This window comes from Venatoribacter cucullus, from assembly GCF_016132445.1.
GTDB lineage: Bacteria > Pseudomonadota > Gammaproteobacteria > Pseudomonadales > Oceanobacteraceae > Venatoribacter > Venatoribacter cucullus.
On the sequence record NZ_CP046056.1, the window covers coordinates 450017 to 562450 of the forward strand.

Here is a 112434-nt window from a genome sequence, read left to right on the forward strand (position 1 = left end):
TCGCTGATATTACACTCGCGCTGTTCCAGTTGTTGTTCCTGCCAGTGGCTGACGTGGCGGCTGCCGGGACGGCTGATCACCAGCAGGCTGGCCTGTTCCAGCAGATTCTGGGGCTGGAACCAGTGTTCAAAACCCTGCCAGGCATCCTGCCCCATCACCCAGGTAAAACGCACGCCCGGGTGTTGCTGGCGCAAGGCCTGCACGGTAATGGCGCTGTAGCTGAGGTCATCGCGCTCCAGTTCAATGCTGCTGGGTTCAATACCATCCAGCCGGGTGCAGGCCAGCTGCAGCATGGCCAGCCGTTGTTCGGCGCTGGCCTGGGGTTGCGGCCGGTGCGGCGGAATCCGGTTGGGAATCAGCAGCACCTTGTCGAAGCCCAGATCGCGCAGCTGCACGGCGATGCGCAGATGGCCGATATGCACCGGGTCAAAGGTACCGCCCAGCAGGGCCCAGTGCGGGCCCGGCGCCGGCTGCAGGTTACTGGCGGATTTCGCCATTACCCAGTACCACGTATTTCTGTGACGTCAGCCCTTCCAGACCCACCGGACCACGGGCATGGATTTTGTCGGTGGAAATACCGATTTCCGCGCCCAGGCCGTATTCAAAGCCATCGGCAAAGCGGGTGGAGGCGTTGATCATTACCGAGCTGGAATCCACTTCGGTCAGGAAACGCCGGGCCAGACTGTAATTTTCGCTGATGATGCTGTCGGTATGGTGCGAACCGTAGTGGTTAATGTGCTCAATGGCTTCATCCATGGAATCCACCAGCTTAACCGCCAGCACCGGTGCCAGATATTCGGTATGCCAGTCTTCTTCGATGGCGCTGTTGATGCCGGCCAGTACCGCACAAGTGCGCTCACAGCCGCGCAGTTCCACGCCCAGCCCGGCATAGGCGGCGGCCAGTTCCGGCAGAATGGTGGTGGCAACGGCGCTGTGCACCAGCAGGGTTTCCATGGTGTTGCAGGTGCCGTAACGGTGGGTTTTGGCATTGATGGCAATATTGATGGCCTTGGTCTTATCGGCGTGCTCGTCGATATAAACGTGGCAGATACCATCCAGGTGCTTGATAACCGGTACCCGGGCGTCGCTGCTGATGCGTTCGATCAGGCCTTTGCCGCCGCGCGGTACAATGACATCAACGTATTCGGGCATGGTAATCAGCGCACCCACGGCAGCGCGGTCGGTGGTTTCCACCACCTGCACAGCAGTGGCCGGCAGACCGGCGCTTTCCAGGCCGCTGCGGATGCACTCGGCCAGCGCCCGGTTGGCGGCAATGGCTTCGGAACCGCCGCGCAGAATGGCCGCGTTGCCGGATTTCAGACACAGGCTGGCGGCTTCAATGGTGACGTTGGGGCGGCTTTCGTAAATGATGCCGATCACGCCCAGCGGGACGCGCATTTTGCCCACCTGAATACCGCTGGGGCGGTATTTCAGATCGGTGATTTCACCCACTGGGTCGGCCAGCGTGGCAACCTGCTCCAGCCCTTCGATCATGGCGTCAATGCGGCTGTCGGTCAGTTCCAGCCGGTCGAGCAGGGCGGCATCCAGACCGTTATCGCGGCCATTCTGCATATCCTGCTGATTGGCCGCCATAATAGCGGCACGGTTTGCCCGGATGGCGGCGGCAATGGCCAGCAGCGCCTGGTTTTTGTCCCGGGTGGAAGCGCGGGCCATGGCACGGGAGGCCTGGCGGGCATTCTGACCGAGGGTTTGCATGTACTGGATGACATCCATCAGATTCACCTGAAGCATCGGAAACGGATAAAGTGCGCTAGTATACACGACTACAATAATGATAACGCCACGACCTTCCGCCGCGCCGGAATGGCTTAGTGGGACGGCCGCGCAAGGTTCGCTTTATGGAAAAAACACAGTTTCACACCCTGATTGTGCTGCAGGTAAAAATTATTTACTGCCTGCTGGCGGCGCTGGGGCTGAGCGTTATTGCGGCACTCGACCTGCACGAGGGCCAGTACGGGTTTGCCGCGGTGGCGGCCGGTTTTGCCCTGGGGCTGGTGCTGTATGCCGGTTATATGTTGTTGCGCCGGCGCAAACGCTCATCGCCGTATCCGGAATGGATTATGGTGGGCCTGTTATCAGTGTTTACGTTGTTCGGTATGCACCAGAGCGAACAGGTCGCGCACTGGATTTATTTTGTCCCGGTCTATACCTATTTTTTGTTTCCCTTCCGCGCCGCCAGTATTTTTAATGTGCTGTACAGCATTGTGCTGGTACCCATGGTACTGACCCAGTTTGAGCAGGACAGCCGGCTGCAGATGTTGTTTACCTATGCCGCCTGCTACACCTTTGCCCTGATGTATGCCCTGATCAACGAACGCAACAACCGCCAGCTGGCCGAGATTGTTAATACCGATCCGGTGACCCAGGTGTTTAACGAACATCAGCTGTATCTGGACCTGCATAAAGAAATGACCCTGGCCGACCGCCAGCGCAGCAGTCTGATGCTGGTCGGGGTGGCGACACCGGACGCCTGGCACAGCCTGAATATGGATGATTACGAACAGCGGCTTGGCTATCTGGGCAGCCGGCTGCGCAAGCATCTGCGACAGTACGATGCCTGTTACCGGTTAAACAGTGATGATTTTGTGGTGGTGATGCCGCGCAGTACGGCCGAGCATACGCAGGTGCTGAAAACGCAGTTACTGGAGGCGCTGGCGGGACAGACCCCGCCGGTAATTTTGCCGGTGCATGCGGAAGAATACCGCGCCGAAGACGATCCCCACAGCCTGATCAACCGCCTGATGGAGGGCTTGCATGACCATTGATCTGAGCCAGGAAGAGTTATTACCACGCCTGCAGGTGGTGGTGTATTTACTGGCCGCCTGTGCCGTGGCACTGACGCTTTATGATCAATACCGGCAGGGTCTTTATCCGCTGGTGCTGAGCAATGCCATCGCCATTCCGGCCTTTTTGTTCAGCGCTATTTTTATCTACCTGAAACGTGATCAGCGCGGTTATGAGCGCATTAATTACGCGCTTATTTTTACCCTGGCCGGGCTGGCGCTGTATCAGCTGCCCCATTACCCGTTGCAGATGACGCATTATTTATACGCGCTGCCGTTGTTCAGTTTCTTTTGTCTGCCCTTGCGGGCGGCGACCCTGATCAGCGGGGTGCTGGGTATTATTCTGGTGGCCATGTTATGGCTGGACCGTGGTTTTCTGGTGGCTTTGCGGACGGCGGCTAATTTCAGTCTGTTGCTCGGATCGGCCTGGTGTTTTGCCTATTTAACCCTGCTGAAAGGCTGGTCGCTGAAACGACTGGCGCTGACCGACCGCATTTCCGGTGCCTATAACCGGCGGCATTTTTTTCAGGCCTTAACCCGTGAAATAGCCCGTGGCCAGTCGGCCCGTCAGTCGGTTAGCCTGATTGCTCTGGTGCTGGATGATTACCGGCAGTTAATTGATATACATGGCAGCCGGGAAATGACCGCGTTTCTGCCGCGCTTTGTTACTTCGGCGCAACGCCTGATCCGGGCCGGCGATGAAATTTTCCGGCTGGACGATGACCTGTTTGTACTGGTGTTGCCGGATTGCCACGAAGACGACGCCATTGTGCTGATGGAGCGGGTAAAACGCAGCCTGCAGCAACGCGCCTGGAAACCCTTTGCCGAATTATCCCTGCGCGCGGTGGCGCTGGGGGTGCATACCGGGGAAGAGGCCAGAGATGTGGAAAAACGCTTATTGGCCCGCATACAGAAGCAACAGCGCGCCAGCCTGCAGCTGGCGGCCTTTACCGAATAACGGCCTCAGGTGCGCGCCCGGATCAGCCGCACCAGCGTGGCACTGCGCGCCCGCGGCAAATTCAGGCGCTCATAATACGCCGCCGGGTCATGCACTTCGGTTTTGCTGAAACCATCCTGCCCGAAACCTGCCTGAATGGCCGCATCGCTGGGGTAATGCAGCGGCCACTCGCCGCGGGTAAAAAAGCCCACCAGTTTCTGCGCAAATTTCACATAACGGTAGGACGGGTGGTCGGCAAAGTCCGGATACAGATCGGTCAGGTAGGTGCCGGTGGGAAATTCATGCAGTTCTCTGGCCAGCCGTGACCAGACCTCGCGGATGACCGGCAGCGGAAAGTAATTCACCAGACCTTCAGAAATCACCACGGTTTTGCGCTGTTTATCCAGACTGCCCAATACCGCCTGCAACGACTCTGGGCCATCCTGCTGCAGAATATTGCACGCCTGCACCCGGTGCCGGTCCGGGCGTTGCAACTGCTGCAGCAGCGCCGCTTTACGCGCGGCCATACCGGGCAGATCGGTTTCGATATAGGTAACATGCGGGTAGCGTTCGCTGATGCGGTAACCGCGCGGTGATAACCCCGCCGCCAGTTCAACAATCTGCTCCACGCCTTCCTGTTCAATGAGTTCGGTCAGTAAATGATCCAGAACCTGATGGCGCTGCAGCAGAAAGGTATCAATATGGGCGCCGGCCAACCCTTTCAGCAGGGCATTAACCGGGGTCAGCAGGGCATTGGCCAGCCGGCCCATAGGCGTGACAAACGCGCTGGCCGACAGCCCGTGTTTGTACCAGACGTAGCCGGTGTAGTGGGCACTGATGCTGATGCGCGAGGTGTCGGCAGAGGTGTCTGCCACAGAGAGACTGGTGGTCATAAAATTGCCTGTTTAGTTATTGTTGTCATGGCATAAGCCGGCCAGCATAAAAGGCTGACCGGCGGATGTCTATTCAGCGGCCGGCCGGTGGCTGCAGGGCGCGCACCTCATTACGGGCCTGATTCAGCTGGAATTGCAGGTCAGCGACCTGCTGCTTCAGCGCTTTGCCGGCCTGTACTTCTTGCTGGTGCTGATCAGCAATGGCCTGCAGGCTCTGCTCCGCCTCGCGTACCTGTTGTTGCCAGCGCCGGCTTAACTGCCAGCCCACCAGACCGCCACCCATAATAAAACCGGCCAGTACTGCAAAAATAATACTCATCCCAACTCCTGTGGCAGCGGCGGTCTGCGCCGCTGCAGAAAACTGATAAACTGCGGCCTTTATCTTAAACGACAGGGTAAGACGGTGACCATCGGAGAACTGATCAGCGAGCGCGGTGCGCAGTGGCGGGTACTGGATATGGGGCGGCGCATAGAGGAAGTGCCGGCAGAAATATTTACCGCCTTTGAGCAGCAACAGCAGCCCTGGCCGGTGCCTTACCTGAAGCATGCCTGGGTCGGTATTCTGAGCTGGGATGCGCAGCAGCCGGGCCAGCACAATATCTGGTTTCTGAAATTACCGCTGGATGAACAAAACCTGCTGCAGGCTGCTCCGCGTGATGCCTTTGTGCAGTTTATTCTGCGCAGCGCTGCCGCCCCTGATAAAGAGCACGGCGATGCGCCCTGCAGCTACAAGCCCGACGCCAATCGTATGGCCTATTTTCATGCCCTGGCGTTGCAGACCCTGCAGCAACCGGCCACCGCGTTTTACACCACCGCCCGCAGTTACCTCAGTGGCGATCAGGGCTGGGATAACTGGCAGCAGCTGGGCCTGCAGGGGCTGGCTGAGGTGGTGGCACGGCTGGAGCAGGACCATAACAGCGCCTTGCTGACGGCGGCCTTGCCACATTTGCCGGCGGTGCCGCGCAATGTGCTGCTGGGGTTTCTGGAAAATGCCGCGCCTGATCAGGCCCTGACGTCGGCCATCAATGACGTATTGGCGATGGTGGTCGGCCATCAGCCGACGGTCGCGGATCTGGCCGCCTTTGCCCGGGCCTTATCCAACAGTGTAAATATGGAACAGCGGCGGCAGTTGCTGGCGGTGCTGTTGCAGCATCCGCTGTGCCGCCACGTTGAAGTGCTGGCCGCCATCGGCAGCCGCTGCTGGCGAGACCTGCACGGTGAATTGTTGCTCAGTTATCTGGAAGCGCTGGCGCGCAACGAGCAGGGCAGTGGCGCGTTTAATGCGCTGGTGGCTGACCTGCTGGCGTTACCCGGTTTGCGTGCTCATTTTATGCATACACTGGCCAGTCCGGCCCGCTCGGCAGAACTGGTAACGGCGATGGCGCGCTTGCTGGAACAGGCCCGTGCGGCCGACGGTGGCCGGCTGCAATGAGCGATCTCTGCCCCTGTGGTTCCGGCTTAGTCTACGCCGCCTGCTGCCAGCCGCTGCATCTGGGCCAGCCGGCGGCAACACCGGAAGCCCTGATGCGTTCCCGTTACAGTGCCTTTGTGCGTGAAGATACGGCCTATCTGCTGGCCAGCTGGGATGACAGCACCCGGCCACCCACGCTGGAACTGGCGCCTGCGACGCAATGGCTGGGCTTGCAGATTGTGCACAGCCAGGCCACCGGTGATGACGGTGAGGTTGAATTTGTGGCGCGTTTCCGCGAGGGCGACGAGTGGTTCCGGCTGGACGAAATCTCAGGCTTCCGGCGTGGCGCGGACGGTTACTGGCGTTACCTGGATGGTAATGCCCGTTTTGACCGGCTGCGCCCGGGTCGTAACGATGACTGCCCCTGTAACAGTGGCCGTAAATTTAAAAAATGTTGCGGCTGATTAATCCCGCCGTTGTTGTGCCATGCCGCGCACCAGCATGCCCCAGCTGAGCGCCAGCGCCCCGGCCAGTGACAGCAGCATCATGCCGTTGACCAGCGTGCTGTTGCGCATATAAAAGGTATTGAAGGGTTGTTCATCCGGGCTGCATTGCTGGGTTATTACGTCGTAATTCAGCCCCAGCTCCTGGCATTGAGTGATGGCGGATAATTCCAGTCCGTACAACACCAGCAATAAAATGCCGGGCAGGGCAAACACAATGGCTCCAAGGCGCATTAACATCAGGTATTTCTCCGCAAATAGCACAACAAACTTGACAGGCAGGGCCCATTCTCTGCATCTTACCAGCCAGACAGTGCCCGATAAAACGATAACAAATAAAGCTGCGCCCCTATGAATTCATCAATGCTTAAAACCTTTCTTGCTGCCGCCGCTGTGGCTCTGGCGTTACCCGCCTCCGCTGCCGGCCAGGATCTGGATAAATTGCTGAGCAGTATCAAAGCGGATATTGCCGCCCAGCGGCTGGCCAGCCCGGCGGGCAATAATGCGCTGGAGCGTATCGATGCGTTCCGTGCTCAGGCTCCTTACGATTTCCGCATCGTCCCGCTGGCTTACCAGTGGGGTGAATCCTATGTGGCGCTGGCCAATAAAGCCATTGACGCCAAAGAGTTTGATAAAGCCCAGGCCTATCTGGACCGCGTCTGGCTGGTGGCAGCGTTAACGCCGGGGCTGGAAGAAGTTCAGGATAAGCTGGATAAACTCTATAAACCTTCATCAACGCAGGTTGCCAAAGGCCCCAGTCAGGAAGATCTGGAACGTCAGCGCCGTGCGGCGGCGGCGGCGGCGGCGGAAAAGGCCAGGGTCGAAGCTGAACGCAAGCGTCGTCTGGATGAAGAAAAACGTCAGGCCGAGGCCGACAAAAAACGTGCTGAACAGGATCGTCTGCGCCGTCAGGAAGAAGAACGCCAGCGTCGTGCCGAGGCAGAACAAGCTGAAAAAGCCGCCGCTGCCCAGCGTCTGGCCAATGTAAAAGCCACCGCTCCGGCTGCGGCTCCTGCGGCGCCTGTGGTTGCTGTCCGTGCGGTAACCGCTGCTCCGGCAGCGTCAGAAGCTCCGGCCAGTGTTAAAGAAATTGTGGCGTTATGGAACGATGCGGAAGAATCCTCTGCAGCGCTGGCCACCTATCCGGTGTCGGCGCAGCAACTGCAGGACCGTGACCGGAAAATTTCCGCCTCACTGGAACCGGTCTGTAAAGCCATTATCGATAACGATGCTTCGGTGGTGGTGCACACCGCCGACAAGGCCGACTACCGCTGGCTGACTGTGCGTTTAACCCTGTGTCTGCGTCGTCTGGATAAAGATTTCCGTCTGCGTCACAGCCATCAGGATCTGGCCGAGGCAGCGCCCTTTGTGACTCTGCACCCGCCGCGCGAAGTATCGCTGGTGCGCCAGGTCAGCGACTGATCTGCCCAGCCCGCTCCGGCGGGCTTTTTCTTGCCTGCCGGCCGCCACTCCGGCCTGTAACGGGAACTCCGCCCGGCCAGTGGCGTCCCACCCATGCCGGACTGAACAATCTTTGGCTCAGCGCCTGCAAAAAAATCGCGGCATGTTACAATGCCGCCTTTGTTTTATTCCTCAACATCAGAATGGTTATGCGTCTTCTTACTTTACTTGCCAGCTGGATTCTTCCGCTTGCGGCCTCGGCGGCCGTTATTGTTCCTCAACCGCCTGCTCTCGATGCCAGTGCTTATGTGCTGATGGATGCTGACAGTGGCCATATTCTGGTGGAGAAAAACCCCGACCAGCGTCTGGCTCCGGCCAGCCTGACCAAAATGATGAGCAGCTATGTGGCCGTGCATGAGCTGGAGCTGGGTAACGTCAGCGAAGATACGCCCATTCCCATCAGCGTCCGCGCCTGGCGCAAAGGCGGCTCGAAAATGTTTGTGCGGGAAGGCACCCAGGTACCGCTGATTGATCTGCTGCGCGGCATTATTATTCAGTCCGGTAACGATGCTACGGTCGCGGTTGCCGAATACTTTTCCGGTTCCGAAGAAGCCTTTGCCGGCTGGATGAACCAATACGCGGCCCGCTTTGGCATGACCAACACCAATTTTGTTAATGCCACCGGCTGGCCGGCCGACAATCATTACTCTACGGCCCGCGATATGGCCATCTTGTCGCGCCATATCATTAAGGATCATCCGACTTACTACCCCCTGTACGCTGAAAAATACTACGAGTGGAACAACATCCGCCAACCGAACCGTAATAAACTGCTGTGGCGTGACCCGACCGTGGACGGGCTGAAAACCGGCCACACCGATGAAGCCGGTTATTGTCTGGCGGCGACGGCGGTGCGTGATAACACCCGGCTGATTGCCGTGGTAATGGGCACCCGCAGTGAAGAAGCCCGCGCCCGCGAAACCCAGAAACTGCTGGCCTATGGTTTCCGTTATTTTGAAACCCGCAAACTCTACGATGCCGGTGCCGAGCTGAAAGTGCAGCATGTCTGGAAAGGCAAAGACGAGCAGCTGGCGCTGGGACTGCAGGATGAACTGTACCTGAGCCTGCCACGGGGTTTACGCGGTGAAATTGAAGTAAATATCCGTACCGATGAATACCTGATTGCGCCCCTCAGCAAAGGTCAGGAAGTGGGCACAGTGACCCTGGTTGCCGAAGGTGAAGTGTTGGCCGAACGTCCTTTGATTGCCCTGGCCGCGGTAGAAGAGGCGGGTTTCTTTGGCCGTTTCTGGGATGGTATCCGTCTGTTTTTTGCCCGCCTGTTTGCCTGATAGCAGAGCATCAGCGCTGCCGGCTTCGCCCAAAGTCCGGTAGCGCTTGAAATCGGTCTGGGGTACAACCATATAAGGCGCAATTGTTTAAGAGAGATACCTGTTGTGAGCCAGCCTGTTAACCCCGCCAACGCTGCTGCTGAAGCCCCGAAAATCGAATTTCCCTGCGCCAATTATCCGGTCAAGATTCTGGGGCAGGGTAAAGACGACTACGCCGAAGTGGTGTTTGAAATTGTCCGTATCCACGCCCCTGACTGTGATTTCGAGCGCATTCAGATCCGCGACAGCCGCAATAGCCGCTTCCGCGCCATCACCCTGTACATTACCGCCACCGGTATTGATCAGCTGCAGAACCTGCACCGTGATTTAATGGCGCACGAGTATGTGCAGATGGTGATCTGATGAGCGCTATCCGCATCCGTGATCTGGGGTTGCAGCCTTACTTGTCTGTTTACGAACAGATGCTGGAATTTACCCGTACGCGTGATGAACAGACCCTGGATGAGCTGTGGTTCCTGCAGCATGAGCGGGTGTTTACCCAGGGGCAGGCGGGTAAGGCCGAGCACGTACTGATGCCGGGCGATATTCCGGTGGTGCAGACTGACCGGGGTGGCCAGGTGACTTATCACGGCCCCGGCCAGCTGGTGGTGTACCTGATGGTGGACATCAAACGTATGGGCATTGGCCCGCGCCAGCTGGTCTCCGCCATTGAACATGCCATTGTGAATACCTTGCAGACATGGGGTGTTGAATCCGCCCCGCGCGCCGATGCCCCGGGGGTTTACACCGGCGGCCGTAAAATTGCCTCGCTGGGGCTGCGCATTAAACAGGGCCGCTCATTTCATGGGTTGGCCCTGAATATCGATATGGATCTGGAACCCTTCCGCCGCATTAATCCCTGTGGTTACGCCGGCATGGAAATGACTCAGATGCGTGATGAAACCGCCGCTGCGCCGGCGCTGGCTGAGGTCAGTGCGGTATTGCAGCAACAGCTGCAGGCTGAGCTACAGGCTGCACAGACGACCGCGCCCGGAGCGTAAAATGAGCGAAAAAATCAAAGTAGTGCAGGGCGAAAAATTACGCGGTGCGGAAAAATTAGCCCGCATTCCCATCAAAGTGATTCCCACCGAGGAATTACCGCGCAAGCCGGATTGGATCCGGGTGCGCATTCCGGCGACGCCGAAGATCAACGAAATCAAAGAAAAGCTGCGCAAGCACAAGCTGCATACCGTCTGCGAAGAAGCCAGCTGCCCCAATATTGGCGAATGCTTCGGTGGTGGTACCGCTACCTTTATGATCATGGGCGATATCTGCACCCGTCGCTGCCCGTTCTGCGACGTTGGCCACGGCCGGCCCAATCCGCTGGATAGCGACGAGCCGGTAAACCTGGCCACCGCCATTGCCGATATGGGCCTGAAATACGTGGTGATTACTTCGGTTGACCGTGACGATCTGCGCGATGGTGGCGCTCAGCATTTTGCCGACTGTATCCGCTTAACCCGCGAACACAGCCCGGGTATTCAGGTGGAAACCTTGGTACCGGATTTCCGTGGCCGCATGGACATTGCGCTGGATATTCTCAGCACCACACCACCGGATGTGTTTAACCACAATCTGGAAACCGTACCGCGTCTGTACAAAGAATGCCGTCCGGGTTCGGATTATCAGTGGTCGCTGGATTTGCTGAAAAAATACAAAGAGCGCAACCCGCACATTATTACCAAATCCGGTCTGATGCTGGGGTTGGGCGAAACCAACGATGAGGTCATTGAGGTAATGCACGCGATGCGGGCCCACAAGATTGATCACATTACCCTGGGACAGTATCTGCAACCCAGCCGCGATCATTCACCGGTGAAGCGTTTTGCCACCCCGGAAGAATTTAAAATGCTGGGCGAGAAAGCCAAAGAACTGGGCTTTATCCGCGTCACCAGCGGCCCGCTGGTGCGTTCCTCGTACCATGCAGACCTGCAGGCGCAGGGTGAGGATGTTGGCAGTCACTGAATAGTGCTGCGGCGTGTATAAAAAAAGCCAGCACTGATGCTGGCTTTTTTTATGGCTGCGGTATGCTGGTCAGGCTTGCTGCAGCATGGCGAACAGTTCGTCTTTCAGGTGCACGCGCTTCATTTTCAGCGCTTCCAGACGTTCATCCGACGCCGCTTCCGCTTCGTTTTCAATATTGCGTACTTCACGGTCAATATCGTGGTACTCATCGAACAGACGGGAGAAGTGGCGGTCTTTCATTTTCAGATCACGGATCTGATCCGCCATATCCGGAAATTCGTGGTGCAGATCGTGGTGCTCAACAGTCATGGTGTGGCCTCCTTTTTTGATTTGTTCCAGTATGCGGGTCTGGTTATGGGTCGTATTGATGCAGGTCAGGCCGGCAGAACCGGCCTGCAGCAATGCTGATGTGCATCAAGTGGTCAGCCATTACGGGCAATTTTACTGAGTCCTTGCTGCAACCATTGCTGGAATTGCGGCGCCGGCAGGGCACCGGCCAGCCGGTCAATTTCCTGGCCACGGTAGTACAGAATCAGGGTCGGGATACTGCGGATACCCAGCCGCGCACCAAGCTGCTGTGCGGTTTCGGTGTTCACCTTGGCAAAGCGCAGCTGATGCTGCAGCTGGCCGCATACCTGGGTAAAGATGGGCGCCATCATTTTGCAGGGGCCGCACCAGCTGGCCCAGAAATCCACTACCACCGGCAGGTCGTTTTTGTCGATAAAACGCTGAAAACTGTGTTCGTCCAGTTCGACCGGGTGGCCATCAAACAGATCGTGCTGGCAGCGCCCGCACTGGCCCTGCTGCTGTTGTTTATCGGCGGGAATGCGGTTGATGGCGCCGCAGGAAGGGCAGGTGTAATGCATGACAGAATCTCCACAGGATGGCTGTTCTGCTATATGCGTCTTTGGTTATGATTTTCAAGGGCAATCCGGAGAGCCGGCAGGCTCTCCGGGACAGGCTCAGGCCTGGTTTTGCTTTTTCACGCGCTTATCGCGGCGCTTTTCTTTCAGCGTCTTGGCTGCTGGTTTCTTTTCTTGTTTTGCCATGGCAAACATCTCCGTTGGGTGCTGCTGGCCGGTCCTGCCGCCGGGAGCGGTCAGCACACTGTCAGAAAGAAGGGCCGTTTGTGCGTTCAGCGCACGCGGCAGGCTAAAGGCTTCAAGGGGAAATCCTCCATGCAATTAAGGCCGGTCAGTGGATGACCTGAATAACGGTGAAGGTGGAACGGATGCCCTCCACCGCCACCGTGCAGCGATCACCGGCCTGCAGGCCAAGCAGGGCCGCTCCCAGCGGTGAGCGTACCGAAATCCGGTGTTTGTCCGGATTGGCGTCAGCAGGCAGGGTGAGAACCACCGAGAAACGCTCACGCGCCTGCAGCACAATCAGGGAGTTAATCCGTATTGTTGGCTGATTGGGCAGAGGCTTGTTGCTGCAGGTACGGGTATCCGCTACCCGCTCAGGCCGGGTAGCGCTGAACGCCGTTGTGGTCAGCAGATGATGCCAGACACGCTGGTCAACCTGGCGGAAGGATGAAGAAACAAGGGGAAACATGGCGCTCTCCACAGACAAATGAACAGGATTCAGTCGTCGCCGGAGAGTGGGGTTCTCTCCGGCTTAGCGCTGGAAGGTTCTGGCTTGTGGAAGGAACCGTTGGGTGATCATGAAATCAGGTGTCCGCAATCAAGGTGAGGGGATCATAGCCCGCCTGCAATAAAAGACAAGCCACCCCGGCCGGTGGCCGGAGCTTACAGCTGGTGGCGGCGCAGGTGGGCGAGAAAACCGTCTTTATCGGTTTCGCCGACCAGGCGGCCGGGCTGCACTTCCTGATTCTGGCGGAAGAACAGAATGGTTGGCGGGCCAAAAATGGCGTGCTTCTGCATAAAGGCGATGTGTTCCGCCCGGTTGGCGGTAACGTCCAGTTTCAGCCACAACGCTTCGGCCAGCCGCGCCTGCACATCCGGCTGGGTGAAAATTTCTTTTTCCATCACTTTGCAGCTGATGCACCAGTCGGCGTACATATCCAGCATCACCAGCCCCGGCGCAGTAGCGATGCGCTGCTCCAGCTCGGCGACGGAATCGGTTTTGTAAAACGGGGTGGAGGCGCTGGCGCTGGTGCGGTTATCAGTTCCGCCAATGACTGGTTGCAGAGGCTGCAACGGGTTGTTGTTGCCCATCAGCACGCCGGTGAAGGCCAGAACGCCATAGACCAGCAACACCCAGCCCAGACCTTTCACCAGCCGCTGTGCCGCACTGGCTGCAGGCTCCAGCGCGCCCAGTACAATGCCGTACACCAGCGCCAGCAGCGCCCACAGCAGCAGACTGAGGTTGCCGGGCAGAATACGCTCCAGCAGCCAGATCGCCACGGCCAGCAGCAAGACACCGAAGAAGACTTTGATCTGATTCATCCACTGGCCGGCTTTGGGCAGGAACGAAGCGCCGGTGGTACCCAGTACGATCAGTGGCGCGCCCATGCCCAGCCCCAGCGCCAGTAAGGCTAATCCACCCAGGACGGCATCGCCGGTGGTGCTTAAGTACACCAGAGCACCAGCCAGGGGCGCGGATACGCAGGGCGAAACGACCAGGGCCGACAATACGCCAATGATAAATACGCTCAGGTAGCGCCCGCCTTGCTGTTGCTGGCTGATACTGTTCAGCCGGTTGCGCAGCGCTGCCGGCAGTTGCAGTTCGTACAGGCCGAACATGGCCAGTGCCAACAATACAAACAGGGCGGCAAACAGGATGAGTACCCAGGGCGTCTGCATCCAGGCCTGAATGTTGGCGCCGGCACCGAGCAGGCCGACGGTAAGACCGGCGGCAGCGTAAGTCAGAGCCATACCCAGCACATAGACGGACGACAACAGAAAGCCGCGGCGCGGCGAGTTGTGCTGCTGCCCCAGCACCACGCTGGTCAGAATCGGCACCATCGGCAGCACGCAGGGAGTAAAGGTCAGGCCCAGACCGAGCAGGAAAAACACCCCGATAACAGCCAGCGTGGAGCGGCCACTGAACCAGTTATCTTCTGCTGGTGCCGTTGTGCTGGTCACGCTGTCAGAGGCCGGCGGCAGAGCCGGGCCCTGCAGATCGGCGGCTGTCAGGGTCAGGCGTTGGCGTTGCGGCGGGTAACAGAGGCCGGCATCGGCACAGCCCTGATGATGCAGCACGACTTCACCGGGCTGCAGCCCCTGCAGATCGAAACGCACATCCAGCTGGCCGTAAAAGGCGGTTACCCGGCCAAAAGCTTCGTCGTCTTTTTCAATGCCGGGCAGGGAAAAATAGACCGGCTCCAGCCGGGTGTCGCCCTGCTGCAGAAAGATGCGGTGCTGGTACAGGTAATAGCCATCGGCGCTGTTCCAGGTGGCCAGGAGTTCTCCGTTGGCCAGCGTGGTGGTGAGTGGAAAAGCCTGTTCCACCGGCAGGAAGTCGGGCTCACTCTTACCCAGCAGGCTGCCCAGCAAGTTAGCCTGGGTTGAAACGCTGAACACTAACGCCAGTAAGGCCAGCCAGATTCTGTTCACGGGAAATTCCTGTTGCAGTGGGGTCAGGTATTGCGCTGTACCGCCAGCATCGCCAGTGCTGCCAGTGCCTGTTTGGCCGGTGAATCGGCTAACAGTTCCAGCTGGGCCTGGGCGCGGTTGGCGCAGGCCACGGCTTTTTCGCGGGTGTATTCAATGGAACCCAGCTCGTGCACGATGGCCAGCACGTCGCTCATATTCTCAAGCCCACCTTTACGGATGGCGGCACGTACCAGCTTGCGCTGTTCGTCGTTGCCGTTTGCCATGGCGTGAATCAGCGGCAGCGTGGGTTTGCCTTCGGCCAGATCGTCGCCGACGTTTTTGCCCATGGCGGCGGCATCGCCTTCGTAGTCCAGTACGTCATCAATTAACTGGAACGCCAGCCCCAGTTCGCGGCCGTAAATGCGCAGCGCTTCGCGTTCGGCCTCGCTGCGGCCCAGCAGGCTGGCCATGCCCCAGGTCGAGGCTTCAAACAGCATGGCGGTTTTGCCATAAATAACGTCCAGATACTGCTGTTCGGTGGTATCGGGGTTTTTCACGTTGGTCAGCTGCAGCACTTCGCCTTCGGCAATCACGCTGGTGGCCTTGGACAGGATCTGCATCACCGGCAGGCAGGCCAGTTCAACCAGCATTTCAAAGGAGCGGCTGTACAGGAAGTCGCCGACCAGTACGCTGGGGGCATTGCCCCATTTGGCGTTGGCAGTCGGATTGCCACGGCGCATGTCTGAGGTATCCACCACATCGTCGTGCAGCAGGGTGGCGGTGTGCAGAAACTCAATCACGGTGGCCAGTTTCACCGCACGCTCATCACACTCATTGAAGGCGCGGGCGGTTAACAGTACCAGCAGCGGGCGGATACGCTTGCCGCCGCTGTTAATGATGTATTCGGCAATCTTTTCCACCAACGGCACCCGCGAGGCCAGTTGCGCGTGAATCAGCTCGTTGACCTGCTGGAATTCGCTGCCGACGACGTTGTGGATATCTTTGATTTGCATGAATATGGCCCGGTTTCAGAGTCCGAAGGGTGCCGGCCGGGATACATTCCGGGCGCACCGGTTAAAAAGTCAGGGCGCAGTTTAGCCGCCGGCGAGGGCAGCGACAACGCAGGCTTTGTCAGTCATTGGCTGGATATCGCATGGCTTGCAAGCCGGTGCCGGCTGCGCTATAGTCTCGCGCCCCGAAAATCTGCTCCCTGCCATATGGAAACCAGAGCGTTGCCAGTAGAAGCAGGCCCCTTAAAGCAGCAGTTGTGAAGCGCCGTATAACGGCATTGTGGAGATGTACAGTATGTACGCAGTAGTGGTAACCGGCGGTAAGCAATACCGCGTTGAAGAAGGTCAGACCCTGAAAGTTGAAAAACTGGAAGTGGCGACCGGTGACAAAGTAGAAATCGAAAAAGTGCTGCTGATCGGCAACGGCGATGACGTTAAGATCGGTGCTCCGGTGGTTGCCGGCGCTAAAGTAACTGCTGAAGTGGTTGCTCATGGTCGTCACAAGAAAGTGAAGATCCTGAAGTTCAAGCGTCGTAAGCACCACATGAAGCAGATGGGCCACCGTCAGTGGTTCACTGAACTGAAAATCACCAGCATCGCTGGCTAATTTTTTATTTGAATTCCGGGGCCCGGTGCCTGTCGCCAACAGGTCGCATCCGCAGTGTTGTAGCGGTCCCATTGAAGGAGAAATATCATGGCTCACAAGAAAGCTGGTGGTAGTACCCGTAACGGTCGTGATTCCGAAAGTAAACGCCTTGGCGTAAAACTGTTCGGCGGTCAGGCTGCTAAATCCGGTAACATCCTGGTTCGTCAGCGTGGCACCCGTTTCCACGCCGGTACTAACGTAATGGTTGGTCGTGACCACACTCTGTTTGCTACTGCCGATGGCGTAGTAAAGTTTGAAGTGAAAGGTCCGCAAGGCCGCAAGTACGTCAGCATCGTACAGGCGTAATTGCCGCAGATCCGGAGCCGGCTGTTGTAGTGCCGGCCTCCACCGCGCCCTGGCTGCAAAGGTTTCTTTGACGTCAGGGCGTTTTTGTTTGTTTATCCGAGGTTGCACCTATGAAGTTCGTTGACGAAGCACGAATTACCGTTCAGGCAGGCAAGGGCGGCAATGGCTGTATGAGCTTTCGTCGCGAAAAATTCATTCCCAAAGGTGGCCCCGATGGTGGTGATGGTGGCGACGGCGGCTCGGTTTACCTGCTGGCCGATGATGCCATCAATACCTTGATCGACTTCCGTTACACCCGTCATTATCAGGCCGACAACGGTAAAAACGGCTCCAGCCGTAACTGTACCGGTAACAAAGGTGCCGATATGGTGCTGCGGGTGCCGGTTGGCACCACCGCCATTGACGAAGATACCGGCGAAACCCTGGGCGACCTGACCGAAAATGGCCAGAAACTGATGCTGGCGATGGGTGGTTTCCACGGTCTGGGTAATACCCGTTATAAGTCCAGTACCAACCAGGCGCCCACCCAAACCAAGCCGGGCCAGCCAGGTGAATCCCGCAACATCAAGCTGGAACTGAAAGTGCTGGCCGATGTGGGTCTGCTGGGCTTGCCGAACGCCGGTAAATCCACCTTTATCCGCGCCGTTTCCGCGGCCCGCCCGAAAGTGGCCGATTACCCCTTTACCACCCTGGTACCAAACCTGGGTGTGGTATCGGTCGAACCGCACAGAAGCTTTGTGGTGGCCGATATTCCGGGTCTTATTCCGGGTGCCTCTGATGGCGCCGGTCTGGGCACCCGTTTCCTTAAGCACCTGGTGCGTACGCATCTGTTGCTGCACATTGTCGATATGGCCCCCTTCGATACCGAAGTCAGCCCGGCCGATAACGTCCGCGCCATCGCCTACGAGCTGGACCAGTTTTCCCCCGGTCTGGCCCAGCGTGACCGCTGGCTGGTGCTGAACAAGCTGGACCTGATTCCGGAAGACGAACGCGAAGCGCGCTGTCAGGCCATTATTGATGAGCTGCAGTGGACCGGCCCGGTGTATAAAATTGCCGCCATTAACCGCGAAGGCACCTTCCAGATCAGCTGCGACATTATGGAATACATTGAGCAGCGCCGTATCCGCGAGCAGGAAGACGAAGAGTTTGCCCGTCAGCTGCGCGAAGAGCGTGAACAGGTGGAAGCCGAAGCCCGTGAGCACATTGAAATGCTGCAGGAGCGCCGCCGTCAGCTGCGTGAACTGCAGGAAGATGAAGACGATGATGATGACGACCACGATGTGGAAGTGATCTACATCCGCGAATAACCCATACCGGTATTAATCGCTCGAAAGAGCAGTCGCAGAGAGAGCAGCATGACGACTGTTGAGTGGCAGGAAACCCGCCAGAAACTGGCGCAGAAAAAACGCTGGGTCATCAAGATCGGCAGTGCCCTGCTGACCAACGATGGCCGTGGTCTGAATCGTGACGGTATGCAAAGCTGGGTCGACCAGATCGCCGCACTGCTGGCATTGGGGCATGAGGTTGTGCTGGTGTCGTCCGGGTCGGTGGCCGAAGGCATGACCCGGCTGGGCTGGAAAACCCGCCCGGAAGAAGTGCATAAGCTGCAGGCGGCCGCTGCGGTTGGTCAGATGGGGTTGGTACAGGCCTATGAACGGGCCTTTGCCCAGCATCAGCGCAACACCGCGCAGATTCTGCTGACCCATGATGACCTCAGTGATCGCAAGCGTTACCTGAACGCCCGCACCACGCTGCGCACGCTGCTGGACATGGGTGTGGTACCGGTCATTAACGAAAACGACACCGTGGTGACCGATGAAATCAAATTCGGTGACAACGATACGCTTGGCGCTTTGGTCGCCAACCTGGTGGAAGCCGATCTGCTGGTGATTCTGACCGACCAGCAGGGTTTGTTTACCGCTGATCCGCGCTCTAACCCCGATGCCAAGTTAATTGCCGAAGGTCAGGCCTCGGACCCCTGTTATGCGGCCATGGCCGGTGGCGGTGGTGCGCTGGGTCGTGGCGGTATGATCACCAAGGTGCGCGCCGCCACTCTGGCTGCCCGCTCCGGTGCCGATACCCTGATCGTTGGTGGCCGGATTGACAACGTGATTACCCGGCTGCGCGCCGGCGAGGTGCTGGGCACCTTGTTGCTGGCCGACAAAGAACGCGATGCCGCCCGTAAGCAATGGCTGGCTGGTCATCTGCAGTCTCACGGTGAGCTGACCCTGGATGCCGGCGCCGTTAAAGCATTACGCGACAGCGGTCGCAGTCTGCTGCCGATTGGCGTGATTGCCGCGCAGGGTAAATTTGAACGCGGTCAGCTGGTGATCTGCAAAGATGAGCAGGGCGCGGTGGTGGCGAAAGGGCTGGTGAACTACAGCCACAAAGACGCTGCGCGCATTCTGCGTACTCCCACGGCCCAAATTGAGCAGGCGCTGGGGTATATTGCTGAGCCGGAGATTATCCACCGCGATAATCTGGTGGTGCTGTAAGCCGCGAATTGCCGTTGTTGCAGGCCGCCGCTGTCATTAATGGAATACATGAGGAAAGCCCATGATTGAGGCCGTGAAAGTTGCCGGACTGAACGTCCGTAACGATGCCCCCTTTGTGCTGTTTGGTGGCATGAACGTACTGGAAAGCCGCGATCTGGCGCTGTCCATCTGCGAACACTATGTGAAAGTGACCGAAAAGCTCGGTATTCCCTATGTGTTTAAAGCATCGTTCGACAAGGCCAACCGTTCGTCCATTAATTCCTACCGTGGTCCGGGGCTGGATGAAGGCCTGAAGATTTTTGAAGAGATCAAAAAGACCTTCAATGTGCCGCTGATTACCGATGTGCACGAGCCCTGTCAGGCGGCACCGGTGGCCGAGGTGGTGGATGTTATCCAGCTGCCGGCCTTTCTGGCGCGGCAGACCGATCTGGTGGTGGCGATGGCGAAAACCGGCGCTGCCATTAACGTAAAAAAACCGCAATTTCTGGCCCCGCACGAAATGCGCCACATCATCAGCAAGTTTGCCGAAGCTGGTAATGAGCAGGTGATGCTGTGCGAGCGCGGTTCCTGCTTTGGTTACAACAACCTGGTGGTGGACATGCTGGGCATGGATGAAATGAAAACCATGGCGCCGGTGATTTTCGATGCCACCCATGCGCTGCAGCGTCCGGGTGGCCGTGCCGATTCTGCTGATGGTCGCCGCCAGCAGGCATTCCAGCTGGCCCGGGCCGGTATGGCGCTGGGCATTGCCGGTTTGTTTCTGGAAGCCCACCCGAACCCGGCGCAGGCCAAATGTGACGGTCCGTGCGCGTTGCCGCTGGATAAACTTGAGCCTTATCTGGCCCAGATGAAGGCGGTGGATGAGCTGGTGAAGTCTTTTGTGCCGGTTGTGATTGATTGAGCATTGTTTAACCGGGGTGTAGCCGCTAGAATACGCGCCCGTGTTGACACCGGGTCGCTATCTCTGGATAATCGCGGCCCTATTAGTTCTACTGATTAACCAATTTTGAGGAGCCGACTGTGGCAAATTCCGCTGGTTCTCGTAAACGCGCCCGTCAGGCTATCAAACGTCGTGCTCGCACTGTAGCCCTGCGCTCAATGGTTCGTACTTACATCAAGAAAGTACACGCCGCTGTTGCAAGCAACGACTATGATCAAGCTCAGGCCGCATTTACCAAGACTCAACCTTACATCGACAAGATGGTGAACAAGGGCATTCTGCATAAGAATACCGCTGGTCGCATCAAAAGCCGTCTGAACGCTAAGGTATTCGCTCTGAAAGGTTAATCCTGACAGCAGTGAATAAAAGAACCCGCTTCGGCGGGTTTTTTTATGCGCCGGCGCTGCATTCCGGAGCCGCCGGCGTATGATAACGGGCTTTCCGCCCGTAGGGATTACCGAGAACCGCTCATGGCAGAACAAGCTCAACCCCCTGTACCGCCCGCCAATAAAAATCCGGGCCTGCTGCGTTCATCGTCCATTGTCAGCCTGATGACCTTGCTCAGCCGGGTGCTGGGGCTGATCCGGGATGTGGTGGTGGCGCAGTATTTCGGCGCCCGTGCCGACCCGTTTTTTGTCGCCTTTAAAATCCCCAATTTTTTCCGTCGTCTGTTTGCCGAAGGGGCATTTTCGGTGGCCTTTGTACCGGTGCTGAGTGAATACCGGCGGTTGCGGCCACTGGATGAGGTGCGCTTGCTGGTGGCGCGGGTATCCGGGGTGCTGGGCAGTGCGCTGCTGGCGGTGACGGTGGCCGCCATTATGCTGGCCGATTATCTGCCCTGGGTATTCGCACCGGGCTTTCGCAGTGACCCGGCAAAGTTCGCCTTAACCGCGGATCTGCTGCGTATTACTTTCCCGTATTTATTGTTTATTTCCCTGGCGGCCTTTGCTTCATCGGTGCTGAACAGCTATGGCCGCTTTGCGGTGCCGGCCTTTACGCCGGTGCTGCTGAATGTCTGTCTGATTATCGCCACGGTTTATGCCACCCCGCTGTTTGAAGAACCCTTATTCGCGCTGGCCTGGGGGGTGTTTTTTGCCGGGCTGGTGCAGATGCTGTTTCAGCTGCCCTTTATTGCCCGGCTGGGGTTGCTGGTGCGGCCGCAGTATCAACCCAAAGATGAGGGGGTGCGCCGTATTGGCGGGCTGATGGTGCCGGCGTTGTTCGGGGTGTCGGTCAGCCAGATCAATCTGCTGCTGGATACCTTGCTGGCATCGTTTCTGGAGCCCGGTTCGGTCAGCTGGCTGTATTATTCTGACCGCCTGAATAACCTGCCACTGGGCGTCTTTGCCATTGCCATCGGCGTGGTGATTCTGCCGGCGCTGTCGGGTCGCCATGCGGCGCAGGAACAGGACGGTTTTTCCCGCACCCTCGACTGGGCTGTGCGGTTGGTATTGCTGATTGCTGTGCCGGCATCGTTAGCGCTGATGGTATTGGCCACGCCCCTGATGGCGACCATTTTTTATTACGGTGAGATTACCGCCTATGACGTGGCGCAGATGAGCCTGAGCCTGCAGGCCTATGGCGCCGGTTTGCTGGCCTTTATGTTAATTAAAGTGCTGGCGCCGGGTTTCTATGCCCGCCAGGACACCAAAACCCCGGTCAAAATCGGTATTCAGGCCATGGTGGTAAACATGGTGCTGAACCTGATTCTGGTATTTCCCTTTGCCCATGCCGGGCTGGCGCTGGCCACCTCGCTGTCGGCCTATTTCAATGCCTATATGCTGTACCGTGGTTTGCGTAAAGCCGGTGCCTATGAGCATCAGAGTGGCTGGCCCCGTTTTCTGCTGATTGCGTTACTGGCCAACAGTGCGCTGCTGGCGTTAATTCTGCTGCTGATGGGGCCGGCCGCGCAATGGCTGGACTGGAGTGCGGTGCAGCGGGCCGGCTGGATGACCGTGCTGGTGGTCAGCAGTGTGGCGCTGTATGCCGGGGTACTGGTGGCGGCGGGGCTGCGTCTGCGCCATTTGCGCGGTGAAGTGTTCTGAGTATCCCGGTTATCCTGTGGCCGGCCGGGTAAATGGCTGTTACCGAAGCGGCAGGTTGGCTATAATTCCGCCCTTTCAAATGGCAGGTAGACAAGGCTGATGCGCCTATTGCGTGGGCTCCATAACATTCCGGCAGACTTCCGCGGTTGTGCGGCAACCATCGGTAATTTCGATGGTCTGCACCTGGGTCATCAGGGGATTTTGCGGGCGCTGAAAGACGTGGCGGCGGCGCAGGGCGTGCCCACGCTGGTGATGCTGTTTGAACCTCAGCCAAAAGAGTTTTTCGCCCCGCAGGCGGCGCCGGCCCGGTTAGCCAATTTACGCGAAAAACTGCAGGATCTGGCCAGCCATCATGTCGATTATGTGTTGTGTCTGCCTTTCAATCAGGCGCTGCGGTCGATGCCGGCGCAGGCCTTTATCGAACAGATTCTGCTGCAGGCGTTACGGGTTAAGCACCTGATTGTCGGTGATGATTTCCGCTTTGGCTGTGACCGCAGTGGTGATTACCGCGCGCTGGCAGCTGCCGGCCACCAACATGGTTTTCAGGTGCAGGATTCGCCCACGCTGGAGCTCGACAGTGAGCGCGTCAGCAGTACCCGCGTGCGTACCGAACTTTCGGCTAATAATCTCAGCCGGGTGGCGCACCTGCTGGGGCGGCCGTACCGGATGTCGGGGCGGGTGGCTTTTGGCCGTCAGCTGGGTCGCCAGCTCGATACGCCCACCGCCAATGTGATGGTTAACCGCCGCCAGTTACCCTTAACCGGTGTGTTTGCAGTGCAGGTGACCGAAGAGGAAAGCGGGCGCCGCTTTAGCGGTGTTGCCAACTGCGGTATCAAGCCCACGGTGGCCGGGGTGCCGGAACCTTCGCTGGAAGTGCACCTGTTTGATTTCAGCGGCAATCTTTACCACCGCCACCTGACGGTGGAGTTTGTGCACAAACTCCGTGATGAACAAAAATTTGCCGGCCTGGCGGAATTACAGCAGGCCATCGCCGCCGATAAACAGGCAGCCCGACAGTATTTTGCGGCCCGCACTGCGGCCGGCCATTAACCGAATAACGACTTTCAGAAAAGTGACTCAGCTATGAACGATAAAGTGGAAAGCCAGTACAAAGCGACGCTGAACCTGCCCGATACCGAATTCCCGATGCGGGGCAATCTGGCGCAGCGCGAGCCGGCCATGCTGGCGCGCTGGGAAGAGATGGGCCTGTATCAGAAAATCCGTCAGGCCCGTGCCGGCCGTGACCGCTTTGTGCTGCACGATGGCCCGCCCTATGCCAACGGCAATATTCATATTGGCCATGCGGTTAACAAAATTCTGAAAGACATGATCGTTAAATCCCAGACCATGAGCGGTAAAGATTCCCCCTATGTGCCAGGCTGGGATTGTCATGGCCTGCCAATCGAACTGAAAGTGGAAGAGCTGGTCGGCAAAGTGGGCGATAAAGTCAGCGCCAGCGAATTCCGCAAGCATTGCCGCGAATACGCCGCCGGTCAGGTGGATGGTCAGCGCCGTGATTTCAAACGTTTAATGGTGCTGGGTGACTGGGAAAATCCCTACCTGACCATGAACTTTAATTTTGAAGCCGACATTATCCGCACGCTGGGCAAAATCATTGCCAACGGTCATCTGCACAAAGGCTTTAAACCGGTGAACTGGTGTTCCGATTGCGGCTCAGCCCTGGCTGAGGCGGAAGTGGAATATCAGGATAAAAAATCCATCGCTATTGATGTGAAATTCCCCTTTGCTGCGCCTGAAGCGTTGCTGGAAAAATTTGCCGCCGATGCGGCACTGGCCAGCAAGCCGGTGAGCATTGTGATCTGGACCACCACGCCCTGGACGCTGCCGGCCAACGAAGCGGTGTCGGTGCATCCGACGCTGGAATACTCGCTGGTGTGGCTGCAGGAAGCCGATGAAATTCTGCTGCTGGCCAGCGATCTGGTGGCCAGTGCCATGCAGCGTTATGGCATTGCCGCCGACGCCTATCAGGTGGTGGGAACGGCTCAGGGGGCGGCGTTCGGCCAGCTCAGCGGTCAGGAACACGCGCCTTTTGTGGTGCAGCATCCCTTTATGCCGGCCGTCAGTGGCGGGCCAAAATTTGTCCCCGTGATTACCGGTGAGCACGTGACCGCCGACTCCGGTACCGGGGCCGTACACACCGCGCCGATGCACGGTGCCGACGACTATGTGGTATCCGAGCATTACGGCATTAAAGCCGCCGAAATGCTGGTGGATGGCAGCGGTAAATTCATCAGCAATGCCGCTCTGGATGCGCTGGAACTCAGTGGTTTAAGCACCGCCGACAAAGGCAATTTCCGCGTGCTGGGTTTGCTGGCAGAACACAATGCGCTGCTGAAAAAAGAAAATATTACTCACAGCTATCCGCACTGCTGGCGCCATAAAACACCGATTATTTTCCGCGCCACGCCGCAGTGGTTTATCAGCATGCATCAGGCCGGTTTGCTGCAGCAGGCCATGCACGAAGTTGAGCACAGCGTTGAATGGCGACCGGGCTGGGGTAAAGCCCGTATTGAAGGCATGATGACCGACCGTCCCGACTGGTGTATTTCCCGTCAGCGTACCTGGGGCGTGCCCATTGCATTGTTCGTGCACAAAGACACCAGCGCGCTGCACCCGGATACCCCGGCATTAATTGAGCAGGTGGCGAAAAAAGTGGAACAGCAGGGCATTGATGCCTGGTTTGATCTGGACGCTGCCGAACTGCTGGGGGCTGACGCCGCCAACTATGTGAAAGTGACCGATACCCTGGATGTGTGGTTCGACTCTGGCGTGACCCACAGTGCGGTATTACGCCAGCGCGACGAACTGGGCTTCCCGGCGGCCATGTATCTGGAAGGTTCTGACCAGCACCGTGGCTGGTTCCAGAGCTCGCTGCTGACCAGTGTCGCCGCTTACGGTACTGCGCCGTATCACACCGTGCTGACTCACGGTTTTACCGTGGATGCGCAGGGCCGCAAAATGTCGAAATCCCTCGGCAATACCGTTGAGCCGCAAAAAGTGATCAACGAGCTGGGCGCCGATATTCTGCGCTGGTGGGTGGCCGACACCGATTACAGCGGTGAAATGACCGTCTCCAACGAAATTCTGAAACGTAACGCCGACGCATATCGGCGTGTGCGAAACACCTGTCGTTTCCTGCTGGCCAATATCAACGGCTTTAATCCGGCCACCGACAAAGTCGCCGGCGAGCAGCTGTTGCCGCTGGATGCCTGGATGGTGGATTACACCCGTCAGTTGCAGGACAAAGTGCAGGTTTTTTACCAGAACTATGACTTTAAAGGCCTGACCAAAACCCTGATGAATTTCTGCGTGGCCGAGCTGGGCGGTTTTTATCTGGATGTGATTAAAGACCGTCAGTACACCTGCAAAGCCGATGGCCTGCCGCGCCGCAGCGCCCAAACCGCCTTGTTCCATGTGGCCGAAGCCATGGCGCGCTGGATTGCCCCGATTCTGTCGTTCACCGCCGAAGAGATCTGGGACTTGCTGCCGGGTGAACGGGAAGAGTCGGTACTGCTGGCCGAATGGTATACCGGCTTCCCGGATACCGGCGCGCAAGCGCTGCCAGCTGCTTACTGGGCCAGCATTCAGGCGGTGAAAGAAGCGGTGAACGGTGTGCTGGAACAGGCCCGTACCGATAAAACCATCGGCGCCAGCCTCAGTGCCAACGTCGTGCTGTTCGCCGAGCCGGCCTTAAAAGCCGAGCTGGAAAAACTGGGTGATGAACTGCGCTTTGTGCTGATTACCTCCGGGGTGGAGATCCGTGATTTCAGCGCCGCTGGCGGCAAAGACACTGAGCTGGCCGGCCTGCGCGTTGAGGTGCAGGTCGCCGAGGAAGAAAAATGCGAACGCTGCTGGCACCACAGTGCCTCGGTGGGCAGCCATGTGGCACACCCTACGCTCTGTACCCGCTGTGTTGACAACGTTGAGGGTGACGGCGAAATCCGTCGCTTTGCCTGATGAGCAAACAAGCGTCTGCGGCCATCTGGTTATGGCTGGCGGTGGCGGTATTTGTACTGGATATTGCCACCAAGCAGCTGGCGGAAATGTTGCTGGTGTACGCGCAGCCGGTGGAAATTCTGCCGGTGCTGAATTTCACCCTGCTGTATAACCCGGGTGCGGCGTTCAGTTTTCTGGCCGACCAGAGCGGTTGGCAGCGCTGGTTTTTTACTGCGATTAAACTGGCTGTCAGCATTATGCTGATTGTCTGGATTACCCGTCTGCCGCGTACCCTGTTGTGGTTACCGGCTGCGCTGGCGTTGATCCTGGGCGGGGCGTTAGGTAACTTATTTGACCGGGTGCTGTTTGGCCATGTGATTGATTTTATTTCGGTGCATTGGCAAAACGCCTATTTTCCGGCATTTAACCTTGCCGATTCTGCCATCTCTATCGGTGCCGTGATGATGGTGGTGGATGTCATCCGCGAAACCTGGCACGACTGGCGGCAGCGCCGCTGAACCCATTAACCGGAGTAACCTATGTCGATCGGAATTATTGCACCAGGCAGTCAGATCAGTATGCACTTTGCTTTGCGTCTGGACGGTGGCGACGTTGTGGATTCTACCTTTGACGCTACCCCGGCGCGCTTCGCGTTGGGCGATGGCAATTTACTGCCGGGCTTTGAAGAATTTCTGCTGGGCTTAACCACCGGCGACCACAAAACCTTCAGTATTCCGCCGGAGAAGGCTTTTGGTCAGCCGAATCCGCAGAACATGCAGGAAATGAAGCGCAGCACTTTTCCGGTGGATATGCCGGTTGCCCCCGGCCTGATGGTCTCTTTTGCTGATGCTCAGGGCTCAGAATTGCCTGGTGTAATCAGCCGCGTGGAAGGTGATTGGGTTACGGTCGATTTTAATCATCCGCTGGCCGGTAAAACCCTGCAGTTTGAAGTGCAGATTCTTGAGGTTGCTGATGAACATTAAGCTGGCCAATCCGCGTGGCTTTTGTGCCGGCGTTGACCGAGCCATTGATATCGTTAACCGGGCGCTGGAACTGTTTGAACCGCCGATTTATGTGCGCCATGAAGTGGTGCACAACAAATTTGTGGTGAACGATCTGCGCGACCGGGGAGCGGTGTTTGTCGACGAACTCGATGAAGTGCCGGATAACAGCATCGTTATTTTCTCGGCCCACGGCGTGTCACAGGCGGTGCGTAAAAACGCCGCTGACCGGGGTTTGCGCGTATTTGATGCTACCTGTCCGCTGGTGACCAAAGTGCATCTGGAAGTGAGCCGTTACAGCGCCGATGGCAGCGAATGCATTCTGATTGGCCACAAAGGCCACCCGGAAGTGGAAGGCACCATGGGCCAGTACGATAACCGCAAAGGCGGCGCTATTTATCTGGTGGAAAATCAGGCTGATGTGCTTCAGTTGCAGGTGAAAAACCCGCAAAAACTCTTTTATGTTACCCAGACAACCCTGTCGATGGACGATACTGCGGCGGTTATTCAGACGCTGCGGGAAACCTTTCCGCACATTCAGGGCCCGCGTCACGATGATATTTGCTACGCCACCCAAAATCGTCAGGATGCAGTCAAAAAATTAGCCGTGGATAACCAGTTGATTCTGGTGGTGGGGTCGCCCAACAGCTCCAACTCCAATCGCCTGCGCGAGCTGGGCGAGCGTATGGGGGCCAAAGCCTATCTGATCGACAGCGCGACGGAAATTCAGCCGCAATGGCTGGAAGGCGTTGATTCGGTCGGAATTACTGCCGGTGCATCGGCTCCCGAAGTGCTGGTGCAGGAAGTGGTTAAGCGGCTGGTGGAGCTGGGCGGTAACGCCCCCCAGGAGCTGATCGGCATTCCGGAAAATGTGGTGTTTTCGTTGCCGAAAGAATTGCGTTTGCATCCGGCCGGAGAATAATCCGGCCGCAGTCATTCAGGCTGATTACAAATCGTATTCTTTACTGCCGACCTTGCGTGTCTGCTTACCGGCGCTGTTAAAAATCAGATCACCATCTTTGGCCTGGTTACCCTGGGCTGTCGCGTACAGTTGTACGCACTGGGTGTAGGCCATGTTGCCGCACCGCTGCACCCCAATTACATAATGTCCCTTGGGTGTGGTCATGGTGGCTGTGGCCATACCCAGCTTGGTCAGGGTATCGGCATATTCCATATTGTCCGCAAAGTAGCGTTCCTGCGCATTCAGCAGTGCCTGTAAGTTTTCCAGGCCATCGCTGCGGTCAGCACGCATGGTGTAGTTCTGATACGAAGGCACAGCAACTGAGGCCAGAATGGCGACAATGGCCAATACGACCATGAGTTCAAGAATAGTGATGCCGGATTGTTTCATGGTTTTTCCTGTTACAGCTTTTTAGTGTTCGGGAACCACACGGTTCCATTCTGTACATAGCGGGCAGCGCCGTCCTGAAATGTGATCGGATCGGCATCCAGCAGGCCATAAGCGCGGGCATCCGGGGTTAAGGTGCTGCCACCAAATTCACGCGCCAGAATGGCCACCCGGATACCGACTACGCGCTCCCAGTTGGTGACGTTGGTAGGTGCAACAAAACGCTGCGGGTTGCCATCGGCATCGGCAATGCCGACCAGAATGTGCAGGCTTTCAACGCCGTTGGCAATGGCTTGCGAGTCAGCGATGCGGGTGCCGTTTTCTTCATAAGTGGCACAGCGCAGCTCGTAATCATCGGTGGTACTGGCGTTACCGGTATTGGGCTGAACCCAATACACATCGATTACAAATTCCTGATTATTAACAATGGCTGCGGGCAGGGCTTCACCGGCACAGGTCTGTACATCACGGTCCGGTGGCGTTACACCGTCACGGGCACCGGTACTGCGGCGGATTGCAATACGGTCGCCACCGCTGCCGTGATCATTGGTGTCAAAGGTGCAATGGGCATTGTTGGCTGGCGGCAAGGGTGCCCCGGCCTGGCACAAGACTGCCATGGGCGATTGCGATTCACTGGATTGATAGTTGCTGTTGTAGCCAGCTACTGACAATTGTTCATCCAGCCAGGCCATCACCAGACGGCCGGTTTCCTGAGCCTGAGCCTGGCCTTCTGACGTAGCCGCCGTACGGGCGCTGGTGATCATGATGTTCATAATAAAATACGAAATAATCACGCTCAGCACGCTGGCCAGCATTAATTCAATAAGCGTCATACCCGACTGACGGGACAGGCGTTTCATAATTGCACCTCGCGTACCAGTGTTGCGGTCCGGCGCTCATTGTTTTCATCAATGATGTAAAGTGCATTGCCGTTATCATCCGTTCCCGATGTTCTGGTGTCCCATGTAAGCCGTAAGGTTGCACTTTGCTGGGCGGCATTAATCTGAACGTTCAGTACCGGATTGCTGATAAAGTCAGCACTGGATGAACGTACGTCAGTACCGTTAGCGACATAGTTTTTCTGGCACACCAGATCCCACAAATCGAAGGCGGCAATTTGCTGAGCCGAGCAGTTCGCTGCAGCAGTTCGACTGAAGCCATCGTGGTAATCGGCACAAATGGTGGGCGGGGCAGCAGGGCAGGCATAGTTGCCGTTCGTGGCGTAGTCATTCAAACCGCTGGCATTGATATTCATCCGGTCAGCCAGATCTTCCAGTATCCAGACCGCCTGCGAGCGGTTGCCGGAATCCTGAGCCGCGCGATTAGACTGCAGCTGCAGCGAGCTGATACCCAGCAAGCCAACGGTGGTGATGCTGATGGTTACCAGCACCTCCACCATATTAAAACCCCGTTGTTTTATTGCGGACATGCAGCCACTCCACTCAACTGAACCTGGCCAATTCGGTTGACCGATAATGTGCGGACCCGGTTACCGGTGCAACCGGGCACGCTGATGGTAACGCTGGCATCGGCTGCCGAGCGGCCAGCCGCGTTAAACACCAGTGGTGTTCCGGCAGTGATATCGGCACTGGTGATTACGTTCGCCGCCAGGCTGTGTTTACGTACGCGCAGTTCAACGGCGTTGTCTTTAATAACCCAGCCATCCTGCCAGCCATTAACCGGTTCGAACGTAACAGGCCGCCCCAGTGTCGACGCCTGACTGCGGGCATAGCGAATGTCCAGCTCCAGCTCCCGGGCCAGGCGATCGGCCATACCATTTACGCTCATGTTGTTCATCGCTGGCACGGCTACCGAAAATAAGACGGCGGCAATGGCGATGACAATCATCAGCTCAACCAGCGTGACCCCTGCATGTTTTGCATACGTCATGGATCAGTTCTGTCTCCAGTAAGTTTTCTGGAAGGCATCAAAATCACCTTCGGGCGGTGTGGTTTCTGTACCAATAGCGATGATTGGTTTCACCGGACCCGGGTTATCCGGATCGGTCGGTGGGAAAATCAGCACCGGCTTGGGCACAATACCACCTTGCTTCAGATCTTTGGTCAGCTCAATGCGCTCAGTGGTGTAGGGATCGCTTGCCGGTTTTAACACAATCAGGCGTGCCTGACCGGTATCCGGTTCGCAACCAAATTCAATGTTGGCATCAGACGGCCGGAAGGTGGGCACATAAATAACGTCGTTCACGGTCATGGTGGTGCTTAGCACCTTCTCACCATCGTCTGGCAGGTCGTAGTAGAAACCATTAGTACGTTTCGCCGGAGTGGTCGTTGCGAACGACTGGTAATCCGCCAGATCGGTGATTTTCAGCGTGTTATAGCCTGCCACCGGCGCCTTTTCGGTATCGTAATCATTGATTACGAAAATTTTGTCGTTAACGGTAGTGCTCAGAGGACCGGCACGGAAACCAGAGCCAATAACAATCTGGTAACGTCCCAGGGTTTGCAGAATAAAGGTGCCGGGGTTGTTGGCATCTTCAATTTCAATTTTGCCGTATTCGGTATAGGAAATATCCGGTTGGGTGTAGAAGCGGATATTGCCGGCAACGGTATCGTTATTGAAGTCTGCCAGCATGCCACCAGTAGCAAAACTATTGGCACCGGTGTTGTCTTTATTAATGTCGAAACGCCAGATCCGGCCGCCGACATCAGCACCATAAACCAGATCCACCGTGCCATCACCATCGTTGTCGACCAGTGACAGATCCCCGGCAAAACCGGATTTCATATCGGTATTGGTAATGCCCTTCAGGTTGCCGGTACGGCCGGTCGCTTTCCACAATAAATCAAAAGGCTTGCCGGTTACGCTGCTGTCAGCGGTGACCATATACACGGCGTTACCTTTGGTCGCGGTATTGCCACGGGTGGTTTTGGTGTCTTCAACCGGGTCATAGCCACCGCCGAAGAAAAATACCGGAATTTTTCTGCCGTTCCAGTGCACATTGGCTGACATCATGCGTGACCAGGTTTGGCCCAGCTCTTCAAAACCGGCGTTGCCCGCGCTGATCTGGGCTTCCAGTGTGGGGTTATTGCGGCTGGAAATATCCAGTAAATAATAATGGCTGCCACCGCGGCGCATGCCTGCGGTTAAATAGGCGGTTTCGCCACTGTCAATAATACGATCTTTGTTGGTGTCTTTGTGATATACGCTCATCGGACCATCAATGCCGTATGTTTTGACCAGCCGTGACAGGCCAGACTGATATACCGCCAGATTGGGCAGCATTTCTTTTGGCATAAAGGCCCATAATTCCTGAGCGTTATCTTTTTGCGGATCGAAGGCGTGAATATAGCCAGAGTTGGTCCCGGCATACAGAACGTCTTTAATGGCAGTGCCTTCACGATAGGTGACCAGCAGCGGGGTACCATGTAACGGATCTGCTAACGTTTTACGTGGCTGGCCACTGGCGGGATCAAGGCCACGCCCCCATTTCAGGGCATTGGTCCGGTCGGTATCGGACATGGTCGTGCCCATGGGCATAAAGTCATCCAGCAGGACTTTGGTGATGGCATCGTTGGTTTCCCGGATACGATTGGCGTCCTGAATGATGGTTTTGCTGTTGGCAACATTGGTATACACCCGGCGCACACCGCTCAGCATGTTGGCAATGCCACCCTTGGTTACGATGCCGCCATCAACTTCGGCGCTCCAGAAACTTTTGGCACTGTCTTTAAAGAAACCGGTATCCGGGTTTACCGCTGGGTTACCATTGGCATCCAGGATGTCACCGGCTGAGTTCATACGATAGCGTTTGATGTTACCTGACCAGCCGGGCGATTCACTGGGCTGGAATACGGAGTAGTACAGTTCATCACGGTGTTCCAGGCTGTTAAACGAGTTAACGGCTACTGCCGGGGCGGCAAAGTTACCGGCCGTGCTGGCAATACCACCAAACACTTCCAGTAGTGCTTTGGTTAAGGCATCCTCATCACTGGCAGAATAATAATGTTTGGAAGAGCCATCAGTATTCAAGTGGTCTGAATTTTGTGGGTGGCCATACTTGGCCATATCATTAAGCATTTTTTTACCGGTAGAAGAAATTGCACCAAATCCACCCACGGTATGAACATTGATCACTTGTTTTATTTCGCTGCCGGTCTGGCCTGTAATGTCGGCATCGTTAAAATGGTCGGTTTGTTGCAGCCAGTGAGAAAATTGCACCACACAGCCACCGTCACCAGAACAGTTGGTGCTGTAGCCGGATGGCATGCTCATGCCTTTAATCAGATCTTTGATCGTATCGTTTTCACCAGTATCTACCGAAGCATCACCATCGGTGAACAGCACGATATGGTTTTTCTGACAGGTAGCTTCTACCGGCGAGATGTAATCATAGTAAGAGCCATTTTTTTTCAGGCTATCTGCGTGGCTGCCGATTCTGTTCGGGCCTGGGTTGCGTTTGTAGTAAGAAACGCTGCCGCTTGTTGTTGTAGCAATGGCATCCAGCTCACCCGGACCATATTCAACACAGTACCTATTCCTTGAGCTCCCTTCGTATTTAACACAGACATTTGGGGCAACAACAGGGGCGCCATTAATGGCTCGCTTACCGGCGATATACCGCCAAGCCTCAACCATGCTTTCAGTAATCGGTGTACCGCCACCAATCGACTCCAGCGTCATGGTATCAATCTGGGTTTGCAATAAGTTTTTGTTGCTGGCGCTGTCTGTCGCAGTAAAGGGCTGCAGAACAAAACCACCCTTTGGGTTGCTGCTGGCGGCATAGCTCTCATCAAAACGCATCACGGAAATATTAATTGGCAATGATGTGTCGAGTTTCTGAATGGCACTTTTTGCCGCGTTTTTAACAATATCCAGACGGGTCTTTTCACTGCCGCTAGGGCGTGCATTGCTTGCCGCACGATAAGCCATAGAACCCGAGGTATCGATCAGGAAGATTACGTTCGGATTAATCCGGTTTTCCGTGTTGCGGTAAATTTCGGTGTCATCCGCATACACAAACTGGCTGGTAAACAGCCCGTATGCAATTAAGGTAAGCCAGTAGAGTTTCATGCTGTTTTCCTCGGTTCCGGCAATAAAAATTAAAATCCGTTGCGTCTTATTGGTTGCTGATGCCAGGAATAATCCGGCGCACACCAATTTCCTGTTCATTCCGGGTCATGCCATTTTTGGCAGTCACCGTGGTGTTAATGGCAGCGTGCATCACGCTGCAACCACTGCCGCAACCGCCTTTGCCTTTCAGGTAAAAATGGCTGCCATCCGGAACCGGCAGGTTCTGGATGGTGGTGTTATTGCGGCTGATGCTTTTGGCTTTGAAGTCGGGGCGTGATAACGCACCCTGAAATTCTGCGAAGGGGTCAAAGGTTGCCGCCGGTTTAACCCCGTTGGCATCTTCTACCAGCGAGGCTTTGTAACGGGCCTCGGCTTCAATCAGGACGTTCTTCTGCAATACCCCGTTGTTCAGCATCTGGGAAAACAGGTAATTCAGGGTGCCCAGTGCGGCATTGCTGATTTCCTGCTGATGCTGCAGGTTGCTGACCATGCGGATCTGCACGGTGGAGCGCTGCATGGCTACCATGGCGCCGAGGGTGATGGCCGTCAGAATCACCAGGCTGACAATCAGGGCGGAACCTCGTTGCTGCATCTGCGAAATATTCATGCGGTGGTACTCATTGAGTCTGTTTACACTTTTACCAATATAAGTATAACGCGGTGAATGAGAAGGACGCAGCGGACAAGCGGAGAGTTCATGTTGATCAGCGGCGTACCGAACCACAGGACTGTGACGCAGGCCTCAGCCTCAGCTGGGGCATGGCACGTTTTGTCCGGAAGCCAGCTCGGCAATACCGTCGTTATTGCTGTCGCCGCCCCGCCGGATACGGCCCAACCGGGAGATTACAAAGCTGGCGCTGTGTATCTGTGCCGACTGGTAGCAGTAGCTGAATGAGCCGGTATTAAAACCGGCAAATCCGCGCGCATCAAAGCTGATCACCTGGCCGCTGAAGTGGCGCAGGCTGTTGCTGTGGCCAGCGGTTGCCTGATTCAGCAGTGTTTCGTCCGGATCCAGCTGTTGGTTGTTGTTGCGGTCGTTGAACACCATTAGTGGCAGGTTCCAGTCATTGGTACATTGCCGGTTGGCATTCTGTGGGCAGAGGGTGATCTTCTCCGCCAGATGAACGGCCTGTTCGCGGCTGCTGTGCAGCAGAATTTTCAGGTGGATTATGTCTTGCCGGGCGCGATTGGCGTGCTGGAATTCCTGCCATGCCGGTAAGCCTACCAGCAGCGTCAGTGCCATGATGGCACTGACAATCAGCAGTTCAATCAGGGTAAATCCTTTTGTTACCGGCATGCCTGCCTCCTGGCTGCAACAGGAGGTTTTACCTTAACCGCTGGGCATTCAGTGTCACTCGCACCGTCTGCGTATTTAGCCGTTGTTACAAACCAGACAACCGGCTGGTGGCTCTGCTACCGATGACTGAGGCTCCTTAGTCAATCCCCAGCTTTTTACAGCGATAACGCAGGGCGCGGAAACTGATGCCCAGTTTTTCGGCGGCGGCGGTTTTATTCCAGCGGGTGGCCGTTAAGGCCTGGGTAATGGCGCGGCGTTCAATGTTTTCCAGGTAATCTTCCAGGTTGCTGGTGTCGATGCGGCCCTGAACCGCTGGCATCAGCTCTTGTGGGCCGGTTTGTAATTGCAGATCAGCGGCGCTGATGCTGTCGCCCTCGGCCAGTGTCACCACCCGTTGCAGCAGGTTTTCCAGCTCGCTGACATTGCCGGGAAAAGCATAGTGTTGCAGTGCATCCAGCGCGTCGGCCTGCAGGGTCAGTTCCGGCATACTCCACTGGCGGCAATACAGGCGCATAAAATGGTTGGCCAGCAGCGGGATATCCTGCGAGTGTTCGCGCAGCGCCGGGACGTTCAGGGTAATGACATTCAGGCGGAACAGCAGGTCCTGGCGGAACTGCCCTTGTTGTACCAGCTGGCTCAGGTCTTTGTCGCTGGCGCTGAGCAGGCGGAAGTCGGCAGCCAGGTGTTGCTCCTGCCGCGGATCACTAAGGGTTTTATCCTGCAGCACACGCAGCAGACGGCCCTGGCATTCGGGGGGCAGCTGGTCAATGTCGGTTAACAGCAGCGTACCGCCATCGGCCGCATACAGCAGGCCATCGGCGGGGTTATGTTCACCAAACAAGGCCTGTTCCAGCTCGGCTGGTGAATGTTCCCGGCAGGACAGTGATACCAGCGGCCGCTGTGCACGGCTGCTCTGGTGGTGAATCAGGCGCGCGGTCAGCTCTTTGCCGCTGCCATCTTCGCCGAAAATAAACACGGGTGCCTGGGTGCGGGCAACTTTAAAAATCTGTTCTTTCAGGCTTTGCATCGGTGCGGAATCACCAATCAGCCCAATAGCCGACGGCAGGGTTTCCAGGTGCACCGGTACTTTGCTCAGTTGCAGTGCCTGGCGGGCCAGCTGGCGCAGCCGTTCGGTATCAATGGGTTTGGCCACCACATCGAAGGCGCCGGCTTTCATGGCGCTGACGCCCAGTTCCATATTGCCGTAAGCGGTAATCATGGCCACCGGCATGTCGGGAAATTTCTGCTGACACAGCTGAATTAAATCCAGCCCGTTACCATCCGGCAGTTTCATATCGGTAATGCAGAAATGGTAACTGCGTTGCTGCAGTTGCTGACGCGCTTCGGCGACCGAGCCGGCCTGAAAACATTCCAGCTCCATGCGGTTCAGGGTCATGGCCACCAGGGTGCGGATGTCGGCTTCATCGTCAATAATCAACGCTCTGAATCGGGTCATGCGGAAAGTCCTGGGCTGTGAATATCGGCCGGTGTGTTCAGGGTGAGGCGGAAACAGGCGCCACCGGCCACCGGATAATACTGAATGCGGGCTTCGTTGGCTTCACACAATTCACGGCATAAATACAAGCCGAGGCCGGTGCCGTTGTGCTCGCTGGTATGAAATGGTTCAAATAAATGTGGTAATTGTTCGGCACTGACACCACCGCCGTTATCCATAATATCCAGTTGTACTTTGTGCGTGCGCAAGGCCACTGCCACGATGTGCAGGCGGGCATTGTTGCCGCTGTGGCGGCAGGCGTAGCGTAAGGCGTTGGCGCATAAATTATGCAGAATCTGTTGCAGATGGTCGGCATCAAAACGCACCAGAATATCGTCGCTGCAGTGCAGATCCAGATGGAACGGCACGGCGCTGTGCTGCGCTTTGAACTGGCCGGTAAAGTGTGTCAGCCAGGGTGCTAAACGCAGCGTTTCAATACTGGATTTGCCGCGCCGGGACAGTTGCAGCACATCTTCAATGGTGCGGTTAATGCGCAGGCAATGCTGCTCAATAATCTGGGTTAATTGTTTTTCACTTTCCTGCAAATACGGCGTTTCTTCCAGCAATTGTGCGGCCTGGCGCAGGGCGCTGAGCGGGTTGCGGATTTCATGGGCGATGGAGGCAGTCAGACGTCCCAGAGAAGCCAGTTTTATTTGCTGGGCCTCGGCGGCCAGGCGGGCACTGTCTTCAATTTCCAGCAAATAATCACCACTGTCGGGATGACCAACCGCCACTTTGCGCAGCAGCAGATTTTCGCCGTGATGTTCCAGCAGTTTCTGTTCGCCATAAAACCGCAGGTCAGCGGGCAAAATATCACCCTGTTGCAGGTTAAACCATTGGCCGGCGCGTTCATTCAGCAGCAGGATTTTGTGGCCCGGATCACAGGCAATAATGCCATCGGGCATATCCAGCAGTGCCTGCTGGCTGAAGCGTTGCAGGCGGCGTAAATGGCTGGCCTGTTCGGAGGCCAGACTCAGGGCACTGTTCAGCCGGCGTGATACACCCTGCGTCAGAATGGCCAGCACAAAGGCCAGCAGGCCGTACGAACCGGCCCGCACCACCTCGGCGGCATTAATGTCCTGCGGCTGAATATATTCGGTATAAAACACCGCCAGGGTAATCCAGGCGGCCACGCCAAACCCCAGCACTCCGGGCGCCAGCAGGTTGGAAATAACCAGGGGAATCAATAATAAACTGGAGAAACCGGAGCCGAGGCCACCGGAGGCCAGCATCATGGCCGCCAGCAGGGCGACTTCCACAAACACATAACCGACAGCGGCCTGCGGGTCGGGCCGGCGGCTGGCCAGGGCGGCAAATAAGGCCGCCACCACCACATAGGCGCTGGCCGCACTGAGCATCAGCACCGGCCGGACATTGCCGACAAAGGTACCGCTGCGGTCGAGGCCGGCTGTAATCATCAGTAGCAATGCCAACAGCAGGGAATAATAGCTGTACAATTGCAGCAGTTGTTTGCCGCGTACGATCATGCCGCCGGAAAACCAGGCTTTCACAGTTGCTCCTTACTGCAGGCCGGTATTGGTTGCATTGCACCGACCGGGGAATTTTTCGACAATATGCCACCACTCATCAGGGTAATCCGGGAATATGTCTCAGTCACTCGTTATGGCGCTGGCGCAGCAGAATTTTCTGGTCGGCGACATTGCCGGCAATGCGCAGCGTATTGTTGAACTCAGCCGTCAGGCGCAGCAGCAGGGCGCCGACCTGATTGTTTTTTCCGAACTCGCCTTAACCGGTTACCCACCGGAAGATTTATTGCTGCGTCCCAGCCTGCAAACCCGGGTAGAGCAGGGGCTGCAGCAGATTGCCGCCGCCAGTCAGGATATTGCCATTGTGCTGGGCTTCCCCTGGCGCGAAAACGGCCAGCTGTTTAACTGCGCCGGTTTCTGGCATGGCGGCGAATGTCTGGGGCGGTATGCCAAGCAGTGCCTGCCCAGTTATCAGGTATTTGATGAACACCGCTATTTCAGTGTTGGCGACCAGCCCTGTGTGATTGACTGGCGCGGCCATAAACTGGCGCTGACGGTTTGCGAAGATATCTGGCATAAGCAGCCGGTGGCCCAGGCGGCCGCGGCCGGTGCCGATCTGGTTCTGAATATCAATGCCTCGCCGTTCCATCAGGGCAAACACAGCGAACGGGTGAATTTACTGGCCAGCCACGCCCGCCGCCACAACCTGTCGTTGCTCTATGTGAATCAGGTCGGAGGTCAGGATGAACTGGTGTTTGATGGCGCCTCGTTTGCCATTTCTGCCACCGGCGAGCCGGTACTGCAGCTGCCCGCCTATGCGGAAGCGTTAGGGCTGGTGCGCTGGCAGCAGGGGCAACTGAGTGCGCTGACCGCCAGTGCTGAAGCGCATACCGATACCCTCGGCAGCCTGTATCAGGCGCTGGTGTGTGGCGTGCGTGATTATGTGGAAAAAAACCGTTTTCCTGGCGTGTTGCTGGGGTTATCCGGCGGTATTGATTCGGCGTTAACCCTGGCCATTGCCGTCGATGCCTTAGGCGCTGAGCGGGTAAAGGCGGTGATGATGCCGTTCGCTTACACCTCGGATATCAGCAAGGCCGATGCCGCTGAGCAGGCAAGCATTATGGGCGTGGAATACAGCTCGATTTCCATTGAGCCCATGTACAACGCCTTTATGCAGCAGCTGGCCGGCGAGTTTGCCGGGTTACCGGTTGATACCACCGAACAGAATCTGCAGGCCCGCTGTCGTGGCGTGCTGTTGATGGCGTTGTCGAACAAAAGCGGCGCCATGGTGCTGACCACCAGTAACAAGAGCGAATCGGCGGTGGGCTACAGCACCCTGTACGGCGATATGGCGGGTGGCTACTGCGCGTTGAAAGATGTTTACAAAACCCAGGTGTTTGCGCTGGCAGCGTACCGTAACGGCTTAAGCCCGGTGATTCCGCAGCGGGTAATGGAGCGGCCGCCGTCAGCGGAACTGGCGCCGGATCAGAAAGACGAAGACAACCTGCCGCCCTACACAGTGCTGGATGCCATTCTGGCGCGCTACATCGAGCAGGACCTGAGCGCCGATGCCATTATCGCGGACGGCTTTGCGGCCGAGGATGTGTTGCGGGTTATCCGGCTGGTGGATATTAATGAATACAAACGCCGGCAGGCGCCGATTGGAGTGCGGGTCAGTCAGCGCGGTTTTGGCCGCGACCGGCGTTATCCGGTGGTCAATGGCTGGAAGGCGGGGATCTGAGGGCGAGACGGGAGACGTTTGGATGGGAGACGGTTTGCGTCTCCCATCCAAGCGTCAGGCATTCAGCACACAGTGCTGGCTTGTTCAGCGTCTCCCGTCTCCCGTTAAGCGTCCCGCATTAATCAATCAACCCAAAGCTGATGATATTCCAGAACGAGCGGCGGTCGGTCATGGCCAGGCCGGATTCCACGAATTCGCCATTCTGCAGTTGCGGGTGATCCGGGTGGTTCAGTTGCAGCAGGGCCAGCGCTTTGGCTGCTTCTTCGGTCATATTCAGGTAGCCATAGGCTTCCACCTGCAGCGCCAGTGCTTCGGCCACCGCCGGAGTACCCTGGTAATTCAGCAATACGGTATTAGCCCGGTTGGCCGCGGCAATAAAAGAATGACGCTTCATTAAATAGCGCGCCACGCCCACTTCATGGGAGGCCAGACGCTGTTTGATATACACCATACGGGCGCGGGCATCGGCAGTGTAAGGGCTGTCGGGGTAGCGCTGCAGCAGTTCCGCAAAATGGGCAAAGGCATCGCGCAGCGGGGTTGGATCACGGCGGGCAACGTCGTGGTCAAAATAGCGCTCGGAAAAGACAAAACCCATTTCATAGGTGGCCAGTGCGCGCATGTAATAAGCGTAATCGACCTGTTCATGCAGCGGATGCAGACGGATAAAGCGCTCGGTGGTGGCCAGCACCGCTTCCAGATCAGACAGTTTGTACTGGGCGTAAATCATTTCCAGCTGGGCCTGTTCGGCATATACCCCGAACGGGTAGCGGGATTCCAGCTCGCGCAGGCGTTCCTGCGCAATAATAAAGTTTTCATTGGCGAGCGCTTCACGCGCCTGCTGATAATATTCCTGCTCAGTCAGTTCCTGGTTGCGGTTGGGATTGCCGGAACAGGCGGTGAGTAACAGGGTAAAAACAACCAGCAGCCAGCGGGAGTTCATGGAGTGCATTCCTGATTATCTATATACTTGGCGAAATGCCGTATTAAAGCACAGACGCCGGGCAGCCCCAACATGGGCACTGGTTATTCCGCGCTTGCAGGCCCACCCCAGCATGCCAGAAACTTTATGAACACTCAGATAGCACACCGCGCAGAAGTTCCCTACGACATGGGCAACCGCCGCTTCGACCAGATCGCCGCCGAACTCTTTCCCGATTATTCCCGTTCGCGTCTGCAGCAGTGGATTAAAGACGGCCAGCTGCTGGTGAATGGCGAAGTACGCCGGGGCCGCGACAAACTGGTCGGCGGTGAAACACTGGAATTGCAGGCCGAACTGACGCCCGAAGGCGACTGGCAGGCGGAAGATATCCCGCTGGATATCATCTACGAAGACGATCAGATTCTGGTGATTAACAAACCGGCGGGGCTGGTGGTACATCCGGCCGCCGGCAATTATGAAGGCACCTTGCTGAATGGCTTGCTGCATCGTTATCCGGAACTGGCCAATATTCCCCGCGCCGGCATTGTGCACCGGCTCGACAAAGACACCACCGGCCTGATGGTGGTGGCCAAAACCCTGCCGGCTCAGCATCATCTGGTGGGGCAGCTGCAGGACCGCAGCATGGGGCGCGAATACGAAGCCGTGGTGCAGGGCTACATGACCGGCGGTGGCACCATTGAAGAACCCATTGGTCGCCACGGCACCCAGCGCACCAAAATGGCGGTGAATCCGATGGGTAAAGAAGCCGTAACCCATTACCGGGTGCTGAAGCGTTTCCCGACCCACACCCATATCCGCGTAAAACTGGAAACCGGCCGCACGCACCAGATCCGCGTGCACATGGCACACATCGGTTACCCGCTGGTGGGTGATTCCACCTATGCGCCGCGTACCCGTTTAACCAAAGGCATCGGCCCGGAACTGCGGGAAACCCTGCTGCATTTTGGCCGTCAGGCATTGCACGCGCGCAAGCTCGGCCTGCTGCATCCGGACACCGAAGAATGGATGGAGTGGGAAGTGGACCTGCCGGACGACTTTGTGCACCTGCTCGATGTGCTGGAAGCCGATGCCGCCCGTGACTGACGCTTTTTTTACCCCTGCCTGGCCGTTGCCGGCCAATGTGCGGGCGGTGGTTACCCAGCGCAGCGGCGGTATTTCTGCCGCCCCTTTTGACAGCAATAATCTGGCCACGCACGTTGGCGACCAGCCGGCTGCCGTGGTGCATAACCGCCAGCTGTTATGGCAACAGCTGCCGGGGGTGCGCAGCATTCAATGGCTGAATCAGGTGCATGGCACCGCCGTGGTAGCGGCCTGTGGTGGTACCGTGGTGCCGGTCGCTGATGCGCAATTTACCCGGGAAAAAGGTCTGGCCTGTGCCGTGCTTACCGCCGATTGTCTGCCGGTGCTGTTTTGTGCGGCCGATGGCTCACAAGTCGCGGCGGCGCATGCGGGCTGGCGGGGGCTGGCCGCCGGCGTGTTATTGAAAACCCTGCAGCAGTTTGCTGACCCTGAACAGGTGCTGGTGTATCTGGGGCCGGCTATCAGTGCCGGGCATTTTGAAGTTGGACCAGAGGTAAAAGCCGCTTTTTCCTGGGCCTCAGCAGACTGCTTCCGCCCCGGTACGGGCGATCGTTATTTTGCCGATTTATACCAGCTGGCGCGCCAACAATTGCAGCGTGCCAGCGTGGTTCATATTCATGGCGGTGAGCACTGTACCTTTCGTGACGCACAGCAGTTTTATTCCTATCGTCGTCAGGCCGTTACCGGCCGTCAGGCCAGCCTGATCTGGCGCCTGTAAGCTGTTTTTTTAGCGGCAATACTGGCGGATCAGCTCATCCACGTCTTTGTTTTGCTCGTCCCGCTCGGCGCTGGTGAGTGGCCGGAAACTGCCATCCGGCATCTGGAAGCGGCGGTTAGCGGCTTCATTCAGCGCCTGCTTGTATTCCCGTGCCTGCTGGCAGTTCTTTTCCGCCTGTTCTTTGCTGACGCTGGGCTGCAGTGCTACCGGTTTGCTGGCCGTGGTTTCCCGGGCCGCGGCTGCAGCTTCTGTTGTGGGCTGGGCTGCCTCGGCGCTGGCCGGGGTGGCACCGCGCTGCACGCGCAGTTCAACGCTTTCAGCTTGCAGGTTAACTTCCCGCGGTGGCTGGCTGCCAAAATGCACTTGCCCATCGGCGTCGGTCCAGCGGTAAATTTTTTCGGCCTGAGCCGGTGCGGTGGACAACAACAGAGCGGTAATCAGCAACAGAACAGAGCGCATAAGCGGGTACTCATCCAATGAATAAATCAATGCGCTGAGGCTCCTTAAATGCGCCGGATTTGTCAAGGATTCAGCTGGACATCAAAGTCGGAAATGCTAGAATTGCCGGGCTTTTGATCGACAGCCTGCGCCGCCACCCTGTGCCCCGCTGCGGTCAATAACAGCCTCTGGGCAGTTATCCTCTGCCCCGGTCAGATCCGCCAGCCTCGACCAGGCGCGGAATTCTGATGAGAAACTACGAGTTAATCATCCAGCCTGAACGGGACGCACAGCAGATGCGGCCCGCTATCACACTTATTTCAGTTACCCACGCTCCCGCTGCGGGAGCCTGTGAGAGAGGATAGTACGGTGGAATTACTTTCCGGCGGAGAAATGTTGGTTCGTGCACTGCATGAATCGGGCGTTGAATATATTTATGGTTACCCGGGCGGCTCCCTGCTGCACGTTTATGATGCCCTGTACAAACAAAGTGCCGTGAAACACGTACTGGTGCGCCACGAGCAGGCGGCTGCGCACATGGCCGATGGCTACGCTCGGGCGACTGGTAAGCCGGGTGTGGTGATGGTCACCTCTGGTCCGGGTGCAACCAATACCATTACCGGTATCGCCACGGCTTATACCGATTCTATTCCCATGGTCGTGATTTCCGGCCAGGTTATGAGCTATCTGGTGGGCGACGATGCCTTCCAGGAAACCGACATGCTGGGTCTGTCGCGCCCGATCGTGAAGCACAGCTTTGCCGTGCGTCGTCCGGAAGATATTCCGGAAATCGTCGCCAAGGCCTTTCATATCGCCAGCACCGGCCGTCCCGGCCCGGTAGTTATCGACATTCCGAAAGACATGACCATGCCGAACGAGCGCTACGAGTATGCGTACCCGCAGAAAGTAAAACTGCGTTCTTACACGCCGCCGCAGCGTGGTCATTCCGGTCAGATCAAAAAAGCCGTTGAGTTAATGCTGGCCGCCAAGCGTCCGATTATTTATGCCGGCGGCGGCGTTATTCTTGACCGCAGCTCCGACAAACTGCGCGCGCTGGTCGATCGTCTGAATTTCCCCTGCACCAACACCTTAATGGGCCTGGGCTCTTATCCGGGTACCGCTGAACGCTTCCTGGGTATGCTGGGTATGCACGGTACTTACGAAGCCAACATGGCCATGCACCATGCCGATGTGGTCATTGCCATCGGTGCGCGTTTCGATGACCGCGTTACCAACGCCACCAGCAAGTTCTGCCCGGATGCCAAGATCATTCATATTGATATTGATCCATCGTCCATTTCCAAAACCATCGTTGCCGATGTACCCATTGTTGGTCCGGTTGGCAACGTACTGGATGAAATGGTGGCGTTGCTGGATGAAAGCAAAGAAACGCCGGATGCCGAAGCTATTGCCGCCTGGTGGAAACAAATTAATGAATGGCGTCCGCGTCACGCCATGCGTTATGAGAAAAACGACAACGGCCTGATGAAACCGCAGGAAGTGATCGAAGCCATGTGGACCGCCACCAAAGGCGACGCCTACGTTACTTCCGATGTGGGCCAGCATCAGATGTTTGCCGCCCAGTACTACAAATTTGATAAACCGAACCGCTGGATCAACTCCGGTGGTCTGGGCACCATGGGCTTCGGCTTCCCGGCCGCCATGGGCATTAAAATGAACTTCCCGGAAGAAATGGTGGTGTGCGTTACCGGTGAAGGCTCCATCCAGATGAACATTCAGGAACTTTCCACCTGTCTGCAGTACGGCATTCCGGTAAAAATCCTGTGTCTGAACAACGGCTCGCTGGGCATGGTGCGTCAGTGGCAGGATATGAACTACGAAGGCCGTCACTCACACTCCTACATGGAATCGCTGCCGGACTTCATCAAGCTGGTAGAAGCCTATGGCCATGTTGGTATGCGTGTGGAAACCCGCGATCAGCTGCCACAGGCGCTGGAAGATACCTTTGGTAAATACAATGGCCGTCTGGTGTTCCTCGATGTCGCTGTCGACCCGGAAGAACACGTGTACCCGATGCAGGTGCCGGCTGGCTCCATGCGTGATATGTGGCTGAGCAAGACGGAGCGGACCTGATCATGAGACACATTATTTCAATTCTGCTGGAAAACGAACCGGGCGCACTGTCACGGGTTATCGGCCTGTTTGCGCAACGCGGCTACAACATCGAAACCCTGACCGTGGCGCCGACCGAAGACAAAACCCTGTCGCGTCTGACCATGACCACCTACGGCGACGACCGTAAGATCGAACAGATCACCAAGCAGCTGAACAAGCTGATTGAAGTGGTGAAGCTGGTGGATCTGTCGGAAGGCCCGCACATTGAACGCGAGCTGATGCTGATTAAGGTAAAAGCATTGGGCGCGCAGCGCGCGGAAATTAAACGCACGGCCGATATTTTCCGCGGCCAGATCGTCGATGTTTCTGCCAGTGTTTACACCATCCAGCTGACCGGTACCACCGACAAGCTGGAAGCCTTTATCGAAGCCATCGGTACGGGTTGTGTACTGGAAACCGTGCGTACCGGTGTGTCCGGTATTTCCCGCGGCGAGAAGATCCTGAGCCTGTAAGGTTAAGGTTCAGCGCCTGAAAGCCCTCTCCGGAGGGCTTTTTTTATGGCCGAGGTTCAGGAGGTAAGGTCTATTACTCGCCCCGCACCCGGCCGCGCAGATTTTTGATGGCGCTGCGTTTTACTTTGCTGTCGACCCGTTTCACCTGCGAGGAGCGGGTGGGCTTGGTGGGTACCCGCTTTGGCAGCACTTTGCCGGCACTCTGAATTAAGGCCTGTAAGCGCTGCAGCGCGTCTTCGCGGTTTTGTTCCTGGGTGCGGAATTGCTGCGCTTTCAGTACCACCACGCCGTCTTTGGTAATGCGCTGATCGTTAAGCGCCAGCAGGCGTTCTTTGTAAAAGTCGGGCAGGGACGAGGCGCGGATATCAAAGCGCAGGTGAATGGCGCTGGACACTTTATTGACGTTCTGACCGCCGGCGCCCTGGGCGCGGATGGCGGTCAGTTCGATGTCGCTCCAGGGAATCCGGACAGCGTTGCTGATAAACAGCGGATCGGTAATCTCATTCATGAACCGGGTTATACCGGTACATCGGCCAGATGGAAAGCAATGGCCCAGAAATGGCAGAAGCCGCCACCAATCACAAACAAGTGCCAGATTTCGTGAAAGCCAAACCATTTTGGCCAGGGGTCCGGCCATTTGGTGGCGTACACCACGGCACCCAGGGTATAGCTGATGCCGCCATACGCCATCCAGCGTAAGGCCTCGGCCGGAATCTGTTCCAGCGCCGGGTAAGCAAACACCACCAGCCAGCCCATCAGCACATAAATAACGGTCGAGAACCAGCGCGGCGCACTCAGCCAGACCAGCTTCAGAATGACGCCGGCAAAGGCCAGTGCCCACACCACGCCAAACAGCCACCAGCCGGTACTGCCATGCAGCGGAATTAAACAGATGGGCGTATAGGTGCCGGCAATCAGCAGAAAAATGGCCATGTGGTCGATGCGTTTCAGCAGCTGGATAACAGGCGCCGGCGCATGCACCAGGTGGTACAGCGTGCTGCTGGCAAACATCAGCAGCAGGGTGGCGCCGAAAATCATAAACGACACCATGTGCCACACACCGCCGTGCAGGGCAGCCTGCGCAGCCAGAATACAGAGCGCCACAATGGCAAATACAGCGCCGGCCAGATGGCTGAGGCCGCTGACGGGATCACGGAAAATAGCGTGCATAATGCAATTAATTCTTTATGTAAGGTGAGAGGCGCTTACGATACGGTATTTTTATCATCGTGCAAAAGGCGCTACCGAAGCATGCAAGAAGATTCTGCCGCCAGTGGTTGGCTGGTGTATCTCGTCCGTACCGCCGCCGGCAGCCTGTATTGTGGTGTTACCAACGATATGGAGCGGCGTTTCCGTGAACACTGCGCCGATGGCCCGCGTAGCGCCAAAGCCTTACGTGGCCGCGGGCCGCTGCAGTTGGTGTTTACTTACCCCGCAGCGGATAAGCAGCAGGCCATGCAGCTGGAGTGGCAGATAAAACAATGGCCAAAAGCCCGCAAAGAAGCGCTGGTGAGCGGGCTGATTGGTCTGGATGCAATCATTAGCTGATTTTTGAAATATCAGTTGTTCTGTTATGGAAATAATGTGGGGTTTGCCGGCGTATCCGCACCTGTGCCGGCGGATACTGATGTGGTACAAACGTACAACTTATAACAACAACAAAGAAAACCTTCTCACAGGGTACTTTCATGCGTCTGCTTTGTTCCTTATTGGCGTTGGTCAGCCTGACGGCCTGTGCCAATACCCGCACCCTTGATATTAACCAGCCGCTGCCGGCAGCGCCGCCATTAAGCCAGTATGCCGAAGCCGGTGCGGTGTCGGTGGATATTACCCCGCCACCGGGTATGCCCATGGGTGGCTATTCGGTAATGGCCAACCGCGGCCAGGGGTTCCGTACCCGCATTAAAGCGCGTGTGGTGTATCTGCATGATGGTAAAGGTCAGGCCATGGCGCTGGTGCAGACCGATCTGACGGCCGCCTCGTTATTGCTGCAGCATGCGGTGGCGGCGCGGGTGGCGGAGACGACCGGGCTGAAGCCGGCCGATATTGCCATTACCGCCTCGCACAGCCATTCGGCGCCGGTGAATTTCTTCGATAACGATTTTTACAACAAACACATGTCCAGCGGCCAATGGCTGGAGCCGGAGTTTCTGGAGTTCGCCACCGCGCGCATCAGTGCCGGCATTATCGATGCTTTCAATAGCCGCCGCCCGGCCAAAATCGCCACCGGCAAAAAAGACATTTATGGCTACAACCGTAACCGCTCACTGGATTCCTGGGCGCTGAACCACAACGTGGGCGAGGTGGATCTGGACGATTCGCAGCAAAAATTCCGCGCCGTGAACCCGTCGCTGTACATGGTGCGGGTGGATGTGAAAGATGACGACGGTGCGTTTAAACCGCTGGCGGCATTCTCCAGTTTTTCTGTACACGCCACGGCGCTGACCGTACCGGTTGAGGTCTACAACGCTGACCTGTTTGCCTATGCCCAGAAAGATCTGGAATGGACCATCCGCGACCGTTACAACACCCCGTGGCCGGTGGTGCATGCGCTGAGCACTGGCACCCAGGGCGATATGGCGCCGGCCTTGCCAGAACAGGGTGATAACACCTTTGGTCATCATCACGTCGACTGGAAAGCCGCCAAACAGCTCGGGCAGGGCATTGGTCGTGAAGCCATTGAACTGTTTGAGGACCTGGGGCGGGAGCTGACCGCCGAGGTGTCTCTGGCCAGTGCGGCGCGTGAACTGAACATCCGTGAACATCATCAGGCGGGCGAGGTGGCAATCTGTCAGGACGCCGCCGTGGGCAACCCGGTGGCCGCCGGTGCCTTTGAGCGCCGTACCCCCTTTCTGGCCGCCATTCCGTTCTTTAAAGGCGGTAATGTCATGGCGCGCCGCTGGTGGTTCTTTAATGAGGGCTGTCAGGGCAACAAGCGTCATCTGGGCTTTTCATTCCTGCAGCCACTGCTGGAACCGAAAGACAGCTTTCCCAATACCGTGCTGTTCCAGCTGCTGCGCATCAACGACATGCTGATTCTGCCGCTGCCGTTTGAAACCACCACCGAGGCGGGTCGCCGCATCAGCCAGCGGGTACAGGATGCCTTTAATGCGGCCGGACAGCCGCTGCGTTATGTGTGGGTGGCCAGTAACGCCAATGGTTATTTCGGCTACACCACCACACCGGAAGAGTATTCGCGCCAGAACTACGAAGGCGGTCATACGCTCTATGGCCAGTACAGCACACCGTATCTGGCCGAGCAGCTGGGCATACTGGCGCAGGATTTTCTGCAACAAGGCCCGCTGCAGGAACTGAAACCGGAATGGCGCTATGCCCTGAAAGTGAATTCGTTTCTGCCGCCGGAGAGCGTCAGCAGCGGTCAGCGCCGCTGGCTGCAAGCACCGCTGGCTGTTGCGGCGGAAGATACCCATGAAGAAGATTACATCGCGGTGCGCTGGCTGGATGTTGGCCCGCGTCAGATTGATTTTCACCAACCGCTGGTACGGATAGAACAGCGCCATGGCGATCAGTGGCAGCTGCTGCATAACGCCGGCGAGCCGGTGCATGACGATGGTTACGACATTGAAGTGCGCTACCTGAAAACCCACAAAGACGACGGCATGGCGCACTACGAAACCCGCTGGTACAACCCGGTGGCGGGTGGCGAATACCGCTTTGTGATTGCCGGCCGGGCCGGGCAGCCGGCGCTGTATTCGGCCCCGTTTCACTGGCAGGCCGGGCAGCAACCGGTGCCGGATATGGCGCATAGCGGGCAATAAACACCGGTGCGGCGCGAATAAGCGCCGCTTTTTTACCGGACTGTCATATTGTTCCTTTAGGTTTAGTCCCCCTCTTGAGTAGAATGGCTGCCGGATCTATACGATAACAAGAAATTACATGCTGAAATCCATCTGGGCCGCCCGCTGGTATGTTCTGCTGGGCTTAGTCGCTTTCCTTATTACGCTGCTGCTGACCACGCCGCTGCATTTTGTCTGGCGTTTTCTGGCACCCGAATTGTCGGCCCTGCCGGTGCAGGTGCAGCAAGTCAGCGGTACGTTATGGCGTGGCCGCATTCAGGTGCAGGTAATTCAGTTACGGGAACTGGGCGTGCTGGATACGCGCTGGGAATTATCGCCCTGGGCCTTACTGGCCGGCCGTGCCGATTTACGCCTGCAGATCGACAGCCCGGATTTACGCCTGCAGCTGCCGTTACAGATCGGCCTGAATAAGGTGCTGCATATTAATGGTGCCGATGGCTATTTCGACCTGCGTCCATTAGCCCCCATGCTGCAGCGTCAGCGCACCAAAGCCGAAGGTAATGTCGAGCTGAACCGCTTACTGGCCGAAGTTGATCTGAACACGCTGGTGTTTCAGCAGTTATCCGGTCAGCTGGTGTACAGTGGTGGCGCCGTCACCCTGCTGGTGGACAATAAACCCGTTAATGCCACGCTGCCGGTACTGTTAGGGCAGCTGGGGCGGGAACCGGAACGGGCGGCGCTGGACCTGACCACCGAAAGCGGAGAAACCCTGCTGCGCGGTTATTTACAACCGGATGGCTGGGCAGGTCTGGCCTTGCGGCGCCGCCTGCTGGATATCATCGGTCAGCCCTGGCCGGTGCAGGCCGAGGCCGACAGCGTAATTTTTGAAGTGTCACAGAAGGTTCTGTAACCTTGAGCGCGGCATTGGGGAGTACCGGATTGACGGAACAACAAACAATAAGACCGGCGTGGCAGCGGCGAATTCTGGCTGCAGGCAAAGTCCTGCTTACGGTGCTGATTGCAATACAGCTGGCGGCGTTGGTCTGGCGACTGGTCGCTCCGGAACCCCTGGTATTGCCGGCGCCGGCACAGACAGCCGGGAACAGCGTTGTCAGTGGCGGCGTGCAGGGAACGGCGCAATATCATTTATTCGGTGAGGTGGGCGCCGAGCCATTGGCGCCGGTCACTGAACAGGTCAGCGCTCCGGAAACCCGTTTACGGTTGCAGCTGTTGGGCATTACCAAAGGCCCGCGCGATGATGTCTCCAGCGCCATTATTGCGCCCCGGGGTGCCAGTGGTGAGTTTTATCGTATCGGTGATGTGGTACAGGGTTCTACCCGCCTGGCTGCCGTGTATGACGACCGCGTGATTCTCAACACCAACGGCAAACTGGAAACCCTGAAGTTTGACGAGCTCAGCGCCGCCGGCATCAGTGCCCGGGCCGTTGCTGCCGCACCGGTCGCTCCGGTAACGGCCACGCCACAGGGAAGCTTGCGCGAACGCTTCCGTGAGGTGCGCTCACCGGCGGATTTTATGAATATGGTCACCACCGAAGCCTCCGCCGATGCCGAAGGCGCGCTGCGGGAGCTGGGGCTGGAAAGCATTGGTGCCGGGCAGGGTTACCGGGTAACGCCGGGCTCTATGTTAACGGCGCTGCAGTTGCAGCCGGGTGATATTGTTTTGTCGGTAAACGGACAGTCGCTGGGCGACCCGCAGGCCGATCAGCAAGTGCTGGAACAGGTCAGTGCCGAGGGCAGTGCGCGAATAGAAGTGCAGCGCGGCAATAATCGTTTTGTGGTGAATCACAGTCTGAATTAATAAAGGAAATCAGCGTGTTAAAGCATTGGGCATTTATGGTGTTGCTGGCCATTGGTGGCGTGGCGCAGGCACAGACCGGCACACAAACCGCAGCATCGGACAGCTGGCAAATTAATCTGAAGGAAGCCGATATCGGCGCCTTTATTTCTCAGGTGGCCGACATTACCGGCAAAAGCTTTGTGATTGACCCGCGGGTTAAAGGCAAAGTGAACGTGCTGTCCAGCGAACCGATGAATAAAGACGGGGTGTACGAACTGTTTTTATCCGTGCTGCAGGTGCAGGGCTTTGTGGCCGTGCCGGCGGGTGATGTAACGCTGATTGTGCAGCAGAACGATGTCAAACAGCAGGGCCGCGACCTGGATGAAAGCGTGCAGGTCGACAGTCAGGAACTGCTGACCAAAGTCATTATGATTAAAAACACTCCGGCGCTGGATCTGGTGCCGATTTTACGCCCGCTGGTGGCGAAATACGGTCATCTGGCCGGGGTAAAATCCGCTAACGCATTAATTATTTCCGACCATGCCAACAATATTTTCCGCATCGAACAAATTATTGACCGCCTCGACCGCTCCGGCAGTGAAGAGCTGGAAGTCATCCAGCTGAAAGAAGCCTGGGTGGGCAACGTTGTCACCATGCTGCAGAACCTCGACCCGGCCAAGGTATCGCAGGGCAACGCGGCGGGCGCTAACGAAAATACCGCCGGTTCCATTCGTGTGGTGGCCGATGAACGCAGTAACCGGTTAATTATTAAAGGCGAAAAAAGCGCCCGCGAGCGTATCCGTAAACTGATTGAAGACCTGGATCAGCCGTCTTATTTTACCGGCAGTGCGCGGGTAATGCGGCTGCAGTATGCCGATGCCAAAAAACTGGCCGAATTGCTGAATGGTTTATTGTCGGATGCACCCGCCGGCGATAAAGACAACCAGGCCAAGGGCAAAGCCGGCATTCATGCCGACGAAGAACTGAACGCACTGGTGGTGCGGGCCGAACCGTCGCTGATGAAAGAAATTGAAGAACTGGTGTCGGCGCTGGATGTACGCCGGGCGCAGGTATTAATTGAATCGGCCATTGTCGAAGTGACCGGCGATATCAGTGATGCCCTGGGTTTTCAGTGGTTTTCCGGTGATCTGGATCAGCCGGTGGGCGGCACCAGTTTCTCCAATGCCGGGCCTTCGCTCAGCAGCATTGCCGGCAGCATTGTCAGCGGCAACCCGTCCGCTGCTCTCGGCAGCGGCCTGACGCTGGGTGGTTACAGTGAGTCCAACGGTCAGCCGGAATTTGGTCTGATCATGCAGGCGTTATCGACCAACACCAATACCAACCTGTTATCCACCCCCAGCATCATGACGCTGGATAACCAGGAAGCGGAAATTATTGTGGGTCAGAACGTACCCTTTTTAACCGGCTCTACCGCGTCCAGCACCAACACCAACCCCTTTACCACCATTCAGCGTCAGGACGTGGGTATTACCTTAAAAGTAAAACCGCACATTCATGATGGCACCGCCATTCGCCTGGAAGTGGAAGCCAAAGCGGAATCGGTGGCGCAAACCACGGTGGCCGGCAGTGCCGATTTAATTACCAATAAACGCTCGTTAAAAACCATGATTCTGGCCGACAACGAAGAAACCATCGTACTGGGTGGCCTGATCCGTGACGATATGCGCGAAGTGGAAAGCAAAGTGCCGCTGCTGGGCGATATTCCGCTGCTGGGCTGGTTGTTTAAATCAAAATCCGTTACTCAGGTAAAAAGCAACCTGATGGTGTTTTTACGCCCCACCATTGTGAATAACAGCGGTGTTTCCCGCGATGTCACCACTGAAAAATTCAACGGCATCTGGGAATTTACCGTGTCCGATAAAATCGGTAACAGCAATGACACCACGGTAACCGATCTGTTTAAAGGCTTACCGGTTACCCGTTAACCGGCATTTTCTTACTCTGCCAGCTGCAGCGGCTCAAACCCTGCAGCGCGCAGCAATTCCAGCAGGCCGATTAACGGCAAGCCAATCAGGCTGTTGGGGTCGCGCCCGTGCAGGGCGGCAAATAAATTAATACCCAATCCTTCCACTTTAAAACTGCCGGCACAGTCCAGCGGTTGTTCCAGCGCCACATAACGGCGGATTTCCGCGTCACTCAGATCGCGGAACTGCACGGCAAAGGGCTCCATCAGACAATATTCCTGGCCATCCGGTGCCAGTAAGCACAGACCGGTAAAAAACTGCACGGTTTTACCACTGCATTGCTGCAGCTGCGCCACGGCCTTTGCAACCGTGCCGGGTTTGCTGGTGATGGTGCCGTTAATCACACAGGCCTGATCCGAGCCGATAATCCAGTGCTGCGGAAATTGCGCGCGCAAGGCCTGGGCTTTTGCACAGGCTAACCGCTGCACATAGTCGGCCGGTGCTTCACCCGGTAACGCGCTTTCATCAATATCCGGGGCCGCCCAGTCAAAGGGAATGCGCAGCCGTCTTAATAATTCACGGCGGTAAGACGATGATGACGCCAGTAATAATTGCATGGCTGATCCTCAGGCTGGGAAAGCAGGCTTTTTTACAGAAATAAAAAAACCGGGACAAGCCCGGTTTTTTCAACAGCACAACGCGATATTAAGCCGCGAAGTTTTTGTTGGCGAATTCCCAGTTGGCCAGAGCCCAGAAGTTTTCCAGGTACTTCGGACGCAGGTTACGGTAATCGATGTAGTAAGCGTGTTCCCACAGGTCCACGGTCAGCAGCGGCGTAACGCCGGCTTCAGTGATCGGGGTAGCCGCGTTAGACGTGTTAACGATGGCCAGGGTGCCGTCGGCTTTTTTCACCAGCCAGGTCCAGCTGGAACCGAAGTTGCCAACGGCCATTTTGTTGAACTCTTCCTGGAATTTCTCGAAAGAACCCCAGGTGGCGTTAATTGCATCACCCACAGCGCCAGTAGCAGCGCCACCGCCGTTCGGGCTCAGGCTGTTCCAGTAGAAGGTGTGGTTCCAAACCTGAGCGGCGTTGTTGAAGATACCGCCGGTAGAGGTCTTGATGATCTCTTCCAGGGTTTTGCCTTCAAACTCGGTGCCCGGAACCAGGTTGTTCAGGTTGGTTACGTAAGCGTTGTGGTGCTTGCCGTGGTGGAATTCCAGAGTTTCGGCAGAAATGTGCGGCTCCAGAGCGTTTTTTTCATACGGCAGGGCAGGTAATTCAAATGCCATGGTCTCTCTCCATCAAGGTTGCTGAGTACGTTGTACTGACGGCACCGGTTGCTCCGGTGCTGCTTATTCGGTGCCGAATCATAACACCCCGGCCCCAAGGGTGCTATTCACGCACTTTGTAGGGGTATTCCGGTGTGGTTATTACCCTGCAGTCGTTTTCGCTGCTGCCGCAAGCCGTTATACTGGCGCGCTCATAATAATGACTAATAACGGGGCACCAGATGGATAAGGATAAAGAACCACTCCTGTCGGATATGAAACCATCGCAGGAAGATATTGCACTGCGGCAGAAACAACTGCAGGCGCGTAAAGCCGCCGCCGCCCGTGCCGCTGCCGGCAGCAGCCCGGCCAAACAGCCGGCCGGTGCCAAGCCCTCACAAACCCTGGCCATCAGCGCGCTGGTTCTGGGCGTGTTGCTGGCGGGCCTGGCGGGTTGGTTGTTTACCCAGGTACAAGCCCAGCAACAACAGCTGCTGAATGCCGAAAAATTACTGCGCAGTCAGGCCCAGAATATTGAAGTGCTGAACGAGCGCCTGTCGGTGACCGGTGAAAACGCCAACTTATCCGTCGATGCCTTAAAAACCATCGTTAAAGAGCACGACAGTGAAATCCGCAAACTCTGGGATCTGGCCAACAAACGCAACCGCGCCGATATCGGTATGAACAGCAAGGCCATTGCTGGTGTGAAAACCGAGCTGAGCAAAACCGATAAAGAACTGCGCGCCGGCCTGGAACAGCAGAAAAAACAACTGGCCAGCAGCGACAGTGCCGCGCAGAGCCGTGAAGCCGAGCTGAAAAAGCGTCTGCAAAAAGCCGAAGCCCAGCTGGTGAGTTTGTCGGGTACGGAATTGCGTCTGGTGCAGCAGGGTGAAACCATTCAGGCACTGGAAAATGAAATTGCCCGCATGAAGAAAGCCGGTATCGGCGCTGATGCGGCCGATATCCGCCTGCAGCTGGAAGACGTGAATATTCGCCTCGACCGGATGCAGAACGCCATCGGCCCGCGCTGATTTCCCGCCCGTGAAGGTTGCTCTCAGCCTTACTCAGCCACAGTTATTGCGCCAACAGCTGGCCGCTGCTTTCACGCAGCTGCCGACCGTGCAGCTGGCCTGGCAACTGGGCCAGCGGGCCGATACGCCGGGCACCGCGTTTTTTATCGGCTATCAGGCGGCCATGCGCTGTCTGGATAAGCAACTGCCGCCGGATTGCTGGGCGGCATTCTGTATTTCTGAACGTGGGGTACGTGACCCGCGTCAGATGCACACCACCTTTAATACCGACAGCGGCCTGCTGCAGGGGCAAAAGTCTCATGTGATGCTGGCGGGGCAGGGGCTGGACCGGTTATGTGTGGTGGCCCGGCCGGCTGAGGCGGGTGAAAACCTGCTGGCGCTGTGGCTGGATGCCACACAGGTGAGTGTGCTGCCCGCTAATCCGCAACCCTTCCTGCCCGATTTGCCGCATGTTCCGGTCAGCTTTGCTACCCGGCTGCCGGCCACCGCACTGTTCAGCCACGATGCCCACCGGCACTGCAATAAACCATTCCGGTACTGGGAAGATGTGCACCTGGCGCTGGCACTGGCCGGTTGGCTGCAACAGCAGGTGGTGGTGAACGAACTACAGGTAGCTGAGGTACAGGAGCGGTTTGAACGCCAGCCCGGCTATTACGATCTGGTGGCGCTGGATGCCGTGGAAGCCTTACTGGCGCATTTGGCGCAGGCCGCCGTTGGTTTGCCAGCAGAAGCGGCGGCACAGTGGCAGCGCGATACGGTGCTGTTGCAATTTACCGCCCCTGTACGCAGCAAAATCCGGCAACGGCTTTTACAACCTGAGTAAAGGGTTAACGCACCGTCACTGAAACCGGGCTGACCGGAGTAAGACCGGACGGTGTGCTGTCCATGCGCACAGAGTCTTTCTTACTGGTTAAGGAATCGCTGATCGATAACGCGTGGTTATCCGGGGTGGCCGTGGTGTCTGCCAGGGTATCCGGCGTTTCAATAATGGTCTGCGCCATTTCCTGGTTCAGTAACCGGGGCAGCTGAATGCTCAGTGATGTGGAGCGGTTATAGCGCAGGGCGCTGCTGTAATCGTAATGGTGCGTCGTTTTGCGGGCCTCATTAATGGCCTGAAAAATATCCCGCGCGTAGTAATCATCCTGGCCAGCCTGTGTAGTAGTGGCAGCCAGCAGCGGCAGTATAAGCAGAGACGTACTGATGATCTTCATAAGCCACTCTCCTCCGTATCCGGTTCCCGATTCAACCCAGGCATCAGGGTTTAGGCGTTGCCTTAACTGAAACCCCGGAAGCGCGGATATTACGGCTTACCGCAAATTCTGAGCGGGCTTCGGGGATAAACAGCTCTTTCTTGCCATCCACTTTCTCGGCGCTTTCCGGTGAGCTGTCGCTGTCGCGTTTCAGCTTTTCACTGCTGGTATCGGCCAGTGCTGCGTTTTTACTTTGCCGGCCCAGTGCTGAATCAACCGCCGGTTGCTGCGCGGCTACCGCGGCGGCTTCACCGGCAGCGGTTGGCCCCATGGCGCCTTCAATGACTTCTTCATCCATTTCGGTATTCAGCATCTTCGGCAACGAGAAGCTGCGCGAGGTGGTGCGGTTATACCAGCGGGCGCCAACAAAGTTGGTGTTTACCGGATTGCTGCGGGCAGCACTGACGGCATCGTCCAGATCGGGTGAGAAGTATTGCTCGGTGTTGGCGTGGGCCGGCCATAGTGGCAGGCACAGCAGCAAGACCAGAGCGGTACGGAACGTGGCGGTAAAACAGGATCTTTCCATCGGTTGACCCCTTTTGTTTTTGTTATTTTTTGTAAGTGGTGGCATCATAGCAAGCCGGATTTTTGCTGTACACTCCCGGAATGTAAACAAACACCCAACGGGTGCTGAAACGGCGGTGTCACACCGACACCGGAACGGACAGGAAATAATAATGATAAAAATCGTGTCGTTGTTTGCCGCAGCCGGTCTGCTGGCCGTACTGCAAGGCTGTACTATCCATCAATCCATCGGTGACAACTTTGGCTCCTATGTGTCCGGCCCTGACGGGCAGGCGTTCAAGCCGGTTGGCCCGCGCTGGGATTACGAAAACACCGCATTGCTGTACGTGTATCGTCCGGCGACTGAGTGGTCGATGGATGAGCTGGAAACCCCCAGTTTTAACGTCGATGGCGAGCGCCTGTTCAACCTGAAAGGCGGTGCTTATACCTGGTATGAACTGGAGCCGGGCAGCTATAACCTGGTGATGCGGCGTGGCCTGCTGGGGCTGGAAGGTGTCGGCGATCTGGTCATCAAAACCCTGTCACGGCTGCAGCTGGAAGCGCAACCGGGCAAGGTGTATTACCTGCGCTATTCCGAAATTGACCCGCCGAAAATTATCCCCGATCAGGACGTCAACCCACTGGGAGACGGTCCGCTGCAAATGGTATCGCCCACGCTGGCGCTGACGGAGCTGCCGGTAACCAAAATGCTGCACCGGGGCCGCGACCGTCTGCAACCGGAACAGCCGGTTGCCTATGCCGCCGTCCCGCAACCAGGCCGCGGTGGCGATACGCTCGACAGCCTGCCGGCCGTGGATAATGAAGCGCCTAACACTAAAGAACAGGGCTGGTGGCCGTTTTAGGCCAGCTGCCAATGCGCTACAATGCCCGCCTTTAAACGCCCACCGCCGTGGGCGTTTTTACTCCCGCGAGCTGATGAGAGAGACCTGCCATGACGGTGATCAAGCAAGAAGACCTGATCCAGAGCGTCGCCGATGCACTGCAGTACATTTCGTACTACCACCCGAAAGACTTCATTCAGGCTGTTCACGAAGCCTACCAGCGTGAAGAATCCAAGGCTGCCAAAGACGCCATGGCACAGATTCTGATCAACTCCCGTATGTGCGCCATGGGCCACCGACCGATCTGTCAGGACACCGGTATCGTCACCGTGTTCCTCACCATCGGTATGGACGTTAAGTTCGAAGGCGACATGAGCGTGGAAGATATGTGTAACGAAGGCGTACGCCGCGCTTACACCCACCCGGATAACGTGCTGCGTGCGTCTGTGCTGGCCGATCCGGACGGCAAGCGTGCAAACACCAAAGACAACACCCCGGCCATCATCCACATGAAACTGGTACCGGGTAACACCGTCGACGTGCACGTCGCAGCCAAAGGTGGCGGTTCGGAAGCCAAATCCAAGTTTGCTATGCTGAACCCGTCTGACTCCATCGTCGACTGGGTGCTGGAACAGGTACCGAAAATGGGCGCCGGCTGGTGCCCGCCGGGCATGCTGGGTATTGGTATCGGCGGCACCGCTGAAAAAGCCATGCTGCTGGCCAAAGAAGCCCTGCTGGAGCCGATCGACATTCACGAGCTGCAGGCCCGTGGCGCGCAGAATCGCGCCGAAGAGCTGCGTTTAGAGCTGTTCGAGAAAGTAAACAAACTGGGTATTGGTGCTCAGGGCCTGGGTGGTTTGACCACCGTGCTCGACATCAAAGTAATGGATTACCCGACTCACGCTGCCAACAAGCCGGTAGCGATTATTCCGAACTGTGCCGCCACCCGTCACACCCATTTTGTGCTCGATGGCTCCGGCCCGGCGCAGTTGGAAGTGCCGTCGCTGGATGACTGGCCGGAAATTACCTGGGAAGTGGGTGATTCCGTGCGTCGCGTGAATCTGGATACCGTTACTCCGGAAGACGTCAAAGACTGGAAAACCGGCGAAACCATTCTGTTGTCCGGCAAAATGCTCACCGGCCGTGACGCCGCGCACAAGCGTATGGCCGATATGATCAACCGTGGCGAAGAGCTGCCGGTGGATCTGAAAGGCCGCTTTATTTACTACGTTGGCCCGGTTGATCCGGTGCGTGACGAAGTGGTTGGCCCGGCTGGCCCAACCACAGCCACCCGCATGGATAAATTCACCCGTCTGGTGCTGGAAAAAACCGGCCTGCTGGGCATGATCGGTAAATCCGAACGTGGTGATATCGCCATCGAAGCCATTAAAGATAACGAAGCCGTGTATCTGATGGCGGTGGGCGGTGCGGCTTACTTAGTATCCCAGGCGATTAAATCCGCCAAAGTGGTGGGCTTTGCCGACCTGGGTATGGAAGCCATTTATGAGTTCGACGTAAAAGACATGCCGGTAACCGTGGCGGTGGATACCAAAGGCGAGTCGGTGCATAAAACCGGCCCGCAAACCTGGTACGCCAAAATTAACGCCACAGAAATCTGAGCAGAAATTTGCAGCGTTAAATAACAAAAGGGAGCTTCGGCTCCCTTTTGTTTTATTGCAGATTTATCCGACTATTGATACTGGCCGATACCACCCAATACTGTCGGTTAAAGTGTGTTAGTCATTACAGCAATCCGCCGGCACAATTTCATAGCAAGGCGTGTAGTTACCGCTGATGCGCATGCGGCCGTGGCTCACCATCGCGCTCAGCAGTTTATCCATACCCGCCAGCACGTCTGCATCGCCGCGCAGCTGGTAGGGGCCGTGCTCCATCACCCGGGTAATGCCCACTTCTTTGACGTTGCCTGCCACAATGCCGGAAAAAGCCCGGCGTAAATCGGCGGCCAGCCGGTGTGCCGGTTGGTCTTTGCTCAGGCACAGGTTGGCCATGGCGTCGTGGGTGGGGTCAAACGGCAGCTGGAAGTCGGGGTCAATGGTCAGGCCCCAGTTGAAGAAATAGGCGTCGTTACGGCGACGACGGTAATCTTCCACCCGGGTAATACCTTCTTTCATCACCTGAGCAACCTTTACCGGGTCATCGATAATAATCTGGTAGCGTTTCTGCGCCACGCTGCCCAACGTACTGCCAATAAAGCGGTCGATGTCGCGCAGGTAGGCTTCAGTTTCCTGCGGGCCGGTTAACACCAGCGGGAAGGGCATGTTGTGGTTGTCCGGGTGCAGCAAAACGCCGAGCAAATACAGCAGTTCTTCGGCCGTACCGGGGCCGCCGGGGAAAATAACAATGCCGTGCGCCAGGCGCACAAAAGCTTCCAGCCGTTTTTCGATATCCGGCAGAATAATCAGCTCATTAACGATGGGGTTCGGCGCTTCGGTAGCAATAATGCCGGGTTCGGTAATGCCGATATAACGGCCAGTGCGCAAATGTTGCTTGGCGTGGCCGATGGTGGCGCCTTTCATTGGGCCTTTCATGGCGCCGGGGCCGCAGCCAGTGCCAATGTCCAGTCCGCGCAGGCCCATCTGGTAGCCCACATCTTTGGTGTACTGATATTCCTGCAGCGGAATGGAATGCCCGCCCCAGCATACCGCCAGGTTGGGTACACAATCAGGTTTCAGGACATTGGCGTTACGCAATAAATGAAATACGGCGTTGGTAATGTCTTCGCTGTTGCTGAGGTTAAAACGATGGGCTTTTAACACGGATTCCTGCGCATACAGCACATCGCGCAGTACCGAAAATAGTTGCTCGCGTACACCACGGATAATTTCGCCATCGACAAAAGCGCTTTCCGGCGGATTAATTAAATTCAGCACAATGCCGCGGTCTTCCTGCTGCACTTCAATATCGAAATGGCGGAATTCTTCTTTTAATTCCAGATAATTATCCGACTGGCTGCCGGCGCTGAGCACGGCATAGCAGCAGCGTTTTACCAGTTCGTAGGTTTCGCTGTCGATGTCGCGCAGTTGTTCAATTTCATAGCGCGACAATACGCGCATGGTGGTTTTCGGGTGAATCAGTTCGTAATGCTTAACCATAAAATCTCCGGCCGTCAGGCCCATAATTCCATTGGCCCATAGTGGCTGAGTAAACGCAGAATATCGCTGCGGGTAACAATGCCACAGAGTTCGTTGTTGTTATTCAGAACCGGCAGGGCGCCAATGTTGTACTCGTATAAAATGCGGCTGCTCTGGCGTATGTCGGTATCCTGCAATACACAGAGCACCGGCTTAACCGTCAGCGCCATAATGTTGCTGCGCCAGAACAGCGGCAGCGTGCTCGCCGGTTGGCGGGCTAAGGCCTGCAGCAAATCAAAATCAGAAAACATGGCCAGCACCTGGCGGTTTTCATCGATCACCGGCAAATGGTGGTAACCTGTTTTCTGCACCAGATCCCAGGCTTGTTGCACGGTGGCTGAGGGCGGCAGTGTGCGCACTTCGCGGTGCATCACCTCACGGATAAAACCGACCGCATCGGGATGCTTTTCCTTTTGTTGCTGATACGCCTGCAGGGCCGCTTCGCCGCTGTGGCTGGCATCGGTATGCGAAATCGGGTGTACACCGGCGGTGGCTTCGGTGGCCTGTACCCGCTTTTGCTGTGGCCGTATCGGGGTTTCTACCCGCCGACCCATATCAAATACAACCAGTGCCATAGTGCTGTCCTGTTGCTGGCCTGTGGGCAATATAACAGTGGCTAAGAACAGTGTCAGCTTTGTACGGTGCGGCGCGGACAGGGGCGTACCCTTATGGTGCAGTGCTTGCTGGCATGCTCAATTATGGTTCACCACATTGCGCTGTCGCGGCGCACGGCTACCGGCACCATGGCGGTGACAGGTTGAAATCAATCACAAAAAACAGTGCGGCAACGGGCCTTTGGGCATTTTATTAATGCCTTTCACAGTAATGGCACAGCCCTTGCCTTTCCTGAGTAACCATTCAGTCGTTTGCTGTACGCGCAGCGACAAAAAATATTATTCAGGAACAAACGATGAAACAAAAACTATCCGCTTTACTGCTGCTGATGCCATTGGCAGCCAATGCCGACGGGGCGGTGGCTGGCAGTCAGAACATCAATATTTTGTGGGTGTGTATTGCTGCCGCCATGGTGTTTTTTATGCAGGCGGGTTTTGCCTTGCTGGAAAGCGGTATGTCTCGGGCTAAAAATGCCGTCAACGTGATGATGAAAAACTATGTCGATGTGTGCGCTGGCAGCCTTATTTTCTGGTTGGTGGGTTTCGGCCTGATGTTCGGCAGTAACAGCAGCGGTTTTTTTGGTGCCAGTCATTTTGCCTTAACCACCGGCACGCCCTGGGATTTTACCGTTTTATTGTTTCAGATTATGTTCGCCGCCACGGCGGTAACCATTTGCAGTGGCGCCATGGCAGAGCGCACCCGCTACGATGCGTATTTAGTGGCCGCCTGTGTAATTACGGCCTTTATTTATCCGGTGTTCGGCAGCTGGGCCTGGGGTGGCATGTATGGCGGGCAGGGCTGGCTGGCCAAACTGGGCTTTATTGATTTCGCCGGTTCTACCGTGGTGCATTCAGTGGGTGCCTGGTGCGCACTGGCCGGCATTATTGTGCTGGGTGCCCGTACCGGTCGTTTTGATCGCAACAGTGGCCAGCCGCGCACCATTCCCGGCCACAATTTATCGTTGGTGGCCTTGGGTGGTTTTATTTTATGGCTGGGCTGGTTCGGCTTTAACGGCGGCAGCACGCTGGCGGCCAGCGCGGATGTGGGCCTGATTATTCTGAATACCCAGCTGGCGGCTTCGGCCGGTGCCATTGGTGCGTTGCTGTTCAGCAAAATAACCCGCCGCCCGGTGCTGTTAACCGCCACCGTTAACGGCAGTGTTGCCGGACTGGTGGGTATTACCGCCGGTGCTGCCAGCATGGGGCCGGAGTTTGCCGCGTTAACCGGTTTAATCGCCGGCGCTATATCGGTGTACGGCGCCGGCTGGCTGGAGCGTCGTCGCCTGGATGATGTGGTGGGCGCCATTCCGGTACATGGCTTTGCCGGTGCCTGGGGCACACTGGCAGCGGGCATGTTTGTGCAGGGCAATATGTTTGATGGCTACCAGATTGCAGTACAGATTATCGGTATTTTCTCGGCTTTTTTCTGGGCTTTCCCGACGGCGTTAATTTTGTTTTATGTACTGCATAAGTTATTCGGTTTGCGGGCCAGTACCGAAGACGAGCAGCGCGGTTTGGATTACACCGAGCATGATGAAATCGGTTATCCGGAATTTCATCAGAACGTTACTTATCATCGGGAATAATTAGCCATCGCGAATAATTGGTCATCGCGAATAATTGGTCATCGCGAATAATTGGCCGTCGTGAGTAATTGACCATAGCGAATAACGATTCAGTATTACCATTCACTGTAAAAAAATGAGCTGTAACCATGACAATCGAAAGTAAACGTCGTGCTGTATTTACTGTGTTGTCGGACTATCTGCGCGGGGAAACCCTGTGGGAAGCCATGTGGCGCTGGCAAAATCAGTTTGCCGATAAATCCCAGTACGAATTAAATGGATTTTTATCGCAGTGCGGAGATATTCCGGAAATATCCGCCAACCGGCCCCAGCTGTACCGGCAATTAATAAGCCAGCTGATGGCCAACAGCAACGGCTTAAAACCAGACCCCATCGAGCAGATGCTGCAGTACCGCCAGCAGCAGGAAGCGCTGGGCGTATTTGCAGCCGACAGTGCTGACTGGAGCCAGGCCTTCAGCAGTGTGCTGGAGCATCTGTTCGGCCAGTTGCGTTCCGATACCGCACGGCAGGTAAAACGCTTTGCCAGCGAACAGGCTGTGCGCAATGGCCTGCCGCAAAACATCGCCTATGCCTTCACCTTATGGGAGCAGGGCGGTGACCCCATCGCCGTGCAGGGCGCGCCGCTGGTGCAGCTGAAGCGCCTGCTGAACTTTGTTTACATCGGCTTGTGTGAATACCTGGGCCCGGTGGATGCTGACCGCATTCTCAGCCTCAGCATCCGCAGTGCCGGGGCGGATCGCCGCCATAATGCCGACCCGCGGTTGCTGCTGGAAAAGTAAGTTCGGGGTGCTTTGGTTATAAGCAGCGGTATCGGGGGGTAACATCCGGCGCCAACTGGCAGTAAACTAGCGGCCATTCATTCCGACGATGCATGAGATCCGCTATGGAACCCGTTTACCGCTTAACCATTTCCTGCCCTGACCGTGTTGGCATTGTGGCCAAGGTGGGGCAGTTTTTTTCCGGCCACGGCGGCTGGATTGTGGAAGCCAACCATTATTCCGACCCGGTCAGTGGCCACTTCTTTATGCGCCACTGCATCCGCGTCAATTCTTTACCCTTCGGGCTGGAAGAACTGAAAGCGCAGTTTGCCCCCATTGCTGAAGAGTTTGGCATGGACTGGCAGGTAAATGATTCCGGCGCACCGAAAAAAGTAATTTTAATGGCCAGTAAAGAAAGCCACTGCCTGGTGGATTTACTGCACCGCTGGCACAGTAAAGAACTGCACTGTGACATTCCCTGTGTTATTTCCAACCACGATACGCTGCGTTCACTGGTGGAATGGCACGGCATTCCGTTTTTCCACGTACCGGTCGACCCGGCCAATAAAGCCGAGCACTTCGCCCGCGTGAACGCCATTGTGGAAGAACACAAAGCCGACACCATTGTGCTGGCGCGCTATATGCAAATTATTCCGCCGGAACTGTGCAGCCGTTACCACGGCCAGGTGATTAATATTCACCACAGTTTCTTGCCGTCGTTTGTTGGGGCCAAGCCTTACCATCAGGCCGCCGAGCGCGGCGTAAAACTGATTGGTGCCACCTGCCATTACGTTACCCCCGAGCTGGACGCCGGCCCGATTATTGACCAGGACGTTATTCGCATCAGCCATAACGACACCGTCGACGACATGGTGCGGTTGGGTAAAGACGTGGAAAAAATGGTGCTGGCGCGCGGGGTGCGCAGCCATTTGGAAGATCGGGTGCTGCTGCACGGCAATAAAACCATTGTTTTTTAAGCAGGACGCTTAACGGGAGACGGGAGAGGCTGGTAGGAGCGGCATTTTTGCCGCGATGTCCGCCAACGGCGGGCCGATAAACATCAACGCGGTGAAGGCGGGTTTAACAACCCGAATCGTGACAAAAATGTCACTCCTACAATTCGGGCACGCCCAACGCTCAACTCCGAACGCCCAACGAATAAATGTAGGAGCGGCATTTTTGCCGCGATAGAGCGTCAGAGGCTGCAATTTTGCAGCATGATATAAGCGGGCCTGCGGCCCGAATCGGGACAAAAATGTCCCTCCTACAACCTGCGCTGAAAAATTCCCCTCCTACAACCCCGCTGAATTACCGGCATAAAAAAACGGGAGGTACCCAAAGGCATCTCCCGTTTTCCGTTCAGCGTGCCGCCAGCGGCGGCACCAGCCATCAAACCCGATTAAACCAGTTCAATCGCTACTGCTACGGCTTCACCGCCACCGATACACAGGCCGGCAACACCTTTCTTGCCGCCGGTGTTTTTCAGCGCGTTCATCAGGGTAACAATCAGGCGTGAGCCGGTAGAACCCACCGGGTGGCCCTGGGCGCAGGCGCCGCCGTAAATGTTCACCTTGTTGATGTCCAGCTTCAGCTCGTCGATTGGCATCATCGCTACCATGGCGAAGGCTTCGTTGATCTCGAACAGATCCACGTCGTCTTTGCTCCAGCCGGCTTTGGCCAACACTTTTTCAATGGCGCCAACCGGAGCCACGGTGAACTCAGACGGATGCTGTGACTGAGTGCTGTGCGCCACAATGCGTGCCAGCGGCTTAACGCCTTTGGCTTCAGCAGTGGCTTCGCTCATCAACACCAGTGCTGACGCGCCATCAGAAATAGACGAAGCGTTAGCGGCAGTAATGGTACCGTCTTTGGCAAACGCCGGGCGCAGGCTCGGGATTTTGTCGATGTTGGCGTTAAACGGCTGTTCGTCCTGCTCAACCAGCGTTTCACCTTTGCGGCTGACCACTTTCACCGGCACGATTTCAGCGGCATTCAGGCCTTTTTCGATGGCGTCTTTGGCGCGGGTGAGTGACATAATGGCGTAGTTATCCATCTGCTCACGGGTGTAGCCTTTTTTGTCGGCCATTTCCTGCGCGAAGGCACCCATCAGTTTGCCGGTTTCGGCATCCTGCAGACCATCGAGGAACATATGGTCTTGCGGCGCGCTGCCGGCACCCATGCGGAAACCGTTACGCACACCTTCCAGCACGTAAGGCGCGTTGGACATAGACTCCATACCACCGGCAATCACAACCTCGGCCGAGCCGGCTTTAATAATGTCGTGCGCCAGCATGGTGGCTTTCATGCCAGAACCACACAGCTTGTTAATGGTGGTGGCACCGGTGGCATCCGGCAGGCCGGCTTTGCGCATGGCCTGACGCGCCGGGCCTTGCTTCAGGCCGGCGGGCAGCACGTTGCCCATAATCACTTCCTGCACATCGGCAGCATCAATACCGGCGCGCTTAACCGCTTCGGTAATGGCAATGGCGCCCAGGTCGGTGGCGCTGACGCTGGACAGGCTGCCCATAAAACCACCCATTGGGGTACGGGCGCCGGCAACAATAACAACAGAATCTTGCTTGGACATAACTGCTCCTGAATACGGGAATCGTTAAAAAACCCCGGCATTTTAAGGGAAGCCCGCGCAGAAACCTAATGTTGACACTGCCTGCTGACTATTAACTGAACAGCCGCATGCTGATGCCGGAATATTCGTTACACGCAGATACAAAATCTGAGGGGTGATTCCATGGAATCATACTTTCGAGTGATGAGGGTGATAGTAGGCCACATTATAGTCGGCGTATCCCGAATGGCTTTTAAGTTCCGTACGGCCAATTCTGGGGGCAAAAAACAATAATGGTGGATTCCACTATGACAATAATAAGTAAAGGGTCTGGTTCTATGATGAAAAAGCTACCTTTGGCGCTGGCAGTATCGGCACTGAGTGCCATGCCTGCTGTGGCTGCTGAATTCAACTTTGGTGATCTGAGTATGCAGATCGACAATAACATCAGTTATGGTGTGGCCTGGCGTACCGAAAAGCCCGATAACGGTCAGATTATGCCCGATAATATTGGTATTTCAGGCGGATCTACCAGTCATGGTTCATCGTACAACTACGATGATGGCACTCTGAACTATAAACAGGGCGATATTTACAGCAACGTCTTTAAGTGGAACGGCGACCTAGAGCTGAGTTACCAAAACTACGGTGCCTTTGTACGTGCCCGCGCCTGGTACGACACCGCCATTATGGATTCCAAAACCAACTTTAAGCCTATCGCGGATGATGCCCGCGATTACGCTGGCCGTAACGCTGAAATTCTGGATGCATTCGTGTGGGGTGACTTTACCGTAGCTGATCGTCCACTGAACGTACGCTTGGGTCGTCAGGTGGTGAACTGGGGTGAGAGTACCTTTATTCAGGGTGGCATTAATAGTGTTAACCCGGTTGATGCGATGGCATTCCGTCGTCCAGGCGCAGAGGTTAAAGAGGGGCTTTTGCCAGTCAATATGGCGTTTGCTTCTTTCGGCCTTACTGATAGCACATCTCTTGAGGTGTTTTATCAGCTGGAATGGGCAGAAACCCGTGTTGACCCATGCGGTACTTTCTTCTCTACCATTGACTTCGTATATGAAGGTTGCGGCAACGTAGTAATCGGTAGCGGCTTCAATGAAGCAAATGTACCTGAATCACTGCGTCCAGCTTCGGTTGTAACTCGTTTGGACGACCGTAAACCACGTGATGATGGTCAGTTTGGTATTGCCTTGCGTTCATATATCGGTGGCACTGAATTTGGTGCGTACTATATGAATATCCATAGCCGTATGCCTTATATCAGCGGTCGTGTGGGTACTTATGGTGGTATTGCAGCGCAATCGTTGTTAGCTGATTTCGCAGCTGTTCCATCAATTGCTGCAGCTTTGAATGATGCAGATTTTGTGGCAAACCTGCGTAACCCTGAGTTCCAAATTGCATATCCTGAAGATATTCAAATTATGGGCTTAAGCTTCTCGACCGGTCTGCCTAACGGCGCGTCTTTAGGCGGTGAAATTAGCTACCGTCCAGATACTCCAATCCAATGGAACGCCTTTGAGTTGATCTTGGGTGGTTTACAGCAAAACAGCTTGATGTACCAAGATCGCGGTGGTGATTTAAGTTTGCTGGGATTGTTAGGCGGATTTAACGATGCAATGACCGCAGCGGATCCTACGCAAGCACGTATTGATACTGTTAATGGTGCCGTAGGCGGACAAATTTTGGATGGTTGGGATAAATTAGATGTGTGGCAAGCACAGCTGACCTATATCCAATTCTTTGACCGTGTACTGGGTGCTGATCGTTTAGCAATGGTAGTTGAAGGTGGTGTAACTCACGTAGCCGATCTGCCAAGCAAAAGCAAAGCACGTTATGGCCGTTCCGGTGCTTACGGTATCGGTGATGCATTTGCCGATTGCGCAAGTACAACTGCATCTACAGCTAACTCCAACTCTACTTACTGTACTGATGAAGGTTACGTAACTGAATGGTCAGGTGGTGTGCGTCTGCGTGCGGGTCTGGACTTCAACAACGCCTTTGCTGGTGTGAACATGACCCCGAACCTGTCTCTGTCTTATGACCGGGGTTACGGTCCGGAGCCGGGTGCTCAGTTCATTGATGAACGTTTAACTTACTCCCTGGGTGTGTCGTTCGTGTACCTGAACAACGCATCACTGGATGTTGCTTACACCGGTTTCAGTGGCAACCGTTACGATCAGATGGTCGACCGTGACAACGTATCCCTGGCGCTGAAATACGCATTCTGATAACTGGCTCAAAACAGAATTATTGAGGTTTATGAACCATGCTGAAAAAACACTATAAAACCTGGGGCAGCGCTATCGCGCTGTCCCTGATGGTAAGCGCGGCGAATGCGGCGGTATCTCCGGCTGAAGCGGCCAAACTGGGCAAGCAGTTAACCCCAATCGGTGCTGAAATGGCCGGTAAGGGCGACATTCCGGCCTGGACCGGTGGTTTAACCACCATGCCGGCAGGCGTGGCTAAAGGCGACAAGCTGGTGAATCCGTTCCCGGATGACAAGCCGAAGTTCGTGATTACGGCGGCTAACTACAAGCAATACGCGGCCAACTTAACCGACGGCCAGAAAGCGATGTTTGAAAAGTACCCGGAAACTTACCGTATGCCGGTGTACCAGACTCGTCGTACGGCGGCATACCCGCAGCACATTTACGATTCCAGCAAAACCAACGCCACCACCACCAAACTGCTGGACGGTGGTAACGGTCTGGCGAACTTCGTGGAAGGTGTGGCTTTCCCGATTCCGCAAAACGGTCTGGAAGTGGTGTGGAACCACATCGTTCGTTACCGTGGCGGCAGCGTAAGCCGTATTGTTGGTCAGGCTACTCCGCAAGCCAATGGCGATTATTCCATTGTGCGTCTGCAGGATGAGTTTACCTTCCGTACCAAGCTGACCGACTTCGCGCCGGATAAAGACGAAAACGTACTGTTCTACTTCAAGCAGGACGTGCTGTCTCCGGCTCGCCTGGCGGGTAACGTACTGCTGGTACACGAAACACTGGATCAGGTAAAAGAACCGCGTAAGGCCTGGGTATATAATGCCGGTCAGCGTCGTGTGCGTCTGGCTCCGCAGGTGTCTTACGATGGTCCGGGTACTGCCGCCGATGGTATGCGTACCTCTGACAACCTGGATATGTACAACGGTGCTCCGGATCGTTACGACTGGAAACTGATCGGCAAGCAGGAAGTGTACATTCCGTACAACTCTTACAAGCTGAAAGATCCGTCGGTTAAGTACGATGAGATCGTTAAAGCCGGCCACATCAATCAGGATCTGACCCGCTATGAACTGCACCGCGTGTGGAAAGTAGAAGCCACCCTGAAAGATGGCAAGCGCCATGTGTACGCCAAGCGTGTGTTCTACTTTGATGAAGACACCTGGCAAGCCGTTCAGATCGACCATTACGATGGCCGTGGTGAACTGTGGCGTGTGGCTGAAGCACACAGCGTGATGTACTACGACTACCTGGTGCCCTGGTACGCCGTGGAAACCCTGTACGATCTGAACTCTGGCCGTTACCTGGTGCTGGGTCTGGATAACGAAGAACCGACTTCTTACAACTTCGGCTTCCAGCGCAGCAGCGGTGACTACACTCCGGCGGCCCTGCGTCGCAGTGGTGTACGCTAAGCAATCTGACGAACCGGGGTAACCCGGTTCTGCAGACACAAAAAACCCGGCCTGTGCCGGGTTTTTTTATGCCTGTTGTTTCAGCAAATACCGGGGTTCAGAAGTTGTACACCAGGCTGGCCTGCAGCACGCTGCTGGCGTCTTTCTTAATGTATTCGCCGCGCAGGTCCAGGTATTTGTTCAGGTGCAGGCCGGCACCGGCGCCAATAATCAGGCCGTCGTCGTCACCGCCGTCCAGCCCTAAGCGGCCAATGGCGAACAGGTTTGGGTTAATTTCCGGCAGGTCTTTCGCAATGGTGCCGGCGATCCACAGGCCGCTGATATCGGTGCCGTCGGCATAGAAGTCGTCGGTCTGGCCGTACCCCAGTTCTACGGTGGTAACCACATCCGGCATGCGGTTGCTCAGTTCGTAACCTACAAACAGGTTGATACCGGCGGCATCGGCACTGCGGCCACCAAAGGGCATGTCGATGTGGTTGTAGGAAACACCAGCGCCCAGGTGCAGGCGGTTTTTATCAAAGCCACTGGCGGCCTGCTCGGCGTTTACCTGCAGGCTGAACAGGGGCAGGGCGGTAGCGATGGCCATTGCCAGGGGCGTTGTCAGGGCTTTGGGCAGTAATGTGTTCATGGAGTGTCCTTATTGTTCGGATTGTTTAATAGGGGTACAGACTTAACGGCGGTTCCTGCAGCGCGGCGGTTTGTTCGCGCAGCGCCAGAATGTGTTCCGACCAGAAACGATGGCTGCCAAACCACGGAAAGGCCGCCGGAAAGGCCGGGTCCTGCCAGCGGGTACATAACCAGGCCGCGTATTTCATTAAGCGTAAGGTGCGCAGTGACTCAATAAGCGGCAGTTCGTGCACCGGCAGCGGCCGGAACATTTCATAACCTTCCTGAATGACCATTAACTGCTGCTGTTGTTCCGCCCGGCTGCCACTTAACAGCATCCAGATATCCTGCATGGCCGGGCCCTGCAGGCAGTCGTCAAAGTCCACCATGTACAGCACTTCATCGCGCAGCAGCAGGTTGCCGGTGTGCAGGTCGCCGTGCAGACGTAACGATTGCGTCGGCGTTTCCTGCCAGCGTTGCTGTACCAGCTTAATCAGGTCATCGGTCAGGCTTTGGTAGTTATGACGGTAATCGTCGGGCAGCAGACCAGAGGCCAGCACCTGCTGTTGCGCCAGCTGTAGGTCAGCCGGCCCCTGCATTACGGGCCGGTGCTGAAAGTTCTTGTGGGCGCCGGCCTGATGCAGGCGCGCCAGCCAGCGGCCCAGCAGTTCCAGATCGTCGTCGTTGCTCAGTTCCGGTGCCTGGCCGCCGCGGCGTGGAAACAGGGCAAAGTAAAAACCGCTGTGCTCAAACAGGCTGTTGCCATTAATAACCAGCGGGGCGACCACTGGCAGGTCTTCCTGTTGCAGTTCCAGTAAAAAATCCAGTTCTTCCTGAATGCAGGCACGGCTCCAGCGGTTGGGCCGGTAGAACTTGGCGATGATGGGCTGCTGGTCTTCAATGCCCACCTGATACACGCGGTTTTCGTAACTGTTTAACGGTAATACGCGGGCATCGCAGTAAAACCCCAGGCTTTCGACCGCGTCCATCACTTTGTCCTGGCTGAGCAGGCTGTATGGGTGTTGCTGGGCAGAATCGGTGTCGGTCATACGGCCTCCTGATGTTGGCGCGCATTATGACCCTTTGGGTGGCGTTCTCGCCAGCGCCCACAGGCCAACAATGGCGGCGCCCTGTTGTTTCAACGCCCGCGCGGCGGCATCGGCGGTGGCGCCGGTGGTGATCACATCTTCTATTAATAAAATATGCTGCCCTTGTAACGGCAGTTGGCCGGCGTGCAGGCTGCGTTGCTGGTTTTGGCGGCGCTGGCGGCGGTTTAAACCGCGCTGATCCTGTTCGGTTGTGCCCGGTTGGTAGTGGCGCTGTAAGGCATTGCTGAGCAGTGGTTTGTGCATCGCTTTGGCCATATTGCGGGCCAGCAAACCGGCGGGGTTAAACCCCCGGCGCAGCAGTTTGCCCCGCGCCGAGGGCACAAAGGCAATGGCATCGATGCGGTTAATAATGTCTTCTGCTGGCATCTGTTGCCGCATTAACCAGCTCAGGCGCGGCAGCCAGCGCAGCTGGCGCTGGTCTTTGTATTGCTGCAGCCACAGGCTGACCGGTGCCCGGTATAAATAGGCGGCAAAGGCATAGTCGAACGCCGGCGGTTGTTGCAGGCAATGTTGGCAGCGGCCCGGTTGTGACAAGGGTTCGGCACATTGTGAACAGGCGGCACGGGCCATTGGCAGGTCAGCAAAACAGGCCGGACAGAGGAATCCGGCCGGGCCGGCGGGGGCAAAGCACAGCTCGCATTCGGCTTGTTGGGTAAACCAGTGAGCAACTTCCGATAGCTTGTAAACCAAAAAATTCTTGACGGTTGACCAGTATCCATTGGTTTTTATCATGGCGCACTCCCTGGGCTGATGCCGGGCAATATTAAGCCGTTTCTGAGGTAAAACTATGCGCCAACAGACTGATAATGGATTTCGCCATGACTGGCGGCGGGATGAAATTGACCAGATTATGAAGCAACCCTTTGCGGATCTGTTATGGCAGGCGCAGCAGGTTCACCGGCAGTATTTCTCGCCCAATCGGGTACAGGTGAGTACGTTATTGTCGATTAAAACCGGGGCTTGCCCGGAAGACTGCGCCTATTGCCCGCAAAGTGCGCACTACCATACCGGGTTGAGCCGGGAAAAATTAATGCAGGTGGCGGCCGTGGTAGAAAAAGCCCGGGCCGCCAAAGCTTCCGGTGCAGAGCGCTTTTGTATGGGGGCGGCATTCAGCTCGCCGCATCAGCGTGATATGCCCGCGTTGCTGGCCATGGTGCAGGAGGTAAAGGCGCTGGGGCTGGAAACCTGTATGACGCTGGGAATGCTCAGTGATACACAGGCGCAGCAGCTGGCTGCGGCCGGGCTGGATTACTACAACCACAATCTGGATACCTCGCCGGAATACTATGGCGAGATTATTACTACCCGCAGCTATGCCCAACGCCTGCAAACACTGCAGCATGTGCGTGAGTCTGGCATGAAGGTTTGCAGTGGCGGCATTGTTGGCATGGGTGAGCAGCCATCCGACCGTATTGGCTTATTACAACAGCTGGCCAATATGCCCCGCCACCCTGACTCGGTACCGCTGAATCAGTTGGTCGCGGTGCCGGGGACACCACTGGCCGATGCCGAACCTTTGTCGCCGCTGGAGTTTGTCCGTCTGGTTGCCACGGCACGGATTCTGATGCCGGCTTCCTGGTTGCGGCTGAGTGCCGGCCGTGAGCAAATGAGCGATGAAACCCAGGCGCTGTGTTTCCTGGCCGGTGCCAATTCCTTGTTTGTGGGTGATTGCCTGTTGACCACGCCCAACCCGGAACGGCAGCGTGATCAGAGACTTTTTGCGCAATTGGGTATTAATGCTGAACAACCGTTATTTTATGATGCGACGGCCGTTTGAATATAACAAAACAGTCTAATCAGCGCCGGTCGGGTGGTGGAAATAACAGATGGTTGTTGTTTAAATTATGTGCAGTAACCATTAATCCACCAACCATCCCTTTGGGGAGGTGTTTATGAATATCGGATCAACCGCCGGTTCGGCCTTTACGTCGGCCACTTATGCCATCGATCAGGGCACCACACAGGTACGCCGTGCGGCTCAGGATGTTGCCGATGCCACCACTGAGCGCCCGACCGAAGCGCCGGGCAAGCTGGCAGAATCCATGACCGACCTTAAGCGCGGTGAACTGCTGGTGCAGGCCGGTGGCAAGGTTATGGACGCTGCCGACAAGCAGCTGGGCACTTTAATTAATACCACTGCCTGAGCTTTCTGAGGTGAGTTATGCAGGTTCAGCCTTTATCTAACAGTGTGAGCAGTGCAGTGCCGGTTGCCGGCGCTGCGGCTGTGCTGTTGGGTAAGCAGGGTGAATCGGCACAGTCCACCGTACTGGCTCCGGTTGAAGGCGTCAGTTACAGCGCTTCTGTACAGAACGGCCCCCGTCCGGTGGCCGATACCTACGAAAATCCTTCCCGTAACCGCTCTTCTTCTGCGTCTTCGCCGGCTGCTGAAACGGCAGAATCTTCTGCGCCCCGGCAACAACGACAACAGCAGCAGGAAGAAGCCGAGCTGGAACTGGTGCGCGAATTAAAACAACGCGATCAGGAAGTGCGTGCCCATGAGCAGGCGCATGCGGCCGTGGGTGGCCAGTTAGCAGGCGGCGCTACTTATACCTATCAGCAAGGCCCGGATGGTGTGCGCTATGCCGTGGGTGGCGAAGTGCAGATCGATATGAGCAAGGTGCCCAACGACCCGCAGGCGACGCTGGATAAAATGCAGCTGGTGCAACGGGCGGCACTGGCACCGGCTGAGCCTTCTTCGCAGGATCGTCAGGTAGCGGCGCAGGCCGGTCAGGTAGCCGCCCAGGCGATGGCTGAGATTGCTCAGGAACGTCAGGACCGCCGGGTAGCGGAAACCGAAGCCCGCGAGCAAGCTGCGGCGGCAACCCGTGAAGAGCTGGAAGCGGCGCGCAAAGAGCAGAAAAAAGCGGACGAAAAAGAACAGGAAGAACAACAGGTGAGTGCGGCCGAGCAAATGGCGGAGTACAACGCCAAGATGCGCCGTATTAATGAATACCTGCTGGAAATCACTGTCCCGGCCCCGGTAACAGCGGGTCAGATTCTGGATGATGTTGTTTGATGCTTGCTGAACAAGCGGCTGAACGAGTGTAGGAGCGGCATTTTTGCCGCGAATCGGGTAGTTAAACCCGCCTGTACAGTGTTTATGGTAATTGGCCCGCCGCCAGCGGGCATCGCGGCAAAAATGCCGCTCCTACAGTCCAGCGTCCAGAGCAACACCGCGTCCGGCTTCCAGCGTAGCGAGCATCTCCGATCCAGTGTGTCGAGTATCTTCCGTCCGGCCTCCATCGCAGCGAGCGTCTCCCGTCTCCCGTCTCCCGTTCATGCGTCTCCCATTCAAACATTCCCCCTCTTGACATCCTTCAGCCACAAACGTATGTTTCAAACACTTGTTTGAATTGACGGTGTAGTCCGTCCATAACTCAACGCAGCTCTGCTGCAAGAACATAACAGGCAACGAGGTCATTCCTATGCCAGCTTACAAGGCTCCCCTGCGTGAAATTAAATTCGTAATGGACGAACTGCTGGATATGCCGGCTCACTATGCCAGCATCCCGGCTTATGCAGACGTCGCTACTCCTGACATGGTTGATGCCATCATCAACGAAGGCGCCAAGTTCTGTGAAAACGTGCTGTCTCCGCTGAACCGCGTGGGTGACATCGAAGGCTGTACCCGTCATGAAGATGGTTCTGTAACCACTCCGACCGGTTTTAAAGAAGCGTACAAGCAGTTCGTAGAAGGCGGCTGGCCGTCACTGGCTCATGAAGTTGACCACGGTGGTCAGGGTCTGCCGGAATCTCTGGGCATTGTTATGTCTGAAATGGTGGGTTCTTCCAACTGGTCCTGGGGTATGTACCCGGGTCTGTCCCACGGCGCGATGAACACCATCGAACTGCACGGTACTGACGAACAGAAACACATCTACCTGAGCAAGCTGGTGTCTGGTGAGTGGACCGGTACCATGTGTCTGACCGAATCCCATTGCGGTTCTGACCTGGGTATCCTGAAAACCAAAGCCGAGCCGAACGCTGACGGTTCTTATGCCATTACTGGCAGTAAAATCTTCATCTCTGCCGGTGAACACGACATGGCCGATAACATCGTCCACATCGTACTGGCCCGTCTGCCGGGTGCTCCGGAAGGTACCAAGGGTATCTCTCTGTTCATCGTGCCGAAGTTCCTGCCGAACGAAGACGGTACTCCGGGTGAGCGCAACAGCCTGATCTGTGGTTCTATCGAACACAAAATGGGTATCCACGGTAACGCCACCTGCGTAATGAACTTCGACGGCGCCAAAGGCTGGCTGATCGGACCGGAAAACAAAGGTCTGAACTGCATGTTCACCTTTATGAACACCGCCCGTATCGGTACCGCGCTGCAGGGTTCTACTGCCGCTGAAGCCTCTTACCAGGGCGCTCTGGCGTACGCCAAAGACCGTCTGGCCATGCGTTCTTTAACTGGCCCGAAAGCGCCGGAAAAAGCCGCTGACCCGATCATCGTGCACCCGGATGTCCGTCGTATGCTGCTGACGCAGAAAGCCTTCGCTGAAGGTGGCCGTGCGCTGGTATACCTGACTGCACAGCAGAACGACATTGTTAAGAAGTCTGAAGACGAAGAAGCGCGTAAAGCCGCTGATGAAATGCTGGGCTTCCTGACTCCGATTGCCAAAGCCTTCCTGACCGAAGTTGGTTACGAAGCCACTAACCTAGGTGTACAGGTATTCGGTGGTCACGGCTTTATCGCTGAGTGGGGCATGGAACAGCTGGTGCGTGACACCAAGATTGCCTGTATCTATGAAGGTACTACCGGTATTCAGGCACTCGACCTGCTGGGCCGTAAAGTGCTGATGACTCAGGGTGCTTCCCTGCGTAACTTCACCAAGCTGGTACACAAGTTCTGCCAGGCTGAAGAAGCCAACGCTGAACTGGCACACCTGGTGAAGCCGCTGGCCGAACTGAACAAAGAGTGGGGCGACCTGACCATGAAGATTGGTATGGCCGCGATGAAGAACCGTGAAGAAGTCGGTTCTGCTTCTGTAGACTACCTGATGTACTCTGGCTACGTGACGCTGGCTTACCTGTGGGCGCAGATGGCCAAGGTGGCTCAGGAAGCACTGGCTAACGGTACTTCTGAAGAAGACTACTACAAAGCCAAACTGGCTACTGCCAAGTTCTACTTTGCCCGCGTTCTGCCGCGTACCAAGGCTCACGCAGCCTCTATGCTGGCCGGTGCTGACACTGTGATGGACCTGGAAGAAGCTCACTTTGCGTTCTGATTTGTTCCAAACAGATCAATAAGTGACCAAAAAACCGCGCATTTGCGCGGTTTTTTGCTTTTCGGGCTGGGCATTATGGCCATAGTAAGTAAAATAGCGGCGTTTTTTGCCCCCGGTTCTGGTATGCCGTTGCCGGGTGGCGGAATGCCTAATCAAACATGAGGTGAAACATGGCAGACTATAAAGCTCCATTGCGCGACATGCGCTTTGTCCTGAACGAAGTTTTTGAAGCCGACAAACTCTGGGCTTCACTGGCAGGCTTACAGGGCGCCGTCGACACTGAAACAGCCGAAGCCATTCTGGAAACCTGCGGCCAGATCGCCAGCGAGGTTCTGGCGCCGCTGAACCGCAATGGTGACGAAGTCGGTTCCACCTGGAAAGACGGCGAAGTAACCGCTGCTCCGGGTTTCAAAGAAGCCTACCAGACCTATGTAGAAGCCGGTCTGAACGGTCTGGGTGGTAACCCGGATTTCGGTGGCATGGGCATGCCGAAAACCCTGGTCGGCCAGGTTGAAGAAATGGTGCAGGGCGCCAATATGTCCTTCGGCCTGGCGCCGATGCTGACCGCCGGTGCCTGTCTGTCCCTGAATTACCACGGTTCACAGGAACTGAAAGAAAAATATCTGCCGAACATGTACTCCGGCGTCTGGGCCGGTGCCATGGATCTGACTGAGCCGCACGCCGGTACTGACCTGGGCATTATCCGCACCAAAGCCGAACCGCAGGCTGATGGTTCTTACAACATTTCAGGTACCAAGATCTTTATTACCTGGGGTGAGCACGACATGGCGGAGAACATCATCCACCTGGTGCTGGCCAAGCTGCCGGATGCACCGGCTGGCCCGAAAGGCATTTCTCTGTTCCTGGTACCGAAGTTCCTGGTTAACGAAGACGGTTCCCTGGGCGAGCGTAACGCCATGGGCTGTGGTTCCATTGAACACAAAATGGGTATCAAAGGTTCTGCCACCTGTGTGATGAACTTCGACGGCGCCAAAGGCTGGCTGGTCGGTGAAGAAAACAAAGGTCTGGCCTGTATGTTCACCATGATGAACTACGAGCGTCTGGGCGTAGGTATTCAGGGTGTCGGTGCTGCCGAAGCCTCTTACCAGAACGCCGTGGCTTATGCCCGCGAGCGTCTGCAGAGCCGTGCCCCGACCGGTGCCGTGGCCAAAGACAAAGTGGCTGACCCGATCATTGTGCATCCGGACGTGCGCCGTATGCTGATGACCATGCGTGCCTTCAACGAAGGTGGCCGTGCGTTCTCTACTTATGTGGCCAAGTGGCTGGATATCGCCAAGTTCAGTGATAACAGCGAAGATCAGCAGCACGCCGATGCCATGCTGGCCCTGCTGACTCCGGTAGCGAAAGCGCTGCTGACCGACAACGCGCTGGAATCCGCTATTGCCGGTCAGCAGGTGTTCGGTGGTCACGGCTTTATCCGCGAATGGGGCCAGGAGCAGTATGTGCGTGATATCCGTATCACTCAGATCTACGAAGGTACCAACGGTATTCAGGCACTCGACCTGATCGGCCGTAAGATTGCCGGCAACAATGGCGCGTTCTACAAGCTGTTTGAAGCCGACATCAATGCCTTTATCGCCACTCAGGCGGGCAACGAAGCCATGGCGGAATTCATTGAGCCGCTGAAAGCCGCGCTGGAAAACCTGAACGATCTGACCCAGTGGGTAATGGATCAGGCCAAGAACAACCCGAATGAAATCGGTGCGTCTTCGGTTGAATACCTGCACGTATTCGGTCTGACCGCTCTGGCTTACATGTGGGCGAAAATGGCTGCCATTGCGCTGCCGAAAACCGGCGAAGAAGCTTTCTACAAAGCCAAAGTGGGCACTGCCCGCTTCTTTATGAAGCGTCTGCTGCCGCGTTACATCGGTCTGAGTGCAGCCGTTAAAGGTGGCGCAGAGCCGCTGTTCGAGCTGGAAGAAGAAATGTTTGAAACTGCCTAAGCAGTAACAGACAACGTCAGCAACCGATCAGGTTGCTGACCAGAAAGCCGCCTGCGGGCGGCTTTTTTGTGCCTGTTTGCCGGCAACCGCCCGCAATACTGGCCGCCAGAGTGGCTTGGCGAAAACAGACGTTTGTCTATAATGCTCCGCCAACAGACTCTGGCACACTGAATACCCCCCCTAAGCACAGAGCCTTCCACGGACAGGTAGAACCTCATGAGCAAAGAACTGGATAAGCGCGTTGAGCGTTCCCGCCGCCAGCTGATGACCGCCTTGCTGGAATTAATGCAGCAGCAGCCGTACCGGAAAATATCGGTGGCGCACATCTGCGAGCATTCCGGGGTGGCGCGGCCGACCTTTTATCTGCATTACCGCAGTAAAGATGACCTGCTGCGCGGTTACATCGAAAGCATGTTTCTGCAGTTTTATGAGCAGGTGGACGAATACCTTACCAGTACCCCGGACGCCGATCCGATTATTGCGGAAATTATGTTCCGGCAGTGGTCAGAGCGTGCCGACATTGCGCGGTTATTGGTCAAAGACGATATTGAAGCGCTGATGCTGAGCGAGTTTAAACGCTACGTTGACCGCATCATGCAACGCTTTATCAGCGCCCACAAAGTGCCGGTGCGGGATACCAGCCTGCTGCCCTATGTGGTCGATTTTCTGGCTGGCGCGTCTTTTATGGTGATTGTGCGCTGGATTAAAGACGACTTTCCGGTGGACGCCAAAGAGATGGGTTCGCTGTACGCCAACCTGGTGCGGCCGGGCTTATTGCAGGTGTTGCTGAGCGGTAAGCTCTGAGCCTGGTCCGGACACTGGAACCGCAGAAACAAAACAGGAGGCCGCAGCCTCCTGTTTTTTTATTCCCCGCAAAGATCAGGCGCCGGCGCGGCGGGCCTTATCGGTACGTTTGTCGTGAATCTGTTTGATCTTGCGGGTGGCTTTGTCGAAGGCGTCTGAAACCGCCAGATACATATCCTCATGCTCGTGCTGATCGTGCTGGTCGCGGGTAATGGCCACGGTCTGACCGGGCAGGCCGATTTCCAGCGATACATGCGCCAGTTTGCCTTTGTAGCTGTGATTATGCGGCATGGCCACCACGGCGCGGATGCCGATAATATCGTCAAAGGTGGTGGTGAGTTTGCCGGCTTTTTCGCGGATGTGTTGTTCGACGGCGTCAGAATGACCGACATCACGGAAGCTGATTTCCAAACCTTTCATAGTCGCTCCTTATCATGGTTGACCTGAACCGCCGGGCATCAGTACCCAGCAGTCTTTTCAGGGTTGGCTTTATCAGCCTACACCAGCTGACAGCGGGAACAAGCCCCCACAGGTCAATGTTCGTCAACAGTGTTTTTAGTGCGCTGACTGACATTGGGCCATGCGCACCGCTGTGCTAATCTGGCCGTCTTCAACTTCAGCCACGGAATCGCTGATGCGCGTGTATAACCTGCCGGTGGTGTTTTTTGATCTCGACGACACCCTGATCAACAAGGATGCCAGCAGCCTGTGGATTCGCTGGCGTGCCAAACGTGAGCGCTGGGCCATTGTCGAAGCCTTGCTGGCACTGGCCTCGTTGTACCGGGCCTATAAAAAAGGCCGGGTAACGCATTGGCGGCTGTCCAACTATTACCGCACCCGTACCCGGGGAATGACCCTCAGCGAATACCGTACCCGGGTGGATGCTTTTTTCCGCGAACGCGGCCAGTTACATATATACCCGCAGGCGGCGTCACTGTTATTTGCCTACCAGCGCCAGGGCAGTGAAGTGGTGATGATTACCGGTGCCGACGATGTGGTGGCGCAGGCCTATGCGCGGGCGCTGGGCATTCAGCACGTTATCAGCAACCGCTTGCGGCTGCAGGGTGAGCAGATTACCGGGCTGGAACGCCCGTTGTGTTATGGCCCTGGTAAGGTGGAACTGGCGCAGCAGTTTTTGCAGGAACGCGGTTTAAACTTTAAAGACGCCGTGTTCTACACCGACAGCCATGCCGATCTGCCGCTGTTGCAGCGGGTGGCACAGCCGGTGGTGCTGAACCCCAATCCGCAGCTGCGTACCGCCGCTGCCGAACATAACTGGCCCTGCCTGGACTGGCGCACTGACTGAGCCGCCCGGCGCTTGCCCGGCGCTGCCGGGGCCGTTATAGTTCGGTTCATCTTTTTTCTGAACAGTCATGGAGCCTGCGGTGTTTTTCCACTATGAACGCCTCCAGCAACAAGGCCAGCATCTGACCCGTCGATGGTGTTAAGCGCAGCCGTTTTTCCTTTCCGGCCTCCCGGCCCCGTTATGTGCGCTTAATCGCTGTTTATTTGCCAAAGGTTCGTTATGACTCCGCAACAATTTGCTGCTCTGACTGAGCAGGGTTTTAACCGTATTCCCGTTACCCGTCAGGTACTGGCCGATCTTGATACGCCGCTGACCACTTATCTGAAACTGGCCAATGCGCCTTTTACCTACCTGCTGGAATCTGTGCAGGGCGGCGAAAAATGGGGCCGTTATTCCATGATCGGCTTACCCGCCCGCGAAGTGCTGAGCGTAACGGGTTACACCGTGCGCCTGCACCGTGATGGCCAGCTGGTGGAAGAACAGCAGGTGGCTGACCCGCTGGCGTATGTGAGTGAATTTCAGCAGCGTTACCGCGTACCGCAACTGGATGGACTGCCGAAATTCAACGGCGGCCTGGTGGGGTATTTCGGTTACGACACCATCCGCTATATCGAACCACGGCTGAAAGAGTCTTGCCCGCCCGACCATCTGGGCACGCCGGATATTGTGCTGATGGTGTCAGAAGAAGTGGTGGTGTTTGATAACTTAAGCGGCAAGCTGCATTTAATTGTGCTGGCCGACCCGGCGCAGCCGGATGCGCTGGTTAAGGCCGAACAACGGCTGGAAACCCTGCGCCAGCAATTACGCCAGCCCTACACCGGCAGCGTCGGGCAGCCACTGGCGGCGGCCAAAGCGGTGCAGGAAGACGATTTCCGTTCGCTGTTTGGTGAGCAACCCTTTATGCAGGCGGTCGACAGCATTAAAGAATACGTACTGGCCGGTGACATTATGCAGTGCGTTATTTCCCAGCGTATGCAGGTGCCGTACGGCGGTGATCCGGTGAATATTTACCGCGCGCTGCGCACCTTAAATCCCTCGCCTTATATGTATTGCATGCACCTGGATAATTTCCACGTGGTCGGTTCTTCACCGGAAATTCTGGCGCGGCTGGAAGAGGGTGAAGTAACGGTGCGCCCCATTGCCGGTACCCGTTACCGGGGTGCCACCGCAGAAGAAGACCAGGCGCTGGAGCAGGAATTATTGTCCGACCCGAAAGAAATTGCCGAGCATTTAATGCTGATTGATCTGGGCCGAAATGACGTTGGCCGCATTGCCCAGACCGGCACGGTGCAGGTAACCGACCAGATGGTGGTGGAGCGCTATTCCCACGTCATGCACATCGTTTCCAATGTTACCGGCAAAGTAAAAGACGGTATCGGTGCCATGGACGTGCTGCGTGCGGTGCACCCGGCCGGTACCTTAAGCGGGGCGCCGAAAATCCGCGCCATGGAAATTATTGATGAATTTGAATCGACCAAACGCGGCGTATATGGCGGCGCGGTGGGTTATTTAAGCTGGAACGGCAATATGGATACCGCCATTGCGATCCGTACTGCAGTGATTAAAGACGGCATGCTGAATATTCAGGCAGGTGCCGGGGTGGTGGCGGATTCTGTGCCGCGACTGGAATGGAAAGAAACCATGAACAAGGGCCGGGCAATGTTCCGTGCCGTGGCCATGGCGGAAGCCGGACTGGATCAATAACCACAGAATCAACCGGTGCGCGGCACCGCAGGAGTCACACAATGCTCGTTATGATTGATAACTACGATTCGTTTACCTACAACATTGTGCAGTATTTTGCCGAGTTGGGCGCCGATGTGCGCGTGTTCCGTAACGATGAAATTACCGTACAGGAAATTGAAGCGTTAAATCCGGATCACCTGGTTATTTCCCCCGGCCCCTGTACGCCGAATGAAGCGGGAATTTCCATGGCAGCCATCCGTTACTTTGCCGGTAAATTACCCATTTTAGGCATTTGTTTGGGCCATCAGAGTATTGGCCAGGTGTTCGGCGGCAACATTATCCGCGCCGGTCAGGTGATGCACGGCAAAATCTCCGCCATTCATCATGCCAATACCGGTGTATTTGCCGGCCTGAAAAACCCGTACAACGCCACCCGTTACCACTCGCTGGTAATTGATAAACAGCAGTTACCTGACTGTCTGGAAATTACTGCCTGGACCGAAAATCCGGATGGCAGCATGGAAGAAATTATGGGTGTACGGCATCGTGAACTGCCCATTGAAGGGGTGCAGTTTCACCCGGAATCCATTCTTACCGAGCATGGCCACGACCTGCTGCGTAACTTCCTGACGATGAAAAAGGATTAAGCCATGACCGCTATCGATATGAAAACCGCCCTGGCACGAGTAGTGGAACGTCAGGATTTATCCACCGACGAAATGATTGCAGTAATGCGCCAGATTATGACGGGCCAGTGTGATGACGCGCAGATTGGTGCGTTTCTGGTGGCCCTGCGCATGAAGAGTGAAAGCATCGACGAAATTGTCGGTGCGGTTACCGTAATGCGTGAGCTGGCCACCGGGGTAAAAATCAATGACCCGCACGCGGTGGATATTGTGGGTACCGGCGGCGATGGTGCTAATTTATTTAATATTTCCTCGGCGTCGTCCTTTATTGTGGCCGCAGCCGGTGGCGTGGTGGCCAAGCATGGCAACCGCGGTGTGTCGTCCAAATCCGGCAGCGCCGATTTTATTGAAGCGCTGGGCGTAAATTTAAATTTAACCCCGCAGCAGGTCGCGCGCTGTATTAATGAATTGGGTGTGGGCTTTATGTTTGCCCCGTCCCACCACAGCGCCATGAAATACGCCATTGGCCCGCGCAAAGCGCTGGGGTTGCGTACCATTTTTAATATTTTAGGTCCCATGACCAATCCGGCCGGGGTGCCGAATCAGGTGCTGGGCGTGTTCAGCAAAGCGCTGGTGCGGCCATTGGCGGAAGTGTTGCAGCGCCTGAACAGCGGCCATGTGCTGGTGGTGCATTCCAAAGACGGGCTGGATGAAATCAGCCTGGCCACCGACACTTACGCCTGCGAATTAAAGAATGGCGAGCTGCGCGAATTTATTATTAAACCGCAGGACTTGGGCATTACCCCGCAAGTGTTAACCGGGCTGGAAGTTGACAGCGCCGCCGACAGCGTGGCGCTGGTGAAAGACGCACTGGGCAAACGCGAAACCGACAACGGCAAAAAAGCCGCTGATATTCTGGCCCTGAACGCCGGCGCCGCCATTTATGTGGCGGGCTTAGCGCAAAATCTGAAAGACGGCGTGGCCATGGCCGAAGACGCTATTTATTCCGGCCTGGCGCTGGAAAAAATGAACGAGCTGGTGCGCTTTACCCATTACCTGAATGCAGACGAAGCCAATAACGCATGAATACGCCGACCATTCTGAAAAAAATTATTGATACCAAAGCGCAGGAAGTTGCCAGCCGCAGCAAGACCTTGCCGTTGGCGGAATTAAAAGCCCGCGCGCTGGATATGGACCCGGCAGCATTGCGCGGTTTTTATCGTTCTATGCAGGCCAAAGTGGATGCTGGTTTACCGGCGGTGATTGCCGAAATTAAAAAAGCTTCGCCGTCCAAAGGCGTGCTGCGCGAGCATTTTGTGCCGCAGGATATTGCGCAATCCTATGAACAGGGCGGTGCCGCCTGTTTGTCGGTACTGACCGACCATGATTATTTCCAGGGTCATGAAGATTTTCTGCAGCAGGCGCGCGCCGCCTGTTCGCTGCCGGTGATCCGCAAAGATTTTCTGGTCGATCCGTATCAGATTTACGAAGCCCGCAGCATTAACGCCGACTGTGTGCTGTTAATTGTCGCGGCACTGAGCAAAATGCAGCTGCAGGACCTGGAAGGCATTGCCCATGAACTGGGCATGGATGTGCTGGTGGAAGTGCATGACGAAGCCGAACTGCATACAGCATTGACCCTGAAAACGCCGCTGCTGGGCATTAATAACCGCAACCTGCATACCTTTGAATTAACCCTGGAAACCACCTTTGGTTTATTACCGCAGGTGCCGGCGGGTAAATTGCTTGTGACCGAAAGCGGAATTTTAAGCCGCGACGATGTGGCCGCGATGCGCGCCCGCAATGTGAATGCGTTTCTGGTCGGCGAAGCCTTTATGCGTGCAGAAGAACCGGGCGCGGAATTGCAGAAGTTGTTTTTTTAGTAATCAGTTGAGGGTTCTGGGTTGGGCGTTCGGCGCGCTGCGTGGAATATATCCGGTGCTCGCTGAACCCTGAACGCTTAACCTTGAACGAAAAAAATCACCCTTCCAATTCCCTTCCCGCCGCATTCGTTTTTAACCAGCCCCGCACCCGGCGCGTCACTGTATTGGCATAATCGGCCCGCAGGCTTAACGCCGGTATGCGGATCTGCTGATACGCCTCGCGCTGTTGGCTGTGCATACGGCCGGCGCGTTCGCGGTTGGTAAATTCGCTGTTGCGGTTATAGGGCGTCAGTAAATCCAGCAGCGGTAATTGCAGGCCGCTGAGGGCATCCTGCAAACGCAGCGGCGCATAGCTGTTTTCCAGCGCATCAATCAAGACCAGGGCATAGCCTTCCTCTTCGCCATTGGCCGCGGCCGGTTGCTGTTGCTGCAGCCAGGCAATGGCCCAGGCGGCGCTGTGGCCGTGGGCCACAATCACCAGGTTCATCTGCCCCATACTCTGCAGCTGGCTTACTCCGGCGCTGATGCGTTGCAGCATTTGCTCGCGGTAATGGTCGGCCGCAGAGGGTGCTGGCACCTCAGGTTCCGCCGCCGTGGTGGTTTCCGGCAGCGGTGGTAAGCCGGTTAAGCGCGGCAGAGCGGGTTCGTTATCGCTGACCAGCGTTGCGCTGTCGTTGCTGGCGTTGCTGTCAGAAGTACCGGGACCCGCCAGGCCATTACTGTCGGCAGGCTCAGGAGCCGTTGGTATGTTTTCCGCGGCGGTGTCAGCCGCCGCGCTGTTGTCATTGTCTGAGGCTGCATCGGTTGCTTCTGCCGCCGTCTCGCTATCCGCGTTGGCCGGAGTGGGTGGCAGCGGTTCGCTGCGCGGTGGCAGAGTCGCTGGCGGCGCATCGGGCAGGGCGATGCTGAGCGTGGTCCAGCCGTAATCGGGCAGGTATTCGCGCAGCGGGCCGGCGCTGTCGGGCCAGTGGCTGTGTTGTCCCTGATCGTGCAGGATCAGCACTCCGCCCTGTGGGTTGCGGCTGCGGTTGCGCAATAACAGGCCGGTAAACGCGGTTTCCCCGGCCACCATGGCTACCGCCTCATGCGGGCGCTGGTGCTGTTGCAGATGGCGGATAACGCTTTGCTCGCGGTTGTGCGGCAGGTCGGGCGTGACGCGGGGTGGCAAAGCACTGCCGCTGTCAGCGCCGGGGGCTGCCGCCTCTGTATCCGCGCCAGTGGCAGCTTCAGTGTCAGCCGTTTCTGCCGTATCCGCTTCTGCCGCCGCCGTGGCAGGTTCGGCCTCAGCGTCCTCAGCCCAGGCTGGCAGCGGGCCGGCGCCAAGACTAAGCCACAGCAGGGCAGCGCCGAACCAGCGGGGCAGGTGCACTAAGAACATCAGATAACGGCAATCGGGCACGGGTGAGTCCTGTTATAAAAAATTGAGGTGGCAATATTGTAATGAACAGAGCAAAAACCGTTCCCGGTAGAGTTCACCCGGCGCTGGCCTTACAATAGCCGCTGATATTCAGCCTGCCCGGAACCGCCCATGAACGATTTTCTGATTGCCCCGTCCATTCTGTCTGCCGATTTTGCCCGTCTGGGCGAAGAAGTCGATAAGGTGCTGGCGGCCGGTGCCGATGTGGTGCACTTCGACGTAATGGATAACCACTATGTGCCCAACCTCACCATCGGCCCGATGGTGTGCAAAGCGCTGCGTAACTACGGCGTGACCGCGCCCATTGATGTGCATCTGATGGTTAAGCCGGTGGACCGGATCATTGGCGATTTTATTGAAGCCGGTGCTACTTACATTACCTTTCATCCGGAAGCCTCTGAGCACATTGACCGCAGCCTGCAGCTGATCAAATCCGCCGGTTGCAAAGCCGGGCTGGTGTTTAACCCGGCCACGCCGCTGCATTACCTGGATTATGTAATGGATAAAATCGATGTGGTGCTGCTGATGTCGGTGAACCCCGGGTTTGGTGGCCAGTCCTTTATTCCGGGGACGCTGGACAAGCTGCGCGAAGCCAAAGCGAAAATTGCCGCCTCCGGCCGTAATATCCGGCTGGAAATCGACGGTGGCGTAAAGGCCGATAATATTGGCGAAATTGCCGCCGCCGGCGCCGATATGTTCGTAGCCGGTTCGGCCATTTTTAACGCCCCGGATTACAAAACCGTGATTGATAAAATGCGCGCGGAAATTGCTGCGGCGGTTAAGTGATGCTGTGGAGTCAGGCGCTGCAGGCGCACTTTGGTGCAGCCGGTCCGCAACTGTTGCTGCTGGATCTGGACGGTACCTTAATTGACAGCGTGCCTGACTTAACCACCGCCGTGGATGCCATGCTGGCCGGGCTGAAGCGGCCGCTGGCAGGGGCAGAAAACGTCAGCCACTGGATTGGTAACGGTGCCGATGCGTTAATCCGCCGGGCTTTGTGCCGCGGCGATGAAACCGCCGCCCAGGCCTTGCCGGCGGCTGACGTGCAACCGGCGCGGGCACTGTTCGATGTGGCTTATCTGCAGGCGCTGCATCAGGCCACCGGCGCTTATGCGGGGGTGGCGGAATTTCTGCACAACCTGCAGCAGGCAGGTGTGCCGATGGTGTTGATTACCAACAAACCGCGCTTGTTTACCTTGCCGTTGCTGGAATCGCTGGGCTGGCTGGAATTATTTGCGCTGGTCTTGTGTGCTGATGATCTGGCGGAAAAGAAACCCTCACCGCTGCCGTTATTGCACGCCTGTGCACAGCAACAGGTCGCGCCCGCGCAGGCGCTGATGATTGGTGATTCGCGTAATGATATGCAGGCCGCCCAAGCGGCCGGCATCGCCTGTGCGGCAGTAACCTATGGCTATAACCACGGCGCTGATATTGCCGATTCGGCTCCGGACTGGGTGGTGGATAATCTGCTGCAGTTGCTGGCCTGAGCGGGCCACTGACAGCCGGCCCGGTCGGGCCGGTTATGCACGGCCCAGATCCTGACGGATCAGCAGATTCTCCCAGGTAATCGCCACGTTGGTGGCGTACAGTTCCAGCAGTTGTTTATCCAGCGCTGAGGGCATCTGGTTGTAACGCACATAGAGCAGGTTTTCGCTGCCCCGCTGCGACGTGAAATAACCAATGTAATGGTCATCGTAATAATGGCTGCAGCGTTCCTGCATGGCCTTTTCAAACCCTTCCCGCACCAGCGGCGGAATGGCATCGAGGGATTGCAGGTCACTGAATTCCTGCAGCTCGCCGGTAGCCGCCAGTACCCGGAAACGGCGGCCATGCTGGTCATCCGGCGTTTCTATGCTGGAGCAATACAGCGCGCTTTGTTCCAGCCCCAGCAGGTTGGTGACCTGGCTTAATACCGCCGAGGCAAAGTGGTTAATGGCCCCACTGCTGAACACTTCGGCCGACGCCAGAATAACCCGTTCCAGACCATGCCGGTGTTCGTTCAGGGTGCAGATATCACGGTAACTGCGCAGCGTGGCGTACATCAGGGTATTGAGCTTGGTGGTGGTCAGCTCGGTTTTGTCTTTGTAGTCGTTAATGTCGTAGGTGCGGATCACTTCGTGTTCGGGCGCCTGACCGGGCTGGCCGGTACGCAGCACAATGCGGGTATAGCGGTTGCCCAGTTCTTCGCGGATATAGCGCACCACATTCAGGCCGGCGTGTTCGTCTTCCATCACCACATCGAGCAGGATCATGGCGATATCGCTGTTGGCTTCCATGATCTGCTGCGCTTCGGCACCGCTGTAGGCGCTGAGCAGCTCCAGCCGCCGGCCATCGAACTGAAAGCCCGCCAGCACCATACGGGTGATGCGGTGAACGTCGGGTTCGTCATCGGCAATCAGAATACGCCAGACCGCCGCCGGCACAGCAGTGGTGTGCTGATCGGGCTGGTCATCATCGGCAAACAGAAAATCATCAGACATAGCCGGCTCCATCGTTCCGTGTGGAAAACCAGTCTACCCCAGAGCGGGGCGTGGCAGGAATGCTGGCCAACCCGGCCGGTTTACAACCGTGCCGGTGCCGTCGGGCGGGTGCCGTAAACCACCATGGTTTTGCCTTTCACCGACACCAGCCCCTGTTCTTCCAGTTCTTTCAGTACGCGGCCGACCATCTCGCGGGAGCAGCCGACAATGCGGCCGATTTCCTGGCGGGTAATTTTAATCTGCATGCCGTCGGGGTGGGTCATGGCGTCGGGTTCGCGGCACAGTTCCAGCAAGGTTCCGGCCACGCGGCCGGTAACATCCAGAAACGCCAGGTCGCCGGCTTTGCGGGTGGTGCGGCTTAAGCGGGTGGCCATCTGCCGGAAAATATGGAACAGCAGGCTGGGCTCCAGTTTGACCAGTTCCTGGAACTTGGCGTAACTGATTTCAGCCACTTCGCATTCGGTTTTGGCTTTTACCCAGGCGGTGCGTTCTTTGTATTGCTCATCGAACAGCCCCATCTCACCGAAAAAATCACCGTCATTCAGATAGGCCATGATCATTTCACGGCCATCTTCGTCTTCGATAATGACCGACACCGAGCCTTTGATGAGGTAGTACAGAGTATCGCTTTCTTCGCCGGCATAGATCAGCGTGGCCCGGGCCGGATAACGGCGACGGTGGCAGTGGGACAAAAAGTCGTCCAGGTGCTGATGTTTGGAGGGTAAGCGGGGCAGGCTCATAATTCGGGCATCCGGTGCTGATAACGCAGTGATTATTACCGATTCAGGGGTTCAGGTGAACCGCTGTGCAAGCATAGTTTATGCCGGCGCGAATGGACAATTTTGGTCGTGGTTGAATTCACGCCACCCACCCCGCTGTGGTAATCTTCGCGGCTTTTAAGGCGCCGGAGGCACAAGCAACCATGAAAGCGACAGTAAAATGGGTCGATAACGCCATGTTTCTCGGCGAGTCAGGCAGTGGCCATGCAGTGGTCATGGACGGCCCCGCCGACCATGGTGGGCGCAATATGGGCATTCGGCCGATGGAAATGCTGTTGCTGGGCCTGGGTGGCTGCACCAGTTTTGATGTGATGAGCATTCTGCGCAAGCAGCGTCTGGATGTGCAGGATTGTGTGGCCGAAATTGAAGCCGAGCGCGCCGATGCGGTGCCCAGTGTGTTTACCAAAATCCATGTACATTTCCGGGTGACCGGGCGCAACCTGAAAGAAGCTGCCGTGGAGCGGGCGGTGAAGTTGTCCGCCGAAAAATACTGTTCGGCATCCATTATGCTGGAGCAGGGCGGGGTGGAAATTACCCACAGCTTCACAGTAACCGAATTTGAATAAGCCGGAGCAGGCGCTCCGTTAAGGTGAGGATAGGCTATTGAATAACAAGTTGCGGCTGCATGGCTTTAACAATCTGACTAAAACCCTGAGCTTCAATATTTACGACATCTGTTACACCAATACAGATAAAGAGCGGCAGGAATACATTGAGTACATCGACGAGCTGTATAACGCTGATCGTCTGACCAAAATTCTGACCGATGTAGTGGATATTATTGGCGCCAACATTCTGAATGTGGCCCGCCAGGACTATGATCCGCAGGGCGCCAGCGTCACCATTCTGGTGGCCGAGCACGAAGTGCCGCCCAGTGAAGATCTGATGCAGGAAAAACCCGGTCCGCTGCGCGATACCGTGGTGGCGCATCTGGATAAAAGCCACGTTACCGTACACACCTATCCGGAAAGCCATCCGCACGGTGGCATTTCCACCTTCCGCGCCGACATCGATGTGTCCACCTGCGGTCTGATTTCACCGCTGAAAGCACTGAACTACCTGATTCACAGCTTTGATTCTGACATCGTCACGGTGGATTACCGGGTGCGCGGCTTTACCCGCGATGTCGATGGTGTGAAGCATTACATCGACCACAAGATCAATTCCATTCAGAACTACCTGAGTGACGATACCCGTAACGCCTATCAGATGATTGACGTGAACGTGTATCAGGAAAATACCTTCCACACCAAAATGCTGCTGAAGGATTTTGAGCTGGATAACTACCTGTTCGGTGAAGGCGTAAAAACCATGGACGCTGCTGAGCGCGCCGCTGTGGAAGCCAAGCTGCGCAAAGAAATGCTGGAAATCTTCTACTCCCGCAATATGCCGTAAGGACTGTTCTGTGCCGGTTTTGATCCGTGGATTAATGCTGGCGCAGGCGCTGGCGCTGAGTGCGGCGCCGTTAATGGTGTTCGCCGGTGGCATCATCGGCGCGCAACTCCATCCCGATCCCCGTTTTGCCACTCTGCCGGTCGCCGCTATGGTGTCGGGTACCGCGCTGGCGGCGTTACCCGCTGCGCGTCTGGCGGCCCGGCTGGGCCGCAAAACCTTATTTTTACTGGGTATGTTGCTGGGCGCTGTCAGTGCGCTGGGTGCGGCGCTGGCTTTCAATGCCGGGCAGTTCTGGCTGTTTGTGGCCAGTGCGTTGCTGTTTGGGGCGGTGGCGGCGGTGGTGCAGCAGTTCCGCTTTGCCGCCATGGCGGCGGTGCCGGCGGCACAGGCACCGGTAGTCGCCTCGCAGTTATTGCTGGCGGGGCTGGTGTCGGCCTTTCTGGGGCCGGAGCTGACGCGGTTGGCGCAGTGGTTTCCGCAGCTGGGCTTTACCGCCAGTTTTATCGGGTTGTCCGGCTTGTTTGTGCTGGCCGGGCTGGTGCTGTGGCTGACCATGCCCGCTACGCCTGCGGTGGATACGCAACGGCTGGCCAGTGGCCGCTCGTGGCCGGAATTACTACAGCAGCGCGGCCTGCTGCTGGCGATGGCCGCCGGCGCCTGTGGTTACGGCGTAATGGCGTACATTATGACGGCCACCCCGTTAAGCATGACGCAGGGTATGGGCTTCAGTCTGGATGAGGCGCGCTGGGTGATTCAGTCACACATCGTTGCCATGTTTCTGCCGTCGTTAATCAGCGGTCGTCTGATCCGGCGTTTCGGTGGCTGGTGGATGATTGCGCTGGGGCTGGTGCTGATGCTGGTGTGTGTGCTGGTGGCCTGGTGGGATCAGACCTTTGTGCATTACTGGGCCGGGCTGGTGCTGCTGGGGCTGGCCTGGAATCTGTTATTTGTCGCCGGCACGGCGATGCTGGGGCAGTTTCACCAGCCGGAAGAAGCCAGCCGGGTACAGGGCGTGAATGATTTTCTGGTGTTTGGGGCACAGGCTTTTGCCGCCCTGGCGTCCGGTGCCGTGGTGTTGCTGTTTGGCTGGCATGGCCTGCTGCTGAGTGCTTTGCCGCTGCTGCTGTTGCTGGCGGTCATGCTGGTGCGGACGCCGCGTTCAGAAGTGGCTGCTGAGGTTAACGCGTAAGTACCAGCGTTCTTCCAGCTGCAGATAGCGCTGATCCTGTTCCCAGCGCACCGCCGGTGACGGGTTCAGGCTCAGGTTCAGGCCGGCTTGCCAGTGCTGCCAGTGCCGGCGCGTGTACAGATCCAGCTGCTGCAGCGATGAGCGTGTCTGCAGCTGAAGATTGCCCTGGGTGTCGCGCAGAAATTGTTCCGTATCGCCCTGCAAACGCCATAACAACCCATGTTGCCACTCCTTTTGCTGCCAGCTGGCCCCCAGCCGCAGTAAATATTCCGGCTGCCCGGGCAGGCGTTCGCGGCCGGGTAAGTCTTCATCGGTGCGGATTTCGGAATGGTAAAACGCTGCCCCGAATTCCAGCTTCAACCCGGCGCGTGGCAGATGCAGGCCACTTTCCAGCTCCGCCCCATAGACCCGCGCGCTGTCTTCTGTGTTCACCGGCTGAAATACCGTTACCGGGCCGCTGCCCGTGGTTTCCCGGCTGGCCTGCAGCACAATGGCATCGCGGATCAGGCGCTGAAACAAACGGATCTGATAACCGCTGTTGCGGTCGTTGCGGCTGCTGCTGTGCAGCCGTGGGTTGTGTTCGTAACTCAGGTCAAAGCTGCTGACCACTTCGGCCTGCAGGTCGTCATTACCGCGCCAGATCCGTTCATCCTGGCGGTATTCGTAGGGAATGCGGTCGGCAATTTCCGGCTGGCGGGTGCTCTGGCTGATGCTCAGGCGGATACGGTTGCGGCCACTCAGGTCATGCAGCCAGTGGAAGGACGGCAGCCAGTGGGTGTCGCTGAGCACTTCGGAGCGGCCACTGCCGGCGCGGTCATCGTGCTGCAGTTCGTAGGTATCCACCTGAAAGCCGGCTTCCAGCCGCGTATTGGCCGACAGGTGCCAGCGGTCGAGCAGAAAATAACTCAACCGGTATTCATCGTATCCGTAATCGTAAGGCAGATGGCTGCGTTCGTTATTGCTGCTGGCAATACCGCTGCCCTCGCTGTCGCTGCGGCGTTGCAGGTATTGGAGGCTGAGGCCGGTGCTCCACTGATGCTCGGAGCGGGTTTCGCGCAGCTGCCAGCCGGCGTGAAAGCGCTGATCCTGCACATTCTGTTGCTGGTTAAGGGCGGCGGGTTGCAGCAGGCGCAGGTCGCGTTGCTGGCGAAAACGTTCGTGCAGGAAAAACAACGACAGATGCCATTGTTCCCAGTTCAGCTGCATATCACCACCGAAGCGCTGGCTGCGCCGTGCCAGCATTTGCTGTTGGTCAATGGTGGTGCCGGCCGTGCTGGTCTGCAGGGCATTGAGCGGATAAAACCCCTGCCGCTGGTCTTCTTCGTCGGCGTCAATCTGCAGGGCGTAAAGCTGCACCGGGTGCCGTTCATTGAACAAACCGGCGTAGTTCAGCAGCAGGGTTTTCTGCTGTTCGCGGAAGTGCTGCCGGAAGTTGCCGCTGCTGCTGCCATCGCCACCGCTGCCACGCCATTGGCGTCGTTCCAGCCGGTGTTCGCCGGCTATCCGCAGGGCCTGGTCACCTTGTTCGTTCAGCCACTGGGTGGCGGCGCTTTCGCGGTTGCTCAGCAGTGGCCCGCCGAGGCTCAGTTGCAGGCCGCTGTGGGAATACGCATCGGCCAGAATCACGTTTATGGTGCCGCCACCGCCGCCACCGGTGTACAGGTCGGCGCGGCCGCTGCGGTCGATTTCAATGCGCTGCACCAGGCTGGCGGGAATCTGCCGGGTCAGCAGGCTGCTGTTGAGGCCGGTGCCGGTGACCGGCAGGCCATTGATCAGCAGGCTGAGGTAGCGCGTATCCACGCCGTGCAGCTGAATTTCTTCCAGCCCGTCGGCCTGCATGCCCAGCGTGACGCCGGGCAGGCGCTGTAACAGGTCATACAGGGTTTGCGGGTTGTACACCTGATAATCCGCGGCGGAGTACACCTCCTGCGGATAGGCGCGGTCGCCCTGAGTCTGGGGCATGGCGCTGGCGGCGGCAGATGCCAGCGTCAGAACCAGCGCCAGCAGCGCAGCGGTTAACGCGGGCCGGTCAGACACAGCAACTTGAATCCCTGTTGCTTCGCCATTAACTGCACCTCGCTGAACGACTCAGCGGCCCAGTCTTCATACGGCAGATGGGCGTTGGCGACCAGCCACAGCTGGCCATCGCGGGTTAAATGCGGGCCGGCGCTGGCGAACAGCTGGCGGGCAAAGGCATAGTCGGTTTCTTTGCCCTGATGAAAGGGCGGATTACTGAAAATATAATCATAGCGGCCGCTGATGCCGGCCAGCCCATCACTGGCGACCACCTCGGTTTCCAGCCCCAGCCGGGCACTGTTCAGGCGGGTGCTGTGCAGGGCAAAGGCGTCGATATCGGCCAGGGTTACCTGCAGCGCCGGTTGGCGGGCTTTCATGCTCAGGCCAATAACGCCGGAGCCACAGCCTAAATCGAGCAGCTTGCCATAAGCCGGGGCCGGCAGATGTTCCAACAGCACGGCGGTGCCGGTATCCAGTTTGCCGTGGCTGAAAACGCCGGGCAGGGTGAGGTAGGCCTGGTCACCAAAACGGAAGGATTGTGCGGTTTTCAGCCAGTTCAGCGGCGCCTGCGGCTGTAAGTGCAGCTGCCAGAGTACGCAATGGCGGGCGGAGTCGATTTTTTCTACCTGTTCACACAGGCCGGCTACGGCCTTGCCGATGCTTTTGCCGCCGGCATCGTTGGCACCCACCACCCAGCATTCGCGCGCTTCGGTAGCGGCCAGCTGCAACAGCGCCAGCGCCTGGGGTTTGGCTTTCGGCCACAGCAGAATCACCCGTTTCACGCCGTCCAGATCACGGCTTTCCGGCAGGGCAAAGCGTACCTGCGGTTCGGTTAACGGCTGGTGCTGTTGCACTGTTGGCCAGTCCCAGCTCAGCAGGCGGGCGCCGGAATTGCGCAGCAGGGCGGTCCAGCCGGCCGGTAAATCGGCTTCGGCGCCCAGAATCAGGGTGTGTTGATCGAGCAGCTGCGGGTGACGCAGCAGCATTTCATAGCGGTTGGCGCTCATTCTTCCAGGCTCAGCAGCATATCGCGGATGGTTAACGCTGCGTCGTGCAGATCGTCAGTTAGGTTGATCAGGCCGTGTTGCAATAACGCCCCCTGCAGGCGCGCCGGCTGACCGTAAACAAACAGCGGCAGGCTTTGTTCCTGAGTCAGGCGCTGCAGCTGGCCGAGCTGCATTTCGGTGGGGTTCTTGCCCAGTTGTACCAGCGCCGCCTGCCAGTGGCGGGTTTGCAGCAGTTCACCGATTTGTTGCGGCGTTAACAGGCCGCTGAACCACATGGGTTGCAGCCCCAGTTGTTGCAGCAGAGTGCCGAGCAGCAGTTGCTGAATATCGTCTTCCCAGGTGCAGTTCACCAGCAGTACCACCGGTCGCCCGCTGTCGCTGGCTTCGGCCTGTTCACTTAACCGCCAGGCCAGCCGGGCCTGCAGAAAGGCGGCGTAAAAACGCAGCCGCGCCATGCCCAGGGTCTGGGTGACGTTATCCTGCAAATGCCGGTACTGAGGTAAAAACAGAAAGCGCAGTGCTGCTTCCAGGGGAAAAAACTGGCTCACTTCCTGAAATAAAGCAGTCAGCTGCGGATTGTTGAAATCCTGTACAGCCTGATGCAGTTGTTCGCGGTAATGCTGCCATTGCGAGGGCTTGCCGCGGCTGCTGACCGGGGCGTCGGGCAGTTCTTCACCGTTGGCCAGCATGGCCTGGGCCTGCGAGATTGGGATGCCGCGATTGAGCAGGGCCACCACTTTACGGATCAGCAGAATGTCCTGCTCGGTATAGAGGCGGTGGCCTTTGGCCGTGCGTTTCGGGGTAATCAGCCCGTAACGGCGCTCCCAGGCACGCAGTGTAATGGCGTTAACACCGGTCTCGGCAGAGACAACACGGATCGGGTAATACGCCATCTGGGTATCGGAGTCTGGATGTGACATGACAGCGCTCGGGCCATTCGTTATACAAAGTTGTCCGGATTCTATAAGCAGTTATACATAAAGTAAAAAAAGCGGCAGAATCAGCAACAAATAACGCCCATCCTCTTGACCGCTGAGGGTCACGAACTTACCGTGAGCGGACTTTTACGGAGATAAGACAATGGTCACAGACCTGTACGATGAACAGGGTCCGATCAGCCTTGAGCTGCTGAAAAAAGCCGTGGATGCGTCCAACGATGGCATCGTCATTTCCGAACAGGAAGGTGACGACAATATCCTTATTTACGTTAATAAAGCCTTTGAGCGCTTAACCGGCTACAGCGCCGATGAAATTCTGTATCAGGATTGCCGCTTTCTGCAGGCCGGTGACCGTGATCAGGCCGGGCTGACCAATATCCGTGGCGCTATCAGCAAGGGCAACAGCTCGCGCGTGATTCTGCGTAATTACCGCAAAAACGGCAGTCTGTTCTGGAACGAGCTGAGCATTTCGCCTATTTATAATGAAGACGATCAGCTGACCTACTACATCGGTATTCAGAAAGACGTCACCGCGCAGGTGGAGCTGGAACAACGGGCGTTGCGCGCCGAAGCCGAACTGGCCGAGCTGAAAGCCAAACTGCAGTCCTGAGTGGCTGAACAGCAGACATAAAAAACGGGAGCCAGGCTCCCGTTTTTTATGGTCGCGTCCGACTGCTTATTTGGCAGCGGCCGCAGCTTTCACGATCAGGTCACGCGCTTCTTCGGCGTTGCCCCAACCCTGAACTTTTACCCACTTGCCTTTTTCGAGGTCTTTGTAGTTCTCGAAGAAGTGTTTGATCTGCTCGCGCAGCAGTTCCGGTACATCGTTGATGTCGTTTACATCGTTGTACAGCTGGGTCAGCTTCTGGTGCGGTACGGCCAGCAGTTTAGCGTCGCCACCGGCTTCGTCTTCCATGTGCAGCACGCCCACGGCGCGGGCACGGATAACCGAACCCGGCTGTACCGGATACGGAGTGATCACCAGTACGTCCAGCGGGTCACCGTCGTCGGCCAGCGTGTGCGGGATGTAGCCGTAGTTGGCCGGGTAGAACATCGGGGTAGCCATAAAACGGTCAACTAGCAGGCAGTCCATTTCTTTGTCGATTTCGTACTTGATCGGCGCGTGGTTGGCCGGGATTTCAATGGCCACGTAGAAATCGTGGGGCAGGTCTTTACCGGCCGGAATGGAGTTATAGCTCATCGGAGTTTCCTGAGTGAGTGGGTAATAAAATAGAATCGGCGGCGATTATAGCGGTGCGACGCGACGCTGTCAGTCTGCCATAAGTATAAAGCGGTTGTCGGCGTGCGCCGCTGCCCCTAGACTTTGCCCACTTTCAATTCTGTATGAAGCGATAATCATGCGCCGTAGTTTGCTGGCTTTTACCTTGCCGCTGTTGGCAGGTACTGTCTGTGCCCAGGATGTGCCGGATGACTTTCTGATTCAGGGAGATGATATCCCGGTGGTGCTGACCACCACCCGTCTGAAGCAGCCCCGCGCTGAGGTGCCGGCCAGTGTGACGGTTATTGAAGCGGAGCAGATCCGCAGCTGGGGTGCCCGTACCATCCCTGAGTTGCTGCGCTTTGTGCCGGGTATGGTGCTGGGACACAGCCAGAGTGAAAACTCTGACACGGTGGTGTACCACGCATCGGTACAGAACTTTATGCGCCGCATGCAGGTACAGGTGGATGGCCGCGCGGTGTACAAAGCGGCCATTGCGCAGGTGGGCTGGGATGATATTCCCATCGCCCTGGAAGATATTCAGCGCATCGAAATTACCCGTGGCCCCAGCTCGGCCACTTATGGTGCCAACGCCTTTATGGCGGTGATCAACATTATCAGCAAAGCACCGGAAGATACCCTGGGTACCCGGCTGCGTTACCGCGGTGGTAACCAGAGTGTGCAGGATGCCCTGATCAGCCATTCCGCCATGACCGGCAGCGGCAGTTACCGCCTGACCGGCGCCTACTATGCCGATGATGGTTTTGACGGCGAGTTTGCCGAAGACGGCGACGACCAGTGGAATGACGATAACCGCCAGCAGTTTATGTCGGGGGTGTATCAGACCTCGCTGACAGACCGTACCCACTGGCAGCTGCGCGCCGCGCTGAACAACAGCCATGCCGATATCGGTAACAAAGATCCGGGCTTATGGCAGAAGCGCGATACCGATTCAGTCTTTGTGCAAAGCAACCTGGAGTTTGATTTTTCGGCCAACCACCGGTCGCAGCTGCAGGTGTACTGGCAGCGCGAAGAGCGGGCGCAGCGGCAGTATGAATGTGTTGATACGATTTTGCTGGATCCGGCGTTGTTTGATCTGTACCGGTTAAATCCGCAGGGGACGCTGGCACTGATAGCCAATCCGTTTGATTCATCCGTTTTAAACACCAGTGCTGAAGCTGCTCTCTACAATCAGGTTCTTAGTAATGCCGGATTCCCGGATATGACCTTGCTTGGTATCAATCTGGACGACGAAACCTGTGGTACGGTCCCCACCAATATTGTCGATCAGCGTGTGGATATTGAATGGCAGGATACTGTGATCTGGAACGATACCCTGCGTACCGTATCCGGGATCAGCTATCGCCACGATCAGGCCGATTCAGAATCTTTATTCAAAGGCCAGCGCAGCAATAATCTGGTGCGCCTGTTCGGTAATGTGGAGTGGCGGCTGCAGCCCTGGTTGTTGCTGAACGCCGGTGCCATGTATGAGCAGGAAGATATTAACGAAGATGCTTTTTCACCGCGTCTGGCGCTGAACTGGCTGTTGTCACCGCAGCAGAGCGTGCGGGCGGTGTTTTCTCAGGCGGTGCGGTCACCGGATATGCTGGAGCAGCAGCCAGCCTGGACCTTAACGGCCTATAATCTGCGCTCACCCTCTACCGGGCTCACTGGTGCTGCATCCAACTATCTGGAGCTGACGGAAGGCACTTACTTCCTCAGCCATATTGCCGCTGACCGCGGTCTGGATCAGGAGCGTATTACCAGTATTGAGCTGGGCTATTACCACCTGCTGCCACAGTGGCGCGCCGAGCTGGATATCAAACTGTACCGTGATGAACTGCGCGATCTGACCTCCGGCTCGCTCAATTTTGAGACTCCGGACGTCACGTCCGACGACCGGATGGATATTCAGGGGGCGGAAATGCAGCTTAAGTGGCAGCCGCACCATTCTGACTGGTTGTGGCTGACCATGGCTTATACCGATGTCGAAGCCACCCGGTTGTCGGAAACCCGGATCAGCCCGGAAAAAACCCTGACCGCCAGCTGGCATCACCGCGGCGAAGGCTGGAATGCGACCTTGTCGTATCTGTGGCTGGACAGTTACGCCAACGGCGAGAATCTGTATCAGCGTTCTGAGCTCTATGTGCGCAAAGACTGGCAGGTGGGTCGCTATCAGTTCTGGACCGGCGTATTCTGGCAGCATCAGTTTGCACAGGAAGCCCTGGGGCATTACACCCAGCGCTATTCAACCCCGAACCTTTATTACCTGCAGGCAGGACTGGAGTTCTGACGCAATGAACCGCATGGATGCGCCGATACACCCCCCGCTGCGCTGGCTTATTCTGCTCTGGCTGCCATTCTGCTTATGGTCACAGCCGCTGCAGGCGCAGCTGGTCTTTGTTACTCACGAACCCTTACCACTGGTACAGGATCTGGCTAACCGTACCGCGGAACTGACCGGGCGTACCGTACAGGTACGCCTGCTGGCCGAGCAGCGGGCGCTGTCGCCACAGCAGTATCAGGCGGCTGTGCTGGTGGGGCCGCAGGCACTGGCGGGCTGGAACAACCGCAGTCTGCCGGCGGTAGCGGTGTTTGTCAGTCGCGCCGACGTGGCCGCCGCACAACCGGCGCCGGTCAGCGCCATTTATACCGAGCCGCCGTTATCCCGCCAACTGGCCCTGATCCGGTTGTTATTGGGTGAGGATGTACCAGTAGGTGTACTGTTGCAGGACCGCGCATTCTGGCCGGTCAGTGGCCTGGCCGGACTGGATCTGGCCGGTGCCGGCGTAACCCCTTATTACCTGAGTGATTACGACAGCCTGAACCATGCCCTGCTGGAATTGCTGCGCGAAAACCGGGCCTTGCTGGGGGTATACGATCCGCAGCTGTATAACGCCGCCAATATCAAAACCATTCTGATTTCCGCCTACCGGCGCAGTATTCCGTTGCTGGGGCCGGGCAGTGCGTATCTGCGCGCCGGCGCACTGGCCACCACCTACAGTGGTAATGCCGAAGTGGCACAGCGGTTGCACGAAATACTGAATGCCGGGCTGGCAGACGGCCTGTGGCCGGCCCCGGCTTACAACCCATATTTCCGGGTGGGTATTAACCCGCAGGTGGCGCGCTCGCTGAACCTGCTGGTGCCCGACAGTGACGAGCTGGAACGGCAATTACAAGGGCAGGAAAAACGCTGATACCGGGCTGGCCTGCTGGCCAGGCCCGGTTAAGGCAGGAAAAGCAAAAAGGCAGGATCAGGAGGCGTGGTAACGCACCACGGTATCCACTTCATCGGCTGAACCCATCACCACCGATACGCGCTGGTGAATGCTGGTGGGTTCCACATCCATAATGTCATCGTAAGCGGTAGAGGCTTTGCCACCGGCTTGCTCCACCAGCATGCTCATCGGGTTGCCTTCGTACATCAGACGCAGTTTGCCGGGTTTGTTCGGCTCGCGGCTGTCGTAGGGGTACATAAAAATACCGCCGCGGGTGAGGATGCGGTGAATCTCGGCCACCATCGAGGCAATCCAGCGCATATTGAAACGCTTGCCCAGCGGGCCTTCTTCGCCGCGCAGCAGGTCGCTCACGTATTTCTGCATTTCCGGCAGCCAGAAACGCTGGTTCGACATATTGATGGCGAATTCTTTGGTGGTGGCGGGAATTTTTACGCTTTCACGCTGCAGGTAGAACTCACCCACACGCGGGTCAAGGGTAAACATGTGCGTGCCATTGCCGGTGCTCAGCACCAGCAGGGTAGACGGGCCATACAGCACATAACCGGCGGCGATTTGTTCGCGGCCATGTTGCAGGTAGGTGGATTCGTGGGTCGGGTCGTCGCCGGGGTTTGACTGCAGAATGGAAAAGATGGTGCCGACGGTAACGTTCACGTCAATGTTGGACGAACCGTCCAGCGGGTCAAACAGCACCAGAAATTCACCGTCCGGGTTACAGGCCACCGGGTCGGCTTCTTCTTCGCTGGCCATGCCCTTCACCGGCTGCATGGTTTGCAGGCTGTATTTGATCAGGTCGTTGGCGATCACATCCATTTTTTTCTGGCGTTCGCCCTGAATGTTGTCCTGCTCGGCACTGCCCAGTACGCCGGCCAGTGACCCCAGCTGTACTTTGTAGGCGATGTCTTTACAGGCCACCATCAGGCCTTCAATCACCGACACCAGGGCCGGGTTATTACAGTGATGATCCAGAAAGGTGCGTAAACGCTGCATGTGGGGTCCCCGGCGTGGTTGGCATCGGATAAAAAGATGGCGCGCAGTTTACCCGAATCTGTAACGGATTTCAGTGCCGGTTGTGCGGATATTGCCGCCCAGCGGGGCGGATGCCGCAAAAGACCGATTCCTCCCTTGGGCCGCAGGGCGCTTATCAGTACACTAGCCGGCATTCTTTTCAGCCACGTTGCGGATTCAACAGAGTTTATGCGCCTGCACATTTTAGGTATTTGCGGTACGTTTATGGGCTCGCTGGCCCAGCTGGCCAAGCAGCAGGGCCACCGGGTTTCCGGCAGTGATGCCGGGGTTTATCCACCCATGAGTGACCAGCTGGAGGCCGCTGGTATCAGCCTCAGCGAAGGCTTTGACCCGGCCAATATTCCCGCTGATACCGAGCTGGTGATTATCGGCAACGCCCTGTCGCGCGGTAACCCATCGGTGGAATACGTGCTGGAACGCGGTATTCCCTATATGTCGGGGCCGCAATGGCTGGGACAGTTTGTGTTACAGGGGCGCTGGGTGCTGGCGGTGGCCGGCACCCACGGCAAAACCACCACCAGCAGCATGCTGGCCTGGATTCTGGAATACGCCGGTATGCAGCCAGGCTTCTTAATTGGCGGCGTGCCGCAGAACTTCAGCGTGTCGGCGCGCTTAGGCGGTTCACCGTTTTTTGTGATTGAAGCCGACGAATACGACACCGCCTTTTTCGATAAACGTTCCAAGTTTGTGCATTACCAGCCGCGCACACTGGTGCTGAACAATCTGGAATTTGACCACGCCGATATTTTCCCTGATCTGGCCGCCATTGAACGCCAGTTCCACCACCTGCTGCGCACCGTGCCGGCCAATGGCCAGATTATTCTGCCGGATAACGAAGCGGCGCTGGAGCGGGTGCTGACCATGGGTTGCTGGAGCCCGGTGCAGCGTTTTGGCCAGACGGCCGCGGCCGACTGGCAATGGCAGCTGGACAGTGCCGACGCTTCCGCCTTCCGCGTGCGCAGTGTGGATGGCCAGTACGATGTCCGGGTGGAATGGCAGCTGACCGGTTTGCACAACGTCAGTAACGCCGTAGCCGCGTTGGTGGCCGCCCGTCATGTCGGCGTAACACCTGAGATTGCCGCTGCCGCGTTAAGCCAATTTGCTTCGGTAAAGCGCCGCATGGAGCGGGTGGGTGAGCACGCTGGTATTCAGGTTTACGATGATTTTGCTCATCATCCGACCGCCATTGCCACCACGCTGGCAGGTGCCCGTGCCCGCCTGCTGAAAGAACAACCGCAGGGTCGTCTGCTGGCGGTGCTGGAACCGCGCTCCAACACTATGAAGCTGGGCGTACACAAAGCCGAACTGGCTGCCTCGGTGGACGCTGCCGACATCGCCTTCTGGTTTCAGCCCGACAATATTCAGTGGTCGCTGGCCGAAGTGGCGGCCGCCAGCCGCCAGCCAGGCCACAGCTTTACCGACCATGCGGCGTTAGTGTCGGCGGTACTGGCCGAAGCCCGTGCCGGTGACCGTATTGTGGTGATGTCGAACGGCAGTTTTGCCGGCATGCCGCGTAAACTGCTGGCCGCCTTACAGGAATCTGTGCATGAGTGAGCGTATTTGTGTCGCCATTACCGGCGCGTCCGGCAGCCCTTATGCGCTGCGCTTAATTGAGGTACTGCTGGCGGCGGGGCGGGCAGTGGATGTGATCGTTTCCAAAGCCGCGCAGCTGGTGGTGGCCACCGAAACGGCGCTGGCGTTGCCGGGCAATCCGCGCGCGCAGGCAGAAACCCTGCAGCGTTTGTTTCAGGTTGATGAACACCGCCTGCGGGTGTTTGGCCGGGAAGACTGGATGGCGCCCTGGGCTTCAGGTTCCGGCCAGCCGGGGCCGGTGGTGATCTGCCCCTGCAGCACCGGCACGCTGTCAGCCATTGCCTGCGGTGCCAGCAATAACCTTATTGAACGCGCCGCCGACGTGGCGCTGAAAGAACGCCGTAAGCTGATTCTGGTGCCGCGGGAAACGCCGTATTCCGAAATTCATCTGCAGAATATGCTCAGCCTTACCCGCATGGGCGCGGTGATACTGCCGGCCAGCCCGGGCTTTTATCACCAGCCGCAAAGCATGAATGATCTGGTCGATTTTGTGGTGGCCAGAATCCTGAATCAGCTGGGCGTTGAACAGCAATTAATGCCGGCCTGGGGCAAAGATGCCGCCGGCAGTGACGAATAATGAACACACTGGGGAACCTGTATGACTGAAGTACAAACGCACGACAAACCGGATTTAACCAAGTGGATTGGTCTGGGCTTTATTCTTGGCATCCTGGTCGCGGTGCTGGCGCTGGAATACTACGGTTTTATTCAGCACCCCAAGGCTGCCGATGCTGCGGTGGTGGAAGAATTCCGCCTGCTGGCGCTGAACACCAGTGAAGAAGTGAAAGTGTCGCCGAAACCGTCCGGTAAAGTGGCCTTCTGTGTGAATGGTTACTTACTGCTGCGCCCCGATAACGGCAAAGAAGTTGCCGGTGTGCTGGTGGACAGTAAAAACCGCGGCATTGCCTGTCAGGTGGATATTAACCGGCCGCTGCAAGGCAACTGATTCTTTGTCATAACCCGAATAATAATAATGAAAAAAACACCACGTTCCTTAGTCCGGGCCAGTCTCGGCGGCTTGTTGCTGCCGGCGCTGGCCATGGCGCAGCTGCCCGATACCGATGGTGACGGCATCGCCGATTACTTTGAAATGCAGCTGGGTTACGACTGGCAGAATAAAGCCTCGCGCCCGGCCGATCAGGACGGCGATGGCATTCCCGATATTTTTGATGATGATATCGATGGTGATGGCATCAGCAACCGGGATGAACAAGCGCAGGGCTACGATCCGCAGCAAGCCAGTCCGGACATTGATGGTGACGGTGTGCCCAATGCGCAGGATCTGTTCCCGCTTGATCCCAACGAATGGTCCGACCTCGATGGCGACGGTATTGGCGATAACGCTGACCCCGATGCCGACGGTGACGGCGTGCCCGATGTGCAGGAAATAGCCTTAGGGTTTAACCCGCTGAGCCGCGACTCGGTGCCGCCCGACCGTGACGGCGACGGTGTTCCCGATGCGTTCGACAGCGACCGCGATGGTGATGGCTTTGGTAACGCCATGGATATGTTCCCGGATGACCCGACGGAATGGTTTGATCTGGATGCCGATGGCGTGGGGGATAACCAGGATACGGATATCGACGGCGATGGCATCCGCAACGAACAGGAAACGGCGCTGGGGTTTGACCCTTACGACCGCTTCTCGGTGCCGCCGGATCTGGACGGTGACGGCATTCCCGATGCACTGGATGACGATATGGACGGCGATGGCGTGGCCAATGCGCAGGATGCTTTCCTGCTGGATGCCAGTGAATGGGCCGATATGGACGATGACGGCCGGGGCGATAACAGCGATGCCGATATCGACGGTGACGGCATCAGTAATGAGCATGAAACCGCGCTGGGCTTTGACCCGCGTGATCCCTTATCGAAACCCGCGGATCGGGATGGCGACGGCATTCCCGATGCGCTGGACGATGATATCGACGGCGATGGCGTACTGAATAAACAGGATGCTTTCCCTTATGACCGGCGTGAATGGGCCGATCTGGATGGCGATGGTGTGGGCGATAACAGCGACCCGGATACTGACGGTGACGGTATTGCCAATACGGATGAGCAGCAGCTGGGCTTTGACCCGCGCGACCCGTTGTCGGTACCGCCCGATCTGGATGGCGATGGTATTCCGGATGCGCTGGACGCCGATATCGACGGTGACGGCGTCGCCAATGGGCAGGATGCGTTTCCCCGTGATGCCACCGAATGGGCGGACCTGGATGGCGATGGCGTGGGTGACAACGCTGACCCGGACATCGACGGCGATGGTTTCAGCAATGCGCAGGAGCGCCGGGCAGGCAGTGACCCACGCAACCGCAACAGCTTTCCGGATGTCGAACCGCCGGTGCTGGACCTGGTGCAGTGGTCTGCCACCGAACCGGGCTGGCTGCAGGGTATGGCCTATGACGATGGCATGGGCTTGCGGGCCGTCTGGCTGCAGCACAGCAGTGGCCAGCGCTGCGACGGCGAACTGATCTACAGCGGCCATTTCCGCATTCAGTGCTCTGCGGCTCAGGGCGTGGTGGGCTGGACGTTAATGGCGGAAGATAAGGCCGGTAATACGGCGCGCCGGTCACTTAAGTAAGACACTGCGGGTTAAAACAAAAATGGCCGCCTGAACAGGCGGCCATTTTTTTATGCGGGGAGGAACGATTACAGACGGAATTTCTGCAGCAGGTTGCTGAGGTTTTCCGCCAGTCGTGCCAGTTCCTGGCTGGAGGCATTGGTCTGGTTGGCACCGGCTGAGGTCTGGAACGACAGGTCGCGGATGGCGACCAGGTTCTTGTCCACTTCGCGGGCCACCATAGCCTGTTCTTCTGCAGCGCTGGCAATATTCAGGTTTTGTTCGTTGATCTGGCCGATCAGTACCGTAATTTCAGCCAGGGCGCTGCCGAGGTGATTCGCCATGTCCAGGGTGTTGTTGGCCCATTCGTTACTGGTCTGCATATTGTGAACGGCGGAGTCGGTTTCACTCTGCACGCTGTTGATCATGCGTTCGATTTCTTTGGTGGATTCCTGGGTACGGTGGGCCAGGGCGCGTACTTCGTCGGCGACCACGGCAAAACCACGGCCAGACTCACCCGCGCGGGCGGCTTCGATGGCGGCGTTCAGGGCCAGCAGGTTGGTTTGTTCGGCAATGGCGCGGATAACATCCAGCACCTGACCAATGTCTTTGACGTTGTTGGCCAGCACCATAATGCCGTTGGTGGTTTTTTCGATTTCACCCACCAGTTTGCCGATGGTGTCGATGGTTTCTTCCAGTTTGCCCTGGCCCATGCGGGCTTTGGCATTGACCTGCTCGGAGTTGGACGAGGTGGTGCTGGCGCTGTTGGCAACTTCATCCACCGCCACGGTCAGTTCGTTCACTGCGGTGGCCGCCTGTTCCAGCTGCGTGCCCTGCTGATGCACGATTTCACTGGCGTCGTTGGTGACCACGCTCAGTTCTTCCGAGGTGGTGGCCAGCTGATGGGACGAGTCGGAAATATGGTTGATGGTTTCGCGCAGCTGGTCCTGCATCTGGTGCAGGGCGCGCATCATATCAGCGGCTTCGTCTTTACCCTGATCCTGAATCGGCTGGCTGAGGTCACCGGTGGCAACCCGCTGGGCCACTGTAACGGCTTTCTGCAGAGGGTTAACCACGCTGCGGCTGAACAGGGTGGCCAGTACGGCCACAGCCGCCAGGGCAACAATAATGGCGGCGTAAATGCTGAAGGACGCGCTGGCGCTGATGTCCTGGGCTTCAGTCACTGTACGTTTGGCCGACTCAGTTTCGAGAGCGGCCAGTTTGTTCAGACTGGCAGTAAGGCTGATGGACAGCGGGCCGACTTTATCTTCACGCAGCTGTTCAGCGGCTTCTGTTTCTCCGCGCTCCAGCATATCCAGCCATTCGACCAGAATACGGTCGTATTCCTGTTTGCCTTTATTAATTTCCTGCAGCAAGGCTTTGGCACTCTCACTCTTTACCAGTGCCTGCATACGGTCGGCTGCTTGCTGATAGCTGGCGGTGACTTCCTGTAAGCGCCGACGTGAGCGTTCTTTGCCGGCTTCGTTGGTCGCCACCACTAAACTTACGGCATGCAGACGGGTAAACAGAAAATCGCGGCGCATTTCGCCAACGTTGTTGACCTGCGGCAGGCGCTCAAGGCCCAGCTCTTCTGCGGCATGGCTGAGCGTATTCAGTTGCCCAACAGCAAATAAGCCCAGCAGCAGGGTGATCAGGCCCAGCAGACCAAAAAACAGCACAGAGCGTTGACCAATGCGGATATTACGCAACATGGCGGCATTCCTTTAAACAGTAGTAATCAGGGATAAGTGGCAATTGTAGACAGTGATGGAAAATTTGCCGGAGATATTTTCCCTATATCCGACCTTGTTAGTGGGAATAGGCTAGAATCAGCGCTTTTTACGGGGGTTCTTATGCTCAGTGCTTCATCATCTGATTTGATCCGCACCACCGAGTGCCGTCAGCTGCCGCAGGCTGGTGCCGTGGAAGTGCTGACGCTGGTGAATGGCACCGCGTTAGTCATTGCCGCTGACAGCCTCAGTCTGTACCGCAGCCCGCAGCAGGTGGGGGACCCATTGGGTAACGGGCTGGTGGCATCGGTGGCGGTGGCGCCATTGTTGATGCCCCGGCAAGAGCGTTTTGTGCAGGAGTATCGGGCCGGTTACGTCGGTCTGTGCGATGGCCGGGTGCTGCTGATCAGCCTTAACTTTGTGCAGCTGTTCGGCAGTAAAGAGGATGCGCTGCACAATCGTCATGAACAGGCCCGCCTGTCGCTGGCACATTGATTCCTTCCGCATTCGCCTTGGTTTTTCGCATTGGTTTGTTGCTGATCCGCATCGCGGTATGATGCGCGCCATATCGTTTCTTATGCGGAGTGCTGCGTGTCCATCAGCCGTTTTTACACCTATATCATTGGCGCCAACCGGCCGGTCGGGCATTTTCTCAGTCGTGCCCTGGCCGCCCAGGATCTGATGTACAAGGGCTTCGGGCTGGAAAGCCGAGAACGCATGACCGTGCTGGCGGCTGGCAAACCATTCTTTGTGCTGGTGCCGTCGCTGTTTCATCCGGACGATTACGCCCATCTGCCGTTCTGGCTGGAGCAGGCCGCCGAAGAAGATGTGCCGGTGGTGTTGTTATCGTCGCTGGCGGTGTTTCCGCCCCGGGCAGACAAGGGCTGGGCTGAACAGGAAGAAACCTTTGCCCATACCGCTCTGGCGGAAGACTTGCTGGCCATTGAAGCACTGACCCGGCAAAACCGTCGCCATCTTATTTTGCGTATTGGTCAGGGGTTTTCGCTGATGACTCAGGACTTTGCCAACCAGCTGCTGACGTTAATTCGTGAGCAGGCGCAGCCGGCGCTGGATATGCAGCGTAAGTTCAGCCCGACACCGGCCGATGATGTCGCTGACGTGATTATTGCCATGCTCAAACAGGCGTCCTGCACCGATGACTTATGGGGCACGTACCATTTTTGCGGGGTCGAGCCGGTCTCGTCCTATGCCTTTGCGGAGGCCTTGCTGGCGGAAGCCGGGCAATACGAGGATTTGGGGGCGGTGAAGCTGACGTCGCAGGAGGGCGGGGTGATGCCGGCCATCTGGGTGCCCAGTGGCGACGATACGCGGTTATTTTATACTTTTGGCATTAAGCCCAAGGCCTGGCGCAAAGGACTGAGCCGGTTAGTGCGGCGGTATTACCGGGCCGACGCCTGAACGGTACGATTACCGCAGTCTTGGTTCAGCCCAGGTTCAGCGCCGAAGATTCCTGATACAGACGCATAAGTTTGTCGGTGATGATGGTGCGGATGCCTTCCCGTTCCAGCGCTGACAGGTTGGGTAGTTCTTTCAGGCGCAGTCGGTTCAGGTGCAGACAGGGCATTTTGTCGTTGAATTCGCGCAAATCACCTTTCATTAAGACCGGCAGAAAAGGGTCGCTGCTGTTGGAGCGGCGCAGAATCTGGCGGATACCTTCCTGAAACGGAATCGGCACCGAACGCACGTTTTTGTCTTTGTGCGAAATCACCAGATACAGCCCCTGTTTACCGATCAGATTGCCGGGAATAACGTGCAGGCCGGTGGATTGCACGGCATCCGGGTTCAGATGACTGAAGGTGTCGTGAAAGGCGTAGGGGTCGGGCAGGATCACCAGCTGGCGGTTGGCTTCTTCGGGAAAGAAGATGCTGTAGTTGGTATACAGCTGACGCACGGTGGATGAAAACACGCAGAAACGGTTTTCAAACTGTTTCACAAAGGACAGGGCGCGCTGATGCTGATGGATCTTTTGCAGATCCCACACCAGATCCGAATTTTGCTGGGTTTGATTCAGTGCGTTCATAAGCCTGTCCTCTTGATACTCCCGGAAGCGGCGGTATGACCGCAACCCGTCGTGTTGGTTCGCTTGCATACTATGCAAAGCCGGGTGGTTTGCCAGTCGGGTTTCTGTACTGCGTCACAAACTGACAAAATTTGTCACCCATGGGCCCGACCGGGTGCGCCAGTGCTGTCTGCTACCGGCAGGGCATTCTGCCCGGTGGGGATTTCTGATGCTGGCAGTATGGGGGTGGGGCGGCCATCTGTCTGTGACCGGTAAGACAAGTCAACCGTTAACCGGTTGGCAGTTTTACATCTGTTAACAAAACCACCAGTTCGCTTAACAAACGCCAGGGATTTTCACCGCTGCCTTTGATAGCCTGATCAACCTTTTCCGCCTGTAATAAGGCTTGTTCCAGCTGTTGCTGGCTGAGTTTCTGCAGGGCTTTTTTGAACGGCGCCTGTTGCTTAGGCCAGATGCCCTGTTTGGTAAAGGCTTCGCTGAGTTGCTGGCCACTGAGGGGTTTTAACGCCAGCAGCTGGCGGATTTTCCGCAGCAATGCGCCCAGAATCATAATGGCTTCCACCCCTTCGGCCTGCAGGTGGTTAAGAATACGCACGGCTTCGGCCAGTTTGCCCAGCAGGCAGGCATCGGCCAGACCGAAGGCATCAAAGCGCGAGCTGTCGCCAATGGCTTGCTGTATCAGTTCTTCGCTGATGCTCTGGGTGCCGAGCAGGCGCAGTTTTTCAATTTCCTGCACGGCGGCCAGCAGGTTGCCTTCGGTTTGTTGCGCCAGCAATGCCAGCGCTGCCGGTTCGATCTGTAAGCCGGCCTGTTGCAGGCGGCGTTTCAGCCAGCCGGGAAAGTCATTGCGGTCAATCGGCCACAGCGGCAACCAGACGCCCTGTTTCTCCGCCGCCTTGACCCAGGCGGCCCGTTGCATGCTGGCATCCAGGCGCGGGCAGACGATTAACAGCAGGTTGTCAGGGTTGGGGTTGTTGATCAGTGCCAGCAGTGTGTCGCCCTTATCGGAGGGTTTGCCGTTGGGGATGCGGACTTCCAGAATGCGGCGGCTGGCAAACAGCGACATGGCGCTGGCCTCGTCGCGCAGGTGATTCCAGTCAAAACTGCCTTCGGCGTGAAACAGCTCGCGCTCGTCGATACCGGCTTTACGGGCCGCAGCGCGTATATCATCGCAGGCTTCCATAATCAGCAGCGGATCATCGCCGCTGACCAGATAGGCCGGGGCCAGCCCTTTACTGAGCGTGGCGCTGAGCTGATCCTGACGGATTTTCACGCACCGGCTCCGTTGGCGTCTGGGCTGTCGATGGGTGTGGCGCCGGGAGTGGCGCTGGTGTCGTCAGTCTGCATTTCGCTGTCGTAATTCAGCCGCTGCAGGCGGCGTAACAGCTGCCGCACCATGTCACGCTCCAGATCGGCGCGTTGCTGCTGTTCGGAGTTGGCGGTGCCCACTACGTTGCTGACGTCGTTGCTGAGGTAACGGCGGCCGCGCAGTTCAATTAAGACAAAACCATCGCGGTCGTTGCGTTGCAGGCGGGCTTCAAGGCGGCCGTTCAGTTCGTATTCGCCGATCTGACCGCTGCTGTTGATGGACAAGGTACGGCGTTCAATTTCCAGCGCACCCACCGTCAGTACCGCCTGGGCGTCGGCGGCTTCGTCAGCCAGCACCACATCGTTAAATTCCAGTTGCAGGCGCAGTTGCTGATTAAAGCTGTTACTGGCCTGGCTTTGCAGGTGCAGTACCCGGTACTCCGGTGGCAGCGGGGTTACGCCGCGCAGCTGCCAGCCGCAGCCGGCCAGCAGGGTAACAGTCAAAATCCAGGCAACAATACGCATAAACATCCCAATTTACATAGGCGCTTCAGAGCCCTGGCGCGGCCGGGGCCGCACCAGAGCGCCGCATCAGTTAGCGACAATATTCACCAGCTTACCCGGCACCACAATCACTTTGCGGATGGTCAGGCCTTCCAGGGTTTTCGCCACGGCTTCTTTAGCGGCGGTTTCCAGCGCGTCTTTGCTGATGTCGGCGGCCACTTCGACCTTACCGCGCAGCTTGCCGTTCACCTGTACCACCACTTCGATGGAGTCGCGCACCAGTGCGCTGTCATCCACCGCCGGCCATTGGGCATCCAGTACCAGCCCGGTGTTGCCAAAGGCTTCCCACAGTTGCTGGGCAATATGGGGAGCGATGGGCGACAGCATACGCACAATGGCATCCAGGCCTTCGGCCACTACGGCACGGCTGCCGGCGCTGGCTAAATCCAGTTTCTGCAGGGTGTTCAGCAGTTCCATTACGGCGGCAATGCCGGTGTTGAAGTTGTAACGGCGGCCGACGTCATCGCTGACTTTGCGGATGGTTTCGTGCACTTTGCGGCGCGCGTCTTTTTCGTCTTTGCTCAGATCCGCGGCGTTGCCACGGTCGGCCTGTTGCAGCAGTTCGTAGCTTAAGCGCCAGACGCGCTGCAGGAAGCGCTGGGCACCCTGCACGCCGGAATCGGACCATTCCAGGGTTTGCTCCGGCGGCGCGGCGAAC

General features: G+C 56.9%; 113 protein-coding genes (2 of these 113 only partly in view). 65 read left to right on the forward strand and 48 right to left on the reverse strand.

From position 1 onward, the window contains the following. Together nadD and GJQ55_RS02295 are read right to left on the reverse strand one after the other, a co-directional pair. Positions 1 to 497, reverse strand: the 5' portion of a protein-coding gene (gene nadD / locus GJQ55_RS02290; protein ID WP_228345900.1) for a nicotinate-nucleotide adenylyltransferase. 163 nt of this gene lie to the left of the window's left edge; only the first 497 of its 660 coding nucleotides appear in the window; it begins with the start codon at positions 495 to 497; its stop codon lies off the left edge, out of view. Then, positions 478 to 1734 (reverse strand): glutamate-5-semialdehyde dehydrogenase, encoded by a 1257-nt coding sequence (locus GJQ55_RS02295; RefSeq protein ID WP_228345901.1) that lies wholly within the window; start codon positions 1732 to 1734, stop codon positions 478 to 480. The genes nadD and GJQ55_RS02295 overlap by 20 nt, the downstream gene beginning before the upstream one ends. A gap of 125 nt (positions 1735 to 1859) precedes the next feature. On the opposite strand from GJQ55_RS02295, the gene GJQ55_RS02300 reads away from it, so the two are divergent. Then, positions 1860 to 2786 carry a GGDEF domain-containing protein gene (locus GJQ55_RS02300; protein WP_228345902.1) on the forward strand — a complete coding sequence of 309 codons (927 nt, stop codon included), beginning with the start codon at positions 1860 to 1862 and terminating at the stop codon, positions 2784 to 2786. Further along, on the forward strand, positions 2776 to 3762 hold the full coding sequence (locus GJQ55_RS02305; protein WP_228345903.1) for a GGDEF domain-containing protein: 987 nt from the start codon (positions 2776 to 2778) through the stop codon (positions 3760 to 3762). The genes GJQ55_RS02300 and GJQ55_RS02305 overlap by 11 nt, the downstream gene beginning before the upstream one ends. A 5-nt stretch (positions 3763 to 3767) precedes the next feature. Here GJQ55_RS02305 and GJQ55_RS02310 read toward each other — a convergent pair whose 3' ends face one another. Further along, positions 3768 to 4634 carry a class I SAM-dependent methyltransferase gene (locus tag GJQ55_RS02310; protein WP_228345904.1) on the reverse strand — a complete coding sequence of 289 codons (867 nt, stop codon included), beginning with the start codon at positions 4632 to 4634 and terminating at the stop codon, positions 3768 to 3770. A 73-nt stretch (positions 4635 to 4707) separates the two neighbouring features. Further along, positions 4708 to 4953: a hypothetical protein gene (locus GJQ55_RS02315; RefSeq protein ID WP_228345905.1), complete on the reverse strand. Its 246-nt coding sequence runs from the start codon at positions 4951 to 4953 to the stop codon at positions 4708 to 4710. A gap of 84 nt (positions 4954 to 5037) precedes the next feature. On the opposite strand from GJQ55_RS02315, the gene GJQ55_RS02320 reads away from it, so the two are divergent. Together GJQ55_RS02320 and GJQ55_RS02325 are read left to right on the forward strand one after the other, a co-directional pair. Then, complete coding sequence (locus GJQ55_RS02320) at positions 5038 to 6066, forward strand: DUF3549 family protein (RefSeq protein ID WP_228345906.1); 1029 nt, start codon at positions 5038 to 5040, stop codon at positions 6064 to 6066. Beyond that, a complete protein-coding gene (locus tag GJQ55_RS02325; RefSeq protein WP_228345907.1) occupies positions 6063 to 6509 on the forward strand; it encodes a YchJ family protein in 447 nt (148 codons plus the stop codon). The genes GJQ55_RS02320 and GJQ55_RS02325 overlap by 4 nt, the downstream gene beginning before the upstream one ends. Here the strand turns inward: GJQ55_RS02325 and GJQ55_RS02330 are convergent, their stop codons facing one another. Then, positions 6510 to 6788 carry a hypothetical protein gene (locus GJQ55_RS02330; protein ID WP_228345908.1) on the reverse strand — a complete coding sequence of 93 codons (279 nt, stop codon included), beginning with the start codon at positions 6786 to 6788 and terminating at the stop codon, positions 6510 to 6512. A gap of 111 nt (positions 6789 to 6899) precedes the next feature. Between GJQ55_RS02330 and GJQ55_RS02335 the strand changes: the two genes are divergently transcribed. From GJQ55_RS02335 to lipA, 5 genes are all read left to right on the forward strand, one after another. Further along, entirely contained in the window at positions 6900 to 7970 is a 1071-nt protein-coding gene (locus tag GJQ55_RS02335; protein WP_228345909.1) for a hypothetical protein, read from the forward strand. A 188-nt stretch (positions 7971 to 8158) separates the two neighbouring features. Then, complete coding sequence (locus GJQ55_RS02340; protein WP_420907151.1) at positions 8159 to 9298, forward strand: D-alanyl-D-alanine carboxypeptidase family protein; 1140 nt, start codon at positions 8159 to 8161, stop codon at positions 9296 to 9298. A 105-nt stretch (positions 9299 to 9403) separates the two neighbouring features. Next, positions 9404 to 9700, forward strand: a complete 297-nt coding sequence (locus GJQ55_RS02345) for a YbeD family protein (RefSeq protein WP_228345911.1) — start codon at positions 9404 to 9406, stop codon at positions 9698 to 9700. After that, positions 9700 to 10338, forward strand: a complete 639-nt coding sequence (lipB, locus tag GJQ55_RS02350; protein ID WP_228345912.1) for a lipoyl(octanoyl) transferase LipB — start codon at positions 9700 to 9702, stop codon at positions 10336 to 10338. Before GJQ55_RS02345 ends, lipB begins: the two co-directional genes overlap by 1 nt. 1 nt (position 10339) lies before the next feature. Then, entirely contained in the window at positions 10340 to 11302 is a 963-nt protein-coding gene (lipA, locus tag GJQ55_RS02355) for a lipoyl synthase (RefSeq protein ID WP_228345913.1), read from the forward strand. 69 nt (positions 11303 to 11371) lie between these two features. Here lipA and GJQ55_RS02360 read toward each other — a convergent pair whose 3' ends face one another. From GJQ55_RS02360 to GJQ55_RS02385, 6 genes are all read right to left on the reverse strand, one after another. Continuing rightward, on the reverse strand, positions 11372 to 11611 hold the full coding sequence (locus GJQ55_RS02360; protein ID WP_228345914.1) for an HP1242/YdcH family protein: 240 nt from the start codon (positions 11609 to 11611) through the stop codon (positions 11372 to 11374). Positions 11612 to 11724: 113 nt separating this feature from the next. Next, positions 11725 to 12168 carry a thioredoxin TrxC gene (gene trxC / locus GJQ55_RS02365; RefSeq protein WP_228345915.1) on the reverse strand — a complete coding sequence of 148 codons (444 nt, stop codon included), beginning with the start codon at positions 12166 to 12168 and terminating at the stop codon, positions 11725 to 11727. A 96-nt stretch (positions 12169 to 12264) separates the two neighbouring features. After that, positions 12265 to 12486 (reverse strand): hypothetical protein, encoded by a 222-nt coding sequence (locus GJQ55_RS02370; protein ID WP_228345916.1) that lies wholly within the window; start codon positions 12484 to 12486, stop codon positions 12265 to 12267. A 10-nt stretch (positions 12487 to 12496) separates the two neighbouring features. Further along, a complete protein-coding gene (locus GJQ55_RS02375) occupies positions 12497 to 12856 on the reverse strand; it encodes a GreA/GreB family elongation factor (RefSeq protein ID WP_228345917.1) in 360 nt (119 codons plus the stop codon). Positions 12857 to 13050: 194 nt separating this feature from the next. Further along, positions 13051 to 14820 (reverse strand): protein-disulfide reductase DsbD, encoded by a 1770-nt coding sequence (gene dsbD, locus GJQ55_RS02380; protein WP_228345918.1) that lies wholly within the window; start codon positions 14818 to 14820, stop codon positions 13051 to 13053. 23 nt (positions 14821 to 14843) lie between these two features. Next, positions 14844 to 15812, reverse strand: coding sequence for a polyprenyl synthetase family protein (locus tag GJQ55_RS02385; RefSeq protein ID WP_228345919.1), 969 nt, complete (start codon positions 15810 to 15812; stop codon positions 14844 to 14846). Positions 15813 to 16104: 292 nt separating this feature from the next. On the opposite strand from GJQ55_RS02385, the gene rplU reads away from it, so the two are divergent. From rplU to ispH, 12 genes are all read left to right on the forward strand, one after another. Next, entirely contained in the window at positions 16105 to 16416 is a 312-nt protein-coding gene (gene rplU, locus GJQ55_RS02390; RefSeq protein WP_228345920.1) for a 50S ribosomal protein L21, read from the forward strand. 87 nt (positions 16417 to 16503) lie between these two features. After that, a complete protein-coding gene (gene rpmA, locus GJQ55_RS02395; protein ID WP_228345921.1) occupies positions 16504 to 16761 on the forward strand; it encodes a 50S ribosomal protein L27 in 258 nt (85 codons plus the stop codon). Between the two features lie 110 nt (positions 16762 to 16871). Then, complete coding sequence (gene cgtA / locus GJQ55_RS02400) at positions 16872 to 18068, forward strand: Obg family GTPase CgtA (protein WP_228345922.1); 1197 nt, start codon at positions 16872 to 16874, stop codon at positions 18066 to 18068. A 48-nt stretch (positions 18069 to 18116) separates the two neighbouring features. Next, positions 18117 to 19256 carry a glutamate 5-kinase gene (gene proB, locus GJQ55_RS02405; protein WP_228345923.1) on the forward strand — a complete coding sequence of 380 codons (1140 nt, stop codon included), beginning with the start codon at positions 18117 to 18119 and terminating at the stop codon, positions 19254 to 19256. Positions 19257 to 19317: 61 nt separating this feature from the next. After that, positions 19318 to 20157, forward strand: coding sequence for a 3-deoxy-8-phosphooctulonate synthase (gene kdsA, locus GJQ55_RS02410; protein ID WP_228345924.1), 840 nt, complete (start codon positions 19318 to 19320; stop codon positions 20155 to 20157). A gap of 119 nt (positions 20158 to 20276) precedes the next feature. Continuing rightward, positions 20277 to 20543 carry a 30S ribosomal protein S20 gene (gene rpsT, locus GJQ55_RS02415; protein WP_228345925.1) on the forward strand — a complete coding sequence of 89 codons (267 nt, stop codon included), beginning with the start codon at positions 20277 to 20279 and terminating at the stop codon, positions 20541 to 20543. A 123-nt stretch (positions 20544 to 20666) separates the two neighbouring features. Next, entirely contained in the window at positions 20667 to 22241 is a 1575-nt protein-coding gene (murJ, locus tag GJQ55_RS02420; protein ID WP_228345926.1) for a murein biosynthesis integral membrane protein MurJ, read from the forward strand. Between the two features lie 99 nt (positions 22242 to 22340). Further along, on the forward strand, positions 22341 to 23291 hold the full coding sequence (gene ribF / locus GJQ55_RS02425) for a bifunctional riboflavin kinase/FAD synthetase (protein WP_228345927.1): 951 nt from the start codon (positions 22341 to 22343) through the stop codon (positions 23289 to 23291). 33 nt (positions 23292 to 23324) lie between these two features. Continuing rightward, a complete protein-coding gene (gene ileS, locus GJQ55_RS02430; protein WP_228345928.1) occupies positions 23325 to 26219 on the forward strand; it encodes an isoleucine--tRNA ligase in 2895 nt (964 codons plus the stop codon). Continuing rightward, positions 26219 to 26716: a signal peptidase II gene (gene lspA / locus GJQ55_RS02435; protein ID WP_228345929.1), complete on the forward strand. Its 498-nt coding sequence runs from the start codon at positions 26219 to 26221 to the stop codon at positions 26714 to 26716. The genes ileS and lspA overlap by 1 nt, the downstream gene beginning before the upstream one ends. 21 nt (positions 26717 to 26737) lie before the next feature. Continuing rightward, positions 26738 to 27181, forward strand: a complete 444-nt coding sequence (fkpB, locus tag GJQ55_RS02440) for an FKBP-type peptidyl-prolyl cis-trans isomerase (protein WP_228345930.1) — start codon at positions 26738 to 26740, stop codon at positions 27179 to 27181. Next, positions 27171 to 28121 (forward strand): 4-hydroxy-3-methylbut-2-enyl diphosphate reductase, encoded by a 951-nt coding sequence (gene ispH, locus GJQ55_RS02445; protein ID WP_228345931.1) that lies wholly within the window; start codon positions 27171 to 27173, stop codon positions 28119 to 28121. Before fkpB ends, ispH begins: the two co-directional genes overlap by 11 nt. Positions 28122 to 28145: 24 nt before the next feature. On the opposite strand, the gene GJQ55_RS02450 is transcribed toward ispH, so the two are convergent. From GJQ55_RS02450 to GJQ55_RS02495, 9 genes are all read right to left on the reverse strand, one after another. Then, on the reverse strand, positions 28146 to 28550 hold the full coding sequence (locus tag GJQ55_RS02450; RefSeq protein WP_275944428.1) for a type IV pilin protein: 405 nt from the start codon (positions 28548 to 28550) through the stop codon (positions 28146 to 28148). Positions 28551 to 28561: 11 nt separating this feature from the next. Then, positions 28562 to 29407, reverse strand: a complete 846-nt coding sequence (locus GJQ55_RS02460) for a PilW family protein (protein ID WP_228345932.1) — start codon at positions 29405 to 29407, stop codon at positions 28562 to 28564. Then, complete coding sequence (gene pilV / locus GJQ55_RS02465; protein WP_228345933.1) at positions 29404 to 29976, reverse strand: type IV pilus modification protein PilV; 573 nt, start codon at positions 29974 to 29976, stop codon at positions 29404 to 29406. The genes GJQ55_RS02460 and pilV overlap by 4 nt, the downstream gene beginning before the upstream one ends. Then, the gene (locus GJQ55_RS02470; protein WP_228345934.1) at positions 29964 to 30437 is read right to left on the reverse strand and encodes a GspH/FimT family pseudopilin; all 474 of its coding nucleotides are present in this window, start codon (positions 30435 to 30437) and stop codon (positions 29964 to 29966) included. Before GJQ55_RS02470 ends, pilV begins: the two co-directional genes overlap by 13 nt. Positions 30438 to 30440: 3 nt before the next feature. Then, positions 30441 to 33578 carry a PilC/PilY family type IV pilus protein gene (locus GJQ55_RS02475; RefSeq protein WP_228345935.1) on the reverse strand — a complete coding sequence of 1046 codons (3138 nt, stop codon included), beginning with the start codon at positions 33576 to 33578 and terminating at the stop codon, positions 30441 to 30443. Positions 33579 to 33624: 46 nt separating this feature from the next. Continuing rightward, the gene (locus GJQ55_RS02480; RefSeq protein ID WP_228345936.1) at positions 33625 to 34185 is read right to left on the reverse strand and encodes a pilus assembly PilX family protein; all 561 of its coding nucleotides are present in this window, start codon (positions 34183 to 34185) and stop codon (positions 33625 to 33627) included. A 141-nt stretch (positions 34186 to 34326) separates the two neighbouring features. Continuing rightward, positions 34327 to 34875 (reverse strand): GspH/FimT family pseudopilin, encoded by a 549-nt coding sequence (locus GJQ55_RS02485; protein ID WP_228345937.1) that lies wholly within the window; start codon positions 34873 to 34875, stop codon positions 34327 to 34329. 136 nt (positions 34876 to 35011) lie between these two features. After that, the gene (locus GJQ55_RS02490; protein ID WP_228345938.1) at positions 35012 to 36331 is read right to left on the reverse strand and encodes a sigma-54-dependent transcriptional regulator; all 1320 of its coding nucleotides are present in this window, start codon (positions 36329 to 36331) and stop codon (positions 35012 to 35014) included. Continuing rightward, entirely contained in the window at positions 36328 to 37881 is a 1554-nt protein-coding gene (locus GJQ55_RS02495) for a sensor histidine kinase (RefSeq protein ID WP_228345939.1), read from the reverse strand. The genes GJQ55_RS02490 and GJQ55_RS02495 overlap by 4 nt, the downstream gene beginning before the upstream one ends. Before the next feature lie 94 nt (positions 37882 to 37975). On the opposite strand from GJQ55_RS02495, the gene GJQ55_RS02500 reads away from it, so the two are divergent. Then, entirely contained in the window at positions 37976 to 39598 is a 1623-nt protein-coding gene (locus GJQ55_RS02500; protein WP_228345940.1) for an NAD+ synthase, read from the forward strand. A gap of 118 nt (positions 39599 to 39716) precedes the next feature. Here GJQ55_RS02500 and GJQ55_RS02505 read toward each other — a convergent pair whose 3' ends face one another. Beyond that, the gene (locus GJQ55_RS02505; protein WP_228345941.1) at positions 39717 to 40538 is read right to left on the reverse strand and encodes an outer membrane protein assembly factor BamD; all 822 of its coding nucleotides are present in this window, start codon (positions 40536 to 40538) and stop codon (positions 39717 to 39719) included. A gap of 126 nt (positions 40539 to 40664) precedes the next feature. On the opposite strand from GJQ55_RS02505, the gene rluD reads away from it, so the two are divergent. Together rluD and pgeF are read left to right on the forward strand one after the other, a co-directional pair. Beyond that, the gene (gene rluD / locus GJQ55_RS02510) at positions 40665 to 41621 is read left to right on the forward strand and encodes a 23S rRNA pseudouridine(1911/1915/1917) synthase RluD (protein ID WP_228345942.1); all 957 of its coding nucleotides are present in this window, start codon (positions 40665 to 40667) and stop codon (positions 41619 to 41621) included. Then, positions 41605 to 42336, forward strand: coding sequence for a peptidoglycan editing factor PgeF (gene pgeF / locus GJQ55_RS02515; RefSeq protein ID WP_420907152.1), 732 nt, complete (start codon positions 41605 to 41607; stop codon positions 42334 to 42336). Before rluD ends, pgeF begins: the two co-directional genes overlap by 17 nt. Positions 42337 to 42345: 9 nt before the next feature. Here pgeF and GJQ55_RS02520 read toward each other — a convergent pair whose 3' ends face one another. Further along, positions 42346 to 42795 carry a DUF4124 domain-containing protein gene (locus tag GJQ55_RS02520; RefSeq protein ID WP_228345944.1) on the reverse strand — a complete coding sequence of 150 codons (450 nt, stop codon included), beginning with the start codon at positions 42793 to 42795 and terminating at the stop codon, positions 42346 to 42348. A 348-nt stretch (positions 42796 to 43143) separates the two neighbouring features. Between GJQ55_RS02520 and GJQ55_RS02525 the strand changes: the two genes are divergently transcribed. Together GJQ55_RS02525 and ilvN are read left to right on the forward strand one after the other, a co-directional pair. Next, positions 43144 to 44868: an acetolactate synthase 3 large subunit gene (locus tag GJQ55_RS02525; RefSeq protein ID WP_228345945.1), complete on the forward strand. Its 1725-nt coding sequence runs from the start codon at positions 43144 to 43146 to the stop codon at positions 44866 to 44868. 2 nt (positions 44869 to 44870) lie between these two features. Continuing rightward, positions 44871 to 45362 (forward strand): acetolactate synthase small subunit, encoded by a 492-nt coding sequence (gene ilvN / locus GJQ55_RS02530; RefSeq protein ID WP_228345946.1) that lies wholly within the window; start codon positions 44871 to 44873, stop codon positions 45360 to 45362. Between the two features lie 73 nt (positions 45363 to 45435). Here the strand turns inward: ilvN and arfB are convergent, their stop codons facing one another. Beyond that, on the reverse strand, positions 45436 to 45870 hold the full coding sequence (gene arfB, locus GJQ55_RS02535) for an alternative ribosome rescue aminoacyl-tRNA hydrolase ArfB (protein ID WP_228345947.1): 435 nt from the start codon (positions 45868 to 45870) through the stop codon (positions 45436 to 45438). A gap of 8 nt (positions 45871 to 45878) precedes the next feature. Next, the gene (gene trhA, locus GJQ55_RS02540; protein ID WP_228345948.1) at positions 45879 to 46532 is read right to left on the reverse strand and encodes a PAQR family membrane homeostasis protein TrhA; all 654 of its coding nucleotides are present in this window, start codon (positions 46530 to 46532) and stop codon (positions 45879 to 45881) included. An 81-nt stretch (positions 46533 to 46613) separates the two neighbouring features. On the opposite strand from trhA, the gene GJQ55_RS02545 reads away from it, so the two are divergent. From GJQ55_RS02545 to gspD, 5 genes are all read left to right on the forward strand, one after another. Beyond that, positions 46614 to 46910 carry a GIY-YIG nuclease family protein gene (locus GJQ55_RS02545; RefSeq protein WP_228345949.1) on the forward strand — a complete coding sequence of 99 codons (297 nt, stop codon included), beginning with the start codon at positions 46614 to 46616 and terminating at the stop codon, positions 46908 to 46910. A 140-nt stretch (positions 46911 to 47050) separates the two neighbouring features. Further along, positions 47051 to 49141: a neutral/alkaline non-lysosomal ceramidase N-terminal domain-containing protein gene (locus GJQ55_RS02550; protein WP_228345950.1), complete on the forward strand. Its 2091-nt coding sequence runs from the start codon at positions 47051 to 47053 to the stop codon at positions 49139 to 49141. A 118-nt stretch (positions 49142 to 49259) separates the two neighbouring features. Beyond that, complete coding sequence (gene gspN / locus GJQ55_RS02555; protein WP_228345951.1) at positions 49260 to 50030, forward strand: type II secretion system protein N; 771 nt, start codon at positions 49260 to 49262, stop codon at positions 50028 to 50030. A gap of 101 nt (positions 50031 to 50131) precedes the next feature. Continuing rightward, complete coding sequence (locus GJQ55_RS02560; RefSeq protein ID WP_228345952.1) at positions 50132 to 50938, forward strand: type II secretion system protein N; 807 nt, start codon at positions 50132 to 50134, stop codon at positions 50936 to 50938. A 14-nt stretch (positions 50939 to 50952) separates the two neighbouring features. Further along, positions 50953 to 52863, forward strand: a complete 1911-nt coding sequence (gene gspD, locus GJQ55_RS02565; protein WP_228345953.1) for a type II secretion system secretin GspD — start codon at positions 50953 to 50955, stop codon at positions 52861 to 52863. A gap of 11 nt (positions 52864 to 52874) precedes the next feature. On the opposite strand, the gene GJQ55_RS02570 is transcribed toward gspD, so the two are convergent. Both GJQ55_RS02570 and GJQ55_RS02575 read right to left on the reverse strand, forming a co-directional pair. Continuing rightward, positions 52875 to 53459, reverse strand: a complete 585-nt coding sequence (locus GJQ55_RS02570) for a Maf family protein (RefSeq protein WP_228345954.1) — start codon at positions 53457 to 53459, stop codon at positions 52875 to 52877. An 88-nt stretch (positions 53460 to 53547) separates the two neighbouring features. Continuing rightward, entirely contained in the window at positions 53548 to 54132 is a 585-nt protein-coding gene (locus tag GJQ55_RS02575) for a Fe-Mn family superoxide dismutase (RefSeq protein WP_228345955.1), read from the reverse strand. A gap of 221 nt (positions 54133 to 54353) precedes the next feature. Here GJQ55_RS02575 and GJQ55_RS02580 point away from each other — a divergent pair, with 221 nt between their 5' ends. After that, on the forward strand, positions 54354 to 55142 hold the full coding sequence (locus GJQ55_RS02580; protein WP_228345956.1) for a hypothetical protein: 789 nt from the start codon (positions 54354 to 54356) through the stop codon (positions 55140 to 55142). A 10-nt stretch (positions 55143 to 55152) separates the two neighbouring features. Next, entirely contained in the window at positions 55153 to 55965 is an 813-nt protein-coding gene (locus GJQ55_RS02585) for a hypothetical protein (protein ID WP_228345957.1), read from the forward strand. Between the two features lie 4 nt (positions 55966 to 55969). Here the strand turns inward: GJQ55_RS02585 and GJQ55_RS02590 are convergent, their stop codons facing one another. Continuing rightward, the gene (locus tag GJQ55_RS02590; protein ID WP_228345958.1) at positions 55970 to 56353 is read right to left on the reverse strand and encodes a hypothetical protein; all 384 of its coding nucleotides are present in this window, start codon (positions 56351 to 56353) and stop codon (positions 55970 to 55972) included. A 43-nt stretch (positions 56354 to 56396) separates the two neighbouring features. Continuing rightward, positions 56397 to 56918, reverse strand: a complete 522-nt coding sequence (locus tag GJQ55_RS02595; protein ID WP_228345959.1) for a hypothetical protein — start codon at positions 56916 to 56918, stop codon at positions 56397 to 56399. Between the two features lie 151 nt (positions 56919 to 57069). On the opposite strand from GJQ55_RS02595, the gene GJQ55_RS02600 reads away from it, so the two are divergent. Then, entirely contained in the window at positions 57070 to 57759 is a 690-nt protein-coding gene (locus GJQ55_RS02600) for a DUF2846 domain-containing protein (protein ID WP_228345960.1), read from the forward strand. Between the two features lie 89 nt (positions 57760 to 57848). Continuing rightward, on the forward strand, positions 57849 to 59357 hold the full coding sequence (locus GJQ55_RS02605) for a fumarate hydratase (protein ID WP_228345961.1): 1509 nt from the start codon (positions 57849 to 57851) through the stop codon (positions 59355 to 59357). Positions 59358 to 59474: 117 nt separating this feature from the next. Here GJQ55_RS02605 and ppnN read toward each other — a convergent pair whose 3' ends face one another. After that, the gene (gene ppnN / locus GJQ55_RS02610; protein WP_228345962.1) at positions 59475 to 60851 is read right to left on the reverse strand and encodes a nucleotide 5'-monophosphate nucleosidase PpnN; all 1377 of its coding nucleotides are present in this window, start codon (positions 60849 to 60851) and stop codon (positions 59475 to 59477) included. A gap of 14 nt (positions 60852 to 60865) precedes the next feature. Continuing rightward, positions 60866 to 61465: a CBS domain-containing protein gene (locus GJQ55_RS02615; RefSeq protein ID WP_228345963.1), complete on the reverse strand. Its 600-nt coding sequence runs from the start codon at positions 61463 to 61465 to the stop codon at positions 60866 to 60868. A gap of 335 nt (positions 61466 to 61800) precedes the next feature. Between GJQ55_RS02615 and GJQ55_RS02620 the strand changes: the two genes are divergently transcribed. The 3 genes from GJQ55_RS02620 to purU all read left to right on the forward strand — a co-directional run bounded on the left by GJQ55_RS02620 (position 61801) and on the right by purU (position 64825). After that, positions 61801 to 63090, forward strand: coding sequence for an ammonium transporter (locus tag GJQ55_RS02620; protein WP_228345964.1), 1290 nt, complete (start codon positions 61801 to 61803; stop codon positions 63088 to 63090). A 128-nt stretch (positions 63091 to 63218) separates the two neighbouring features. Then, positions 63219 to 63869: a hypothetical protein gene (locus tag GJQ55_RS02625; protein WP_228345965.1), complete on the forward strand. Its 651-nt coding sequence runs from the start codon at positions 63219 to 63221 to the stop codon at positions 63867 to 63869. A 104-nt stretch (positions 63870 to 63973) separates the two neighbouring features. Continuing rightward, complete coding sequence (gene purU, locus GJQ55_RS02630) at positions 63974 to 64825, forward strand: formyltetrahydrofolate deformylase (RefSeq protein WP_228345966.1); 852 nt, start codon at positions 63974 to 63976, stop codon at positions 64823 to 64825. Between the two features lie 422 nt (positions 64826 to 65247). Here purU and GJQ55_RS02635 read toward each other — a convergent pair whose 3' ends face one another. Further along, positions 65248 to 66435, reverse strand: coding sequence for a thiolase family protein (locus GJQ55_RS02635; RefSeq protein ID WP_228345967.1), 1188 nt, complete (start codon positions 66433 to 66435; stop codon positions 65248 to 65250). Between the two features lie 317 nt (positions 66436 to 66752). On the opposite strand from GJQ55_RS02635, the gene GJQ55_RS02640 reads away from it, so the two are divergent. Then, the gene (locus GJQ55_RS02640; RefSeq protein ID WP_228345968.1) at positions 66753 to 68657 is read left to right on the forward strand and encodes a DUF1302 domain-containing protein; all 1905 of its coding nucleotides are present in this window, start codon (positions 66753 to 66755) and stop codon (positions 68655 to 68657) included. A 38-nt stretch (positions 68658 to 68695) separates the two neighbouring features. Further along, positions 68696 to 70057 carry a DUF1329 domain-containing protein gene (locus GJQ55_RS02645; protein WP_228345969.1) on the forward strand — a complete coding sequence of 454 codons (1362 nt, stop codon included), beginning with the start codon at positions 68696 to 68698 and terminating at the stop codon, positions 70055 to 70057. A 97-nt stretch (positions 70058 to 70154) separates the two neighbouring features. Here GJQ55_RS02645 and GJQ55_RS02650 read toward each other — a convergent pair whose 3' ends face one another. From GJQ55_RS02650 to GJQ55_RS02660, 3 genes are read right to left on the reverse strand one after another with little or no spacing between them, the layout of a single operon-like run. After that, complete coding sequence (locus tag GJQ55_RS02650) at positions 70155 to 70685, reverse strand: outer membrane beta-barrel protein (RefSeq protein WP_228345970.1); 531 nt, start codon at positions 70683 to 70685, stop codon at positions 70155 to 70157. A 25-nt stretch (positions 70686 to 70710) separates the two neighbouring features. Further along, complete coding sequence (locus tag GJQ55_RS02655) at positions 70711 to 71712, reverse strand: serine/threonine protein kinase (RefSeq protein WP_228345971.1); 1002 nt, start codon at positions 71710 to 71712, stop codon at positions 70711 to 70713. Positions 71713 to 71736: 24 nt separating this feature from the next. Beyond that, complete coding sequence (locus tag GJQ55_RS02660; RefSeq protein WP_228345972.1) at positions 71737 to 72504, reverse strand: ComF family protein; 768 nt, start codon at positions 72502 to 72504, stop codon at positions 71737 to 71739. A gap of 55 nt (positions 72505 to 72559) precedes the next feature. Here GJQ55_RS02660 and bioB point away from each other — a divergent pair, with 55 nt between their 5' ends. The 6 genes from bioB to GJQ55_RS02690 all read left to right on the forward strand — a co-directional run bounded on the left by bioB (position 72560) and on the right by GJQ55_RS02690 (position 79771). Beyond that, positions 72560 to 73549 carry a biotin synthase BioB gene (gene bioB / locus GJQ55_RS02665; RefSeq protein WP_228345973.1) on the forward strand — a complete coding sequence of 330 codons (990 nt, stop codon included), beginning with the start codon at positions 72560 to 72562 and terminating at the stop codon, positions 73547 to 73549. 115 nt (positions 73550 to 73664) lie between these two features. Then, the gene (locus tag GJQ55_RS02670; protein WP_228345974.1) at positions 73665 to 73916 is read left to right on the forward strand and encodes a hypothetical protein; all 252 of its coding nucleotides are present in this window, start codon (positions 73665 to 73667) and stop codon (positions 73914 to 73916) included. Between the two features lie 17 nt (positions 73917 to 73933). After that, complete coding sequence (locus GJQ55_RS02675) at positions 73934 to 74788, forward strand: putative metalloprotease CJM1_0395 family protein (RefSeq protein ID WP_228345975.1); 855 nt, start codon at positions 73934 to 73936, stop codon at positions 74786 to 74788. A 409-nt stretch (positions 74789 to 75197) separates the two neighbouring features. Continuing rightward, entirely contained in the window at positions 75198 to 77003 is a 1806-nt protein-coding gene (locus GJQ55_RS02680) for an acyl-CoA dehydrogenase C-terminal domain-containing protein (RefSeq protein ID WP_228345976.1), read from the forward strand. Between the two features lie 170 nt (positions 77004 to 77173). Next, positions 77174 to 78967: an acyl-CoA dehydrogenase C-terminal domain-containing protein gene (locus GJQ55_RS02685; protein ID WP_228345977.1), complete on the forward strand. Its 1794-nt coding sequence runs from the start codon at positions 77174 to 77176 to the stop codon at positions 78965 to 78967. A 216-nt stretch (positions 78968 to 79183) separates the two neighbouring features. Then, entirely contained in the window at positions 79184 to 79771 is a 588-nt protein-coding gene (locus GJQ55_RS02690; protein ID WP_228345978.1) for a TetR/AcrR family transcriptional regulator, read from the forward strand. A gap of 75 nt (positions 79772 to 79846) precedes the next feature. Here GJQ55_RS02690 and GJQ55_RS02695 read toward each other — a convergent pair whose 3' ends face one another. Then, positions 79847 to 80191, reverse strand: a complete 345-nt coding sequence (locus GJQ55_RS02695) for an HPF/RaiA family ribosome-associated protein (protein ID WP_228345979.1) — start codon at positions 80189 to 80191, stop codon at positions 79847 to 79849. A gap of 214 nt (positions 80192 to 80405) precedes the next feature. On the opposite strand from GJQ55_RS02695, the gene GJQ55_RS02700 reads away from it, so the two are divergent. The 5 genes from GJQ55_RS02700 (at position 80406) to trpC (ending at position 85272) form a co-directional block, all read left to right on the forward strand. After that, on the forward strand, positions 80406 to 81077 hold the full coding sequence (locus GJQ55_RS02700; RefSeq protein WP_228345980.1) for an HAD family hydrolase: 672 nt from the start codon (positions 80406 to 80408) through the stop codon (positions 81075 to 81077). Between the two features lie 219 nt (positions 81078 to 81296). Beyond that, positions 81297 to 82781: an anthranilate synthase component I gene (gene trpE, locus GJQ55_RS02705; protein WP_228345981.1), complete on the forward strand. Its 1485-nt coding sequence runs from the start codon at positions 81297 to 81299 to the stop codon at positions 82779 to 82781. 41 nt (positions 82782 to 82822) lie between these two features. Then, positions 82823 to 83410 carry an anthranilate synthase component II gene (locus GJQ55_RS02710; RefSeq protein ID WP_228345982.1) on the forward strand — a complete coding sequence of 196 codons (588 nt, stop codon included), beginning with the start codon at positions 82823 to 82825 and terminating at the stop codon, positions 83408 to 83410. A 12-nt stretch (positions 83411 to 83422) separates the two neighbouring features. Continuing rightward, entirely contained in the window at positions 83423 to 84475 is a 1053-nt protein-coding gene (gene trpD / locus GJQ55_RS02715; RefSeq protein WP_228346741.1) for an anthranilate phosphoribosyltransferase, read from the forward strand. Then, positions 84472 to 85272: an indole-3-glycerol phosphate synthase TrpC gene (gene trpC, locus GJQ55_RS02720; RefSeq protein WP_228345983.1), complete on the forward strand. Its 801-nt coding sequence runs from the start codon at positions 84472 to 84474 to the stop codon at positions 85270 to 85272. Before trpD ends, trpC begins: the two co-directional genes overlap by 4 nt. A gap of 97 nt (positions 85273 to 85369) precedes the next feature. Here the strand turns inward: trpC and GJQ55_RS02725 are convergent, their stop codons facing one another. Further along, positions 85370 to 86671 (reverse strand): DUF3530 family protein, encoded by a 1302-nt coding sequence (locus GJQ55_RS02725; RefSeq protein WP_228345984.1) that lies wholly within the window; start codon positions 86669 to 86671, stop codon positions 85370 to 85372. 129 nt (positions 86672 to 86800) lie between these two features. Here GJQ55_RS02725 and rpe point away from each other — a divergent pair, with 129 nt between their 5' ends. Continuing rightward, positions 86801 to 87475 (forward strand): ribulose-phosphate 3-epimerase, encoded by a 675-nt coding sequence (gene rpe, locus GJQ55_RS02730; RefSeq protein WP_228345985.1) that lies wholly within the window; start codon positions 86801 to 86803, stop codon positions 87473 to 87475. Then, on the forward strand, positions 87475 to 88176 hold the full coding sequence (locus GJQ55_RS02735; RefSeq protein WP_228345986.1) for a phosphoglycolate phosphatase: 702 nt from the start codon (positions 87475 to 87477) through the stop codon (positions 88174 to 88176). The genes rpe and GJQ55_RS02735 overlap by 1 nt, the downstream gene beginning before the upstream one ends. A 33-nt stretch (positions 88177 to 88209) precedes the next feature. Here GJQ55_RS02735 and GJQ55_RS02740 read toward each other — a convergent pair whose 3' ends face one another. Then, positions 88210 to 89169, reverse strand: a complete 960-nt coding sequence (locus GJQ55_RS02740; RefSeq protein ID WP_228345987.1) for a DUF3369 domain-containing protein — start codon at positions 89167 to 89169, stop codon at positions 88210 to 88212. Between the two features lie 80 nt (positions 89170 to 89249). Then, a complete protein-coding gene (gene crp, locus GJQ55_RS02745; protein WP_228345988.1) occupies positions 89250 to 89909 on the reverse strand; it encodes a cAMP-activated global transcriptional regulator CRP in 660 nt (219 codons plus the stop codon). A gap of 182 nt (positions 89910 to 90091) precedes the next feature. Here crp and GJQ55_RS02750 point away from each other — a divergent pair, with 182 nt between their 5' ends. The 3 genes from GJQ55_RS02750 to GJQ55_RS02760 are packed head-to-tail and all read left to right on the forward strand — an operon-like array spanning position 90092 to position 92532. Then, positions 90092 to 90514 (forward strand): OsmC family protein, encoded by a 423-nt coding sequence (locus tag GJQ55_RS02750; RefSeq protein ID WP_228345989.1) that lies wholly within the window; start codon positions 90092 to 90094, stop codon positions 90512 to 90514. 37 nt (positions 90515 to 90551) lie between these two features. Next, positions 90552 to 91343, forward strand: a complete 792-nt coding sequence (gene speD / locus GJQ55_RS02755; protein WP_228345990.1) for an adenosylmethionine decarboxylase — start codon at positions 90552 to 90554, stop codon at positions 91341 to 91343. Between the two features lie 10 nt (positions 91344 to 91353). Further along, on the forward strand, positions 91354 to 92532 hold the full coding sequence (locus tag GJQ55_RS02760) for an MFS transporter (protein WP_228345991.1): 1179 nt from the start codon (positions 91354 to 91356) through the stop codon (positions 92530 to 92532). Here GJQ55_RS02760 and GJQ55_RS02765 read toward each other — a convergent pair. From GJQ55_RS02765 to GJQ55_RS02775, 3 genes are read right to left on the reverse strand one after another with little or no spacing between them, the layout of a single operon-like run. Then, positions 92503 to 94569 carry a TonB-dependent receptor plug domain-containing protein gene (locus tag GJQ55_RS02765; protein ID WP_228345992.1) on the reverse strand — a complete coding sequence of 689 codons (2067 nt, stop codon included), beginning with the start codon at positions 94567 to 94569 and terminating at the stop codon, positions 92503 to 92505. The two genes, GJQ55_RS02760 and GJQ55_RS02765, sit on opposite strands and share 30 nt — an antisense overlap. Next, a complete protein-coding gene (locus GJQ55_RS02770; protein ID WP_228345993.1) occupies positions 94548 to 95555 on the reverse strand; it encodes a class I SAM-dependent methyltransferase in 1008 nt (335 codons plus the stop codon). Before GJQ55_RS02770 ends, GJQ55_RS02765 begins: the two co-directional genes overlap by 22 nt. After that, the gene (locus GJQ55_RS02775; RefSeq protein WP_228345994.1) at positions 95552 to 96475 is read right to left on the reverse strand and encodes a MerR family transcriptional regulator; all 924 of its coding nucleotides are present in this window, start codon (positions 96473 to 96475) and stop codon (positions 95552 to 95554) included. The genes GJQ55_RS02770 and GJQ55_RS02775 overlap by 4 nt, the downstream gene beginning before the upstream one ends. 160 nt (positions 96476 to 96635) lie before the next feature. Here GJQ55_RS02775 and GJQ55_RS02780 point away from each other — a divergent pair, with 160 nt between their 5' ends. After that, positions 96636 to 97103, forward strand: a complete 468-nt coding sequence (locus GJQ55_RS02780; RefSeq protein ID WP_228345995.1) for a PAS domain-containing protein — start codon at positions 96636 to 96638, stop codon at positions 97101 to 97103. 66 nt (positions 97104 to 97169) lie between these two features. Here the strand turns inward: GJQ55_RS02780 and ppa are convergent, their stop codons facing one another. Beyond that, positions 97170 to 97694, reverse strand: a complete 525-nt coding sequence (gene ppa / locus GJQ55_RS02785; protein ID WP_228345996.1) for an inorganic diphosphatase — start codon at positions 97692 to 97694, stop codon at positions 97170 to 97172. Positions 97695 to 97851: 157 nt separating this feature from the next. On the opposite strand from ppa, the gene GJQ55_RS02790 reads away from it, so the two are divergent. Continuing rightward, the gene (locus tag GJQ55_RS02790; protein WP_228345997.1) at positions 97852 to 100005 is read left to right on the forward strand and encodes a TonB-dependent receptor plug domain-containing protein; all 2154 of its coding nucleotides are present in this window, start codon (positions 97852 to 97854) and stop codon (positions 100003 to 100005) included. 4 nt (positions 100006 to 100009) lie between these two features. Further along, positions 100010 to 100909 carry a hypothetical protein gene (locus tag GJQ55_RS02795; RefSeq protein WP_228345998.1) on the forward strand — a complete coding sequence of 300 codons (900 nt, stop codon included), beginning with the start codon at positions 100010 to 100012 and terminating at the stop codon, positions 100907 to 100909. Positions 100910 to 100966: 57 nt separating this feature from the next. Here the strand turns inward: GJQ55_RS02795 and GJQ55_RS02800 are convergent, their stop codons facing one another. Continuing rightward, positions 100967 to 101938, reverse strand: a complete 972-nt coding sequence (locus GJQ55_RS02800; RefSeq protein ID WP_228345999.1) for a class 1 fructose-bisphosphatase — start codon at positions 101936 to 101938, stop codon at positions 100967 to 100969. A 207-nt stretch (positions 101939 to 102145) separates the two neighbouring features. Here GJQ55_RS02800 and mpl point away from each other — a divergent pair, with 207 nt between their 5' ends. The 4 genes from mpl to GJQ55_RS02820 are packed head-to-tail and all read left to right on the forward strand — an operon-like array spanning position 102146 to position 106154. Beyond that, positions 102146 to 103531 (forward strand): UDP-N-acetylmuramate:L-alanyl-gamma-D-glutamyl-meso-diaminopimelate ligase, encoded by a 1386-nt coding sequence (gene mpl / locus GJQ55_RS02805; protein WP_228346000.1) that lies wholly within the window; start codon positions 102146 to 102148, stop codon positions 103529 to 103531. Beyond that, positions 103524 to 104147: a flavin prenyltransferase UbiX gene (locus tag GJQ55_RS02810; RefSeq protein WP_275944429.1), complete on the forward strand. Its 624-nt coding sequence runs from the start codon at positions 103524 to 103526 to the stop codon at positions 104145 to 104147. The genes mpl and GJQ55_RS02810 overlap by 8 nt, the downstream gene beginning before the upstream one ends. 21 nt (positions 104148 to 104168) lie before the next feature. Continuing rightward, positions 104169 to 104516, forward strand: a complete 348-nt coding sequence (locus GJQ55_RS02815; RefSeq protein WP_228346001.1) for a PA3694 family proteiin — start codon at positions 104169 to 104171, stop codon at positions 104514 to 104516. A gap of 27 nt (positions 104517 to 104543) precedes the next feature. Beyond that, positions 104544 to 106154 carry a thrombospondin type 3 repeat-containing protein gene (locus tag GJQ55_RS02820; RefSeq protein ID WP_228346002.1) on the forward strand — a complete coding sequence of 537 codons (1611 nt, stop codon included), beginning with the start codon at positions 104544 to 104546 and terminating at the stop codon, positions 106152 to 106154. A 68-nt stretch (positions 106155 to 106222) separates the two neighbouring features. Here GJQ55_RS02820 and GJQ55_RS02825 read toward each other — a convergent pair whose 3' ends face one another. Continuing rightward, complete coding sequence (locus tag GJQ55_RS02825; protein ID WP_228346003.1) at positions 106223 to 107845, reverse strand: methyl-accepting chemotaxis protein; 1623 nt, start codon at positions 107843 to 107845, stop codon at positions 106223 to 106225. A gap of 141 nt (positions 107846 to 107986) precedes the next feature. On the opposite strand from GJQ55_RS02825, the gene GJQ55_RS02830 reads away from it, so the two are divergent. Both GJQ55_RS02830 and GJQ55_RS02835 read left to right on the forward strand, forming a co-directional pair. Continuing rightward, positions 107987 to 108358 (forward strand): hypothetical protein, encoded by a 372-nt coding sequence (locus GJQ55_RS02830; protein WP_228346004.1) that lies wholly within the window; start codon positions 107987 to 107989, stop codon positions 108356 to 108358. Between the two features lie 96 nt (positions 108359 to 108454). After that, positions 108455 to 109282 (forward strand): sugar nucleotide-binding protein, encoded by an 828-nt coding sequence (locus tag GJQ55_RS02835; RefSeq protein ID WP_228346005.1) that lies wholly within the window; start codon positions 108455 to 108457, stop codon positions 109280 to 109282. A 25-nt stretch (positions 109283 to 109307) separates the two neighbouring features. Here GJQ55_RS02835 and GJQ55_RS02840 read toward each other — a convergent pair whose 3' ends face one another. The 4 genes from GJQ55_RS02840 to leuS form a co-directional block, all read right to left on the reverse strand. After that, positions 109308 to 109904, reverse strand: a complete 597-nt coding sequence (locus GJQ55_RS02840; protein WP_228346006.1) for a hypothetical protein — start codon at positions 109902 to 109904, stop codon at positions 109308 to 109310. Between the two features lie 268 nt (positions 109905 to 110172). Next, positions 110173 to 111177: a DNA polymerase III subunit delta gene (holA, locus tag GJQ55_RS02845; RefSeq protein WP_228346007.1), complete on the reverse strand. Its 1005-nt coding sequence runs from the start codon at positions 111175 to 111177 to the stop codon at positions 110173 to 110175. Continuing rightward, complete coding sequence (locus GJQ55_RS02850; RefSeq protein ID WP_228346008.1) at positions 111174 to 111737, reverse strand: LPS-assembly lipoprotein LptE; 564 nt, start codon at positions 111735 to 111737, stop codon at positions 111174 to 111176. Before GJQ55_RS02850 ends, holA begins: the two co-directional genes overlap by 4 nt. 66 nt (positions 111738 to 111803) lie before the next feature. Next, positions 111804 to 112434, reverse strand: the end of a protein-coding gene (gene leuS / locus GJQ55_RS02855) for a leucine--tRNA ligase (RefSeq protein WP_228346743.1). It continues 1943 nt past the right edge of the window; only the last 631 of its 2574 coding nucleotides appear in the window; its start codon lies off the right edge, out of view — the gene reads right to left on this strand; it ends in the stop codon at positions 111804 to 111806.

Excerpts from the sequence above, each read along its gene's own strand:
- GJQ55_RS02295 (WP_228345901.1), bottom strand. The coding sequence starts at position 1,734 with ATGGATGTCATCCAGTACATGCAAACCCTCGGTCAGAATGCCCGCCAG.
- GJQ55_RS02300 (WP_228345902.1), top strand. The coding sequence starts at position 1,860 with ATGGAAAAAACACAGTTTCACACCCTGATTGTGCTGCAGGTAAAAATT.
- GJQ55_RS02305 (WP_228345903.1), top strand. The coding sequence starts at position 2,776 with ATGACCATTGATCTGAGCCAGGAAGAGTTATTACCACGCCTGCAGGTG.
- GJQ55_RS02310 (WP_228345904.1), bottom strand. The coding sequence starts at position 4,634 with ATGACCACCAGTCTCTCTGTGGCAGACACCTCTGCCGACACCTCGCGC.
- GJQ55_RS02315 (WP_228345905.1), bottom strand. The coding sequence starts at position 4,953 with ATGAGTATTATTTTTGCAGTACTGGCCGGTTTTATTATGGGTGGCGGT.
- GJQ55_RS02325 (WP_228345907.1), top strand. The coding sequence starts at position 6,063 with ATGAGCGATCTCTGCCCCTGTGGTTCCGGCTTAGTCTACGCCGCCTGC.
- GJQ55_RS02330 (WP_228345908.1), bottom strand. The coding sequence starts at position 6,788 with ATGTTAATGCGCCTTGGAGCCATTGTGTTTGCCCTGCCCGGCATTTTA.
- GJQ55_RS02335 (WP_228345909.1), top strand. The coding sequence starts at position 6,900 with ATGAATTCATCAATGCTTAAAACCTTTCTTGCTGCCGCCGCTGTGGCT.
- GJQ55_RS02340 (WP_420907151.1), top strand. The coding sequence starts at position 8,159 with ATGCGTCTTCTTACTTTACTTGCCAGCTGGATTCTTCCGCTTGCGGCC.
- lipB (WP_228345912.1), top strand. The coding sequence starts at position 9,700 with ATGAGCGCTATCCGCATCCGTGATCTGGGGTTGCAGCCTTACTTGTCT.
- lipA (WP_228345913.1), top strand. The coding sequence starts at position 10,340 with ATGAGCGAAAAAATCAAAGTAGTGCAGGGCGAAAAATTACGCGGTGCG.
- GJQ55_RS02360 (WP_228345914.1), bottom strand. The coding sequence starts at position 11,611 with ATGACTGTTGAGCACCACGATCTGCACCACGAATTTCCGGATATGGCG.
- trxC (WP_228345915.1), bottom strand. The coding sequence starts at position 12,168 with ATGCATTACACCTGCCCTTCCTGCGGCGCCATCAACCGCATTCCCGCC.
- GJQ55_RS02375 (WP_228345917.1), bottom strand. The coding sequence starts at position 12,856 with ATGTTTCCCCTTGTTTCTTCATCCTTCCGCCAGGTTGACCAGCGTGTC.
- GJQ55_RS02385 (WP_228345919.1), bottom strand. The coding sequence starts at position 15,812 with ATGCAAATCAAAGATATCCACAACGTCGTCGGCAGCGAATTCCAGCAG.
- rplU (WP_228345920.1), top strand. The coding sequence starts at position 16,105 with ATGTACGCAGTAGTGGTAACCGGCGGTAAGCAATACCGCGTTGAAGAA.
- rpmA (WP_228345921.1), top strand. The coding sequence starts at position 16,504 with ATGGCTCACAAGAAAGCTGGTGGTAGTACCCGTAACGGTCGTGATTCC.
- cgtA (WP_228345922.1), top strand. The coding sequence starts at position 16,872 with ATGAAGTTCGTTGACGAAGCACGAATTACCGTTCAGGCAGGCAAGGGC.
- proB (WP_228345923.1), top strand. The coding sequence starts at position 18,117 with ATGACGACTGTTGAGTGGCAGGAAACCCGCCAGAAACTGGCGCAGAAA.
- kdsA (WP_228345924.1), top strand. The coding sequence starts at position 19,318 with ATGATTGAGGCCGTGAAAGTTGCCGGACTGAACGTCCGTAACGATGCC.
- murJ (WP_228345926.1), top strand. The coding sequence starts at position 20,667 with ATGGCAGAACAAGCTCAACCCCCTGTACCGCCCGCCAATAAAAATCCG.
- ribF (WP_228345927.1), top strand. The coding sequence starts at position 22,341 with ATGCGCCTATTGCGTGGGCTCCATAACATTCCGGCAGACTTCCGCGGT.
- ileS (WP_228345928.1), top strand. The coding sequence starts at position 23,325 with ATGAACGATAAAGTGGAAAGCCAGTACAAAGCGACGCTGAACCTGCCC.
- lspA (WP_228345929.1), top strand. The coding sequence starts at position 26,219 with ATGAGCAAACAAGCGTCTGCGGCCATCTGGTTATGGCTGGCGGTGGCG.
- fkpB (WP_228345930.1), top strand. The coding sequence starts at position 26,738 with ATGTCGATCGGAATTATTGCACCAGGCAGTCAGATCAGTATGCACTTT.
- ispH (WP_228345931.1), top strand. The coding sequence starts at position 27,171 with ATGAACATTAAGCTGGCCAATCCGCGTGGCTTTTGTGCCGGCGTTGAC.
- GJQ55_RS02450 (WP_275944428.1), bottom strand. The coding sequence starts at position 28,550 with ATGAAACAATCCGGCATCACTATTCTTGAACTCATGGTCGTATTGGCC.
- GJQ55_RS02460 (WP_228345932.1), bottom strand. The coding sequence starts at position 29,407 with ATGAAACGCCTGTCCCGTCAGTCGGGTATGACGCTTATTGAATTAATG.
- pilV (WP_228345933.1), bottom strand. The coding sequence starts at position 29,976 with ATGTCCGCAATAAAACAACGGGGTTTTAATATGGTGGAGGTGCTGGTA.
- GJQ55_RS02470 (WP_228345934.1), bottom strand. The coding sequence starts at position 30,437 with ATGACGTATGCAAAACATGCAGGGGTCACGCTGGTTGAGCTGATGATT.
- GJQ55_RS02475 (WP_228345935.1), bottom strand. The coding sequence starts at position 33,578 with ATGAAACTCTACTGGCTTACCTTAATTGCATACGGGCTGTTTACCAGC.
- GJQ55_RS02480 (WP_228345936.1), bottom strand. The coding sequence starts at position 34,185 with ATGAATATTTCGCAGATGCAGCAACGAGGTTCCGCCCTGATTGTCAGC.
- GJQ55_RS02485 (WP_228345937.1), bottom strand. The coding sequence starts at position 34,875 with ATGCCGGTAACAAAAGGATTTACCCTGATTGAACTGCTGATTGTCAGT.
- GJQ55_RS02490 (WP_228345938.1), bottom strand. The coding sequence starts at position 36,331 with ATGACCCGATTCAGAGCGTTGATTATTGACGATGAAGCCGACATCCGC.
- GJQ55_RS02500 (WP_228345940.1), top strand. The coding sequence starts at position 37,976 with ATGTCTCAGTCACTCGTTATGGCGCTGGCGCAGCAGAATTTTCTGGTC.
- GJQ55_RS02505 (WP_228345941.1), bottom strand. The coding sequence starts at position 40,538 with ATGAACTCCCGCTGGCTGCTGGTTGTTTTTACCCTGTTACTCACCGCC.
- rluD (WP_228345942.1), top strand. The coding sequence starts at position 40,665 with ATGAACACTCAGATAGCACACCGCGCAGAAGTTCCCTACGACATGGGC.
- pgeF (WP_420907152.1), top strand. The coding sequence starts at position 41,605 with ATGCCGCCCGTGACTGACGCTTTTTTTACCCCTGCCTGGCCGTTGCCG.
- GJQ55_RS02520 (WP_228345944.1), bottom strand. The coding sequence starts at position 42,795 with ATGCGCTCTGTTCTGTTGCTGATTACCGCTCTGTTGTTGTCCACCGCA.
- ilvN (WP_228345946.1), top strand. The coding sequence starts at position 44,871 with ATGAGACACATTATTTCAATTCTGCTGGAAAACGAACCGGGCGCACTG.
- arfB (WP_228345947.1), bottom strand. The coding sequence starts at position 45,870 with ATGAATGAGATTACCGATCCGCTGTTTATCAGCAACGCTGTCCGGATT.
- trhA (WP_228345948.1), bottom strand. The coding sequence starts at position 46,532 with ATGCACGCTATTTTCCGTGATCCCGTCAGCGGCCTCAGCCATCTGGCC.
- GJQ55_RS02545 (WP_228345949.1), top strand. The coding sequence starts at position 46,614 with ATGCAAGAAGATTCTGCCGCCAGTGGTTGGCTGGTGTATCTCGTCCGT.
- GJQ55_RS02550 (WP_228345950.1), top strand. The coding sequence starts at position 47,051 with ATGCGTCTGCTTTGTTCCTTATTGGCGTTGGTCAGCCTGACGGCCTGT.
- gspN (WP_228345951.1), top strand. The coding sequence starts at position 49,260 with ATGCTGAAATCCATCTGGGCCGCCCGCTGGTATGTTCTGCTGGGCTTA.
- GJQ55_RS02570 (WP_228345954.1), bottom strand. The coding sequence starts at position 53,459 with ATGCAATTATTACTGGCGTCATCATCGTCTTACCGCCGTGAATTATTA.
- GJQ55_RS02575 (WP_228345955.1), bottom strand. The coding sequence starts at position 54,132 with ATGGCATTTGAATTACCTGCCCTGCCGTATGAAAAAAACGCTCTGGAG.
- GJQ55_RS02580 (WP_228345956.1), top strand. The coding sequence starts at position 54,354 with ATGGATAAGGATAAAGAACCACTCCTGTCGGATATGAAACCATCGCAG.
- GJQ55_RS02590 (WP_228345958.1), bottom strand. The coding sequence starts at position 56,353 with ATGAAGATCATCAGTACGTCTCTGCTTATACTGCCGCTGCTGGCTGCC.
- GJQ55_RS02595 (WP_228345959.1), bottom strand. The coding sequence starts at position 56,918 with ATGGAAAGATCCTGTTTTACCGCCACGTTCCGTACCGCTCTGGTCTTG.
- GJQ55_RS02600 (WP_228345960.1), top strand. The coding sequence starts at position 57,070 with ATGATAAAAATCGTGTCGTTGTTTGCCGCAGCCGGTCTGCTGGCCGTA.
- GJQ55_RS02605 (WP_228345961.1), top strand. The coding sequence starts at position 57,849 with ATGACGGTGATCAAGCAAGAAGACCTGATCCAGAGCGTCGCCGATGCA.
- ppnN (WP_228345962.1), bottom strand. The coding sequence starts at position 60,851 with ATGGTTAAGCATTACGAACTGATTCACCCGAAAACCACCATGCGCGTA.
- GJQ55_RS02615 (WP_228345963.1), bottom strand. The coding sequence starts at position 61,465 with ATGGCACTGGTTGTATTTGATATGGGTCGGCGGGTAGAAACCCCGATA.
- GJQ55_RS02620 (WP_228345964.1), top strand. The coding sequence starts at position 61,801 with ATGAAACAAAAACTATCCGCTTTACTGCTGCTGATGCCATTGGCAGCC.
- GJQ55_RS02625 (WP_228345965.1), top strand. The coding sequence starts at position 63,219 with ATGACAATCGAAAGTAAACGTCGTGCTGTATTTACTGTGTTGTCGGAC.
- purU (WP_228345966.1), top strand. The coding sequence starts at position 63,974 with ATGGAACCCGTTTACCGCTTAACCATTTCCTGCCCTGACCGTGTTGGC.
- GJQ55_RS02635 (WP_228345967.1), bottom strand. The coding sequence starts at position 66,435 with ATGTCCAAGCAAGATTCTGTTGTTATTGTTGCCGGCGCCCGTACCCCA.
- GJQ55_RS02640 (WP_228345968.1), top strand. The coding sequence starts at position 66,753 with ATGATGAAAAAGCTACCTTTGGCGCTGGCAGTATCGGCACTGAGTGCC.
- GJQ55_RS02645 (WP_228345969.1), top strand. The coding sequence starts at position 68,696 with ATGCTGAAAAAACACTATAAAACCTGGGGCAGCGCTATCGCGCTGTCC.
- GJQ55_RS02650 (WP_228345970.1), bottom strand. The coding sequence starts at position 70,685 with ATGAACACATTACTGCCCAAAGCCCTGACAACGCCCCTGGCAATGGCC.
- GJQ55_RS02655 (WP_228345971.1), bottom strand. The coding sequence starts at position 71,712 with ATGACCGACACCGATTCTGCCCAGCAACACCCATACAGCCTGCTCAGC.
- GJQ55_RS02660 (WP_228345972.1), bottom strand. The coding sequence starts at position 72,504 with ATGATAAAAACCAATGGATACTGGTCAACCGTCAAGAATTTTTTGGTT.
- bioB (WP_228345973.1), top strand. The coding sequence starts at position 72,560 with ATGCGCCAACAGACTGATAATGGATTTCGCCATGACTGGCGGCGGGAT.
- GJQ55_RS02670 (WP_228345974.1), top strand. The coding sequence starts at position 73,665 with ATGAATATCGGATCAACCGCCGGTTCGGCCTTTACGTCGGCCACTTAT.
- GJQ55_RS02675 (WP_228345975.1), top strand. The coding sequence starts at position 73,934 with ATGCAGGTTCAGCCTTTATCTAACAGTGTGAGCAGTGCAGTGCCGGTT.
- GJQ55_RS02680 (WP_228345976.1), top strand. The coding sequence starts at position 75,198 with ATGCCAGCTTACAAGGCTCCCCTGCGTGAAATTAAATTCGTAATGGAC.
- GJQ55_RS02685 (WP_228345977.1), top strand. The coding sequence starts at position 77,174 with ATGGCAGACTATAAAGCTCCATTGCGCGACATGCGCTTTGTCCTGAAC.
- GJQ55_RS02690 (WP_228345978.1), top strand. The coding sequence starts at position 79,184 with ATGAGCAAAGAACTGGATAAGCGCGTTGAGCGTTCCCGCCGCCAGCTG.
- GJQ55_RS02695 (WP_228345979.1), bottom strand. The coding sequence starts at position 80,191 with ATGAAAGGTTTGGAAATCAGCTTCCGTGATGTCGGTCATTCTGACGCC.
- GJQ55_RS02700 (WP_228345980.1), top strand. The coding sequence starts at position 80,406 with ATGCGCGTGTATAACCTGCCGGTGGTGTTTTTTGATCTCGACGACACC.
- trpE (WP_228345981.1), top strand. The coding sequence starts at position 81,297 with ATGACTCCGCAACAATTTGCTGCTCTGACTGAGCAGGGTTTTAACCGT.
- GJQ55_RS02710 (WP_228345982.1), top strand. The coding sequence starts at position 82,823 with ATGCTCGTTATGATTGATAACTACGATTCGTTTACCTACAACATTGTG.
- trpC (WP_228345983.1), top strand. The coding sequence starts at position 84,472 with ATGAATACGCCGACCATTCTGAAAAAAATTATTGATACCAAAGCGCAG.
- rpe (WP_228345985.1), top strand. The coding sequence starts at position 86,801 with ATGAACGATTTTCTGATTGCCCCGTCCATTCTGTCTGCCGATTTTGCC.
- GJQ55_RS02735 (WP_228345986.1), top strand. The coding sequence starts at position 87,475 with ATGCTGTGGAGTCAGGCGCTGCAGGCGCACTTTGGTGCAGCCGGTCCG.
- GJQ55_RS02740 (WP_228345987.1), bottom strand. The coding sequence starts at position 89,169 with ATGTCTGATGATTTTCTGTTTGCCGATGATGACCAGCCCGATCAGCAC.
- crp (WP_228345988.1), bottom strand. The coding sequence starts at position 89,909 with ATGAGCCTGCCCCGCTTACCCTCCAAACATCAGCACCTGGACGACTTT.
- GJQ55_RS02750 (WP_228345989.1), top strand. The coding sequence starts at position 90,092 with ATGAAAGCGACAGTAAAATGGGTCGATAACGCCATGTTTCTCGGCGAG.
- GJQ55_RS02770 (WP_228345993.1), bottom strand. The coding sequence starts at position 95,555 with ATGAGCGCCAACCGCTATGAAATGCTGCTGCGTCACCCGCAGCTGCTC.
- GJQ55_RS02775 (WP_228345994.1), bottom strand. The coding sequence starts at position 96,475 with ATGTCACATCCAGACTCCGATACCCAGATGGCGTATTACCCGATCCGT.
- GJQ55_RS02780 (WP_228345995.1), top strand. The coding sequence starts at position 96,636 with ATGGTCACAGACCTGTACGATGAACAGGGTCCGATCAGCCTTGAGCTG.
- ppa (WP_228345996.1), bottom strand. The coding sequence starts at position 97,694 with ATGAGCTATAACTCCATTCCGGCCGGTAAAGACCTGCCCCACGATTTC.
- GJQ55_RS02790 (WP_228345997.1), top strand. The coding sequence starts at position 97,852 with ATGCGCCGTAGTTTGCTGGCTTTTACCTTGCCGCTGTTGGCAGGTACT.
- GJQ55_RS02795 (WP_228345998.1), top strand. The coding sequence starts at position 100,010 with ATGAACCGCATGGATGCGCCGATACACCCCCCGCTGCGCTGGCTTATT.
- GJQ55_RS02800 (WP_228345999.1), bottom strand. The coding sequence starts at position 101,938 with ATGCAGCGTTTACGCACCTTTCTGGATCATCACTGTAATAACCCGGCC.
- mpl (WP_228346000.1), top strand. The coding sequence starts at position 102,146 with ATGCGCCTGCACATTTTAGGTATTTGCGGTACGTTTATGGGCTCGCTG.
- GJQ55_RS02810 (WP_275944429.1), top strand. The coding sequence starts at position 103,524 with ATGAGTGAGCGTATTTGTGTCGCCATTACCGGCGCGTCCGGCAGCCCT.
- GJQ55_RS02815 (WP_228346001.1), top strand. The coding sequence starts at position 104,169 with ATGACTGAAGTACAAACGCACGACAAACCGGATTTAACCAAGTGGATT.
- GJQ55_RS02820 (WP_228346002.1), top strand. The coding sequence starts at position 104,544 with ATGAAAAAAACACCACGTTCCTTAGTCCGGGCCAGTCTCGGCGGCTTG.
- GJQ55_RS02825 (WP_228346003.1), bottom strand. The coding sequence starts at position 107,845 with ATGTTGCGTAATATCCGCATTGGTCAACGCTCTGTGCTGTTTTTTGGT.
- GJQ55_RS02830 (WP_228346004.1), top strand. The coding sequence starts at position 107,987 with ATGCTCAGTGCTTCATCATCTGATTTGATCCGCACCACCGAGTGCCGT.
- GJQ55_RS02840 (WP_228346006.1), bottom strand. The coding sequence starts at position 109,904 with ATGAACGCACTGAATCAAACCCAGCAAAATTCGGATCTGGTGTGGGAT.
- GJQ55_RS02850 (WP_228346008.1), bottom strand. The coding sequence starts at position 111,737 with ATGCGTATTGTTGCCTGGATTTTGACTGTTACCCTGCTGGCCGGCTGC.